The organism is Micromonospora palomenae (assembly GCF_007829925.1).
GTDB lineage: Bacteria > Actinomycetota > Actinomycetes > Mycobacteriales > Micromonosporaceae > Micromonospora > Micromonospora purpureochromogenes.
Window position 1 is genome coordinate 168,779 of record NZ_VIXA01000003.1, and the last position, 113,624, is coordinate 282,402.

Here is a 113,624-nt window from a genome sequence, read left to right on the forward strand (position 1 = left end):
TGGATGGCGGTGATCGCCACGGTGTTGACGATGTCGGCGACCGTCGCGCCCCGGGACAGGTCGTTGACCGGGCGGCGCAGGCCCTGCATCACCGGGCCGACCGCGACCGCGCCCGCCGAGCGCTGCACCGCCTTGTACGTGTTGTTGCCGGTGTTCAGGTCCGGGAAGATGAAGACCGTCGCCCGGCCGGCCACCGTGCTCTGCGGCAGCTTCGTCGCCGCGACCTGCGGATCGATCGCCGCGTCGTACTGGATCGGGCCCTCCACCAGCAGCTCCGGGCGGCGCTCGCGGACCAGCTTGGTGGCCGCCGCGACCTTCTCCACGTCCGCCCCGGCCCCCGAGTCGCCGGTGGAGTACGACAGCATCGCCACCCGGGGCTCGATGCCGAACCGGGCGGCGGTGTCGGCCGACGACATGGCGATGTCGGCGAGCTGGGCGGCGTCCGGGTCGGGGTTGACCGCGCAGTCGCCGTAGACCAGCACCCGGTCGGCGAGCAGCATGAAGAAGACGCTGGAGGCCACCGAGACCCCGGGCACCGTCCGGATGATCTCGAACGCCGGGCGGATGGTCGCCGCCGTGGTGTGGGTGGCCCCGGAGACCATGCCGTCGGCGTGGCCGGTGGCCACCATCATCGTGCCGAAGTAGTTGGGCCGCGCCACGACGTCGTGCGCCAGCTCGACCGTGACGCCGCGGTGGGCGCGCAGCCGCGCGTACTCGACGGCGAACTCGTCGCGCCAGGCGCTGGTGACCGGGTCGACGACGTCGGCGCCGGTGACGTCGATGCCCAGCTCCCGGGTGCGGCGGGCGACGTCGTCCGGGCGGCCGAGCAGGGTCAGGTCGGCCACGCCCCGCCGGAGCAGCACCTCCGCCGCCCGCAGGATGCGCTCCTCGGCCCCCTCGGGCAGCACCAGCCGGCGGCGGGTGGCCCGGGCGCGGTCGATCAGGTCGTACTCGAACATCAGCGGGGTGACCCGTTCGGACCGGCTGACCCGCAGCCGGCGGGCCAGGTCGACGGTGTCCACGTTGCCCTCGAACGCGCCGAGCGCCGCCTCCACCTTGCGCGGGTTGGCCGGGCTCGGGCGGCCCTCGATCCGGCTGGACGCGGCCACCGTGTCGTAGCTGTCGCTGCGTACCGAGAGCACCGCCAGCCCGGTGTTGAGCCCCTCGACCAGCCGCATCGCCCGGGGATCGGGCTGCTCGCCGAGGGTGAGCACCAGCCCGGCCACCGAGACCTGCCCGGCGACGTGCGCGGCGCTGGCCGCGACCAGCAGGTCCGCCCGGTCGCCCGGGGTGATCACCAGCGCCCCCTCGGTGAGGTGGTCGAGCAGGGTGGGCACGTGCGCGGCGCCGACCACGTAGTCGAGCACGTCGCGGTCGAGCGCGGCGTCGTCACCGGCGAGCAGGGTGGCGCCGAGCGCCGCCGCCACCTCGGCCACCGTCGGCGCCGACACGGTCGGCACCTCCGGGATGGCGTACGCGGGGACGGGCAGCTCCGGCAGGGTCATCGGCCCGGGCACCCGGTTGGCGATCACCGCAAGCACCGTCGCGCCCAGATCCTCCAGATCGTGGAACGCCCCACGCGCCGCCGCCGCGATCGCCTCCGGCTCCTGCCCGAAGCCGTCGATCACCGGCACCACCACGCTGCCGAACTCGGTGGCCAGCCGGGCGTTGAAGGCCAGCTCGCGGGGGCCCGCGCCCTCGCCGCCGTCGGCGAAGTCGCTGCCCACCACGACCACGGCCGGGCAGCGCTGCTCGACGCTGCGGTAGCGCTCGACGATCCGGGAGATCAGTTCCTCCCGGCGGCCGTCCGCGACCAGGGCGCTCGCCTCGGCGTAGGTGGCGCCGGTCAGCTCATGCTGCGGCAGGTCCACCCGGTAGCGGTCGACCAGCAGGGCGAGGATCGGGTCGGCGCCGGTGTCGGCGACCAGCGGCCGGAACACGCCGATCCGCTCGACCTGTCGGGAGAGGAGTTCCGCGAGGCCGAGGGCGATGGTCGACTTCCCCCCGCCGGACCCCACGCTGGTCAGGTAGACGCTGCGGGCCACGACCCCACCCTAGGAGATCACGCGTTCCCGCGCCCGGGACCTCCGTCCCACCCACCCGGGCCGGACGGGGTGGTCCCGGGGTTGGACGGGTGGTCCCGGGGTTACTCGTCGTCCTCGTCGTCGAGGCGGGCCAGGTAGGTGGCGAAGCGTTCGATGGGGGTCTCGAACTCGGGGTTCAGGTCGACGAAGTCGCGCAGGCGCTCGGCCAGCCACTCGATGCTGACCTGCTCGTCGGCCCGGCGCTCGACGAGTTCCTCGATGCCACGGTCGGTGAAGTACATCCGTATGTCCTTGTCGGGAGGGTGCCGACGGAACCGGGGCAGGGCCGTCGGCGGACGGCGCTGCCCCGGGTCTCGGCGGTGCGGTCAGGTCACGGGCGGGGGAGGGCCGCCTCGATCAGCGCGGTCTGCTCGACCTCGTGCATCTTGGCCGAGCCGACCGCCGGGGCCGCCGCGGCCGGGCGGGAGATCCGCCGCAGCCGGACGTCGGCCAGGTGCTCCAGCAGGTTGAGCGCGACGAACGACCAGGCACCCTGGTTGGCCGGCTCCTCCTGCACCCAGGCGAAGTCCTCGGCGTTCGGGTACTGCGCCAGGGCGGCCCGGATCTCCTCGATCGGCAGCGGGTAGAGCTGCTCCATCCGGAGGATCACGGTGTCGGTGACGCCGCGCTCGGCCCGGGCCTGGAACAGGTCGTAGTAGATCTTGCCCGAGCAGAGCAGCACCCGCTTCACCTGCTCCGGCGCCGGGGCGGCGGTGTCGGCCAGCACCGGCTGGAAGGTGCCGGTGGTGAAGTCCTCCACCGGGGAGACGCAGAGCTTGTGCCGCAGCAGCGACTTCGGCGTGAACACCACCAGCGGCTTGCGCTTCGGCGACAGGGCCTGGCGACGCAGCAGGTGGAAGTAGTTCGCCGGGGTGGTCGGGATGGACACCCGCATGTTGTCCTCCGCGCAGAGCTGGAGGAACCGCTCCGGGCGACCCGACGTGTGGTCCGGGCCCTGGCCCTCGTGGCCGTGCGGCAGCAGCAGGGTGACCGCGGAGCGCTGGCCCCACTTCACCTCGCCGGAGGAGATGAACTCGTCGATCACCGACTGGGCGCCGTTGACGAAGTCACCGAACTGGGCCTCCCAGCAGACCAGCGCGTTGACGTTCTCCACCGAGTAGCCGTACTCGAAGCCCATCGCGGCGTACTCGGACAGCAGCGAGTCGTGCACGAAGAACCGGGACCGCTCGCCGTCGCCGGTGAGCGACTTCAGCGGCAGGTAGTCGTCGCCGGTCTTGGCGTCCACCACCGAGGCGTGCCGCTGGACGAAGGTGCCGCGGCGGGAGTCCTGCCCGGCGAGCCGGACGGTGACCCCGTCGTGCAGCAGCGCGCCGAAGGCGATGATCTCGCCGTAGCCCCAGTCGATGTTGCCCTCGACGGACATCTTGGCCCGCCGGTCGAGCAGCTGCTGGATCCGCTTGTGCGGGGTGAAGCCCTCGGGGAGGTTGACGTGCGCCTCGCCGATCGCCTTGACCACGGCGGCGTCGGTGGCGGTCTCCACCTGCGGCTCCGGCTCCTCCTCGCGGCGCGGCCGGCTGAGCTGGCGCGGGGTGGTGGCGGCGTCGCGGGTGGCCTTGAAGACCCGCTCCAGCTGCCCCTGGTAGTCGCGCAGCAGCTCCTCCGCGTCCTCCACGGTGATGTCACCCCGCCCGATCAGCTCCTCGGTGTAGAGCTTGCGGACCGAGCGCTTCGAGTCGATGATCTTGTACATCTCCGGGTTGGACATCGAGGGGTCGTCGCCCTCGTTGTGCCCGCGCCGGCGGTAGCAGACCATGTCGATCACGACGTCCTTGTTGAACGCCTGCCGGTACTCGAAGGCCAGCCGGGCGACCCGGACCACGGCCTCGGGGTCGTCGCCGTTGACGTGGAAGATCGGCGCCTGGATCATCCGGGCCACGTCGGTGCTGTAGAGGCTGGAGCGGCTGTACTCCGGGGCGGTGGTGAAGCCGACCTGGTTGTTGACCACCACGTGCACGGTGCCGCCGGTGCGGTAGCCGCGCAGCTGGGAGAGGTTGAGCGTCTCGGCGACCACGCCCTGGCCGGCGAACGCGGCGTCACCGTGCACCGCCAGCGGCAGCACGGTGTAGCCCTCCAGCTTCAGGTCGATCCGGTCCTGCTTGGCCCGGACGATGCCCTCCAGCACCGGGTCCACGGCCTCCAGGTGCGACGGGTTCGCCACCACCGAGACCTTGACCGCGTGGTCGCCGTCCGGGGTGGTGAACTTGCCGTTCTGGCCCAGGTGGTACTTCACGTCGCCGGAGCCCTGGGTCGAGCGCGGGTCCAGGTGGCCCTCGAACTCGGAGAAGATCTTCTCGTACGGCTTGCCGACGATGTTGGCCAGCACGTTCAGCCGGCCGCGGTGGGCCATGCCGATGACGACCTCGTCCAGCCCGCCCTCGGCGGACGACTCCAGGATCTCGCCCAGCAGCGGGATCAGGGACTCGCCGCCCTCCAGCGAGAAGCGCTTCTGCCCGACGTACTTGGTCTGCAGGAAGGTCTCGAAGGCCTCGGCGGCGTTGAGCCGGTTGAGCACGTGCTTCTGCTCGTCGGCCGGCGGCTTCTCGTACTTGCGCTCGATCCGCTCCTGGATCCAGCGGCGCTCCTCCGGGTCCTGGATGTGCATGTACTCGATGCCGACCCGGCGGCAGTACGAGTCGCGCAGCACGCCGAGGATCTCCCGCAGCTTCATCCGCTGCCGGCCGGCGAAGCCGTTGACCGGGAAGACCCGGTCGAGGTCCCACAGGGTCAGCCCGTGCTGGAGGACGTCCAGGTCCGGGTGCTTCCGGATCTTGAACTCCAGCGGGTCGGTGTCGGCCATCAGGTGGCCGCGCACCCGGTACGCGTGGATCAGCTCGTGCACCCGCGCGGTCTTGTTGATCTGGCCCTCGGAGTCGACCGCGACGTCCCGCATCCAGCGCACCGGCTCGTACGGGATGCGCAGCGAGGTGAAGATCTGGTCGTAGAAGCCGCGCTCGCCGAGCAGCAGCTCGTGCATCACCTTGAGGAACTCGCCGGACTGCGCGCCCTGGATGATCCGGTGGTCGTACGTGCTGGTCAGCGTGATGATCTTGCTGACCGCCAACTCGGCCAGGGTGGCCTCGCTCATGCCCTGGTACGGCGCCGGGTACTCCATCGCGCCGACGCCGATGATGGCGCTCTGCCCCTGCATCAGGCGGGGGATCGAGTGCACCGTGCCGATGCCGCCCGGGTTGGTCAGCGAGATGGTGGTGCCGGCGTAGTCCTCCATGGTCAGCTCGTTGCGGCGGGCGCGCCGGACCACGTCCTCGTACGCCTGCCAGAACTGCCGGAAGTCCATCTGCTCGCAGGCCTTGATGGACGGCACCACCAGGTTGCGGGAGCCGTCCGGCTTGGCCAGGTCGATGGCGATGCCCAGGTTGACGTGCTCCGGGCGGACCATCGCCGGCTTGCCGTCGACCTCGGCGAAGGAGTTGTTCATCTCGGGGTGCTCGACCAGCGCCCGGACCAGCGCGTACCCGATCAGGTGGGTGAAGCTGACCTTGCCACCGCGCCCGCGGGCGAGGTGGTTGTTGATCACGATGCGGTTGTCGACCAGCAGCTTGGCCGGGACGGCGCGCACGCTGGTCGCGGTCGGCACCGCCAGCGAGGCGTCCATGTTCTGCACGATCTTGGCGGCCACGCCGCGCAGCGGGGTGGTGCCCGCACCGCTCACGGCCGGTGCCTTGGCGGCCGGCTTGGCCGGGGCGGCCTTGGCCGGCGCCGGCTTGGCGGGGGCCTTGGCGGCGGGGGCCGGCTTGGCGGGGGCGGCCGGCTGCGCCACGGTCGCGGCGGCCTCCTGCTGGCCGGCCGGCTCGGCGGGGGCGGCCTTGGGCGGGGCCTTCTCCTCGGCGGGGCGCGGCGTGGCGGCGCCCGGGGCCGGCCGGTAGTCGGCGAAGAAGTCGTGCCAGGCCGAGTCGACGCTCGACGGGTCGGCGAGGTAGCGCTGGTACATCTCCTCGACGATCCACTCGTTCGGGCCGAAACCCGCCAGTGGGTTCTCCTGCGAAGTCTGCTGGGTCGACACGGCCGGTAATCGCCTCTTTCACGCGGGTTCGTATGTCACGCGGTCGGCACCCGTGCCCGGTTACCGGCGCACGGGAGACGGCTCCCAGGCTACGCCGTAGGAATGCCGCAGGCATTTCCGCCTCCGACGGGTGGCCCGTTTCACAGAAGATGCCAGAAGTTCGCCAAACCCAGCGTGTCGCGTCGACTCCTGGTAGATGCGACGGCCCCGGTCCGTGACGTCACCGCCACCGACCGGGGCCGTCGCCCGGGTCCGCTCAGGCGATGTCGCGGCGCCGCATGATGAGGCTGCCGGCCGCCGAGGTCACCACGGCGTACGCGATCAGGACCACCGCGCCGACCCACTGCGGCGGGTTGCCCGGCAGTTCGGTGCCGCTGATCATCAGCGAGGACGCGGTGGACGGCACGATCACCGCCAGCTTGCTGATCCAGTCCTGCTCCAGCCACTGCTGGAGCAGGAAGAAGACCAGGTTCGCCGCCGTCGTGCCGACCAGGTAGAGCACCACGGCGGTGATGGTCGCCCCGATCTGGCTGCGGATCAGCACGCCGAAGCCGACGCCGAAGACGCCCCAGAGCACGTACGCCAGCAGGTTGAGCAGGATCGCGCGGGTGATGTCCCAGTCGCCCAGGTGCGCGTCCCAACCCTTGGCCGCGAAGAAGATCAGCGTCGCCGGCACGGTCAGCACGGTGGTGACCAGCCAGAAGAACGCGCCGATCAGCGCCGCCGCGACCAGCTTGGCGGTGACCACCACCGTCCGGTGCGGGGTGGTGAGGAAGGTGGTCGTCGCGGTCTGGTGGTAGAACTCGTTCGTCACCACGATGATGCCGAGCAGCAGCACGAAGAGCAGCCCGAAGTACTGCCCCGAGGTGAACAGGTTCGCCGCCTGGTAGACCTCGTCGGCCGAGGCCAGGACCTGTGCGGCCTGCTCCTCCGGCAGGCCCTCCACGTCCTGCGGGCCGCTGAGGGTGAGGTTCGCGTTGAGCGCGTTGACCAGGAACGCCAGGGCCAGGGTGACCAGCGCGCCGAGGCCGAACAGCCACCACGTGTTGGTCGTACGGATCTTGAGCAGTTCGGCTCGGACCAGGTTCATCGGATGCCCGCCTTCCCGGCCGTCAGCTCCAGGAAGACCCGTTCCAGGTCGGGCCGTTCCGTGGTGAGTTCGTGCAGTTCCACCCCGGCGGCCAGGGCGACCCGGCCGACGGTCGGGGCGTCCGCCCCGTCCACCAGCAGGACGCCGTGCTCGTCCGGGGTGACGGTGGCCGACTGCGCCTTCAGCGCGGCGACGAGCTCGTCGGCCTGCGGGGTGCGTACCCGCACCCGCACGCCCTGGGCCATCGAGCCGATCACCTGGTCGACCGGCCCCTGCCGGACCAGCTGGCCGGCGGCGATGATCACCACGTCGTCGGCGAGCAGCTGCATCTCGGAGAGCAGGTGGCTGGAGACCAGCACCGTGCGGCCCTCCTGGGCCAGGCTCTTGAGGAACCCGCGCATCCACCGGATGCCCTCCGGGTCCAACCCGTTGGCCGGCTCGTCCAGGATCAGCACCCGTGGGTCACCGAGCATCGCGGCGGCGATGCCGAGCCGCTGCTTCATGCCCAGCGAGTAGCCCTTGAACTTGCGCCGGGCGGCCGGGGTCAGCCCGACCAGGGCCAGCGCCTCGTCGGCGCGCTGCCGGGGCAGGCCGGCCGCGGCGCAGATCACCCGGAGGTGGTTGAGGCCGGTGCGGCCCTTGTGCGCGCTGGACGCCTCCAGCACCGCGCCCACGTGCCGCAGCGGGTCGGTCAGGTCGGCGTAGCGGACACCGTCCACGGTGGCGTCGCCGCTGGTCGGGGTGACCAGGTTCAGCAGCATCCGCAGCGTGGTGGTCTTGCCGGCGCCGTTCGGGCCGAGGAAGCCGGTCACCCGCCCCGGTTCGACGGTGAAGGACAGGTTGTCCACCGCCCGGACGTTCTTGTAGTGCTTGGTCAGTCCGGACACCACGATCTGGCCGGTCCCGGTGCTGGGGCTCCACTGCCCGTCGGACATCGTGCTCCTCCCGTGCGGCGGCGCGTCACGCGCCGCGGTGTGCGGCGCCGTTGCGGAGAGCGCCGGGGCACAGCCTGGCAAGGGCGCGCAACCCGGTCAATCGGGCGCGGTCCGTAGTCCGGGCTCCGCCTCACGCAGGAGGCGGTCGTCCTCAGGGACGAGAGAGGGGTTCCGGGGGCAGCGCGATCCAGGTGGCCCGGGCCCGGCCGAGCAGCGCGCCGGCCGGGCCGTACAGGCTGGTACGCACGACCGCCTTGCGCCCCTCGCCGCCGACCAGCTCGCCGGTCACCACGCACTCGTCGCCGGGCCGGGGCAGCGCGTCGACGACCGCGGCGACCCGGCCGAGGACGTACGGCCGGCCCGGGGCGATGACCGCCCAGCCGCCCGGGCAGTCCAGCGCCGCCCAGACCGTGGCGGGCACCACCCGGTCGGGCGCGCGGAACGGCGCGGCGGTCCGGCCGTCCGGCAGCCGTCCCGGGAAGATTCGCAGCCCGTCCGGGCGATCCGGGCCGCAGACGTAGCAGCCGGGAAAGGGGTGGTCCCGCAGGCCGGGGTACGCGGCCGAGGCGGCCGCCGCCGTCGCCGGGTCGACCGGGGCGACTGCCGCGGGCGGGTCGTCGGTCGGGCGGACCTGGGCGACGAGCTGCCCGTCCGGGTCGAGGACGTCGCCATCGGCCAGCGTCAGCGAGGTCTCCAGCGGGGGCGGGCGGCGCAGCGTCACCTCGACCGGCCGGTCGCCCCCGTACGCCTCGGCGAAGACCCCGGCGCTCCACCCGCCGTTGCCCGATCCGGGCGGCCCGTTGAACCGGGACTCGATGATCATCGACGCACCTCCGTCGTGCCCGGCGCCGCCGCCGGGTCCGCCCGGGCAGCCTGCCACGCCGGCCCGGCGGAAGGTCAGGTAGCCCGGGGTCGGCGGTTCGGGGCGGACCGCCGACAGCCGTTCACCGGATCGACATCCTTCGCCGGGGCGGCCGGCAACCCCGGCCACCTACACAGGTCCCATGGCCGTTCTGCACGCCGCTGGCGCACCCCTGACGACCAGCGGATACACCCTGCTGATCGCCGACGACCCCACCCAGGTCGCGGCCGCGCAACGCCTGCGCCACGAAGTCTTCGCCACCGAGCTGGGTGCGACCCTGCGACCGGGCGGGGCCGGGCTGGACGTCGACGACCTCGACACCCACTGCGACCACCTGATCGTGCGCGAGGAGCGCACCGGCGCGGTGGTCGGCACGTACCGGTTGCTGCCGCCGGGACGCACCGACCGCCGGTACGCCGCGAGCGAGTTCGACCTGACCGCCCTGGACCCACTGCGCGACGTCCTGGTGGAGGCCGGCCGCTCCTGCGTCCACCCCGACCACCGCTCGGGTGCCGTGATCAACCTGATGTGGGCGGGCATCACCCGCTACCTGCACCTGCGCGGCTCCCGCTGGCTGGGTGGCTGCGCCTCGGTGCCGGTGGGCGACGGGGGCCGGGCCGCCGCCGAGGTGGCGGCCCGGGCGCGCGCCCGGCACCTGGCGCCGCCGCTGCTGCGGGTCCGCCCGTTGCGGCCCTGGTTCGCCGAGCCGGGGGCGGTCCCGTTGGACACCGCCGAGGGCGGCGCCGCCGGGCAGGCGCTGATCCCGCCGCTGCTGCGCGGCTACCTCCGGCTGGGTGCCTGGGTCGCCGGGGAGCCGGCGTACGACCCGGACTTCGGGGTGGCCGACTTCTACGTGCTCTTCTCCCTGGACCGGATGAACCCGCGCTACCTGCGGCACTTCCTGGGCGGGGCGCAGGAGTGAGCGCCGAGCTGTGGCGGCCCACCTCCGGCTGCGGTCCGGACTGCCTGCCGGGGTCGGGGCAGGTGCCGGCCGTACCCGCCGCCCGGCGGGTGGCCCGGCTGCTGGGCGTACTCGGGATGCTGCTGGTGGGGGCCGGCCTGGCCGGGCTGCTGCCGGTGCTGCCGGCAGCCTCGCGCGCGACCGCGCTGCGCGGCTGGGCCCGGGCGACGGCGCGCGCCCTCGGGGTGCGGCTGGAGGTGCGGGGCCGGCCGCCGCGCCGGCGCGCGCTGCTGGTCGCCAACCATGTCTCCTGGCTGGACGTGCTGGCGGTGCTGGCCGTCACGCCGGCCCGGATGCTGGCCAAGCGGGAGGTGCGGGCCTGGCCGCTGGTCGGGGTGCTGGCCCGTGCGGGCGGCGCGCTCTTCGTCGACCGGGCCCGGCCCCGCGAGCTGCCGGCGACCGTCGCCCGGATCGCCGGGGCGCTGCGGGCCGGTGACCCGGTCGCGGTCTTCCCGGAGGGTACGACCTGGTGCGGCAGCCTGACCGCCGGCGACTGCCGGCCGGGGCGGGGGTTCCGGCCGGCCGTGTTCCAGGCGGCGATCGACGCCGGGGCACCGGTGGTGCCGCTGCGCGTCGGCTACCGCTGCGCCGCGACCGGCGAGGACACCACGGCGGCCGCCTTCCTCGGCGACGACACCCTCTGGCGGTCGGTACGCCGGGTGCTCGCCGCCCGCGACCTGGTGGTCACCGTGCGGGTCGCCGCGGCCCTGCACCCGGCCCCGGACGCGGACCGGCGGGCGCTGGCCCGGGCCGCCGAGTCGGCGGTCCACCTGGTGCCGGCCCGGCCCGGCCCGCTCCGGCCGGTGGCCGCGCCGGCCGTCGGCGGTCCCGTCGGCGCGGTCGGCCCGACCCGCGTGCCGGCGGGCGGGCGGGGGCTGGACCTGGCGGCCTGACGCGCACCCGACTCGCGACGTGTCTTGCCCTATCGCGATGTATCGCGTTAGGCTCCCCCGGGCGTGGGCCGCCGGCCGTGCGCATCGAGGGGAGCACGTCATGACCCGCTGGACGGTCGAGCAGCCGCGACGCTTCACCCTGGACGACCCGGTCACCGAGCTCGACGTGCGGCTGATCAGCGGTCGGCTCAACGTGGTCGCCACCGACGGCCTGGCCCGGGTCGACATCACCCAGGCCGGCGGCGAGGGCCGGCCGATCCACGTCGAGCACCGCGACGGCCGGCTCAGCGTCGTCCAGGAGCGGAAGTTCCGCTGGCCGGAGGTGTTCCGGTGGGTCGGCCCACTGGCCCGCTGGCCCCGGGTCGACGTCTCCGTCGCGGTCCCCGCCCACGTGGCGGCCACCCTCAAACTGATCGACGGCTCGCTGGTCGCCTCCGGGCTGCGCGGGCGGACCCGGGCCGACGTGACCTCCGGCCAGATCACTTTGATGGGGCTGCGCGGCGCCACCGCCGCGAAGATCGTCTCCGGTCCGGTGGAGGCGCTCGGGGTGGCCGGGGAGGTCACCCTGGAGACCGTTTCCGGCGAGGTCATCCTGGCCGACAGCGCGCCGGGCCAGGTCCGCGCGCACACCGTCTCCGGCGCGATCACCTGCGACTTCGACAACCCCCGCCGCAGCGAGATCCGGCTCAGCACCATCTCCGGCAGCATCACGGTCCGGGTCCGGGAGGACAGCGACCTCGCCGTCCGGCTGCACACCGCCTCCGGCCGCATCACCAGCGGCTTCCCCCAGGTGCTGGCCAGCCGCGGGTTGGCCGCGGTGCGCGACAGCGAGGGAGTCCTGGGAGCGGGCGAGGGTAAGCTCTGGGCCTCCGCGACGTCGGGCAGCATCGCGCTGCTCGCCCGTCCGGTGGACGACGACCAGGAGGAGCTGCCGTGACCGCCGTGTTCAGTCACGGGCGGCTCCGGCTCTACCTGCTCAAGCTGCTCGACGACGGCCCGAAGCACGGCTACGAGCTGATCCGGCTGCTGGAGGACCGCTTCCTCGGCCTGTACGCCCCGAGCGCCGGCACGATCTATCCCCGCCTGCAACGGTTGGAGGTGGAGGGGCTGGTCACCCACACCGCGGCCGGCGGCCGCAAGGTCTACGACATCACCGAGGTCGGCCGGGCGGAGCTGCGGCAGCGCGCCGACGAGCTGGCCACCCTGGAGGCCGACATCACCGCCTCGGTGCAGGACCTCTCCACCCTCGCCGGGGAGATCCAGACCGAGGTTCGCGGCTCGGTCCGGGACCTCAAGCGCGAGCTGCGCGAGGCGGCCCGGCAGACCCGGCAGGCCCGCTGGGACCGGCCGGTGCCGCCGCCGGCTCCCGCTCCCGCCGCCTCACCGCTGCTGACCGAGTTCGACCAGCGGCTGGCCGCCTTCACCATGGAGGTCGGCGGGCTGGTCCGGGCGCACCGACTCTCCGACAACCAGTTGCGTACGGCGATCCGGGTCCTCGACGGGGCGCTCGACGGGCTCCGCCGGCTGCTGCGCTGACGCGGCTCACAGGGTCTTTTCAGGAAGCGTCCAGCGCCGGCGCAGCCGCGTCGCGGATGATGGCGGGCATGGCCGCTACCCAGACCGAGGCGCGACTGCTCGTCGTCGAGGACGATCCCAACATCCTCGAACTGCTCTCCGCCAGCCTGCGCTTCGCCGGCTTCGACGTGGCCACCGCCACCAGCGGCAGCGCGGCGTTGAGCACCGCGAAGGACCACCGTCCCGACCTCGTGGTCCTCGACGTGATGCTGCCCGACCTGGACGGCTTCGAGGTCATCCGGATGCTGCGCGAGGGCGGCACCCGTACCCCGGTGGTGTTCCTGACGGCGCGGGACGCCACCGACGACAAGATCCGTGGGCTCACCCTGGGCGGCGACGACTACGTCACCAAGCCGTTCAGCCTGGAGGAGTTGACCGCCCGGATCCGCGCGGTGCTGCGGCGTACGGCCACCGGCGAGCACGCCCCCTCCCGGCTCACCTTCGCCGACCTGGAGCTGGACGAGGAGACCCACGAGGTGCACCGGGCCGGCCAGCGGGTGCAGCTCTCGCCGACCGAGTTCAAGCTGCTGCGCTACCTGATGCTCAACGCCAACCGGGTGCTCAGCAAGGCGCAGATCCTCGACCACGTCTGGAACTACGACTTCCGGGGCGACGACAACATCGTCGAGTCCTACATCTCGTACCTGCGCCGCAAGGTGGACAACACCCAGCCCCGGCTGATCCACACCCTGCGCGGGGTGGGCTACGTGCTGCGCAAGCCGACAGCGTGAGCGCGAGGACCGAGCCGGTTCCGCGAGCCCCGCAGTCGCGAACCACGGTGCACCGATGAGCGTCCTGCACGACGCGAAGGGCCGACTCCGCAGCGTCCCGTTGCGGATCAAGCTGGTCGCGGCGGTGCTGGCGCTGGTCGCCGCCGCGCTGGTCGTGATCAGCTCGCTGACCACGTACTTCCTCCGCAACTACCTGGTCGGACAGGTGGACGCCGAGCTGCGGACCTCCGTGCGCAACATCGAAACCGCGGTGGTGACCCCGCGCGCCGACCAGCCGATCATCCCGACCGACTACCTGGTGGTGGTGACCGACCGGGACACCGGCAAGGTTCTCGGCTACCAGTACGACAACTCCCGCTTCGACACCGAGGATCTGCCGGCCTGGCCCGCCGACGGGCAGGGGTTCGCCGAACGGACCGGCGACCCGTACACGGTGCGGGGGCGCGACAGCGCGGTCCGCTGGCGGATCCTCTACGCCCAGCTGCCCAACGGACAGATGGCGGCGATCGCCCAGAACCTCACCGACGTCGACCTGGCCGTCAAGCGGCTGGTCTGGATAGACCTCCTGGTCGGCGGGGCGGTGCTGATCCTGCTCGCCTCGATCGGCGCGGCGATCGTACGGACCAGCCTCAAGCCGCTGGTGGAGATCGAACGCACCGCCGCCGCGATCGCCGGCGGCGACCTCAGCAGACGGGTGCCCGACCCGGAGGAGGGGCAGGAGTGCGCGACCTCCGAGCTGGGCCGGCTCTCCCGCGCGCTGAACGCGATGCTGGCCCAGATCGAGGCCGCCTTCACCGCCCGGGCCGCGTCGGAGACCGCCGCCCGCTCGGCCGAGGCCGGCGCCCGGGACGCGGCACACGCCGCGCAGGTCTCCGAGGCGCGGGCCCGCCGCTCGGAGGAGCGGATGCGGCAGTTCGTCGCGGACGCCTCACACGAGCTGCGTACCCCGCTGACCACCATCCGGGGCTTCGCCGAGCTGTACCGGCAGGGCGCGGCCCGCGCGCCCGAGCAGACCGCCGACCTGCTGCGCCGCATCGAGGACGAGGCGGCCCGGATGGGGCTGCTGGTGGAGGACCTGCTGCTGCTGGCCCGGCTGGACCGGGAACGGCCGCTCTCGCTGGCCCCGATCGAGCTGCCGGTGCTCGCCTCCGACGCCGTGCAGGCCGCGCGGGTGGTCGCCCCCGACCGGCGGATCGACCTGGAGATCGAGCCCGGCTCGGGCCCGCTGGTGGTGCACGGCGACGACGCCCGGTTGCGGCAGGTCATCGGCAACCTGATGACCAACGCGCTCACCCACACCCCGCCCGAGGCGTCGGTCACCCTGCGCCTGCGCGCCGAGCCGGGGAACCTGGCCGTGGTCGAGGTGGCCGACACCGGTCCGGGCCTCACCCCGGAGCAGGCCGAGCGGGTGTTCGAGCGCTTCTACCGCGCCGACGCGGCCCGGACCCGCCGGGCGAGCGGGATCACCAGCACCGGGCTGGGGCTGGCCATCGTCGCCGCCCTGGTCACCGCCCACCACGGCACCGTGCAGGTCGCCGAGACCCCGGGCGGCGGGGCGACCTTCCGGGTCCGGCTGCCGCTGCTGCCGGACGCCGACGGCGAGACCGAGTGACTTTCAGAAAACATTCAGGCGGGTTCCAGGCTGGTGCCAGTGCGACGGGAGAAAGTGGAGCCATGACCGAGTTCGAGACCGACCCGCAGCGGCGGCCGGCCGCCCCCGACGCGGAGCCGTCGCACCCCACCGCCGAGCTGTCCCGCGTCGAGCCTGGGCAGTCCGACTCCACCGAACCTCGCCCGGCCGCCCCGGGCGACGCCGCCGGCACCGCGGGGGAGCCGGCCGGCACCCAGCCGAGCGCCGCCACCACGCCGGACGCCCAGACCTCGGCCGCCCCGTACGCCGGCCAGACCTCCGCCGGCCCGTACCCGGGCGCCGGGCAGACCTCCGCCGCGCCGTACGCCGGCCAGATCTCCGGTGCCGGGTACCCGTCGGCCGGGTACCCGCAGGCGGGGCAGGCCTCCGCCGCGCCGTACCCGGGCGGGGCGCACGGTGGCGAGCAGGCCTACCGACCCGGCTACCAGCCGTACCCGTCCGCCGGTCAGTACCCGGCCGCCGGCTACCAGCCGGGGCAGCCCGGGCAGCAGTCCGGCTGGACGGCGGGCTACCCGGGTGCGCAGGGGCCTGGTGGGCCGGTCCCGCCGCAGCACGGAGGTCAGCCGGTGCCGCCCTGGGCCGCCGGTCCGCGTCCCTCGAAGGTGGCCAAGTTCGTCGGCGCCGGCGTGGCGGTCTTCGCCCTGATGCTCGGCTCCGGCGTGGCCGGTGGCGCGCTCGCTCTCGCGGTCGACGGCGACTCCGGCGGCATCACCCGCACCTACTCGGCCGCCCCGGTGATCAACAGCGCCGACCTGCCGAAGATCGCCGCCGCCGTGCAGGACAGCGTGGTCTCCATCATCACGGACAACGGCGAGGGCTCCGGCGTGATCCTGAGCGCGGACGGCTTCGTGTTGACCAACAACCACGTGGTCGCCTCCGCCTCCGGCGACACCGTCCGGGTGGTCTTCGCCGACGGCAAGACCGCCCAGGCCAAGATCGTCGGTACCGACCCGAAGACCGACCTCGCCGTGGTCAAGGCCGGCGGCGTCAGCGACCTGAAGGCCGCGAAGTTCGGCGACAGCGACGGGATGCAGGTCGGCGACCAGGTGCTCGCCCTGGGCAGCCCGCTGGGCCTGCAGGGCTCGGTCACCGCCGGCATCCTCAGCGCCCGGGACCGGACCATCCAGGCCGGCGAGAACGGGCAGCAGCAGAACCCGCAGCAGGGCGCCAGCTCGATCTCCGGGCTGCTCCAGACCGACGCGCCGATCAACCCCGGCAACTCCGGCGGCGCGCTGGTCAACACCCGGGGCGAGGTGATCGGCATCAACACCGCGATCGCCACCGCCGGACAGGGCAGCAGCGGCAACATCGGGGTCGGCTTCGCGATCCCCAGCAACAAGGCCAAGGACGTCGCCGAGAAGCTCCAGCGCGGCGAGAAGGTCAGCCACCCGTCCCTCGGGGTGAGCGTCAATGCCGCCGAGGACGGCGGGGCGCTGGTCGCCGCGGTCGTGCCGGGCAGCGCCGCCGAGAAGGCCGGCATCCAGCGGGGCGACGTGATCACCCGGTTCGGCGACAAGGTGGTCAACGACTCCAACGACCTGGTCGGCGCCGTGCAGGCCGGCAAGGTCGGCGACCGGGTCGAGGTGACCTACAAGCGAAATGGTGTCGAGGCGAAGGCAACCGTGACGCTCGCCGAAACGTCATAACACCAGACCTGCCTCCTCCGGGGCGGCGGGTGGCGGAGCCAAGGGGGTTGGCTCCGTCACCCGTCGCCTTTTTCGCACCCCGTGGCCCCCGACGCCGGTCCGGTGCCGGTTCACCCCGCCAGGGTGAGCCGGCCTCACCCGAGGAGTCGGCATCCTCGCCAGGAGCCGACCGCACGGGAGGGGACGCCATGACGACGGCAGCGGCCACCCGCACCGATCCGCACATCCAGCGCGACGTGCTCGACGAACTGGCCTGGGACCCGCAGGCCCAGCCGCACGAGATCGGGGTGAGCGTCGCCGACGGCGTGGTCACCCTGACCGGCCGGGTGGACAGCTACGCCCGCAAGTGGGCGGCGCAGCGCTGCGCGCACCGGGTACGAGGCGTGCGGGCGGTCGCCGACGACATCGAGGTACGCCTGCCCGGCCTGGACGGTCAGGACGACGGCGAACTCGCCCTCGCCGCCGTACGGGCGCTGGAGTGGGACAGCTTCGTGCCCGCCGAGCGGCTGGACGTGACGGTCTCCGCCGGCTGGCTGATGCTGCGCGGCGAGGTGGAGTTCGGCTACCAGCGGCGCACCGCCGAGCAGGAGCTGCGCCGGCTGCGGGGCGTACGCGGGGTGACCAACCTGGTCGAGGTGGTGCCGCCGGCCCCGCCCAGCGCCGAGCAGACCGCCCTGGACCTGCGCCGGGCGTTGCGCCGCCGGACCGGCACCGAGGCGATCACCGTCGAGCTGGCCGGCGACACCGTCGTCCTGGGCGGCACGGTCCGCTCCTGGTGGGAGCGGGACGAGGCGGAGCGGGTCGCCTGGTCGGCACCGGGCGTACGGGCCGTCGACGACCGTCTCGTCGTCACCGGGTGAGCCGCCTGCCGCGTCCGACGAATGTCCGTTTAGCGCAGCCGGGGTGGGGAAATCGCCGCCGATTCCGCTCACCGGGAAGCAACGGGGAGGACCTGTGGCCGTGACCCACCGTCCGTCGGAAAGCCCGCCGGGAGGGCCGCTGCGGATCGCGATGGTGGTCCCGCCGTGGCTGTCGGTGCCGCCGCCCGGCTACGGCGGGCTGGAGCAGGTGGTGCACGGGCTGGTGGACCGGCTGGTCGAGCGCGGTCACGCGGTGACCCTGTTCGGCGCGGGCCGGCACCACGGCACCGCCGCCGACTTCGTCTCCACCGTCGACGACCTCCAGTACGCCCGGCTGGGCGAGGCGCTGCCGGAGCTGGCCCACCTGGCCCGGGTGAAGCATCTGGTCACCGCGGCCGACTTCGACGTGATCCACGACCACACCACGATCGGCCCGCTGGTCGCCGGCCGGCGGGCGGTGCCGACCGTGGCCACCGTGCACGGCAACCCCGTCGGCGAGTACGGCACCGTGCTCAGCGACGTCGACCGGGGCGTGGGGCTGGTGGCCATCTCGCACACGCAGCGCCGACTGAACCCGGGCCTGCCCTGGGTCGGGACCGTGCACAACGCGATGGACGTGCGGGAGTTCCCGCACAAGCAGGGCCCCGGCCGGGGCCCGGTGCTCTGGCTGGCCCGGTTCAGTCCGGACAAGGGCCCGGACCTCGCGATCCGCGCCTGCCGGGAGGCCGGCCTGCCGCTGACCCTGGCCGGCAAGTGCAACGAGCCGGCCGAGCGGCGCTACTTCGCCGAGGTCGTCGAGCCGCTGCTGGACGAGGACGTCACCGTGGTGTTCAACGCCGACCGGGAGGCGACCATCCGGCTGATGGTGGACGCGCGCTGCCTGATCATGCCGATCCAGTGGGACGAGCCGTTCGGCATGGTGATGGTGGAGGCGATGGCGACCGGTACGCCGGTCGTGGCGCTGCGCCGCGGCGCCGTGCCGGAGCTGGTGGTGGACGGGGTCACCGGGCTGATCCGCGACCACGCCGAGGAGCTGCCGGCGGCGCTGTGCGCGGCGGACCGGCTGGATCCGCAGGCCTCCGTCGCGCACGTGGCCCGGAGCTTCTCCACGGACCGGATGGCGGAGGGCTACGAGGCGGTGTACCGGCAGCTCGCCCTCGGCGCCGCCGCGCCGGCCCGGGAGCCGACGCCGGTCGCCACCCGCTGACCGCGGGTCGAGGGACCGGCGCAGCCCCGACCGGAGGTCAGACCCGGCTGGTGCCGAGGTCCACGATGGCCGCGTCGAGCCGGCGCGCGTACGCCGGGGTGATGCCGCCCTCGTCGACGCGGTGGGTGACCTTCTCGCGCAGCAGCGCCACCGGCTCGGCCAGGTCGGACCGCCCGTCGGCGGCCGACCGGGTCAGGTTGGCCAGCACGTTGCGCAGGTCGGTGCCGACGTCGGCGCGGACGTCGCCGCTGCGCACCCCGTCGTCGATCAGCCGGCGCAGCCGCTCGGCGGCCTCGGTGAGCCCACCGGCGCCCTGCCCGCCGTCCGGGGTGGATCGCGGTCGGGAGGGCGGCGCGCTGGTCGCCGCCGCGGTCGACTCCCGGGGAGGGGAGGTGGACGGCTCGGCGGGCGGGATCGTCGGCTGCACCGCCGGGGCGCCGGTCCGCCGGGCGTCCGGCGGCGGCGTCGACTCCGGCACCAGGGTCGGGGCGAGCAGCGCGGCGGCCGTGGTCACCACCACCAGCGCGGCCACCACCAGCAGCGGCCGACGTCGCCGCGACGGCGCTCCGGCCTGTGCGGGTCGCCCGGCCGGCTCCGCCTGCCCGGCTTCCTGCCCGCCTGCCTGGGCGGGCAGCGCGGGCAGGGTCACGGTCGGCGCGAGCATCGTGGCCGCCTGCGGGTCGCCGGGCAGCAACTGGTCGCGCAGCGCCGCGGCCACCTGGTGTGCGGTGGGCCGGTCGCGCGGGTCGCGGGCCAGGCAGCGCAGGCAGGTACGGGCGACAGCCGCCGGCAGCCCCGGCACGCCGTCCAGGGTGGGCGGTTCGTCGGCGGCCAGCGCCTCGCCGAGCTGCTCCCAGGTGTCCGCCGGGTACGGCACCTGGCCGGTCAGCGTCTCGTAGAGCAGCACGCCGAGGGAGTAGACGTCGGTGGCCGGCTGGGCCGGCGCCCCGTCCAGCCGCTCCGGCGCGACGTACGCGGGGGTGCCGAAGGTGCCGCCGTCCTCGTCCTCGTCCGGGGCGCCGACGTGGGTGGCGATGCCGAAGTCCAGCACCTTCGCGCCGACCCGGGTCATCATCACGTTGGACGGGGTGATGTCCCGGTGCACGATGCCGAGCCGGTGCGCGGCCGCGAGGGCCTCGGCCACCTGGGCGCCCACCTCGACCGCCTCGGCCCAGGGCAGCGGCCCCTCGGTGAGCCGGTGCTCCAGCTCCTCCCCGGTGAGCAGCTCCATCACCACGAACGAGGTGATCGAGCCGTCCGGGGCCAGCGTCTCGCCGTAGTCGTGCACCGAGGTCACGTGCGGGTGGACCAGTTGGGCGGCGGAGCGGGCCTCCTCGCGGACCATGTCCCGGAAGCGGGCGTCCGCGGCCAGGGAGGGGGCGAGCACCTTGACCGCGACGATCCGGTCGAGCACCTCGTCGCGGGCCCGCCAGATCACCGACATGCCACCGGCCCCGATCTGGTCGACGAGCCGGTACCGGCGGGCCAGCAACCTGCCGGCGTGCAGCGCTGCCATCAGTGATCGCACCTGCCTGGGGGTGGGGGCGGTATCAGGTTGCGGGAATGTGTCCGCCGTGTCAACGGTCGTCCGGATTCGCGGTCACCCTCCGTCGTGGACGGCTCGCACGCCGCCACCTGAACCTGGCCGCACCCGGGTGACCAGCGGCTGGACCCGGTCGGGCGGCGGGCACGTGCCAGGATGAACGACATGGCTGGGGGTCCGGTGGCGTTCGTGCTCGGCGGCGGGGGAGTGCTCGGCGCGGTCGAGGTGGGCATGCTGCGCGCCTTGTTCCGCGCCCGGATCCGCCCGGACGTGGTGCTCGGGACGTCCATCGGGGCGGTCAACGGCGCACTGGTCGCCGCCGACCCGACCGAGGCGGTCACCGATCGGCTGGTCCGGCTCTGGGCCTCGCCGGAGGCGAGCGAGGTGTACGGCGACTCGGTGGCCCGCCAGCTGCGCCGGTTCGCCGCGCGTACCCACCTGCACTCGCCCCGGCCGCTGCGCAAGCTGCTGGAGTCCGAACTGGGCGCCGAGACCACCTTCGCCGACCTGAAGGTGCCGTTCCGCTGCTGCGCGGCGAACATCGAGCGGGCCGCCGAGCACTGGTTCGACAGCGGTCCGCTGGTGCCGGCCGTGCTCGCCTCGGCCTCCGTGCCGGGGCTGCTGCCACCGGCCCGGATCGACGACCAGCACTACGTCGACGGGGGGATCGTCAACTCCATTCCAATCGGCGAGGCGGTCGCGCTGGGCGCGCGGCAGATCTTCGTACTCCAGGTGGGACGGATCGAACGGGAGCTGACGCCGCCCCAGCGGCCCTGGGAGATCGCCCAGGTCGCGTTCGAGATCGCCCGGCGGCACCGGTTCGCCCGGGAGATGGCGGCGCTGCCCGACGGGGTGGAGGTGCACGTGCTGCCCACCGGTGGGCTGAATCCCCGCGACGACAGCCCGTGGGCCTACCGGGACATGGCGGCGGTGGGGCGGCGGATCAGCCGGGCCTACACCGCCTCCCGGCACTACCTGGCCACCCAACTGGACCGCTGATGCCGCTGCCACCCCGGTGGTTACGCCGGATGCTGCTGGCCCCCGGCGTGGTGCTGCTCGCGCTGGCGGTGGTCACCACGGTGCCGGTCTGGGCGCTGCTCGGCCTGGCACTGTCGCCCTTCGTGCCCGGCCGGCTGCGGCCGCTGCGCCTGCTCTGGATCGGCTCCGTCTACCTGGTCTGGGACGCGGCGGCGCTGGCCGCGCTCTTCCTGCTCTGGCTGGCGTCCGGGTTCGGGCTGCGCAAGCGCTCGCCGGCCTTCCAGCGCGCGCACTACGTGCTCGCCGGCCGCTTCCTGCGGGTGCTCTTCTGGCAGGCCCGCTGGACGCTGCGGCTGACCATCGACGTGGTCGGCACCGACCCGGACACGGCCCTGCCCGGCCGGCCGGAGCTGGTGCTCTGCCGGCACGCCGGGCCGGGTGACTCGTTCATCCTGATCCACGCGCTGGTCAACTGGTTCCATCGCGAGCCGCGGATCGTGCTCAAGGAGAGCCTCCAGTGGGACCCGGCGATCGACGTGCTGCTCAACCGGCTGCCCAACCGGTTCATCGCGCCCGGCCGGGACGGCCGTGACTCGGCGGTCCGGCAGATCGGCCAGCTCGCCACCGACCTCGACGACGACGACGCGTTCGTGATCTTCCCGGAGGGTGGCAACTTCACGCCCGGCCGCCGGCTGCGGGCCATCGCCCGGCTCCGCGCGCTCGGGCTGGAGCGGATGGCGTCGCGCGCCGAGCGGATGCGGCACGTGCTGGCGCCGCAGCCCGGCGGACTGCTCGCCGCGCTGGACGCCGCCCCGGACGCCGGGGTGATCTTCGTGGCGCACACCGGGCTGGACCGGATGGTCACCGTGGCCGACGTCTGGCGGGAGCTGCCGATGGACAAGCGGATCGTGATGCGCTTCTGGTCGGTGCCGCCGGAGGAGGTGCCGACCGACCGGCAGGAGCGCATCGACTGGCTCTTCGACTGGTGGGCCCGGATCGACACCTGGATCGCCGCCAACCGCGACGGCGTGTCCACCGGCTGACCGCGCGGGTCGGGCCCGCCGGTGGCGACGCCGCGTAGGGTGCGCTGATGGAACAGATCTGCGTGGTCACGACGGTGGTGGACGCGCGCCCGGTCGCGGACGCGCTCGCGGCCGAGGCGGTCGCCGGGCGGCTGGCGGCCTGCGCGCAGGTGGGCGGCCAGGTCGACAGCACCTACTGGTGGCGGTCCGCCGTGGAGACCGGCACCGAGTGGTCGGTGCAGTTCAAGACCGCCCCCGACCGGGTGGTCGCGCTGGTCGACCGGATCCGCGCCGCCCACCCGTACGAGGTGCCGGAGATCCTGGTGTCCCGGGTGGAGTGCGGGGAGCCGGCGTACGCCGCCTGGGTGCACGAGAACACCCGCACCTAGGTGTACCTGGCGGAGCAGGTGGCCGGATCGATCAGGAATCGAGAAGTGCGGTCATGGCGCCGCACCTAACGTGATCGCCATGGACATCACCATTCACACCAGCTTCCTGCCGCATGTCGACCCGGACGCCTCCCTGGCCTTCTACCGCGACGTCCTCGGCTTCGAGGTCCGCAGCGACGTCGGACAGGGCAAGATGCGGTGGATCACGGTCGGCCCCGTCGGCCAGCCCGACACGTCCATCCTCCTGGCGCCGCCCGCCGCCGACCCCGGGGTCACCGAGGACGAGCGCCGCACCATCGCCGAGATGATGGCCAAGGGCACCTACGGCTGGATCCTGCTGGCCACCCGGGACCTCGACGGCACCTTCGAGAAGGTGCAGGCCGGGGACGCCGAGGTCGTCCAGGAGCCGATCGAGCAGCCGTACGGCATCCGCGACTGCGCCTTCCGCGATCCCGCCGGCAACCTGGTCCGCATCCAGGAGCTGCGCTGAGCCCTCCGGTCGTCGAGCACCCGGTCGCCTGCTCGGCAGGCGCCCGGGTGCTCTCGGGTATCGATGAAAGGAGTTCCCTCATGTGTCACCCCTCGTGGGGGCGCGCACTCGCCGAGGCGCAGCGCCTGAGTGACCTCGCGCGGTGGCGCCGGGTCCGCGACCGGATCGACCGGGAGTACGCACAGCCGCTGGACGTCGAGGCGCTCGCCCGCGGCGCGAACATGTCGGCCGGGCACCTCAGCCACCAGTTCCGGCGGGCCTACGGCGAGTCGCCGTACGCCTATCTGATGACGCGGCGCATCGAGCGTGCCATGGCGCTGCTGCGCCGTGGCGACCTCAGCGTCACCGAGGTGTGCTTCGCGGTCGGCTGCCCGTCGCTCGGCACCTTCAGCACCCGCTTCACCGAGCTGGTCGGCATGCCGCCCAGCGCCTACCGACACCGGGCGACGGGCGCTGCGGCGGGGATGCCGCCGTGTGTGGCGAAGCAGGTGACCAGACCGGTCAGGAATCGAGAAGCGCCGGTCGCCGAGCCGCACCTAGCGTGATGACCATGGCAAACATCGAATCCGTCACCCTCGAAGTGGCCGACCCCACGGCCGCCAGCCGCTTCTACACCGCCGCCTTCGGGTTGGACACGCAGATCCGCCTGCGGGCCTCGGAGGCGCCGACGACCGGCTTCCGCGGGTTCCTGCTGGCCCTCACGGTGTCCCAGCCGGCCACCGTCGACGGCTTCATCGGCGCTGCCCTGGACGCCGGCGCCACGTCGCTGAAGCCTGCCGCAAAGTCGCTCTGGGGCTACGGCGGTGTCGTACAGGCCCCGGACGGGACGATCTGGAAGGTCGCGACCTCGGCGAAGAAGGACACCGGCCCGGCCACCCGGCAGATCGACGAGATCGTGCTCCTGCTCGGGGTCGCGGACGTGGCCGCGAGCAAGCGGTTCTACGTCGAGCGCGGCCTTGCCGTGGCGAAGAGCTTCAGCCGGATGTACGTCGAGTTCGCTGCCGGGTCGAGTCCCGTCAAGCTGGCGCTGTACCGGCGCCGTGCCCTGGCCAAGGACGTCGGCGTCGCTCCCGACGGCACCGGGTCGCACCGGCTCATGATCGGCGGCGCTGCCGGGCCGTGCACCGACCCGGACGGGTTCGCCTGGGAGGCCACCTCGCTGGCACCCACGCCCTGACGGCTGCGTGCCCTAACCGGCGGCCGATCACGAGGCGGCCGCCGGTGAACCGACCGATGACCGACGGAGCCCCTCCACTAGAGGAAAGGGCTCGCACCGAAGTGACTGGGAGGAAGCATGACCGGCGCGCCGCCGCGTGGGCTCGAGGAGAGGCTGCGGGACACCCGCGCGAAACTGGAGAGCGAGGTCGATCTCTGGGTCGCGACGTCGGGTTCCCCGGGCGGCGTCCACCTCATTCCGCTCTCGTACCTCTGGGACGGGACCGCGTTCGTCATCTCGACGCCGCGCGCCTCGGTCACCGGCCGCAACCTGCTGGCGGACGGCCGGGTGCGGCTCAGCCTCGGGCCGACGCGCGACGTCGTCGTCGTCGACGGCACCGCCGAGCCGGTGGCCATCGCCGACCTCGGCCCGGAGCTGGGCGACGCGTTCGCGACCAGGACCGGTTTCGACCCGCGCGAACTCGACGAGCCCTACCAGTACTTCCTGATCCGGCCGCGGCGCATCCAGGCCTGGCGGGAGGCGAACGAGCTGCAGGGACGAAACCTCATGCGCGACGGCCGCTGGCTCGGCTGACCGCCGCACGGGAACACCACCGCCGCGGGCGGCAGGTTGACCAACCTAGGTACGCGCACTCTGGGCGCGCCCCCGCCCGGCCGCGAGGATGGCCGGGTGGAGAACACCGGCTACCCCTGCCCCGGCTGCGGCGCGCCCGCCGATCTCGTCCGCGGCTGCTCCGGCTGCGGCCGTCCGCCGTACCCGCCCGCCGCCGAGGTGATCCGGCTGGACGCGGAGATCCGTGCGCTCGGTCCGGAGGTGGAGCGGGCCCGCGAGGCGTACCAGGGGCTCGCCGGTCGGCTGCTCGCGGCGCAGCGCCGGCGGGCGGAGCTGGCGGCCCGGGTCCGCGCGGAGGTCGCCCGGCCGGTGCCGGCCGGTCCGTTGCCGCCGGTACCGCCGGTCCCGGTCCGACCCGCCCCGGTCCCGCCGTCGCCGGGACGGCCGGAGACCTCCACCCGGACCGTGCAGGGGCTGCTGTTCGTCCTCGGCGGGCTGCTGCTCGGCACCGCGGCGGTGGTCTTCACCGCCGTGGCCTGGGCCGCCGTCGGGGTCGCCGGGCGGGCCGCGATCCTGGCCGCGTTCACCGTGCTGGCCCTGGCCGCGCCGCTGGTCGCGGTGCGGCGCGGGCTGCGGGGCACCGCGGAGACCTTCGCCGCGGTGGGGCTGCTGCTGGTGGTCCTCGACGGGTACGCCGCCTGGGCGGTGGACCTGTTCGGCGTCGCCGACTGGCCGGGCACCCGGTACGCCGCGCTGGTCGGGGGGGCCGGCGCGGCCATCGCCGCCGGGTACGCCCGGCTCAGCCGGTTGACCGTGCCCTGGTTCGCGGCGCTCCTCGTCGCGCAGCCGGTGCTGCCGTTGGCGGCGGTGGCGGCCCGCCCCGATGCCGCCGGGTGGACGCTGGTCCTGCTCGGGGTGGCGTTGCTCGACCTCGTGGTGGTGGTCGCGCTGGGTCGCCGCTCCGCGGCGCCGGTCGGGCGTTCCGAGCCCGGTCCGGCCCCGTCCCCCGCCGCGGCTCCGGTTCCGCCCGGTGCGGCCACCGCTGCGGCGGCGGACCAGGGCACGGCCACGGGCCAGCCGGCGTCCGCCGGGGCCGCTGAGGGGCCGGCGGTGGTCGGCGGGGGGACGCCGGCCACTGGGCCGGGGGCGCGGATCGGGGGGCCGGCGGCCGGTGGGGGACCGGCCGCCGGGCCGCGCGTCCCGGCCGTCGTGCGGGCCGGACAGGTGCTCGCCTGGCTCGGCTTCGGTACCGCGACGGCGCTCGCCGCCGGCTGCGCGCTGGTGCCGCTGGCCTGGGGCCGGGCCGCCGGCCGGCCGCTGCTGGCCGGGGCGCCGCTGCTGCTGGTGGGGCTGGTCCTGCTCGGCGCGGCGTGGGCCGCCGGTGGTCGGGTGTTCCGTCAGGTCGCGGCGGCGCTGCTGGTGCCGCTGCTGGCCGCCGCGCTGCTCCGCCCGGTGGCCGAGCTGCGCCCCGGGGTGCTGCTGGTGGCGGCCGCCCTGGTGACCGCCGTCCTGGCCGGGGCGGCCCGGGTGGTCCCGGCGCGGCTGCGCTCCGGCCCCCGGGTCGGCGCCCTGCTCGTCGCCGGCGCGCTGGCCCAGGTGGGTGTCCTGGCCACCCTGCTGGTCGCCGGTGGCGCGGTGGTCCGGTCGCTGCCCGGGTGGCGGGGCGCGGCGGCCGGCCCGGCGGTCGGCTGGGGCTGGCAGCTTCCGGTCGCCGTCGCGCTGGCCGCCGCCGCGATCGGCCTGCTGCTGCCCCGGGTCGCCCGTCCGGTGACCGCGCTGGTCGGTGTCGCGCTGACCGGGTCCGCCCTGCCGGCGGCGGCCGCCACGCCGTGGCCGGCGGCGCTCGCCATCGATCTCGTCGTCGGGGTGGCGCTCGTGCTGGCCGTCGCCCGTCCGGCTCGCCGCACCCCGACCGTGGTGGTCGGGGCGCTGGCCGGCGCCGCGCTGGTCGGGCACGGTCTGCTGGTGGCCCTGGCCGCACCGGGCGGCATGCTGGTGACGCTCGGGGTGCTGTTGCCCGCCGGGCTGGCGGTGGCGGCCCTCGCCCGCCGGGGGACCCGGGCGCAGCGCGCCGTCGCCGGGGGCGGGCTGGCCGTGGCGCTGCTCGCCGTGCCGGCGGGGACGGTCGTCGCGCTCCTCGCGGCCGGTTCGGCCCCCTGGTGGCAGCTGCGGGCCGGCTTCGCCGCCGCCTTGGTCCCGCTGGTCGCGCTCGGCGCGGTCCGCCGCCACTGGCCCGACCTCGACGGGTACGCCTCGGCGGCCTCCGCCGTGGCGCTCGGCGTGCTCGGGCTGGCGCCGGTGGTCGTACCGGCCGCCGAGCCGGTCCCGCTCTACGCCGCGCTCGCCGCGCTGCTGCTGGTGGTGGTCGACCGGGACACCCCGGCGTCGGCCGTCGGCCGGGTGGTGGCCGCCGCGCTGGCGGTGGTCGCGGTGCTCGCCGCCGCCCCGGTGGCCGTGACGGCGCTGCTGTCCCCGTACGACGGGCCGGTCGAGCCCTGGTCGGGCGTACCCGCGACCGGGCCGCTGCCCGGCGGGTGGGCCGGTGGCGCGGCCCTGCTGGTGCTGGCGGTCGCCGCCGGGCTGGTCGGCCGGCGGACCGGGGGCGGCGCGGGCGTCCCGGCCCTGCTGGCACTGCCCTTCGCCGCCGCCGCGCTGCCGGTGCTGCTGGCGGCGGCCGGCGCGCCCTGGCCGGTGGTGCCGGCGGTGGCGCTGCTCACCGGGCTGGCCGCCCTGCTCGCCGCCGCGCTGCGGCGGCCGGGCCCCTTGCTGGGCGCGGTCGCGGTGCCGGTGGGGGCGCTCTGGACCCTGGCCGGGCTGACCGGGCTGCTCGCCACCCGGGCCGGCACCCTCGCCGGCCTGGCGCTGCTGGTCGTGGCGGCGGCGGTGGCCGGCGTCGCCGGGCGGCGGGCCGAGGTGCGGCTGGCCGGCTGCCTGGTGGCGGTCGCCGCAGCGACCGGCTTCGCGGTGACCGCGTCGCTGGCCGCAGGGTTGCCGCTGCGGACCGCCGGTTTCGCGGTGCTCGCGGTGGCGGTGGCGGTGCTGTACGCCGCGCCGCCGCTGGCCCGGCGCACGCCGGTGACCGGACGGGCGGCGGAGGGCGCGGCCCAGGCCGTGGCGCTGGTGGCGCTGCTGCTCACCGCGTCCGCCCCGCGCCACGCGGCGGCGGTCTGCGTGCTGTGGGGTGCGGCGGTGGCGCCGCGGGTGCTGCGGCGGGGCGAGTCCGCCGACCGGCGGTGGGCCTTCGCGGGCATCGCCGGGGGCAGCGAACTGTTCGGCGCCTGGCTGCTGCTCGCCGCCGGCAAGGTGGTGCTGCTGGAGGCGTACACCCTGCCGGCGGCGGGACTGGCGCTGGTCGCCGGGGTGGTCGCGCTGCGTACCCGGCCGGGGTTGACCAGCTGGCTGGCGCTCGGTCCCGGGCTGGCCGCCGGGCTGCTGCCCGGCCTGGTGTCGGTGCTGGTCGCCCCCGAGCCCCAGCCCTGGCGACGGCTGCTGCTCGGGGTCGCCGCGCTGGCCGTGGTGCTCGCCGGGGCCACCCGGCGCTGGCAGGCGCCGGTGGTGCTCGGGGGGACCACGCTGGCCCTGCTGGCCCTGCACGAGCTGGTCCGCGGCTGGGACCTGCTGCCCCGGTGGATCTTCCTGGCCGTCGGCGGGTTCGCGTTGATCGCCCTCGCCGCCACGTACGAGCGGCGGCGGCGTGACCTGACCCGGCTGCGCGCGGCCGTCGGCCGGATGGGCTGAGGTAGGGGCAACACCACCACGGATCGGGGTGTTGCCATGATTACCAAGCGCAACCGCCGCCGCGACAATTGAGGATGGGCCCGCCAACGGGTGCGGCCCCGACCGAGGACTGGGAGTGGAGATGGCGCCTTCAGCGGTGGCGGACCAACCGGTACGACGCGGCAGTGACTATGCGGTGTTGTCCCGACGGATCAGCGAGGCGGGCCTGCTCGAGCGCCGCCCCGGCCGGTACGCGGTGCGCATCGCGCTGACGGCGACCTTCTTCCTGGCGGGGTGGGCCGCGGTGGTGGCGGTCGGCGACTCGTGGTTGCAACTGCTGATGGCGGTGGGCATGGCGGTGGCCACCACCCAGGTCGCCTTCCTCGGCCACGACGCCGGGCACCGGCAGATGTTCCGCCGCCGGGGCCCGAGCGAGCTGGCCGGTCTGCTCGCCGGCAACCTGGCGGTCGGGCTCAGCTACGGCTGGTGGGTTGACAAGCACAACCGGCACCACGCCAACCCCAACCACACCGACGAGGACCCGGACGTCGGCGGCGGCGCGCTGGTCTGGACCTACGAGCAGGCGGCGGCGACGCCGCCCTACCTGCGCTGGCTGGCGCGGCGGCAGGCCTGGCTGTTCTTCCCGATGCTGCTGCTGGAGGGCTTCCACCTGCACGTGGCCAGCGTCCGGGCGCTGGTCGGTCGATCGGGTGGCGGCTGGTCCACGCCGATGCGGCACCGGGGCGTGGAGGGGCTGCTGCTCGTCGCGCACGCCGTCGGCTACCTGGGGCTGATCTTCGCGGTGATGTCGCCGGCGAAGGCGCTCGCCTTCATCGCCATCCACCAGGGGCTCTGGGGTCTCTACATGGGCTGCGCGTTCGCCCCGAACCACAAGGGCATGCCGATGCCGACGGCGGACGACGACCTGGACTACCTGCGCAAGCAGGTGCTCACCTCGCGCAACGTGCGGGGCGGCCGGTTCGTCGACGTCGCGCTGGGCGGGCTCAACTACCAGATCGAGCACCACCTGTTCCCGAACATGCCCCGGGGCAACCTGCGCCGGGCACAGCCGATCGTGGCGGCGTACTGCGCCGAGCGCGAGGTGCCGTACGTCGAGACCGGGCTGGTCGAGTCGTACCGGCAGGCGCTGGCGCACCTGCACGAGGTGGGCCGGCCGCTGCGCGGCTGACCCTGGTACGCACGACGGGGCGGCACCGGTCACGGTGCCGCCCCGTCGCGTCGGGGTACGGGGGCGGTCAGCCGCCGAACGCCTTGATCAGCTCTGCCGGGGCCTCCTGGGTCTGGCTGGCCGGCGGCTTCTGCGGGGCGACGGCCGCGCCGAAGTCCGTGTAGGTGGTCTTGAGCTTGCCCGCCGCCGGGGACAGCACGGTGGTGTCGACGACCAGCTCGATCAGCCGGCCCTGGTCGTCGGTCTTCGCGGTGAAGGGCACCGCCTTGGCCTTGGCGCCGAGCGCCTTGATGCCCTTGTCGTCCGGCTTGGCCTTGGTGTAGTCGAGGGTGCCGGCGAAGGCGTGCTCACCGGTCTTCTCGACCTCGGTGACCCCCTTGATCATCTGCTTGGCGCCGCCCGGGTCGCCGTCCGGCATCAGGTTCATCTGACCGCTGGCGCCGAGCTTGGTGGCGTCCATGTGCAGCCACTTCTTCGGGGCGCCCGCCATGCCGCTGATCTTCATCCAGGCGTCGTCGCCGAGGGTGATCATCCGGACCTTGCCCTGGCTGCCCATGTCGAGGGTCATGTCGATCGCCTTGGTCCGCGGGTCCAGCAGGCCACCGCCGTTGACCACCGACGAGGTGATGGTGACCCGGACGCTGTCCTCGCTGAGCTTGAGCGCGGCGGCGGTCAGCTCGTCGAGGGGAGCGACCGACGCGCTGCTGCTCGGGGCGACGCTCGCGGCGCTTCCGCCGGCGGCTGGAGCGTCCGCTCCGTCCTGGTTGCCGCAGCCGGTCAGCAGACCCAGCGCGGCGACGAGCGCGACCCCCGTGGTCGCCAGCCGTCGAGTGTTCATTGTGGATTTCTCCTCGTGAAGGGTGGGCCGGTGCGGCGTGTGCTGCCCGCCACCGGCCGGGCCGTCGGTCAGCGTAGCGGGCGAATGCGACAGTCCGGTGTCGATGTCCGTCCGTCGTCGCCGTCGGTGCCCGACCCGGCACACCCGGTCAACGGGCGTCGACCCGCCTCCGGCGCGTCGGGCCCGCCCAGGCCGGTGCCGGTAGGGTCGGGCCATGACAGACCTGCTCACCGCCGAGGCGGTGCGAGAGAAGCTGGGCGGGCTGGCGGACTGGTCGGGCGACCCGACTCAGATCAGCCGCACCGTCGAGCTGGGCAGCTTCCCGGCCGCCATCGCCGTGGTCGACCGGGTGGCGGAGGTGGCCGAGCGACTCGACCACCATCCCGACATCGACATCCGGTGGCGGACCGTGACCTTCCGCTGCGTCACCCACTCCGCCGGTGGGGTCACCCACCGGGACGTGGAGCTGGCGCGCCAGATCGACGACATCGTCCGGAGCGCCCGATGAGATTCGAGATCAGCAAGGTGCTGGACGCCATCGAGGGGCGCGTCTGCACCGACCCGTCACTGGCCCGGGCCGTCCTCGACCTGGCCGAGGTGATCCGCTACCAGGACCTCGACGGTGGCCGGCCGGCCAGCCTGTTGCGGCTCGGCATGGTGATCGACGCCCTCTCCCGCGAGCTGGAGGAGGACAGCGTCCCGGTCTACGCCGTGGTGCACCGGGCGTTGCTCTCCGACGCCGACCTCACCTCCAACGAACGGATGGTGGTCCGGCGCTGGGCCGACGACGGCCTGGTCGAGGTGCTGGACAACCCGGGCGACCGGATGCTGGAGGTGGCCGACCTGCTCGGCCTGCCGGTGCTCACCCGGGTCCGCTTCGACGGCCTGCGCGGCCGGTTCCCGTGGCTGGTGGAGCAGCCGGGCCGGGTGCTCGCGCCGGTGCCCGGCGCCGGCGGCCCGGTCTTCGTCGCCCACGTCGGCGGCGGCTCGACCCCGGTCGAGGGGGACCGTTCGCCGGTCGGGGCGAAGCTGTTGGCCCGGCAGTGGCGCTGCCCGGAGCCGGGGTGCGCCCTGTTCGGCGGCGGCGGGGGCGGTGGCGCCTTCGCCGACCTGGCCCGGGTCGAGCGCGCGCCGGCCGGCCAGCCGCCACCCGCGCTGCGCAACGGGGTGCCGACCTGCCCCCGGCATGGCGCCCGGCTCGGTGACGGCGGGCCGCGCCCCCGCACCGAGGTGCTGGCGGTCCGGATCGGTGGCCTGGTCCGGCGGCGGTTCGTGCTCACCGAGGAGCAGCCGGTGTTCGTCGGGCGGGCGCCCGATGCCAGCGGCGGGATCGTGCTCGGCCAGTGGCTCAACGACGAGGCCCGGCGCTGGATCAGCCGCAGCCACCTGAAGCTGGAGCTGCGGGTCGGCGAGGTGATCGTGACCGACGTGAGCACCAACGGCTCCGGCATCCGCCCGCACGGGTCGATGACCGAGGCGGAACGGATCCCGCTCGCGCCGAACCAGTCCCGGGTGCTCGGCGGCGCCGACATGGTCGAGCTCTACCCGGGCGTCCAGGTCGGCCGCGCCGGCGAGCTGCCCACCGGCGCCCCGTTCACCCCCACCTCGGTGATGGCCGAGGCGCCCACCATGGCCATGCGCCTGCCCCGCAACTGACCCACCGACGACGAGCGGGCGTCGGGACCGTGGTCCCGACGCCCGCTTCGCGTGTACGAGGTCAGCCGGCCAGCACGGCGGCGAGCTGGGCCACCGCGTGGTCGATCTCCTCCTCGGTGATCACCAGCGGCGGGGCCAGCCGGATAGTGGAGCCGTGGGTGTCCTTGGCCAGGACGCCGCGCTCCATCAGCCGCTCGCAGGCCTGGCGGCCGCTCATCAGCGCCGGGTCGATGTCCACCCCGGCCCAGAGGCCGCGGACCCGGACGGCGACCAGACCCTTGCCGAGCAGCCCCTCCAGGCCGGCGCGCAGCCGCGCGCCCAGCTCGGCGGAGCGGCGCTGGAACTCGCCGGTGGCCAGCAGCCGGACCACCTCGGTGGCGACCGCGCAGGCCAGCGGGTTGCCGCCGAAGGTCGAACCGTGCTGGCCCGGCTTCAGCACCCCCAGCACGTCGGCGTTCGCGGCGACCGCGGAGACCGGCACGATGCCGCCGCCGAGCGCCTTGCCCAGCAGGTACATGTCCGGCACCACGCCCTCGTGGTCGCAGGCGAAGGTGTGCCCGGTCCGGCCGAGGCCGGACTGGATCTCGTCGGCGATGAAGAGCACGTTGCGCTCGGTGCAGACCCGGCGGACGCCCGGCAGGTAGCCCTCCGGCGGCACCACGACGCCCTGCTCGCCCTGGATCGGCTCCAGCAGCACGGCGACGGTGTTCTCGTCGATCGCGGCGGCCAGCGCGTCCAGGTCGCCGTAGGGGACGACCGTGAAGCCCGGGGTGTACGGCCCGAAGTCGGCGCGGGCGTCCTCGTCGGTGGAGAAGCTGACGATGGTGGTCGTCCGGCCGTGGAAGTTGCCCTCGGCGACCACGATGTTGGCCTGGCCGGGGGTGACGCCCTTGACCTGGTAGCCCCACTTGCGGGCGACCTTGACGCCGGTCTCGACCGCCTCGGCGCCGGTGTTCATCGGCAGGACCAGGTCCTTGCCGCACAGCTCGGCCAGCTCCTTGCAGAAGTCGGCGAACTGGTCGTGGATGAACGCGCGGCTGGTGAGGGTCAGCTTGTCGAGCTGCTCGTGGGCGGCGCGGATCAGCGTCGGGTGCCGGTGGCCGAAGTTCAGCGCCGAGTAGCCGGCGAGGCAGTCCAGGTAGCGACGGCCGTCCACGTCGGTGAGCCAGGCACCCTCGGCGGAGGAGATCACCACCGGCAGCGGGTGGTAGTTGTGCGCGGTGTGCTTCTCCGCGTCCCGTACCGCGGCCGGAGTCCGCAGCATGTCCTCGATCACTTGGTCGCCTTTCCCTGACGGAGTCGCAACGTGCAGCACTTCGGTCCGCCGCCGGCCTTGCGCAGCTCGGACAGGTCGATCCCGATGGTCTCGTAACCCCGGTCGCGCAGCTTCGCGGCCAGGTCGGTGGCCTGCGCCGGCAGCACCACGTGCCGGCCGTCGCTGACCGCGTTCAGCCCCAGCACCTCGGCGTCGGCCATGGTGGCGTGCACCGCGTCCGGGAAGAGCCGGCGCAGCACCGCCTGGCTGCCGGGGGAGAACGCCTCCGGAAGGTACGCCACGGTCCGCTCGTCGAGCACGGTCAGGGCGGTGTCCAGGTGGTAGAAGCGCGGGTCGACCAGCTGCATCGTGATCACCGGGTAGCCGAAGACCTCCTGCAGCTGGGCGTGCGAGGCGTGCGCGGTGCGGAAGCCGGTGCCGGCCAGCAGGTAGTCGCCGACCAGCAGGACGTCGCCCTCGCCCTCGTTGACGTGCTTCGGGTCGTACATCTCGAAGCCGGCGGCCTCGAACCAGGCGCGGTAGGCGGGGGCCTCGTCGGCGCGCTGCGGGTCGCGGAACTGCACGGCCATGGCCTTGTCGTCGATCACCGTGCCGCCGTTGGCGGCGAAGACCATGTCCGGCAGGCCGGCGACCGGGTCGATCAGCTCGACGGAGTGGCCCAGGTCGAGGTAGGTCTGGCGCAGCTGCTCCCACTGCCGGATGGCCAGGTCGGCGTCGACCGGCGCGGTCGGGTCCATCCACGGGTTGATGGCGTAGTCGACGGCGAAGTACGTCGGCCGGCACATCAGGAAGCGCTGGCTGATGGCGTCCATCGTCATGTCCTGCTCCTGGGGGTCGGGCGCGCCCGGCCACCTCGGCCGACGGGCTGGCGCCGTCCGTCAACGGTATGCGGCACCGGCCGACGACATCCACCGCCGAGGCTTGCGTACGCCGACGAAACGTTGCGTCTGGCGTCGTCCGGGCGGTGATCTGTTGCGTTCCCGCCTTGCCGCCCTACGACGAAGGGCCGCCACCCCCGGAACGGGAGGTGACGGCCCCTGGACGCGCTTCGGGGGCGGCGAACCGCCGCCCCCGAAAGGATGCGTGCCCGGCTGGTGAACCACCAGACTGATCGGGCGTCGCCGGCGCACCACCGGCGAGCGGAAAGGTGCCCGTCAGAACCGGTCGACAAACTGTGAGTCGAGCCACTCCCGGAACCGGGACACCCACTCACCGTCGGCGGTCGGCCAGTCGAACTGGCCGGTCATCGCGACCACCCCGACCACCACCGCGGCCAGGCCCACCAGGATGCCGATCAGCGCGTCGGTCTTGCCGGCGACGTGCCGCCGCCGGGTCGCCATCAAGCCGAGGACGGAGAGCACCGCGCCGGCCGCGCCGACCGCGATGCCGTACCCGGCCAGCGTGCCGGTGAGCACGAACAGGGCACCGACCACGGAGACGATCAGGCCGAGGGTGGCCAGCAGGCTGGCCCGCGGCTTCGGGCCGGCGACCACCGGGGTCTCCCGGCGGGCCTCGTCCCGGTCGGGGACACCGTCCCGGTCCCGGTCCAGGTCGACCGTCCGCTCGGCGGTGGGGTCGGCGAGGGGCGTGGCCGGCCGGGTGTCCCGGTCCGCGCCGGTGAGCCGGTCCGACGTCGTACGCCCGGGCTCGTCGTCGACCGGGGCGACCCGGCCGGAGGGGCCGCGGGTCGACTCGGAGCGGGCGGTGGCCGCCCGGGCCAGCGCGGCGCGCTCCGCGGCCCGGCGCTCCGCGTCGGCGTCACGCTCGCCGTCGGTGGCCAGCGCGTTGCTGCGGTACGTCGTCTGCTCGGCGTCCCGGTCGGTGACCACCGCCGCGTCGGCCGGGTGGTCGACCGGGTCGACGGTGGCGCTCCGGTCGCGTCCGTCGACGCGCCCGTCGCCGTTACGGTCGGTCGTGGGCGCCGGCTCGGTCCGGCGCGACAGCGAAGGAATCTTCATCACGAACACCTCCTGATCGATGCGTGGAGGCCTCGGTGAACGCCGGTGGGCAGCCACGCGTATCACCGCTGTGGTACCCAGCGGCCCGATCCGCCACACCCGGGCTACCGTTGCCGTCGTGCCAGAGGGACACACCATCCACCGCCTGGCGGCCCGGCACGCCGAGCTGTTCGCCGGTGACAAGGTGACCGCCGCCAGCCCGCAGGGCCGCTTCGCCGAGGGCGCCGCCCGGCTCTCCGGCACCGTCCTCGACGGCACCGAGGCGTACGGCAAGCACCTGCTGCACCACTACGCCGGCGAGCTGACCCTGCACGTGCACCTCGGCCTGTACGGCAAGTTCAGCGACGGCCCGGGGGAGCCGCCGCCCCCGGTCGGGCAGGTCCGGTTGCGGCTCGCCAGCGACCGGCACTGGCTCGACCTGCGCGGCCCCACCGCCTGCGAGGTGCTCACGCCGCCCGAGGTCGCCGCGCTGCGCGACCGGCTCGGTCCGGACCCGCTGCGCGCCGACGCCGACCCGGGCCGGGCCTGGGCGCGGGTCCGGCGCAGCCTCACCCCGCTCGCCGCGCTGCTGCTGGACCAGTCCGTGGTGGCCGGCACCGGGCTGATCTTCGTCACCGAGGCGCTGTTCCGGGCGGGGCTGCCGCCGACGCTGCCCGGCCGGGAGCTGACCCCGGCCGGCTGGGACGCGCTCTGGGCCGACCTGGTCGAGCTGATGACGCTGGCCGTCGACCGCGGCCGGATCGACACCGTCCGCGACGCGCACCTGCCGGAGGCGATGGGCCGCCCGGCCCGGGTCGACCGGCACGGCGGCGAGGTGTACGTCTACCGCCGCCCCGGCGACCCCTGCCACGTCTGCGCGACGCCGGTGCGCCGGGGCGTGCTCGCCGGCCGCAACCTCTACTGGTGCGCCACCTGCCAGGCCGGCTGACCGCGACTCAGTCGCCGTCGACGAGCCAGCGGACCGACTCGACCTGGTTCGGGAAGACGACCTCCCCGTCGGTGCTCCAGGCCAGCGTCTGCGCGATCGCCCAGCCCCGGACCCGGTCCCGGTCCAGCCCCAGCGCGCCGGTCAGCCGGTCGAGCCGCCGCCGCAGCGCCGTCGGCGAGTGACCCAGCTCGGGGCCGCGCACGATCGGCACCGCCCCGAACTCCCGCTCGCCGACCAGCGGCTTCGGGTCGATCACCAGCCACGGCTCGCGGGTCGCGCGCAGCACGTTGCCGGCGTGCAGGTCCTGGTTGACCAGCACCTGTTCGCCCTGGTCGTCGACGAGGTCGGCGAGCCGGCCGAGCGCGGCGTCGAGCAGCCTCCGCTCGTACGGCCGGCCGGCCCGCTCCCAGTTCACCGGCAGCCGCGCCCGCCAGCCGGCGGCCTCCTCGGCGAGCGTGGTGAACGGCCCGCCGGCCGGTTGCCACAGCCGGGGCAGCAGTCCGGCGACGACGTCCAGCGCCTCGTCGGGCGGCAGCTCGTGCACCGGCGAGCCGGGCAGGCACCGCTCGACCAGCAGCGCCCGCCGCCGCGGGTCGTGCGCGAGCAGGCGTACCGCCCCGTCGCCGGCCCAGTGCGCGAGCGCGTCGGCCTCGCGGCGGCTGTCCTCGTCCGGGTACTGGAGCTTGAGCACCGCCGGGGTGCCGTCGGGCAGCGTGGCGGGCAGCGCCAGGGAGGCGAACGCGTACGGAAAGGGCGCCCCGAGCCGCAGGCACCAGCGCTCGGCGCACTCGTCCCGCCACCGGGGCAGGGTCGCCAGCCAGTCCCGCCCGACCGGCGTGCGGCGCACCCAGGACAGCCGCTCCGGAATCTCCACCCGGCCATCCTCTTCGGATCGTGGCGAGTTGTCGTCGTCCCTGCGACGACAACTCTTCACGATTTCGGCTGCCAACCCGCCGCCGTCAGCGCGGCACGGAGTTGGGTGGCCACCTCCGCCGGACGGCGACGAAGATCGAAGGCGGTGAACCGGAGGATCCGATCGCCCTCGATCCAGATCCGGTTCTGCCGCCGAAGGTCGGCGGCCCAGTGCCGGACCTCCATGTGGTGCGCGCCGTCGACCTCGACGTGCAGCCTCCACCGCCGCCAGTACGCGTCCAGGTAGCGCACCCGCCCGTCCGAGTCCCGTCGTCGTTCCTGCAGCTCCGGCGGGGGCAGACCGTGCCGCCGGCAGAGCCGGACCAGGTCGATCTCGGACAGCGCTTCGGCGCCGCCGGCCAGGTCCGCGATGGTGTGCCGGAGCAACGCCGCCCGCCTCGGCCGGCGGTAGCGTTGCAGGGTCGCGCCCAGCTCGGCCGGGGTGACGCGCCGCTGCTGGCAGCCGGCAGCGAGCACTGCCTGCGCCTCGTCCTCGGTGCGTACCCACTGCGCGGCGTCCAGCAGGGACCGCGCCATGGTCGTGCGGTCGGGTCGTCCCCGCTGGCGGTCGGCGTCGGGCAGGTGCCGGGTCCGCCGGACACATACCGCCGGCATGCCGAGCGGCAGACGACGCAGCAGGTCGGGAGCCTGACGCTGGAAGGGCACGAGCACGTCCACCGCCTCGTAGCGCCAGCGGCCGCGCAGGCCGCCGGCCTGAGCGGCGGCCAGCCCGGCCAGCACCGCGCCCTCGCCGGCCGCCAGTACGGCGATCCAGCGCTGCTGATCCACCGTGACCGCACCACCGCCGGTGCGGAGGATGCCCCGGCAGATCCGCTCCCACCGGCCCGTGGCCACCAGATGGCGTACCTTGCCCGGCGTCAGCTCGCGGGTGGCCTGCGCCCAGCTCAGCACTCCCGCCTGCTCGAACAGCAACCAGTCAAACGCCCCCGCGTCATCCCTCGGAACCCGCACCGACCCAGCAGACCGGGTTGTGTGCGGAGTTGTTGTCGCTGGGACGACAACAACTCCGCACACAACCCGACCGGTTACTTGGCCAGCGCGTCGACGGCCTTGCGGGCGGCGATCAGCACCGGGTCCCACACCGGGGCGTACGGCGGGGCGTAGCCGAGATCCAGCGCGGTCATGTCGTCCACGGTCATGCCGTTCCAGAGCGCCACGGCCAGCGCGTCGATCCGCTTGGCCGCCTCGGAGCGGCCGACGATCTGGGCGCCGAGCAGCCGCCCGGTGGGACGCTCGGCGATCAGCTTGACGGTCATCGGGCGGGCCCCCGGGTAGTAGCCGGCCCGGCTGGTCGACTCGGACCGCACCGTGACGAACTCGAAGCCGGCCGACGCGGCTTCCCGCTCCCGCAGCCCGGTACGCCCCACCTCCAGGTCGCAGACCTTGGTCACGGCGGTGCCGATGACGCCGGGGAAGGTGGCGTACCCGCCGCCGATGTTGATCCCGACCACCCGGCCCTGCTTGTTGGCGTGCGTGCCGAGCGGGACGTGCACGGCCATCCCGCTGACCCGGTGCAGCGTCTCCACGCAGTCGCCGGCCGCCCAGACGTCGGGCATCCCCGGCACCCGCATCCGCCGGTCGACGCGGACCCCGCCGGTGGTGCCGACCGGCAGGCCGGCGGCCGCGGCGAGCGCGGTGTTGGGGCGTACCCCGAGGCCGAGGACCACGACGTCGGTCGGCAGCGAACCAGCGTCGGTGACCACCGCGACGACCCGGCCGTCGCGCTCCTCGAGCCCGGTCACCCGGACGCCGGTGCGGATCTCGATGCCGAGGCCGCGCATCGCCGTGGCGACCAGGGCGGCCATGTCCGGGTCGACGGTGGACATCGGCTGCTCGCCCTGCTCCACCAGGGTGACCGAGAGCCCCCGCTGGACCAGCGCCTCGGCCATCTCCACCCCGATGTAGCCGCCGCCGACCACCACTGCCCGGCGTGGCTTCGGCTCGGCGTCCAGCCACTCGCGCACCGCCGCTCCGTCGTCGAGGGTCTGCACCCCGAAGACGCCGCCCACCTCGTCGCGGGCCCAGTCGGGCTTCGTCGGCACCGCGCCGGTGGCGTACACCAGGGTGTCGAACCGCTCGCGGACCTCGCCGCCGCGGTCCAGGTCGCGGGCGACGACCTCGCGGCGGTCCAGGTCGATGCCGGTGACCTCGGTGCGGGTCCGCACGTCGATCTGGTGCTCCTCGCGGAACGTCGCCGGGGAGCGGACGATCAGGTCGTCGCGTTCCTCGACGGTCCCGCTGATCCAGTACGGGATGCCGCACGCCGAGTACGACGTGAAGTGCCCCCGCTCGAACGCGAGGATCTCCAGGTCGTCACGGCCGCGACGGCGGCGGGCCTGGGACGCCGCCGCCATGCCCGCGGCGTCCCCGCCGATGACGATCAGCCGTTGTGCCACGGTGACCAGTCTTCCACGCAGGGCTCAGCCGCGGGTCTGTCGCGCCACGTCCGCCACCACGTCCTCCAGTCGGCCGGTCCGCTCGAAGACGGCCCGCTGCCGGGCGGCGCCGCTGCCGTGCCGGCGCAGCCCGCCGAGCAGGTCGGTCACCTCGGCGAGGTCGCCGTGGCTCTCCAGCGCCGGGCGCACCCGCTTGACCAGGGCGTCCAGCAGCTCCCAGGCCGGCCGCAGCTCGCCGTTGGTGAGGTCGACGCCCTCGCCCTCCAGCCCGTCGTGCGCGGCCCGCCAGTGCGCGGCGACCAGCAGGTGGTGGTCGGTGTTGACGGCGGGGCGGCCCTCGGCGATGTCCGTCATCGCGGTCGCCACCATCGCCCGGACCATGGCCGCGACCAGCACCGCGTCGTCCACCGACGGGCAGACGTCACCGATACGGATCTCCACCGTCGGGTACTTCGCGGACAGCCGGGCGTACCAGTAGAGCATCCCCTCGTCGAGCATCACGCCGCTGGCGATGAGCTGCCGGATCAGCCGCTGGTAGTGCTGGTGCGACGCCAGGAACGGGGTGGGGGCGACCGACGGCCAGTGCTCCCACTCGACCGAGCGCCAGCTCGCGTAGCCGGTGTCCTCGCCCCGGGCGAACGGGGAGTTGGTGGTCACCGCGTGCAGCACGGGCAGCCAGGGGCGGACGTGGTTGAGCACCTGGACGCCGGTCTCCGGGTCGGGGACGCCGACGTGCACGTGCATGCCGTTGTTGCCGGGGCCCGGCACCAGCAGCCGGAACCGCTCGATCATCTGGTCGAAGCGGGGCTTGTCGACCACCGGCGGGACCGGGCCGTCGACCGGGCCGGTGCCGATGGCGAGCAGCCGTACGCCGGCCCGCTCGGCGGCGTCGGCGAGCGCGGCCCGCAGCACGCCGAGGGAGTGGCGGATCGAGCTGAGTTCCAGCCCGGGCGGGCTGCCGATCTCGATCTGGCTGGTCTGGAACTCCCGCTCCACCTGGCCGCGCAGCTCCGCCGGTACCTGCTCCATCACCAGGTCGACGGCGGGCACCGCGGCGCCGGTGTGCGGGTCGACGAGCAGGAACTCCTCCTCGACGCCCACCGTGAGCAGGTCGGTGCCGTTCGGGGCCGCGTGGGTCGCCGGCGCCACCTGGCTGGTCATCGCCACCACCGTCCGTTCGCACCGGTCACGGTCCGTCCGCGCCGGTCGGGGTTCTGGTTACCCAGGGTGGCGGCGACGGAAAACGCCGGTCCGGCGCGTCGGGGCGGCGTGTCGCCGATCCCGTCGGTGGGGTGGACGGCGGACCCTAGGCTGATCCCGTGCCGGGTCTGCTGGTGGCGGTGACGGGTCTGTGGGCGTACGCGCTCACCGAGCTGACGCTGCTCGGGCAGCGTCCGGCGGAACTCCTCGCCGGCGCGGCGGTGGTGGCCGCGCTGCTGCTCGCGACGCTGCTGGCGGCGCGTCCGCGCCGGGTGGACCGCCCGGCCCGGGGTGGCCGGCGGGCGGTGGGCCTGCGGGAGCGGGCCCGGCGCCGGCGGGTGCCGCGCCAGGTCGATCCGGACGCGGCCGGCCGGCCCCGTCCCCGGGCCCCGGGGTGGCGTCCCTCGGCCGGGTGGCGTCCGGTCGCGGGCTGATCCCGCGCGTCGCCGCCCGGCCGATTCCGTCGTCATCCGTCCCACCGGCCCCGGCCGGGGGACATCCGGGATCGGACCGAGGGGTCACCTGATGCTCGCCTTCTCACCCGTGCACGACGCGGTGGCTGCCGCCGGCGCCGCCGTCACCTGGCTCTCCGACGCGCTCGCGCCGCTGTCCGGCGGGACGGCCACCGCCGCCGCCATCGTCCTGTTCACCATCGCCGTCCGGCTGCTGATCTCGCCGCTCACCCTGGCGCAGGTCCGTGGGGAGCGGCGCCGCGCGGCGCTCGCCCCCGAGGTCCGCCAGCTCCAGCAGCGGTACGCCGACGACCCCGCGCGGTTGCAGTCCGAGCTGTTCGGGCTCTACCGGCGGGCCGGCGCCAGCCCGGTCGCCGGCTGCCTGCCGGCGCTGCTCCAGGCGCCCTTCTTCCTGGTCATGTACCGGCTCTTCGCCACCGGTGAGGGCGGCGGCGGGCTGCTCGACGAGCGGCTGGGCGGGGTGCCGCTGGGCTGGCACCTGGGCGACGGGCTCTCCGGCCCGGTGGTGCTGGTCTTCGGCCTGCTGCTGGTGGCGCTGACCGGCCTGGCCTGGTTCTCCTCCCGACGGGCGAAGCGCGCCGCGGCGTCGACCGGCACGGTGGCCGGTACGCCGATCGAGGGACCGGGCGCGGCCACGCTGGGCCGGCTGATCCCGCTGCTGCCGTACGTGACCGTGCTGGTGGCGCTGGTGGTGCCGCTGGCGGCGGTCATCTATCTGGTGACCACCACGGCGTGGACGGCGCTGGAGCAGGTGACGCTGCGCCGCCCGCAGCCGGAACCCATCGACAAGCGTTGACATCTGCCGGGCCGGCGGCGTACAAATCGCTGTCAGAGAGCGCTCTCTCGACCCGTCCCCCGCAGAGAGGCACCCCCGATGAACCCTGCCCCGGCGGCCTCCGCCGCCCCCCGCCCACCCCGGTCGCGCCGACGGCTCCCGCTGGCCGTCGCGCTGGCCGTCACCACCACCGCCCTGGCCGGCGTGACCATGACCGCGCAGGCCGCCGTCCCGCCGCCCCCGTCCGGCTGGAGCCTGATGTGGAGCGACGACTTCACCGGTTCCGCCGGCAGCCTGCCGTCCTCGGCCAACTGGATCATCGACACCGGCACCAGCTACCCGGGTGGCCCGGCCAACTGGGGCACCGGCGAGATCCAGACGTACACCGCCAGCACCACCAACCTCGCCCACGACGGCGCCGGGAACCTGCGGATCACGCCGGTCCGCGACGGCGCCGGCCGGTGGACCTCGGCCCGGATCGAGACCGTCCGCACCGACTTCAAGCCGCCCGCCGGGGGTGTGCTCGCCATCGAGGGGCGGATCCAGATGCCCAACGTCACCGGCGCGCAGGCCGCCGGCTACTGGCCGGCGTTCTGGGCGCTCGGCTCGCCGTACCGGGGCAACTACCAGAACTGGCCCGGCATCGGCGAGTTCGACGTGATGGAGAACGTCAACGGCCTGAACCAGGTCTGGGGAGTGCTGCACTGCGGGTACGCCCCGGGCGGCCCGTGCAACGAGTTCAACGGCCTCGGCAACTCCCGGGCCTGCCCCGGCAGCACCTGCCAGTCCGCCTTCCACACCTACCGCTTCGAGTGGGACGCCTCGGTCGCCCCGCAGCAACTGCGCTGGTACGTCGACGGGCAGCTGTTCCACACCGTCGGCCAGAACCAGGTCGGCGAGCCGTACTGGAGTCAGATGACCAGCCACGCCGGCTATTTCCTGCTGCTCAACGTCGCGATGGGTGGCTCGTTCCCGAACGGGGTGGCCGGCTACGCCACGCCGACCGCCTCGACCGTCTCCGGCCGGTCGATGCTGGTCGACTACGTGGCGGTCTACCGGCGGGGTACGTCCACGCCGCCGCCGACCACCCCGCCGCCGTCCGGCGGCATCGACGCGTACGGGACGATCCAGGCCGAGGCGTTCACCGCGCAGAACGGGGTGATCGTCGAGGCGTGCGCCGAGGGCGGGCAGAACATCGGCGCCGTGCGCAGCGGTGACTGGGTCCGCTACGACAACGTCGACTTCGGCGCGACCCCGCCCCGCGACTTCGTGGCCCGGGTGGCCTCCGGGGCGGCCGGCGGGGTGAGCGGTTTGGTCGAGGTGCGCCTGGACAGCCCGACCAGCGCGCCGATCGGCAGCTTCGCCATCGCCAACACCGGCGGCTGGCAGAGCTGGCGCTCGGTGCCCGGCAACGTCGCCGCGGCGACCGGGCGGCACACCGTCTACCTGACCTTCAGCAGCGGCCAGAGCGCCGACTTCGTCAACGTCAACTGGTTCACCTTCCGGCGCTGAGCGCGCCCGGGGCCCGCGTCGAGGCGACGCGGGCCCCGATCGATGGGTCGACCACTCTGGACAGAATCAGTTAACAGTCTTAATAATAAGCGCGCACGTCGACATCCATGGATCGATCGCAGTCCGGAGGGTCGCATGACGCGTTCCAGAACCCTGCTCCTCTCCCTGGTCGCCGCGCTGGTCGCGACCCTCGGCGCGGCCTGGGTCGCGCTGCCCGCGTACGCGGCCGGGGCGACCGCCAGCTTCGTCAAGACCTCCGACTGGGGCAGCGGCTGGGAGGGGAAGTACACGATCACCAACGGCGGCGGCAGCACCGTCTCGGGCTGGACCGTCTCCTTCGACCTGCCCGCCGGGACCACCGTCGGCAGCTACTGGGACGCGCTGCTCACCAGCTCCGGCCAGCGGTACACCTTCACCAACCGGTCCTGGAACGGCACCGTCGCCCCGGGCGCCTCGGTGTCGTTCGGCTTCCTCGGGGCCGGGTCCGGCTCGCCGACCAACTGCCTGCTGAACGGGGCGCCCTGCGGTGGCGGCAGCACCCCGCCGAGCCCGACGCCGACCACTCCGACGCCGTCACCCACCACTCCGGCGCCGACCACCCCGCCGCCCACCACCACCCCGCCGCCGCCCACCGGCGGGCTGCCGAAGCACCTGCTCACCGGCTACTGGCACAACTTCGACAACCCCGCGGTCGAGCTGCGACTGCGCGACGTGCCCGCCGAGTACGACATCGTCGCCGTCGCCTTCGGCGAGGCCACCGCCACGCCCGGCGCGGTCGCGTTCGCCGTCGACCCCGGCCTGTCGGCCGCGCTGGGCGGCTACACCGACGCGCAGTTCACCGCCGACGTGCAGACCCTGCGCTCGCGCGGCCAGAAGGTGATCCTCTCCGTCGGCGGCGAGACCGGCCGGGTCGCGGTCAACGACGCCACCTCGGCCACCGCCTTCGCCGACACCGTCCACGCGCTGATCCAGCGGTACGGCTTCGACGGGGTCGACATCGACCTGGAGAACGGGCTCAACCCCACGTACATGGCCCAGGCGCTGCGCGCCCTGCGGGCGAAGGTCGGCACCGGCCTGATCATCACGATGGCACCGCAGACCATCGACATGCAGTCGCCCACCACCGGCTACTTCAAGCTGGCGCTGGACATCCGGGACATCCTCACCGTGGTCAACACCCAGTTCTACAACTCCGGGGCGATGCTCGGCTGCGACCAGAACGCCGCGTACTCGCAGGGCACGGTGAACTTCATCGTCGCCCTGGCCTGCATCCAGCTGGAGGCGGGGCTGCGCCCCGACCAGGTCGGCCTGGGCCTGCCCGCCGGGCCGGGCGCCGCCGGCGGCGGCATCGTCGCGCCGAGCGTGGTCAACGCGGCCCTGGACTGCCTGGCCCGCGGCACCAACTGCGGCAGCTTCCGGCCGCCGCGCACCTACCCGGGCATCCGGGGCGCGATGACCTGGTCGGTGAACTGGGACGTCAGCAACGGCAACAGTTTCGCCCGCACCGTCAAGCCGCACCTGGCCACCCTGCCCTGACGGGCGTGGCCGGTCCGCCGTCCCGCGGGCCGGCCACGCCGCACCACCCGGCCCACCCCCGGCCGGTCCGTCCGCACCCGGCCCACCCCGGCCGGGCCGTCCGCACCCGGCCCACCCCGGCCGGGCCGTCCGCACCGCCGGCCACCGCAGCGGCCGGGCCGGTCCTCCCGCGCCACCGACCCGCCTCCTGCGGGCCGGCGACCCCGCCCACGCCCGGGCGGTCCCCCCACCACAGGTCCCTGGAGGCCACCGTGAAACTCCGCTCCCCACGCGTGGCGACATTCGCCGTCGCGCTCGCCGCCGCCCTGGTCGCGGCCACCGTCGTGGCCCCACCGGCCGCGTCCGCCGCCACCGCCGCCTTCGTCCGCACCTCCAGCTGGGGCAGCGGGTACGAGGCGAAGTTCACCGTCACCAACGACAGCTCGGCCAGCATCAGCTCCTGGAACGTGCAGTTCGACCTGCCCGCCGGTAGCTCGCTCGGCACCTTCTGGGACGCCCGGCTGACCACCTCCGGCCAGCACGTCACCGCGGTGAACCAGTCCTGGAACGGCACCCTCGCCCCCGGTGCCAGCACCTCGTTCGGTTTCGTGGTCAGCGGTAACGGCGACCCGACCAACTGCACGGTCAACGGCGGCTCCTGCACCGGCGGAGGCGGCGGCAACCCGTCCGCCCCGGCCACCCCCGGCGGCCTGCGGGTCACCGGCACCACCGCCTCCTCGATCGCGCTGGCGTGGAACGCCGTCGGCGGCACGGTCACCGGCTACCGGGTGTACGAGGGCTCGACCGTCCGGGCCACCCTCACCGGCACCTCGACCACGGTCAGCGGGCTGGCCGCCTGCTCCGCACACAGCTACACGGTGGCCGCGTACAACTCCGCAGGCGAGTCGGCGAAGTCCGCGCCGGTCTCCGCCACCACCACCGGCTGCACCGGCGGCACCGCCCCGATGGCCGCCGCGCCCTACCTCTACCCGGGCTGGGGCGACCCGCCCGCGCCGTCGACGGTGATGGGGGCGACCGGGATCAAGTGGTTCACCATCGCGTTCGTCCTCTCCGGCGGAGGCTGCACCCCGGCCTGGGACGGCAGCGGCCCGCTCACCGGCGGCGCGCACGCCAACACCATCGCCGCGATCAAGGCCGCCGGCGGTGACGTGATCCCGTCCTTCGGCGGGTGGAGCGGCAACAAGCTCGGCCCGAACTGCTCCTCCGCCGCCGCGCTGGCCGGCGCGTACCAGCAGGTGATCAACGCGTACGGGCTGAAGGCGATCGACATCGACATCGAGAACAGCGACGAGTTCGAGAACGCGGTGGTGCAGGACCGGATCCTCGGCGCGCTGAAGATCGTCAAGCAGAACAACCCGGGGATCAAGACGATCGTCACGTTCGGCACCTCGACCACCGGGCCGAACTACTGGGGCACCCGGCTGATCAACCAGGCCGCCGCGCTCGGCGCGAACATCGACACCTTCACCATCATGCCGTTCGACTTCGGCGGCGGCGCGAACATGTACCAGAACACGGTCAACGCGGCGGAGGGCCTGAAGAACGCGTTGAAGACCGCCTTCGGCTGGTCGGACGCCACCGCGTACGCGCACATGGGCCTCTCCGGCATGAACGGCCTCTCCGACCAGCAGGAGCTGACCTCCCCGGCCACCTGGACGCAGATCCGGGACTGGGCCAAGGCCCGCGGCCTGTCCCGCTTCACCTTCTGGTCGGTCAACCGGGACCGCCCCTGCCCGGGCGGGGGTGTGGTCTCCAACTGCTCCGGCATCGCCCAGAACACCTGGGAGTTCACCTCGATCACCGCGAGGTACTGAGCGACGGCGTCGCGGTCAGCGACCGGCGGTCACCGACTGCCGGTCGCGCCGCGCCCGCCGCTTGCGGACCTTCTTCACCACCCAACTCGCGATCATCACGGCGAAGACGGCGAAGATCGCGTAGTTGAACCAGCTGCTGTACCGGTCGACGTCCTCCCAGCGCGACCCGAGCGCGTAGCCCAGCCCCACGATCAGGGTGTTCCACACCCCGCTGCCCAGCGTGGTCAACAGGACGAACTCACCCAGCGGCATCCGGTTCGCCCCGGCGGGGACCGACACCAGGCTGCGGACCACCGGCACCACCCGGCCGATCAGCACCGCCCACCGGCCGTACCGTTCGAACCAGCGGTCGGCCTTCTCCAGATCGTCTCGGTCCACCAGCGGGATGTGGTCCAGCCAGCGCTTGAGCCGTTCCTCGCCGAGCGCCGCGCCGAGCCAGTAGAGCACCAGCGCGCCGAGCAGCGAGCCCGCCGTCGCGGCGAGCACGATCACCACCAGGTGGAAACGGCCCTCACTGGCGAGGTAGCCGGCCATCGCCAGCACGACCTCGCTGGGGATCGGCGGGATGATGCTCTCCAGGGCCACCAGCAGCGCGACCCCGACCGCGCCCAGCGAGTCGATGACGCTCGCCACCCACCCGGTCAGCCCGGTGAACTGGTTCGGGTCGACGTTCTGGGCGAGAGCCATGGGCGTCCTTCCGAAAGCTGCCGGGATCGGACAGTGGTACCCGCGCATCCGACCCCCACACCTGCCGGTGACCCTGACCACCCGCTCAGGCCCGGTGGGCGGGTCAGGTCGAGGGGTGCAGGTCGCGGTCGGCCGGGCCCTGCCGCCAGCCGGTGAACCGGACGGTCAGCCCGGACCGGGTCGGCGAGCAGCAGAACGGACCGGCGGACGCCGCCGCCTCCGGGGCGAGCGGGGCGAGCCGGACCAGCCGCCAGGGTTCGTCGGCCACCCGGGCCCGGACGGTGAGCGCGTCCCCGTCCCGGCTGATCCGGACGGTGACCTCCCGCCCGGCCCAGTCCGGCACCGGCGCCACCGACCAGTCGGAGACCTCCCGGGTGACCACCGCGCCGAGCTGCGGCTCGCCGTCGCTGACCTCCACCCCGGCCTTGACCCAGTTCCGCTCGTCCACCCGGACCAGCACCCCGGCCTGGTCGAACTGCTCGCCGTAGTCCAGCCGGAAGCTCACCTCGACGGCGCTGCCGCCGGGCAGCGGGGCGAGCAGGGCGGGCCCGTCGTCGTGCACGAACCCGTAGCTGGTGTGCCGCCAGAAGTCGCTCTCCGCGCCCGGCTCCACCAGCAGGTCACCCGCGTCGGTCCGCTCGACCCGCACCGGCTCGCGCAGCCAGCGACCGTCGGTCCAGTCGACGTCCCGCAGCGTCTCGTCCTCGCCCATGCCGGCACCGTACCCGTCGGGGCAACGCCGATCGGACCGCTGGCGGCCGCAGTCTCGCGTTTGCCGGGACGGCCGATCGGAGACATAAGTTCGGCATGGGTGACAGGTGGTACTCCGAGGCCGTCGTCTACTGCCTCGACATCGACACGTACGCGGACTCCGACGGCGACGGGGTCGGTGACATTCGAGGGCTGATCGGCCGGCTGGACTACCTGGCCCGGCTCGGGGTGACCTGCCTGTGGCTGCACCCGATCCACCCCTCGCCGAACCGGGATGACGGCTACGACGCCACCGACTTCTACAACGTGGACCCGCGCTTCGGCACCCTGGGCGACTTCGCGGAGCTGCTGCACCAGGCGCAGAACCGGGGCATCCGGGTGATCATCGACCTGGTGGTCAACCACACCTCGGACGAGCACCCCTGGTTCCAGTCCGCCCGCTCCTCGCCCGACTCGCCGTACCGGGACTGGTACGTCTGGTCCGACACCGAGCCGGACGACCGGCACCAGGGCATGGTCTTCCCCGGCGAGCAGAACGAGACGTGGAGCTACGACCGCACCGCGAAGGCGTGGTACTACCACCGGTTCTACAAGTTCCAGCCGGACCTCAACTTCGCCAACCCGGAGGTCCGCGCGGAGATCAAGAAGGTGATGTCGTTCTGGCTCCAGCTCGGCGTCTCCGGTTTCCGGATGGACGCGGTGCCGTTCATCATCGAGCTGACCGAGCCGGGCAACCCCAACTCGCCCAAGGACTTCGAGTTCCTCACCGAGATGCGCCAGCACGTGCAGTGGCGGCGCGGCGACGCGGTCCTGCTGGCCGAGGCGAACGTCGAGCCGGACCAGCTGCCCACGTTCTTCGGCGACGCCGGCGGCTCCGGCAACCGGATCCACATGCTCTTCGACTTCATGCTCAACGGCCGGCTCATGCTGGCCCTGGCCCGGCAGGACCCGGAGCCGGTGATCGAGGCGCTGCGGGACACCCCGGCGCTGCCCGCCGGCGGCCAGTGGGCCACCTTCCTGCGCAACCACGACGAGATCGACCTCTCCCGGCTCACCGCCGAGCAGCGCAACCAGGTGTACGCCGAGTTCGGCCCGGACGAGGACATGCGGATCTACGACCGGGGCATCCGGCGCCGGCTGGCCCCGATGCTCGGCAACGACCGCCGCCGCATCGAGCTTGCGTACGCCCTGCAGTTCTCGTTGCGCGGCACGCCGGTGCTGCGCTACGGCGAGGAGATCGGCATGGGCGAGGACCTGTCGCTGCCCGGCCGGGAGGCCATCCGCACCCCGATGCAGTGGTCGTACAAGCCGAACGCCGGGTTCTCCACCGCCGACCCGGACAAGCTGGTCCGACCGGTGATCGACAAGGGTGAGTTCAGCTACGAGAAGGTCAACGTGACGGCCCAGCGCCGTGACCCGAAGTCGCTGCTGGCCTGGTTCGAGCGGATGATCCGTACGCTGCGCGAGGCCCCCGAGATCGGCTCGGGTGCGACGACGCACATCGACGTGCCGATGCCGGCCGGGGTGCTGGCGCACCGCGCCGACGGGCCGACCGGGACGATGGTCTTCCTGCACAACCTGGGCGCCGAGGACGTCGAGGTCGACCTGAGCGTGCTCGCTCCCGAGGCGGACCTGCCGACGGACGTCCTCGCCGACCGGGGGTACGGCGAGGTGGGCAAGCTGGACAACCTCAAGCTGGCCGGCTACGGCTACCGCTGGATCCGGCTCTGCCGGGGCGAAGCGGTCTGACCCTTCCGCCCGACCTCCGGCCGGGCCCGGCGGTGTCCGATGTGCTCGCAGAGCTGGCCCGCGTCCGGGGGCCCGGACCGCCGCTGCGGGCCGGTCCGGGTGGGCGTACCCCTGGGTTAAGCTCCTTCGATCGACCCACAAGTTACCGGGAGGTAATCATGTCGGAGGAGCCCCGCGTCGCCATCGTGACCGGAGCCGCGCGCGGCATCGGCGCGGCCACCGCCCGACGGCTGGCCGCCGACGGCATGGCCGTCGCGGTGGTCGACATCGACGAGTCGGCGACGAAGGAGACCGTGGACGCGATCGCCGCCGACGGCGGCCGGGCGCTCGGGGTCGGCGCCGACGTGTCCGACCGGGCTCAGGTCGAGGCGGCCGTCGAGCGGATCGCCGCCGAGCTGGGCGGGCCGACCGTGCTGGTCAACAACGCCGGCGTGCTCCGCGACAACCTGCTGTTCAAGATGACCGACGCCGACTGGGACACGGTGCTGGGCGTGCACCTGCGGGGCGCGTTCCTGTTCAGCCAGGCCGCCCAGAAGCACATGGTCGACCGGAAGTGGGGCCGGATCGTCAACCTCTCCAGCACCTCGGCGCTGGGCAACCGGGGCCAGGCGAACTACTCGGCCGCCAAGGCCGGCCTCCAGGGCTTCACCAAGACGCTCGCCATCGAGCTGGGCCCGTTCGGCGTGACGGTCAACGCGGTCGCGCCGGGCTTCATCGTCACCGACATGACCGCCGCGACCGCCGCCCGGATGAAGGTCGACTTCGAGGCGTTGCAGCAGCACGCCGCCGCGGAGATCCCGGTCCGCCGCTGCGGCCGCCCGGAGGACGTCGCCCACACCATCTCGTTCCTCGCCAGCGAGGGCGCGTCCTTCGTCTCCGGCCAGGTCATCTACGTAGCCGGCGGCCCCAAGGACTGACCCCGCCCCGCCCCGCACCGCGAACTGGCCACTCTTTCCGAGAAGGAGTGGCCAGTTCGGCTTTCGAGGCCACTCTTTTCCCGAAAGTGCGGCCGCCGGCGGGGTCGCGCGGGTCAGGTGGGGGTGTGGCGGGTGCGGTAGAGCCAGAGGAGACCGAGGACGGGCAGGACGAGCGGGATGTAGCCGTAGCCGCTGCCGAATCCGGACCAGACCGTCTCGTCCGGGAAGAGTTCCTTGTTGACCAGGCTCAGCAGGCCCACCCCGACGACCCCGATCAGCTCCACCGAGCAGCAGGCGAGCGCGACCCGGCGGCCGGCGTGACCGGCGCGGGCCAGCCCGACGGCGGCGACGATGTAGATCACCGCGGCCAGCGCGGAGAGCAGGTACGCCACCGGCGCCTCGTCGAACTTCGTGGCGATCTGGAGCCCGGCCCGCGAGGTCGCGGCGATCGCGAAGAGCAGGTAGACCGCGATCAGTAGCCGACCCGGACCCTTGTTCGTGGCCGGCGTGGAGGTGCGGGTCTCAACCACCGAGGATCTCCCAGGTCTGCTGGAGCCGGACCACGACCACCGGGGTGACCAGGCAGATCGCGCAGACGATCGCCGAGCCCCAGCGGGTCGGCTCCATCCTGGCCAGCACCCAGGCCAGCGGCGGCAGGCAGACCAGCGTCACCAGGTAGCCGAAGAAGGCGCCGGGCTCGCCCGGCCGCTCGCCGCCGCCGAGCGCGACCAGCGCCGCCACCGCCAGCGCGAGCAGCGCCACCTCCAGCACCGCCAAGCCGACGAACTGGAGCCGGTCCGGCGCGCGGTGGCGCAGCGTCGCCACCAGGCTCCAGAGCGCGAGTACGAGCGACAGCACGATCGTTGCCGTCGCGAGGATCCCGTCCACCGGCGAGCCGGCTGAGGCTGCGCTGGTCATCGCGGGCACACCGTCCCAGTCTCGGTCACCGGCACAGCCTACTAACCGGCGTAGTAATCGCCCTCGCCCCGGTCACTCGGCCAGGTCGGCCGGACGTGCCCGGCCGGGGACGACTAGGTTGGATCACGCCACGGCACCGCCGTGGCGGACGACGACACCGGGGGTACTCGTGCTGCGGTTCGGCTTGTTTGGCACCGGTCACTGGGCGGCGGAGACGCACGCCGCCGCGATCGACGCGCACCCGCGCGCCGAACTGGTCGGGGTCTGGGGACGCAACCCGGAGCGGGCCGCCGAGCTGGCCGACCGGCACGGCGTACCGGCGTTCGGCGACGTCGCCGCACTGCTGGACGAGTGCGACGCGGTCGCCGTGGCGCTCCCGCCCGACATCCAGGCGGACCTCGCCGTACGCGCCGCCATCGCGGGCCGGCACCTGCTGCTGGACAAGCCGCTGGCGCTCACCCTCGCCGACGCCGACCGGGTGGTCGCCGCCGCCCAGCAGTCCGGGGTGGCCTCGGTGGTCTTCTTCACCCAGCGTTACCACCCGAACGTCACCGCCTTCCTCGCCTCCACCGCCGCGGCCAGCGGCTGGCAGCACGCGCGGGCGACCATGTTCGCCTCGATCTACCAGCCCGGCAGCCCGTACGGCGAGTCGCAGTGGCGGATCGAGCACGGCGCACTCTGGGACATCGGCCCGCACGCGCTGTCGATCATCCTGCCGGTGCTCGGCCGGGTCACCCGGGTGGCGGCGATGAACGGCCCGAGCGGCCTGGTGCACCTGCTGCTCACCCACGTCGGCGGTGCCACCAGCGCGATCTCGCTCACCCTGGACGCGCCCCGTGAGGCGACGACCCGCGACTTCGTCTTCTTCGGCGAGAACGGCACCGAGACGGTGCCGCCGGGCGACGGCGACGCCATCACCGCCTTCGGCACGGCGATCGACCAGCTCCTCGAGGAGATCGACGCCGGCACCCGGGACCACCGCTGCGACGTGCGCTTCGGTCGCGAGGTGGTGGAGATCCTGTCCGCCGCCGAGGTCGCCCGCGCCGAGGGCCGCACCGTCGACATCTGAGCCCCTCCGGGGTCCGGCCGGTCCGTGACCCCGGCCAGCGGGTGCCCGGCCGGGCGTGTCGCCCGTCCCAGGGCATATGAGTGTTGAGCGATATACCTCTGAGGCATAAATATGCCTCAGAGGTATATCGCTCAATGTGGGGAGTGGGGGGCGGACGCTACCCTCGTAGCCCGGAGCCCGGAGCCGGGCGAGCCGCCTACAGCCCTCGGCCCGCAGCCGGCGATCTCGGTGGCGACTCTCCGAGTCGAACAGCCAGGTGGCCGGCGGATGGCGACGACCCGGACGGTTCCGGAAACCCGTCGCGGGGCGAGCGGCCCGCCGCTAGCCTGGCCGACATGTTCACGCATGCCCTGATCGACGTGGCCGCCGCGCCGGCCGTGCGGGGCCTCCACCTGGTTGCCCGCCCGCGAGTCCGGCGCCCGGCCCTGGCCGGCCGGGACGCCCACCGCCGCGCCTGACCTGACCTCCGCACCGTCGCCGACCGGTCCACCGACCGGGGCCGGTGCGTCGCGTCGCACCCGGCGCCGCCACGCCGCTGACCGCTGACACCTCGCGGTCGGCGGGCGCACGTCCGCGTCCCCGCCGAATCTCCAGGGTCGTCCGAGTCCCGATCCGCTCGGACAGGCCCGCCGTGCGCGCTGCCTGTCCGTACCCGTCGCCGACCGGCGACAGACAGGACGATCCCCGTGGCGCCCCGCCGATCCCGCACCACCGCACGCGACCGGTCCCGTCGCGTGCTGTCCCAGAACTTCCTGACCGACCCGGCCGCCGTCGCGCGGCTGGTCCGGGCCGCCCGGCCCGGCCCCGACGACCTGCTGCTGGAGGTCGGCGCGGGACGGGGTCAGCTCACCCGTCCCCTCGCCGCCCGCTGCGCGCGGCTGGTCGCGTACGAGGTGGACCCGGCCGCCGCCGGCGACCTGGCCGCCCTCGCCGCCCAACTGCCCCAGGTCAGCCACCGGCAGGAGGACTTCCTCGCCGCGCCGCCGCCGGACGAGCCGTTCTCCGTGGTCGGCAACATCCCCTGGTCGCTGACGGCCGCGGTGGTCCGCTGGTGCCTGGCCGCGCCCGGGTTGCGGGCCGCGACGCTGCTCACCCAGCTGGAGTACGCCCGCAAGCGCACCGGCGACCACGGCCGGTGGAGCAGGCTGACCGTGCTCACCTGGCCGGAACACCACTGGCGGCTGGCCGGGCGGGTGCCGCGTGCCGCGTTCCGGCCGGTGCCCGGCGTCGACGGCGGGATCCTGCGGGTCGAGCGCCGTCCCGAGCCGCTGCTGCCCCCGGCGGCGCTGCCGGCGTACCGGAGGATGGTGGAGCTCGGGTTCGGCGGCGTCGGCGGCTCGCTCGCCGCCTCGCTGCGCACGGCGCACCCGCGCGGCCGGGTGGACGGCGCGCTACGGGCCGCCCGGCTCGACCCGGCCACGCCGGTCGGGCTGGTCTGGCCGGAGCAGTGGCTGGTCCTGTTCCGCCTGCTGCACGCCCGCGACCCGCGCGATCGGCACCCACGGGCTCGCCTGCCGTGAGCCAGGCATGCTCAGGCGAGCGTGGCCAGCGCCTCGTGCAGCTCGGCGGGGTCGTTGAACTGTTCGGCGGGCAACGCCCGCAACATCTGCAACAGCTCGGTGCTGGCCCCGTTCTCCTGACCCCAGCGGACCAGGTCCTCGCGCGAGACCGGGTAGTCGAGCCCGGCCAGGTAGTCCTGCAACTGCGCCCCGGTGACGGTCATGCCGCCCGGCTACCCGTCCTGCGCGCCGGCACACCGCAATCGGCGGAAGTGACCGGTTCCAGGGGTGGGACCGGGACGGCCATCGACGCCCACGGCCACGGTCTGAGTTTGGTCGCCGACCCGCCGGGTAGCCGCGCACATGCTGGTTCAGCGGCTCGGCGCGCCGAGCGACTTCGATCCGTTGCTGGCGCGTGTCGGGGACGCCCGGGTGGTGATGATCGGCGAGGCGACGCACGGCAGCTACGACTACTACCGGCTGCGCGAGCAGTTCACCCGCCGGCTCATCGCCGAGCACGGCTTCTCCTTCGTGGCGGTGGAGGGCGACTGGCCGGACTGCGACCGGGTGAACCGGTCGGTGACCGGCGCGCCCGGCGGCGCGGCCGACCCGCGGCTCGCGCTGGAATGCTTCGAACGCTGGCCCACCTGGATGTGGGCGAACGCCGAGGTGAACCGGTTCTGCCGCTGGTTGCGGGCCTGGAACATGGAACGCCCGGCGGGGGAGCGGGCCGGCTTCCACGGCTTGGACGTCTACAGCCTGTGGGAGTCCATGCAGGCCATCTTCGACTACCTCGGCGAGGAGGACCCGCAGTCGCTGGAGGCGGCGCAGGAGGCCTACCGCTGCTTCGAGCCGTACGGCAAGCAGGTCGAGGAGTACGGCGCGGCCAGCCGGTTCGTCTCCGCGCGCTGCGAGGAGGAGGTGGTACGCCTGCTGGCGCGTACCCGGGCACACGCCGCTTCGGACGGCCCGGACGCCTTCGCGGCCTGGCAGAACGCGGAGGTGGTGGCCGGCGCGGAGCGCTACTACCGGGCGATGGTGCGCGGCGGCCCGGAGTCGTGGAACGTGCGGGACATCCACATGACGGACACCCTGGACCGCCTGTTGGAGCACTACGGCCCGGAGTCGCGGGGGATCGTCTGGGCGCACAACACGCACGTGGGAGACGCCCGGGCCACCGACATGGCCGCCGACGGGATGGTGAACATCGGCCAGTTGGGCCGGGAACGGCTGGGCCGCGACGGGGTCGTGCTGGTTGGCTTCGGCAGCTACCGGGGGACGGTCGTCGCCGCGCCGCGCTGGGGTTCGCCGGCCGAGGCGATGGTGGTGCCGCCGGCCCGGGAGGGTTCGGTGGAGCGGCGGCTGCACGAGCTGATGCCGGAGCGGGCGGTGCTGGTCTTCGGCGGTGCGGACGAGCCGGAGTGGATCACCGGCACCGTCGACCACCGGGCGATCGGGGTGGTCTACGACCCGACCTTCGAGTCCTGGGGCAACTACGTGCCGACCCGGCTGGCCGAGCGGTACGACGGGTTCATCTGGTGCGACGAGACCACCGCGCTGCATCCGTTGCCCGCGCTGAGCGCGCTGGGGGAGATGGAGACCTACCCGGCCGGCGTGTAGGCCGGCCGGGCAGGCCCCGTCCGTCAGGCGTCGACCGGCTCCCGGTCGAGGTGGGCGCGCAGCCCCTCACCCTCGATGTCCACGTTGGGCAGTGCCCGGTTCAGCCAGCGGGGCAGCCACCAGGCCGTCCGGTCGAGCAGCGACATCACCGCCGGCACGATGGTCATCCGCACCACGAAGGCGTCGATGGCGACGCCGATCGCGAGCGCGAAGCCCATCGACTTGATCACCGGGTCGTCGAGGAAGACGAAGCCGCCGAAGACCGAGATCATGATCAGCGCGGCGGCGGTGACCACCCGGGCGCCGTGGCCCATCCCGTTGATGGTGGCCTGGCGCGGGGTGTCGCCGTGCACGAAGTCCTCCCGCATCCGGGAGACCAGGAAGACCTCGTAGTCCATGGCGAGTCCGAACAGGATGCCGATCAGCAGGATCGGCAGGAAGCTGATCAGCGGGCCCGGGGTGTCCAGCCCGACCAGGTCGGCCAGGTGCCCCTGCTGGAACACCGCGACGGTGATGCCGAAGGTGGCGGCCACGGTGAGCAGGAAGCCCAGCGCCGCCTTGACCGGCACCAGGATCGAGCGGAACACCAGCATCAGCAGCAGGATCGACAGCCCGACGACGAGCAGCAGGTAGACCGGCAGCGCGTCGGAGAGCTTCTCGGAGACGTCGATGCCGATCGCGGTGACGCCGGTGAGCAGCACCTCGGCGTTGCCGATCGAGCCGACGCCGGCGCGGATGTCGTGGACCAGCGTCTCGGTGGCCGCGTCGGTCGGCCCGGTCTTGGGGATGACGCCGAGCAGCGCCGTCCGGCCGGAGGGGTCGACCTGCGGCGGGGCCACGGCCAGCACGCCCTCGGTGCGCTGGATCAGCGCGGTGACCTGCGGTACGGCGGCCGCGGTGTCCTGCGGGGAGTCCGAGGTGACCACCACGGCGAGCCGGCCGGTGAAGCCGGGCCCGAAGCCCTCGCGGATGACGTCGCTGCTGACCCGGGCCGCGCTGCCCTCGGGCGCGGTGGCCGCGTCCGGCAGGGCCAGCCGCATGTCCTGCGCCGGCAGCGCGAGCAGCCCGAGGCCGAGCAGCCCGACCAGGATGACCGGGATCCGCAGCTTGGTGACCCAGTGCGCCCAGCGGAAGCCGAAGCCGGAGCGGTCCTCGGCGGGCGGGGTGTCGCCGGCGGCCGGCGCGGCCTCGGCCCGGCGCAGCTTGCGGGGGAGCACCTTGCGACCGGCGAAGCCGAGCAGGGCCGGCTGGAGGGTGATCGCGACGAGCACCGCCACGGTGACGGTGCCGGCGGCGGCCAGACCCATCACGGTGAGGAAGGGGATGTTGACCACGGCCAGGCCGGCGAGCGCGATGACCACGGTGGCGCCGGCGAAGACGACGGCGGAGCCGGCGGTGCCCACCGCCCGGCCGACCGCCTCGTCCGGTTCCAGCCCGTCGAGCAGGTTCTGCCGGTGCCGGGAGGTGATGAAGAGCGAGTAGTCGATGCCGACGGCCAGGCCGAGCATCAGCGCCAGGATCGGTGCGGTGCTGGTCAGCTCGACCACGCCGCTGAGCGCGTACAGGCCGGCCATGCCGACGGCGACGCCGATCAGGGCGTTGAGCATGGTCATCCCGGCGGCGACCAGCGAGCCGAACGTGATGATCAGGACGATCGCGGCGACCAGCACGCCCAGCGCCTCGGTGGAGCCGACCTCGGGCTCGGAGTTGAGCACCTCGCCGCCGGGCGCGACCTGCCAGCCCTGCGCCTCGGCCTGCGCGCCGACCTTCTCGTACGCCTCGCGCTGCTCGTCGGTGACCTCGTCGGCGCCCGTCGCGAACTGCACCTGCACGAGGGCGTACCGGCCGTTGGGGGAGACCGCCTGGACCTGGAACGGGTCGACGGCGCCGACCACGCCGGGCAGCGTCGCGGCCTCCTGCACGACGCCCTTGACCACCGTCTGCCCCTCGGGCGTGGCGAGCTGGCCATCGGCCGGCGCCTTGACCGCGATGGTCCCGGTGGCGCCGCTGGCCGCCGGGAACCGCTCGGCCAGCAGGTCCAGCGCCTGCTGCGACTCGGTCCCGGGCATGGTGAAGTTGCTCGCCGTCGGGCCGCGCAGGGTCGCCGCGGCGAGGCCGAGGCCGACGAGTACGACGAGCCAGACGGCGACGACGAGTCGCCGGTGGCGTAATGAGGCCCGGCCGAGCCGGTACAGCAGGGTCGCCATCAGATCCTTGTCCTCATTCGGGGTTGGGTGGGTCGAGCGGTGGCAGCGCCCGGGTGGCGATCGCCAGCAGGGCGGGGCGCAACTCGTCGTCGGGCACGTCGACGAATTCGGCGCACGCCTCCGGCACCCCGGCCAGCACGACCATCGCCGCGATCCGGCCGCCCGGGCCCTCGCAGTGCCCCGCGAGCGCGTCGAGCAGCCGTTCGGAGATGCGCTGGACGTGGGCGAAGGCGGGTTGCGCCAGCAGTTCGGGGAACTCGCCGCGCAGTAGCGCGATCTCCCGCCGGAAGCGGACCGCGAGGTCCACGAAGCCCTCGGCGGCGGCGCGCTGGGCGGCGGCGCCGTCGAGGGCGGCGATCCGTTCGTCGAGCTGGCGCAGCACCTCGAGCGGCCTGGCCATCAGCTCGGCGAGCAGGGCTTCCTTGCTGGCGAAGTGGTAGAGCACGGCCGCCTTGGAACAGCCCACCTCACGGGCGATGTCCTGCAACGAGGTGCCCTTGTAGCCGGTCGCCGCGAACCGCCGTGCCGCCGCGGCCAGGATCTCGCCGTGGGTCTGCGGGGTCGTCCGTGCCATGCGTTCCAGCATGCCTGACCGATCGGTCAGAGTCTGACCGATCGGTCAGAGGCGTCCGGTGGTGTTCGCCACACCGGTCACTCCCCGGCGTCGTCCACCCCGCCGGTCCAGCCGGCCAGCCACTCGCCGGACCAGGTCAGCGTCCCGGCGCGCAGGTCGGCGGCGAGGCCGCGGACCCACTCCAGCTCGGTGCGCAGCAGTGCCAGCCGGTACTCGTCCTCGACCAGGAAGAGCCGCGGCAGGTCGACCCGGGCCAGGACGGCCTCGCGTTCGCGCAGCCGCGCGGCGAGGGTCTCGGCGCGTCGTTCGAGCTGCCGGGCCGCCTCGGCCGGCGGCAGCAGCGGCAGGAAGGAGAGCGCGGCGGGGAACTCGGGGAACTCGCGCGCCGGGGTGGCCAGCGCCTCGACCAGCCAGCCGTCCAGCGTCCGCCGGCCGGCGTCGGTCAGCTCGTAGACCGTGCGTTCCGGCCGCCGCTCGTCCCGGGCGGTGTGGCTGACCCGCACCAGCTCGTCGCGCCGCAGCCGCTCGATGGCCTGGTAGATGCTGTTGCGCTGCGCGACGTTGACCACGTCCTGCTTCTCCCGCTCCTGGATGAGCTGCTGCATCCGGTACGCGTGCATCGGCTGCTCGACCAGGAGGGCGAGCACCATCATCGCCAGCGGTGAGTGGCGGTGTGCGCGGGCGGCCATGGCCTCACCTTAGGTGACGGTCTTCCCCATCATAGTCATTCTATGTATAGTCATGACATGACTAAAGCATTGATCATCGGTGGTGGTATCGCCGGCCCGGTCGCCGCCCTCGCCCTGCGCCGCGCCGGCATCGACTCCGCGATCCACGAGGCGTACGAGCGGGACGCCGTCGGCGTGGGCTCCTTCCTGACCCTCTCGGTCAACGGGATGGACGCGCTGCGGGCGATCGGCCTGGACGAACTGGTCGCCGGGCTCGGTCACCCGACTCCCCGGATGGCGATGTTCAATCACCAGGGCCGTCGGCTGGGCGAGTTCGGCACCAGCGGCACCCGCACCCGGGGGCGGGGCAGCACCACGGTGCGGCGGTCCGACCTCTACCGGGCGCTGCGCGACGAGGCCGCCCGGCAGGGCGTACCCATCGTGCACGGCGCCCGCCTGGTGTCGGCCGAGTCGACCGGGGTGGGCGTACGGGCCCGGTTCGCCGACGGCCGGAGCGCCGAGGGTGACCTCCTGATCGGCGCGGACGGGCTGCGCTCGCGGACCCGGGAGATCATCGACCCGGCGGCGCCCGCGCCCCGCTACGTCCCGCTGCTCAACGCCAGTGGCTTCACCCGCGGCCTCGGGCTGCCCGGCGAGTCGGGCGTGATGAACATGGTCTTCGGGCGGCGGTGCTTCTTCTGCTGGATCCCGGTGGGCGACGACGAGATCTGGTGGTTCGCCAACCCGCCCCAGCCGGCGGAACTGACCCCGGACCAGCTCGCCGCCATCGGCCCGGAGGAGTCACGCGCCCGGCTGCGCGCCCTCTTCGCGGACGACGCCGGCCCGGCCCTGCGCATCGTCGAGGCCACCGACCGGATCCGGTACGGCTGGCCCACCTACGACCTGCCGTCGCTGCCCGTCTGGCACCGCGACCGGATGATCGTCATCGGCGACGCGGCGCACACCGCCGCCCCCTCCTCCGGGCAGGGCGCGGCGATGGCGTTCGAGGACGCGGTGACGCTGGCCCGGTGCCTGCGCGATCTGCCCGAGGTGCCGGCCGCGTTCACCGCGTACGAGCGGCTGCGCCGGGAGCGGGTCGAGCGGGTGGTGGCGCAGGGGCGGCGGAACAGCGGCACCAAGGCCGCCGGTCCGGTCGCCCGGCTGGTGCGGGACGTCGCCCTGCCCCTGTACGCCAGGCGGATGGCGAAGACCGGCGGCGCCTCCCTCGCCTGGCTGTACGACCACCACGTCGAGTGGGACGCGCCGGTCGCCGCCGGAGTCACTGCCCCGCGTGCTCCCGGTCGTACGCGGCCCGCGCCTCGCTGATGGCCCCGCGGTGCCGTTCGGCCCAGTCGGTGAGCGCCACCAGCGACTCGTAGAGCTCCAGGGCCATCGGGGTGGCGGTGTACTCCACCTTCGGCGGCACGGTCGGGTGCACCCGCCGGTGCAGCAGGCCGTCCCGTTCCAGGTTGCGCAGGGTGAGGGTCAGCATCCGCCGGCTGATCCCCTCCACCTGCCGTTCCAGTTCGGTGAAGCGGACCGGCCCCTTGGCGGCGGCCACCAGGATGCCGATGCTCCACTTGCCACCGACCCGGTCCAGCGCCTCGCGGACGGTGCAGGCGCGGGCCTGGGCGCGTCCGATGGACACACAGCTGTTCCCCTGGGACACCAAAGTGCCTCCTTCCGCTCGGTCTGATAGTCACAGACGATGGCCTCGGTAACAAACCGTGCACCAAGGAGGACGTCGATGACGAACCGATGGGCGGCGCTGCTCGTGCTCTGCGCCGGCAGCCTGATGATCATTCTGGACGGGAGCATCGTCGCGGTGGCCCTGCCCGCCATCCAGCGCGACCTCGGCTTCGCCGCCGCCGACCTGCCCTGGGTGGTCAACGCCTACCTGGTCGCGTTCGGCGGGCTGCTGCTGCTCGCCGGGCGGCTCGGCGACCTGGCCGGCCGCCGGCGGGTGTTCCTCGCCGGGGTCGCCCTGTTCACCCTCGCCTCGGTGGCCTGCGCGCTGGCCGGCGACCCGACCACCCTGGTCGTCGCCCGGTTCCTCCAGGGCGTCGGTGGGGCGCTCACCACCGCGGTCGGCCTCGGCATGGTCGTCGGGCTCTTCCCCGCGCCCGCCGAGCGGGCCCGGGCCATCGCGGTGTTCAGCTTCACCGGCGCGGCCGGCGCCACGCTCGGCCTGCTGACCGGCGGGTTCCTCACCGAGCTGGCCGGTTGGCCGGCGATCTTCCTGATCAACCTGCCGATCGGCCTGCTCATCGTGGGCGGCGCCATGCGCTGGGTGCCGGCCGACTCCGGCATCGGGCTGCGGGCCGGCCTCGACCTGCCCGGCGCGGCGCTGGTCACCGCCGGCCTGATGGCCACCGTGGTGGCGATCGTCGGCGCCGGCGAGCACGGCTGGACGTCCCCGCGTACCCTCGCCGCCGCGCTGCTGGCCGGGGCGCTGCTCGGCGCGTTCGCGCTCCGGCAGGCGGTCGCCGCCACCCCGCTGCTGCCGCCCCGGGTGCTGCGCACGCCGGACCTGGTCGCCGCGAACCTGGTCCAGTTCCTCACCATCGCCGCCTTCTTCGGCTTCCAGTTCCTGCTGGCGCTGGAGCTCCAGCTCGTGCTGGGCCTGGCACCGGCCGCCACCGGGCTGGCCTTCCTGCCCACCCCGGTGGTGATCGCGGTGGTCTCGCTCGGCCTCGCCGGACGGCTGATCGCCCGGTTCGGCGCCCGGGCGGTGCTGCTCACCGGGCTGGCGCTCGCCGTACCCGGGTTCCTGCTGCTGGCCCGGCTGCCGGTGGACGGCGACTACCCGACCGACGTGCTCCCGGCGATCCTCGTCTTCGGCCTGGCCGGCGGGCTGACCCTGCCCGCGGTCACCACCCTCGCCATGGCGGGCGCGGACCCGGCCGACGCCGGCCTCGCCTCCGGGTTGGCCAACACCACCCAGCAGGTCGGCGGCGCGCTCGGGTTGGCCGCGCTGGCGACTCTGGCCGCGCATCGCACCGACGTGCTGGGTGCCGCCGGCCGGGCCGGGACCGACGCCCTCGCCGCCGGCTACCGCGCCGCGTTCGCCGCCGCGGCCGCCCTGGTCACCGCCGCGCTGCTGGTCGCCGTGGTGGCGCTGCGCCGGGGTCAGGGCCGGGTGGAGCCGGTACACAGCACCGTGGCCAGCTCGTCCAGTGCGGCCGGGTAGCGACGGCCACCCACCCGGCCAGCCGCTCCAGCAGCGTGAGTGGGGTTGGGGCCCGGCGCGGGGGGAGGATCACAGGCGGAGGCAGCAGTTCATCGCCGACGTCAGCCGACAGGTCCTTGCGGCGGGTGGGCCGACGCATGGGAGAACGCCCAACCCGTCAAGGGTTGGGCGTTCCCCCCGCCGCGAGGCGACAGGTCACTTCTCGTCGTTGGGCCGATCGTCCCCGTGGTCGTGGCCCTTGTCCCGGTCCTTGTCGCCCTTGTCGTCGTGGCGCTTGTCCCGGTCCCGGTCCTCCCGGTCCCGGTCCTCCCGGTCCCGGTCCTCCCGGTCCCGGTCCTCCCGGTCCCGGTCCTCCCGGTCCCGGTCCTCCCGGTCCCGGTCCTCCCGGTCCCGGTCCTCCCGGTCCCGGTCCTCCCGGTCCCGGTCCTCCCGGTCCCGGTCCCAGCTCTTCTTGAGCTCGTCCCAGTCCCGGTCCTCGTGGTCCCGGTCCCAGTTCTCCTTGAGCTCGTTCCAAGCCCGGTCCTCGTCTTCGCTCCACCACGAGTTCCGGTCCTCGTCGTCCTTGTCGCGGCCCCGGTCCTCGTCGTCCTGGTCCCGCTTGTCGTCGCTCTTGATCTGGCCGCGGATTTCGCCGTTCGGGAACTTCTTGGTGTGCACGTTCACGTAGGTGACGCCGGCCTCGATCGCGTCGACGAGTTCGTCGAACTCGCCCGGCTCGATGCCCTGGTCGGCGGGGCCGACCACGTCCTCGGGCTTGATGGTCCCCTCGATGGTGGCTGGGGCCGGGGGGCAGGACTGGACGTCGTGCGACGGGCCACCCTTCGCGTCCTTCAGGTTGGAGCACAGGAAGACGGCGATGCCGCCGCTCTGGTGCCTCCCTCCGAAGTGGATGTGCGCCTGCTGGACGTCCTTCAGGTCCTCGTAGCTCAGCTCGAACTCGATCTTCTTGTCCCGTTGGTCGATCGTGGCTTTGAACCGGCCGGAGCCGGGCGTCGAGATCGGCTGTGGATCTTCCTCGAAGCCGCTGAGCTTGGCCCGGACGTTCACCTCCTTGTTGTCCCGCGAGTCGCTCCAGTCCCGCGAGTCGCGGGAGTCGTGCGAGTCCCGCTTGTCGCCCGAGTCGTCCCGGCCGTCGCCCATGGCGGCGGTGCCGATGGCGGTTGCCGCCACTGCTGCGCTGGCCGCCATCGCGACCGCCCAGAGTCGGGTACGTCCCATCATTGCTGCTCCCTTCTACGTGGAGTTCCTGAGCCGCGGGATCACCGGCGGACGAACCACTCATGACCGGACTCAGGCAGGCAAAGGTGCCGTGCGCCGGAGGTCGTTGTCGTCGAGACCGTCCCGCACTCGGTTCGATTGGCACCCTTTGTGAAAATTGTTCCACGTTCGCGGCAAACATGAGCCGGCTTCCCTGATCCGACCGTCAGGGATCTTCGAGAGGTGTGGATCAGACTGGGTCCTGTGCGGCCCACCCGGGCGGTTCGCCCTGGCTGGCATCCCTTACGTCGACGCCCCCAGCACGATGTGCGTACCGAAACGTCGAGTGGGACGAAGCTCAGCCATCCGCGGTGCAGCGACATTTCAGTCCGCAGCGCAGGGCCGCCCCGAACGCGCCGGGGTCAGGGCCGGGCGGAGACGGTACGCAGCACCGTGGCCAGCTCGTCCAGCGCGGCCGGGTAGCGGTGCGCAGGCGGGGTGGCGTACCCGACGACCAGCCCGGGCGGGCCCGCTCCGGGGCGGTGCCGGTGGGCGTCGAGCCCGGTCAGCGCCAGCCCCCGGGCGGCCGCGGCGGCCAGTATCTCCGCCTCGGTCCGCCCGCCCGGGGGCAGCGCGACGGTGGCGTGCAGCCCGGCGGCGACCCCGCCGACGGCCACCCACCCGGCCAGCCGCTCCAGCAGCAGGTCACGCCGCTGCCGGTAGCGGCGGCGGACGGTGCGCACCTGGCGGTCGTAGCCGTGACTGGTGATCAGGTCGGCGAGCGCGAGCTGCCCGATCACCTCGGTCTGCACGTCCAGGTGGCGCTTGGCCTCCACCACCGGCTCGACCAGCCGGGCCGGCAGCACCAGCCAGGCCAGCCGCAACGCCGGGCCGAGGGTCTTCGCCGCGGTGCCGACGTAGGCGACCTGCTCCGGGGCCATGCCCTGCACCGCGCCGACCGGCTGCCGGTCGTAGCGGAACTCGCCGTCGTAGTCGTCCTCGACCACCAGGGCGGCGGCGTCCCGCGCCCAGCCGGTCAGCGCGTGCCGGCGGTCCGGGCGCAGCGTCACCCCGGTCGGGTACTGGTGGGCCGGGGTGACCACCGCCGCCGCCACCTCGGCCAGCTCACCGGCGCCGAGCAGGTCGGTGCGGGCGCCGCCGTCGTCCACCGGCAGCGGGAGCACCCGGCCGCCCTGGCGGCGCACCACCTCGCGGTGGAAGGGCAGCCCCGGGTCCTCCATCGCCACGGTCGGCGCGCCGGCCTCCCACAGCACCGTGGTCAGCAGCACCAGCGCCTGGACGTACCCGCTGGTGACGACGATCCGCTCGGGGTCGGCCAGCACGCCGCGGGCCCGGCCCAGGTAGCCGGCGAGCGCGGCCCGCAGCTCGGCGCGCCCGCGCGGATCGCCGTAGCCGTACGCGCTCGCCGGGGCGACGGCCAGCGCCCGGCGGGTGGCCCGCAGCCAGGCGGTGACCGGGAAGGCGCCCACGTCCGGGCTGCCCGGGCGCAGGTCGTACCGGGGCGCGGCGGGACCGGGCATCGGCGTGGCGGCCGGCGTCCCGGCCTGCCGCAGCGGGCTCACCTCGGTGCCGGAGCCGACCCGGGCCACCAGCCAGCCCTCGGCGACCAGCTGGTCGTACGCGGCGCTGACCGTGCCCCGGGCCAGGCCCAGCTCGGCGGCGAGCGCCCGGGTCGCGGGCAGCCGCGTCGACGGCGGCAGCCGGCCGTCCCGGATGGCCGCGCGCAGCGCGCGTTCCAGCCCGGCCCGTCGACCGCCGCTGGCGTCCAGCTCCAGGTGCAGGTCGACGCCGAAACCGGCCCAGTCCATCGGCACGGGATTGGAGCTTAGGGGCGGGCCATCCGCCGGCCGAGAATGGGCCTATGACGTCGAGCCGTTCCGCCGCCGCACTGCGCGCCCTGCACCGCCCCGGCGACCCGCTGATCCTGCCGAACGCCTGGGACGCCGGCTCCGCCCGCGCCGTCGCCGCCGCCGGCTTCCCCGCCGTCGCCACCAGCAGCGCCGCCGTGGCGGAATCGCTCGGCCACACCGACGGCGAGGCGACCCCGGTGGCCGAGATGCTCGCCGCGGTGGCCCGGGTCGTCCGGGCCGTCGAGGTGCCGGTCACCGCCGACCTGGAGCGGGGGTACGGCCTGCCACCGGCCGAACTGGTCGAGCGGCTGCTCGCCACGGGGGCGGCCGGACTCAACCTGGAGGACTCCGATCCGGGTACCGGACGGCTGTGCGACGTGGACGAGCAGGCCGAGCTGCTCGCCGCCGTCCGCGCGGCGGCCGGACCGGACCTGGTGGTCAACGCCCGGGTGGACGTCTTCCTGCGCGCCGCCGGCGATCCGGCCCGGGCGTTCGACGAGGCGGTCCGTCGGGCCAATCGTTACCGCGCCGCCGGCGCCGACTGCGTCTACCCGATCCTGCTGGCCGACCCGGAGCTGGTCGGGCGGTTCGTCGCCGCGGTCGACGGCCCGGTGAACGTGCTGCTGCGCCCCGGCACGCCCGGGGTCGGGGAACTGGCCCGCCTCGGCGTGGCCCGGATCAGCCTCGGCTCCGGCGTGTACAACGCGGCCCGGGCCCGGGCCGCCGGGATGCTCGACGCGCTGCGCGGCGGCGGCGACCCGTTCGCGGGCTGACCGCCGCGTCGGCTTGCGGCCGGACGGCGCAGCCGGGAAGGTGGGCTGATGAGCGGGGCGGAGGAGACCCGGGACGGGGTCGGGCTGACCAACCTGGACCAACCGCTGCTCGCCGGCGGTGACGTCACCAAGCGGGACCTGGTCGACTACCTGGACGCCGTGCGCGAGCGCATCCTGCCCGGCCTGCGCGACCGGCCGCTCTCGGTGATCCGGCTGCTGCGCGGGCAGGACCCGTTCATGCAGAAGAACCTGCCCAAGTACACCCCGGACTGGGTGCGCCGCACCTCCGTCTGGGCGGAGGCGTCCCACCGGCAGGTGTCGTACGCCCTCTGCGACGACCGGCGCACTCTGCTCTGGTTCGCCAACCAGCGGGCGATCGAGTACCACCCGACGTTGAGCACGGTGGCGCACCCCGAGCACCCGACCCACCTGGTGCTCGACCTCGACCCGCCGGAGGGGGAGCCGTTCGGGCTGGTGGTCCGGGCCGCCGCGCTGGTGCGGCGGGCGCTCGACGACGTCGGCCTGGCCGGGGCGGTGAAGACCAGCGGGGCGAAGGGCGTGCACGTCTTCGTACCGGTCGACCCGGCGACCACCGCCGAGGAGGCGGCCGCCGCCACCCGAGCCCTCGCCGTGCACGCCGAACGGCTCGACCCGGCCCTGGCCACCACGGCCTTCATCCGGGAGGACCGGGGCGGCCGGGTCTTCGTCGACGCGACCCGGGCCGGCGGGGCGACCGTGGTGGCCGCGTACAGCCCGCGGGTCCGGCCCGGCCTGCCGGTCTCCTTCCCGGTGGCCTGGGACGACCTCGACGGGATCACCCCGGGCGACTTCACCGTGCGGACGGTGCCGGCGCTGGTGGCCGACCGGGACCCGTGGGCCGAAGCGCTGCCCGCGCCGCAGCGGCTCCCGGCCGACCTGGTCGCTGAGGGGCGGACCATTCCGATCGCCCGGGTGCAGGCCATGCACGAGGGGAAACGCCGGGCCCGGGCCCGCCGGGCGGCCGGCTGATCCGCGTCATGCCGACGGTAGGACGGTGCTGGTCGAGCTCCGGCCAGCGGACGATTGTCCAGGGGGTCTGCGGTGACCGCACACGACGCCGAGGCTGACGGCTACGAGCCCCACGACTACGACGCGCTCTACCGCGACACCGCCGACTCGGGCGGGCCGCCCTGGGACATCGGCGGTCCGCAGCCGGCCCTTGCGAAGGTGCTCGACCGCGGGGTGAAGGGCCCGAAGGTGCTCGACATTGGATGCGGCCCCGGTGACCTCGCGATCGCCCTCGCCCGCCGCGGCTACCAGGTGACGGGGGTCGACATCTCGCGCGTGGCGATCGACATGGCCCGCGCCAAGGCCGCCGGCGAGGGCCTGACGGTGCACTTCGAGGTGCAGGACGCCACGGAGCTGTCGTTGCCGTCGGCGCCGTTCGACTCGGTGTTCGACTCCGGTCTGCTGCACAGTCTCCACCGGCGCGGCGGCGGCGCGGTGGAGGCGTACCTCGCCCTGCTGCCGGGTCTCGCCGCGCCGGGCGCGACCGTCTTCGTCCTGGCGGTCTCCCTCGCGGCGGGCCACGGCTGGGGCGTGACCGAGGAGTTGCTGCGGGCGGGCTTCGCCGAGCCGCAGTGGGTCGACACGGACATCGAGGAGATCGACGTGGCCGCGGAGACCGGCGGCCGGGAGCTCTCGCTGCCCGGCTTCCTGCTCCGGACGGTCCGCGCCTCCGACACCTAGCCGCGACCGGCGACGGCCCAACCGGACGGCCCGCGTCGCTGGCGAACGACGACGCCGCCGGTGCCGACCGGTCACCCGCGCAGCGGGACCCGGACGCCGACCTGGCTAGCCGGCGGCGCCGGCGTGCAGCGGGTCCGCCAGGAGCGTGTCGAAGGCCAGTTCGGCGGCGCCGATCAGGGCGGCGTCGCGGCCGAGCGCCGCCGCGCGCAGGTGCACGATCTCGCGGCAGGGCGGCAGGACCATCGTGTCCAGGCGGCGGCGGACCGTGCCCGCGCCGGCGAGGTAGAGCTCGCGCAGCGAGCCGCCGAACACCACGGTGTTCGGGTTGACCACGTTGACCAGGTTGGCCACGCCGAAGCCGAGCCAGTCGGCGACCCGCTCCACGGCCGCCACCGCCGGCTGCTCCCCGGCCGCCGCCGCGCGCAGGACGTCGGCGACCGCGTCCGGGCCGCCCGGCTCCCGGCCGGCGTGCCGCAGCAGCGCCGCCTCGCCGATCTCGGTCTCCCAGCAGCCGCGTGAGCCGCACCCGCAGGGCAGGCCGTCCGGGTTGACCACCATGTGGCCGACCTTGCCGCTGCGCCCGCGGTGGCCGAGCACCAGCCGGCCGCCGCTGATGATGCCGGCGCTGACGCCCAGGTCACCGTGCAGGTAGACGACGTCGTTGACCCCCGCCGCCACGCCCCGGACGTGCTCGGCGAGGGCGGCGATGTCGGCCAGGTCGCCGGTGACGAATCGGGGGCCGGCCCCGAACTCCGCGCTGAGCGCGGCGTGCAGTGTCTCGTCGGCGCCGCCGATCCGGATCCGGCCGTCGGCGTCGCGGGTCGTGTCGACCACGGCGACCCCGCCGCCGGCCAGCAGCGCGTCACCGGGGACGGCGCGTTCCATGTCGCGGACGAGGTCGGCCAGCGGGGCGACGGCGTCGGGGGCCGCCATTCCGGACGGACGGTCGGCCTCGCGCAGGTCGAGGATGCGGCCGCCGAGGCCGACGCGGGCGGCGCGCAGCCGGTCCGCCTCGATGCTCAGCGCGTGCGCGTAGACGCGGCCGGAGCGGGGGCTGACCACCAGCGAGGGGCGGCCGGCGCGGCGGGCGGTGGTGGGCGCCTCCTCGGTCACCAGGCCGGCGGCGGCGAGGTCGGCGGCGAGTGCGCCGATGGTGCTCCGGTTGAGCCGGAGCCGACTGGTCAGCTCGGCGCGGGAGGTCAGGCCGTGCACGTGGACGTAGCGCAGCACGGCGCCGAGGTTCTGCCGGCGGATCTCCTCCTGGCTGGCGCCCGGCGCCGAGGCCGGCAGGAGTTCCGGGTTGCGGCCCTGCCGGGGTGGCCCGGACCGCATGGGTGTCGCCACGTGCAGGCCGCCTCCGGTCGGTCGTGGGTATCTGCCGGGGAGTACAACGAAGGGTCCCGGAAACGGACTTCCGGGACCCGACGTCGTGACTACCCTGAGGTGCTTACTTGGTGAGCGGCGCCAGCTTCGGGTCGTTCGCGTACGCCTCGGCCGCGTTCGCCTTGGTCACGGCGACCGGCGGGAGCAGGTACGTCTCGACGACCTTGCTGCCGTTGTTGTACGACTTGGTGTCGTTGATCTCCGGCTTGTCACCGGCCTGGAGGGACTTCACCATCGCGATGGTCTGCTTGACCAGGTTCCGGGTGTCCTTGTTGATCGTCATGTACTGCTCGCCAGCCATGATCGACTTGACCGACTCGACCTCGGAGTCCTGGCCGGTCACGACCGGGACCTTCTTGCCGGCACCCTTGATCGAGGTGATGATCGCGCGGGCCAGCGTGTCGTTCGGGGAGAGGACGCCGTCCAGCTCCTTGTTGCCGTAGGTCGAGGTCAGCAGCTGGTCCATGCGGGCCTGCGCACCCTCGGCCTTCCAGCCCTGGATGGCGGTCTGCTTGACGTCGGTCTGCTTCGAGGCGACGACCACGTTGCCCTTGTCGATCTCCGGCTTGAGCACGCTCATCGCGCCGTTGAAGAAGACACCGGCGTTGTTGTCGTCCGGCGAGCCCGAGAAGAGCTCGATGTTGTACGGGCCGTTCGGCTTCTTGGCCTTCATGCCGTCCAGCAGGGCCTGGCCCTGGAGCTGGCCGACCTTGAAGTTGTCGAACGCGACGTAGTAGTCGAGGTCCGGGGTGTTGGTGATCAGCCGGTCGTAGGCGATGACCTTCACGCCGGCCTGGTGCGCCGCGGCGACCTGGGTCGACAGCTGCGCGGCGTCGGTCGCGCCGATGACGATGACCTTGGCGCCCTTGGTGACCATGGCGGTGATCTGGGCCTGCTGGTCGGCGACGGTGGTCGACGCGCCGGCGTACTGCACGTCGCTCTTGAAGCCGGCCTCCTTCAGGCCGTTGGTGAACAGGTCACCGGCGAGGACCCAGTTCTCCGAGGTCTTCGACGGCAGGGCGACACCGATCAGGGAGTCGGCCGCGAAGCCCTTGGCCGGGGCGCCGGAGCCGCCGGACTCACCGTCACGGCCGGAGCCGCAGCCGGTCAGAGCCAGCGTCGCGATGGCGCCGATCGCCACCGTCTTGGCAAGGAGATTGCGCATGGCAAGTAGTGCCCTTCTTCTGTGGTGATAGGGGAGAGGTCGGTGGCCGTCAGCCGGACACCGCGGTCTTGGCGGGCTCGCGCTCCGCTTCCGACGGGGACGAGGGCGTGCTGGGCGTGTCTCGGCGGAACGAGCGGGTGAGGCTGCCGATGATCGAGAAACGTCCCTGCTTCTTGTTGTAGACGTCGAGCGCGACGGCCAGCAGCAGGACCAGCCCCTTGATGATCTGGACCTGGTCGCTGCCGACGCCCTTCAGCTGCAGGCCGTTGTTGAGCACGGCCATGACCAGACCGCCGACGATCGAGCCACTGATGGTGCCGATGCCGCCGGCGACGGCCGCGCCGCCGATGAAGACCGCGGCGATCGCGTCCAGCTCCCAGCCGTTGCCGTCCTGCGGACCGGAGGCCGCCGAACGGGCCACGAAGATCATGCCGGCCAGCGCGGCCAGGACCGACATGTTCATCATGACGAAGAAGTTGACCCGCTTGAGCTTGACGCCGGAGAGCTCCGCCGCCCGCGAGTTGCCGCCGACCGCGTAGATGTGCCGGCCCCCGGCGGTGTTGCGGGTGTAGAAGGAGTACGCCAGCACCAGCGCCACCAGGATGATGCCGGAGACCGGGAAGCTGGTGCCGACGCGGCCGCTGGCGAAGCGCAGCGAGGCGAAGACGATCACACCGACCATGACGGCCATCCGAAGGACCGAGATCCACATCGGTGCCGGGTCGGCGTCCATCTCCCGGCGGGTCTTGCGGGACTTCAGCTCCCGCCACACCACGGCCACGCAGGCGGCCAGGCCGAGCAGCAGGGTCAGGTTGTTGTAGCCCGTGCTCGGGCCGACCTCGGGCAGGAAGCCCGAGCCGATCACCCGGAAGCCCTCCGGCACCGGGATGGTGTTGGCGTCGCCGATGAACTGGTTGCCGCCCCGGAAGAGCAGCATGCCCGCCAGGGTGACGATGAACGCCGGCACCCCGATGTAGGCGACCCAGAAGCCCTGCCAGGCGCCGATGATCGCGCCGATGGCGAGACCGTAGAGGATGGCGACCGGCCAGGGCAGCGACCACTCCGCCATCGCCTTGGCCACCAGGATGCCGGTGATGGCGGCGACCGAGCCGACCGAGAGGTCGATGTGCCCGGCGACGATCACCATCAGCATGCCGATGGCCAGGATGAGGATGTACGAGTTCTGCTGGAACAGCGCGATCAGGTTGTCCGACCGCAGGGTCAGCCCGTCCGTCCAGATCTGGAACAGGACGACGATCGCCACCAGGGTGAAGATCATCCCGAACTGGCGGGCGTTGGAAGTGGTGCCTCCGAAGAGGTTCTTCTGCAGGTCCTTCAATCGGCTCATCGTGTCTGCATCTTCTTCGTAGAGGTCATCTGCTTCATGAGGGTCTCCGGGTCCGCATCCTCGCGGGCGATCTCGCCGGTGATGGTTCCTTCGAACACGGTGTAGATGCGGTCGCAGAGCCCGATCAGCTCAGGCAGTTCCGAGGAGATGACGACGACGCCCTTCCCCTGGTCGGCGAGCCGCTGGATGATGCCGTAGATCTCGTACTTGGCGCCCACGTCGATGCCGCGCGTCGGCTCGTCGAGGATCAGCAGGTCGGGGTCGGTGAACATCCACTTCGCGAGGACGACCTTCTGCTGGTTGCCGCCGGAGAGCTTGGAGACGCTCTCGTCGACCGACGGGGTCTTGGTCCGCAGCTCCCGGCGGTACGACTCGGCCGCCTTGTACTCCGCGACCTCGTCCAGGACGCCGTGCCGGGAGATCTTGGACAGCTTGGCGGCCACCGTCGACGTCTTGATGTCGTCGAGCAGGTTGAGGCCGACCGCCTTGCGGTCCTCGCTGACGTACGCGAGCCCGTGGGCGATCGCGTCCGCCACCGACTTCAGCACGATCTCCTTGCCGTCCTTGATGATCGTGCCCGACTCGTACACCCCGTAGGAGCGGCCGAAGACGCTCATCGCCAGCTCGGTGCGGCCCGCGCCCATCAGGCCGGCGAAGCCGACGATCTCGCCGCGGCGTACGACGAAGCTCTCGTTCTTGCAGACCTGGCGCTCGGCCGAGATCGGGTGCCGGACGTTCCAGTCGCGGACCTCGAAGAAGACCTCGCCGATCTTGGGCGTGTGGTCCGGGAAGCGGCTGCTCAGCTCGCGGCCGACCATGCCCCGCACGATCCGGTCCTCGTCGACCGCCCCGGCCTGGACGTCCAGGGTCTCCACCGTCCGGCCGTCGCGCAGGATGGTGATCTGGTCCGCGATCGCCTCGATCTCGTTCAGCTTGTGCGAGATCATGATCGAGGTGATGCCGCGCGAGCGGAAGCCGCGCAGCAGGTCCAGCAGGTGCCGCGAGTCCGCCTCGTTGAGCGCGGCTGTCGGCTCGTCCAGGATGAGCAGCTTGACGTCCTTGGCGAACGCCTTGGCGATCTCCACCAGCTGCTGCTTGCCGACGCCGATGTCCTTGATCAGGGTGTCCGGGTCCTCCTGGAGACCGACCCGGGCCATCAGGTCGAGCGCCATCCGGTTCGCGGCCTTCCAGTCGATCGCACCCCGCTTGCGCGGCTCGTTGCCGAGGAAGATGTTCTCGGTGATCGACATGTGCGGGATGAGCGCGAGCTCCTGGTGGATGATCACGATGCCGGCGGCCTCGCTCGCCCGAATGTCGGAGAAGCGGGTCTCGGCGCCCTGGTAGATGATGTCGCCGTCGTACGTGCCGTACGGGTAGACGCCGCTGAGCACCTTCATCAGCGTCGACTTGCCCGCGCCGTTCTCGCCGCAGATGGCGTGGATCTCACCGGCGCGCACCACCAGGTTGACGTCGGAAAGAGCCTTGACTCCTGGGAACTCCTTGGTGATGGAGCGCATCTCCAGGAGGATGGGCGCGTCGCTCATGACTTGCTGCACCTCGCCAACATCATGGATGCCTCTCGCTGGGTTAGGCCTCACGAGGTTTTGTTGCGTACCACAACTTATTCACGCGCGACGGCGATCCGCAAGTTTCCGTTGGCCGGCCGTTGTAACAATCCGGCAATATGGCGTCCGGTCCGTGCCCCGGCTGGCGGGGCTGTCTGGTTCCTCGGCCGCCGGGTGACGCGGTAGACATCGCCGGCTGTGTCGCCGGTCTCCCGCCCGGGCCGGTCCGCGCCCGCCATCGGGCCACCGGGGCCGCGACCTGCGTGGGCGTGCCGGCCCGGGGAGCGGCAGGACCGCCCCGGACCACTCGGTCCAGCCGCCAGGCCGCCTGGCGCGGACCGCTCAGATCCGCTCAGACGCGACGAGTCCGGCCAGGCCTGCCCGGACGGTCGGGGGCTGGTGCGGGCATCCGGCCCCGCTGTGCGCCGTCACGCACGGTCGAGCGAATGGCGGACGTGCTGCCGCGCCCGGTGAACCTGTGACTTCGCCGTGCCGACGGGTATCGCGAGCTGCTCGGCGATCTCGTCGTAGTCCAGCTGGCACAGGTCCCGCAGCACCAGAGCGGCCACCAGGTTCGGCCGCTGGGCCTCGAGGCGTTCCAACGCGTCCAGCAGGTCCAGTCGGGAACCGGCGATCACGCTGGTGGTCCGCGGATCCGGCAGATTGACCGGCAGTTCGGCAGCCACCCGCTCCGCCGCGCGCCGTTTCAGCGAGCGGTACGTCTGCCGGGCGCAGTTGGCGACCACGACGTGCAGCCAGGTGGAGAACTTCGACCGGCCCTCGAACCGGGTGATGTGCAGGGCAACCTGGAGCAGCGCGTCCTGGCACGCTTCCTCCGCGTCCTGAAGGCACGGCAGGAACCGACCACACTGTCGCAGCACATCCGGCCGGATGCGCGTCAGCAACGCGTCGAGCGCCGTGGCGTCGCCGGCTGCGGCCTTTCGCGCGATGGCCTCGGTCTCCGGGCTGAGCGCCATGGTCTGTCCATTCCCCCGAATGTGCGGCAGCGAGGCGGCCGACGACCGGCCTATAGTACGGCCGTGTCGGTGCCCGAACGGATCGGTCGGTATCGGGTTCGCCGGCGCCTCGGATCGGGTGCGTTCGCCACCGTGTGGCTCGCCGACGACGAGGCCCTGGGGACATCGGTCGCGGTGAAGGTCCTGGCGGACAACTGGACGCACCACGTCGACGTCCGGACCCGCTTCGCCGAGGAGGCGCGCATCCTGCGCCGCGCCGAGTCGGATCGACTGGTCCGCGTCCTCGACGTGGGCGAGTTGGCCGATGGGCGCCCCTATCTGGTGATGACCTACGCGTCGGGGGGCACCCTCGCGGAGCGACTCGAGACCGGACCGATGCCGGTGCGGGATGCGTTGGCCACCGCGGCGGACCTCGCCCGGGGCGTGGCCGTCCTGCACGGCCTCGGCATCATTCATCGGGACCTGAAGCCGTCCAATGTGCTCTTCACCGGACCGGGCACCGCGGAACGGGTGCTCGTCGGCGATCTGGGTCTGGCGAAGGCCCTCGCGCACGGCTCCGGCTTCACCATCATCGCCGGGTCGCCCGGCTACATGGCGCCGGAACAGGCCCGTCTCGGTGGCGGCCTCGACGTACGCGCCGACGTCTACGCGCTGGGGGCGTTGACCTACCACATGCTCACCGGCCGACCTCCCAGCCTGCCCGCGTCGGTCCAGGCCGTCGCGGCAGCGGCCGCGATGCCCGTGGTACGCCCGTCGAGGGTCCGCTCGGAGATACCGTCGCGCGTGGACGGTGTGGTGCTGCGGGCGCTGAACCCCGATCCGGCACGGCGGTGGCCGTCGGCGGTGGCGTTCGCCGACGCGCTGGACGCCGCGGCGGTGGGTCGGCCCGTCCGACGGTTCGTGCCCCTCCGGTGGCTGGCGGCCGCGTCCGTCCTGACCGTCGTGGCCGTGCTCGTCGGTACGGCGTGGGCCGACGGGCCCCTCCTGCAATCCCGTTGGACGCGGGTGGTCGACGCCTCCCACAGCCTCTCGGTGGCGGTGCCGGCGGCATGGGCCGGACAGGTACGTGACTCCGGCTGGAACCCGCAGTCGATTCGCCTGCCGGCCGGTCGCGCCCCCGGTCTGGTCGTCGGCGCGGACCTGGCGGCGTGGTCCGACCCGACGACCGCCGTCCCGGGTGTGTTCGTCGGTGCGAGCAGGGCGTTACGCGGTGCCACTCCGGCCCTGCCCGACCATTCGACCTGCGCTCCGGAGCCTGACCGGCAATACCGCACCGGCTCCACCACCGCCGCCGTGCAACGGTGGACCCGTTGCGGAGGCACCACCATCTCCTTCACCGAGGCGCTGATCACGCCGTCCACCGGCGACTACGGCATCTACGTCCAGATCCGGCAGGTCGACGGAGTCGACCACACCGAGGAGATCCTGCGTGGTGTGTGGACGAGCGAATCACTGGCGCCGGCCGTCTAGAGGCGCTCCCAGGTCTTACCGCCGCCGAACCGGTAGCGGCGCGTCTCCCTGCCGCCGTCGGCCTTCCGCACGGTCGTCACGATCACGCCCTTCTCGACGGTGTACGAGGTGAACGTCATCCGGCTGCCCGGTCCAGGGGGCGGGTCGGCTTGGATGAACCCCATCGTTTCGCGGGTCTTCTGGTCGAAGCCGAGCTTGACCGGGATGAGCGCCTGATCCAGGCCGTCGCTGCCGCACTCGATGAGGATGAGCGCGTCCTCGGTGACCGGGCTGCTCGCCGGCTCTTCGGTGAGGAACTCCGCGTACGCGGGTCGGGCGCCGCCGGGCAGCATGGTGCAGTTGTTGGCACCGGAGGACCCCCTACCATCGCGGAACCGCACGTCACCGAGGCCCAGGTAGTCCAGATTCGCCAGCGTCACGTTGGCCCAGTCCGTCTTGCGGATCTCGCTGGTCCTACCGGAGGTCGACGGGGCAGCCGACGGGGTGGTCGAGTTTGCGGCGCTCGGGGAGACGGCGGCACTGGCGGTCGCCGACGGGGTGGTCGAGGAGGAGGCGGCGGCGCTCGCGGAGGCGGTGGCGGTCGCCGACGGGGCACCCGCCGGTCCCGCCTCTCCGTCGACATTCTCCGGGTCGGTCGTACAGCCGGTCAGGATCGAGAGGCTGAGAGCGGCAGTCATCAGGCGCAGGGTCCACATCAGGGCGTTCCTTCCGTCCGGGCAAGGTTTCGGTTCTGCCTGTGTGATGCGGATTTTCCTGATCCCGTTCGGGAAGACCGGACGAGATTCTGCCGGAAACGCGAATGGCCCCGGCTGGGCAGCCGGGGCCATTCGCGTATGTCAGTGATGTGCCCCCGGCAGGATTCGAACCTGCGCCCCCGCCTCCGGAGGGCGGTGCTCTATCCCCTGAGCTACGGGGGCTCAGCGACCCGAGAAGAGTACCAAACCCCGTCCCGAACACCGAATCGGCACCCGGTGCCCCCTCCGTGTCCCTCGAATCCCGAGTTGACCATGAAGTTGTTGTCCCGACACGCCGTGCCCGCCGACAACAACTTCATGATCAACGCGAAAGGGCCGGGGGTCAGGCGGCGGCGAGGGCGCGGCCGCAGCTGGGGAGGGGGTGCAGGACGATGCGGCGGGGGAGGCGTCGGGGCCACTCGTTCTTGGGCCACGAGCCGTCCACGATCAGGTGCACGGTGCGCTCCTCGGCACCGCTGAGCCGCAGCACGAAGTCGCGGGGGAGCGGCGCGTCCACGCCGGGCGTGGTCACCATGAACCGGACCCGGCCCCGGGACGACACCGCGGAGATCACGTCCGCGGCCGGCATGGTGCCGCGCAGGCGTACCCGGCCGATCCAGTAGACCTCCGCGGAGTGCTCCTGGGCGGCCCGGGTGATCGCCGGGTACTCGCTGCGTACCCAGCGCTCGACCGCGCCGACGCAGAGCCCGCAGGCCCGCTCCCGCGGCTCCCGCGGACCCAACCCCCAGGCCCGCAGGTACGCCCCGACGGTGCCGGCGTCCATCGCCAGGTCGAACTGGCGCTGGATCAGCGTGGTCAGGCTCTGTCGCGTCCACAGCTCCTCGTCCAGCCCGAACTCGTCGGGGTGGACGCCCCGCAGGACGTCGATCAGTTCGAGTTCCTGTTCGCGGCTGAGCGTTCCGGGCTCGCCCTGCCGGTGTCCGCGACGGACGGCTGCCACCGCTCCGTCACCGCCGATGGTGTGGCGCCGGCACCAGCTGGTGACCGACCGCCGCGCGTCTCTCAGTGCAACCCCCACGTCCTGCGCAACGAGCCCGAATCGCAACTGGTCACGATATGTGGGGAGAAAAGTCTCCAACGACCGCAATCGGTCGGAGCGACCAAAGGCCGCCAAAGGGGCATAAAGGGACACTCGCGCGGGTCGGGACGAACGGAGGCCCGCGTCCGCCGGGCGGTACGCGGGCCTCCATGAAGCCGGGTGCCGGGATCAGCCGCCCAGGCGCTTGAGGGCGTTCTGGAGGTTGACCAGGTCCGTCTGCTGGGTGTTCTTCATGGTCTGCGCGACCTTGCGCACGTCGTCGTCCCCGCCGTGGTCGAGGATGCCCTGGATCATGTGGATCCCACCCAGGTGGTGCTTGATCATCATGCGCAGGAAGAGCACGTCGAGGTCGTGTCCCTGCGCCGCGCGCAGCTGCGCCATCTCCTGCGGCGTCGCCATGCCGGGCATCAGCCCGTCCCGGACGCTGTCCCGGCCGTCCGGCATCCAGGCCATCGCCGGCTCCGAGCCGGTCGGGTCCAGCCCCCACGACCGCAGCCAGGTCTGCATGGTGCCGATCTCGCCCTGCTGACCGGTGGCGATGTCGCCCCCGATCTGGCGTACCTCCGGGTCGCTGCCCTTCTGGAAGGCGATCAGCCCCATCTCCACCGCCTGGGCGTGATGGCTGGTCATGTCCCGGGCGAAGCCCGCCTCGGCCGAGCTGTCACCCGGTCGGGTGAGGCTCGGCGTCAGCAGGCCGCCGGCGTAACCCAGAAGGAGACCGACCACGACGGCGACGGTCAGCGCGAGGACGCCGTAGCGGCGCGCGGACCGCCGGCCACCGTCGTCGGTGACCGGGGTCTCGTCCGGTGCGCTGTCCGTCGTCACGGGAGCGGTCATGGCCGTCCTTACTGGGTGGGCTGCGGGTCGCGCGGGGTGGTGCCGGTGGCCGTGATGCCCTGGCCGCAGTTGGCGTTCGGGCCCTCGACCGAGGCGTTGACGCGCAGGGTCTTGATGAAGTCGTCGATCCGGCCGTCGTCGGCGTTGTCGACCTTGAGCTGGTAGCCCCAGGCCTGCAGCGAGATCGGCTTGTCCAGCCCGTCGAACGGGCTGAGCATCAGCTTCTCCTTGCCCTGGACCCTGGTCTTGAGCTTCGTCACCTGGTCGGCCGGCAGGTCGGAGCGGTACGTGATCCAGACCGCGCCGTGCTCCATGCTGTGCACCGCGTGCTCGCTGGCGATCGGGGCGTCGTAGACGTCACCCATGCAGTTCTGCCAGGCCGCGTTGTGCGGGCCGGCGACCGGCGGGTTGACGTCGTACTTGATCGGGCCCTGCTGGTGCTGGCCGCCCTGGACGAGCTTGGCGTCCTTCTTGCGGAAGTCGACGATGCCGTCGATGTCGGCGGCCCGCTTCTCCCACGGCTTGGAGCCCTGGAAGGCCGCGTACGCGCCGTACCCGATGATCGCCGCGGCGAGCACGCCGACGGCCACGAAGAGCGCGATCGGGCCCCAGGACCGGCCCTGGCTCACCTTGACCGGCGTGACCGGCTTGCGGGGGCCCTTGCCACCCGAGGTCTGGCGGGGGGAGCCCGCCGACTTGCCGGCCCCGGGCTTGGCGCCGGACGCGGGCCGGCCAGCCGCCGGCTTCTTGCCGGTGCTGACCACGGTCGGACGGCGCTCCGGGCCGCCCGGGGTGCTGATGCTCATGGTGCCTCGTCAGGTCGGTCGGTCAGGGGATTGGCGGGCAGGGTGACGCGCAGGGTCGCCGCCGAGTGACCGAGTCTACCCCCGTTAGCATGGTTCGGTGACTCCCGCAGAACTCGCCGAGGTCGTCCTCTCCGCAGCCCACGCCGTCTTCACCGAGCGGGGCCTGGACCCTGCCGCGCTCCCGGAGCGGACGGCGGTGGAGCGACCGCGCAATCCCGAGCACGGCGACTACGCCTCGACGCTGGCGCTGCAGCTCAGCAAGAAGGTGGGGGTCCCGCCGCGGGAGCTGGCCGCCGCGCTGGCCGACCAGCTCGGCCGCGCCCCGGGGGTCAAGTCCGTGGAGATCGCCGGCCCCGGCTTCCTCAACATCCGGCTCGACGCCGCCGCCGCGGGCCAGCTCGCCCGGTCGATCGTCGAGGCCGGCGCGGAGTACGGCCGCAGCGACGCCCTCGCCGGCCAGAAGATCAACCTCGAGTTCGTCTCGGCCAACCCCACCGGGCCGGTGCACATCGGCGGCGTCCGCTGGGCGGCCGTCGGTGACGCGCTGAGCCGGCTGCTCCGCGCCACCGGCGCCGACGTGGGCACCGAGTACTACTTCAACGACGCCGGCTCCCAGATCGACCGGTTCGCCCGGTCGCTGCTCGCCGCCGCGAAGGGCGAGCCGGCCCCCGAGGACGGGTACGGCGGCGCGTACATCGCCGAGATCGCCGAGCAGGTGCGCGCCGTCCGGCCGGACGTGCTGGAGCTGGACGACGCCGCCGCCCAGGAGGTCTTCCGGGTCGAGGGCGTCGCGCTGATGTTCGCCGAGATCAAGTCCTCGCTGCGCGCATTCGGGGTGGAGTTCGACACCTACTTCAACGAGAAGGACCTGCACGACCGGGGTGAGCTGGACCTCGCCCTGGAGCGGCTGCGCGAGCAGGGCCACCTCTTCGAGGCCGGCGGCGCGACCTGGCTGCGCACCACCGACTTCGGCGACGACAAGGACCGGGTGCTGCGCAAGTCCAACGGCGAGTGGACGTACTTCGCCGCCGACTGCGCCTACTACCTGGACAAGCGCGAGCGCGGCTTCGAGCGGGTCGTGATCATGCTGGGCGCCGACCACCACGGCTACATCGGCCGGATGAAGGCGATGGCGGCCTGCTTCGGCGACGACCCGGACCGCAACCTGGAGATCCTCATCGGCCAGCTGGTCAACCTGGTCCGCGAGGGCGCCCCGGTGCGGATGAGCAAGCGGGCCGGCACCGTGGTCACCCTGGAGGACCTGGTCGACGCGATCGGGGTGGACGCCTCCCGGTACGCGCTGGCCCGCTACTCCAGCGACTCCCCGATCGACATCGACGTCGAGCTGTGGACCCGGGCCACCCGCGACAACCCGGTCTACTACGTGCAGTACGTCGCCGCCCGGACGGCCAGCGTCGGGCGCAACGCCGCCGAGGTCGGGCTGACCCGCGGCGACGCCGCCGGCTTCCGGGCCGAGCTGCTCGGGCACGAGAAGGAGAACGAGCTGCTCAAGGCGCTCGCCGAGTTCCCCGCCGTGGTGGCCACCGCCGCCGAGCTGCGGGGGCCGCACCGGGTGGCCCGCTACCTGGAGGAACTGGCCGGGGCGTACCACCGGTTCTACGACAACTGCCGGATCCTGCCGCGCGGTGACGAGGAGGTCACCGACCTGCACCGGGCCCGGCTCTGGCTCAACGATGCGACGCGGGTGGTCATCGCCAACGGCCTGCACCTGCTCGGCGTCACCGCTCCGGAGAGGATGTGAGCATTCGTGCGCGCGCATGAGGCCGGTGCCCTGCACGGCGACATCGGCAGCCGGGGGCCGGCGTGGCTGCGTTCGCCGGCCGACGTCAACGCCCTGGTGCCGCAGCTGTGGCCGCGCAACGTGACGCGGGCCGACGACGGCGCGCTCGCCGTCGCCGGCCTGGGCGTCCGCGAGATCGCGGCCGAGTACGGCACCCCGCTGTACGTCCTCGACGAGGACGACCTGCGCTCGCGCTGCCGCGACTTCCGCGCCGCCTTCCCGGACGTGGACATCTACTACGCGGGTAAGGCGTTCCTCTGCCGCGCCGTGGTCCGCATGATCGCCGAGGAGGGGCTGCACCTCGACGTCTGCACCGGCGGCGAGCTGGCCACCGCGCTGTCGGCGGGGATGCCGCCGGAGCGGATCGGCTTCCACGGCAACAACAAGTCGGTGGCCGAGCTGACCCGGGCGCTGGACGCCGGGGTGGGCCGGATCATCCTCGACTCGTTCACCGAGATCGACCGGCTCACCGCGCTGGCCCGCGAGCGCGGGGTACGCCCCGGCGTGCTGATCCGGGTCACCGTCGGCGTCGAGGCGCACACCCACGAGTTCATCGCCACCGCGCACGAGGACCAGAAGTTCGGCTTCTCGCTCGCCGGCGGGGCGGCCGCGGCGGCCGCCTTCCAGGTGCTCGACGAGGGCGTGCTCGACCTGCGCGGCCTGCACTCGCACATCGGGTCGCAGATCTTCGACGCCAGCGGCTTCGAGGTCTCCGCCCGCCGGGTGCTCGCCCTGCAGGCGCAGATCCGCGACGCCCGCGGGGTGGAGCTGCCCGAGCTGGACCTCGGCGGCGGCTTCGGCATCGCGTACACCACCCAGGACGACCCGGCCTCGCCGCAGGACCTGGCCAAGCGGCTGCGCAAGATCGTCGACGGCGAGTGCGCGGCCGAGCGGCTGGCCGTGCCGCACTTGTCGATCGAGCCCGGCCGGGCGATCGTCGGCCCGGCGGTCTTCACCCTGTACGAGGTCGGCACGGTCAAGGACGTCGACGGGATCCGCACCTACGTCAGCGTCGACGGCGGGATGAGCGACAACATCCGTACCGCGCTCTACGACGCCTCGTACTCGGCCACCATGGCGAACCGGGCGTCGGTGGCCGAGCCGATGCTCGCCCGCGTGGTGGGAAAGCACTGTGAGTCCGGGGACATCGTGGTGAAGGATGAATTCCTGCCCGCCGACGTGCAGCCCGGAGATCTTGTCGCGGTGCCCGGCACGGGCGCGTACTGCCGCAGCATGGCCAGCAACTACAACCACGTGCCCCGCCCCCCGGTGGTCGCGGTGCGGGACGGCCGGGCCCGGCTGATCGTCCGACGGGAAACCGAAGAGGACCTGCTCGCTTTGGATGTGGGATGACGTCACCTGTGCGTTTGGCGCTGCTCGGCTGCGGGACCGTGGGCAGCGAGGTGGTCCGGTTGCTGCACGAGCAGTCGGCCGACCTCGCCGCCCGGATCGGCGCCCCGCTGGAGATCGCCGGCATCGCCGTACGCCGGGTCGGGCGCGATCGCGGTGACCTGCCGGTCGACCCGGCGCTGTTCACCACCGACCCGCTCGGGCTGATCAAGCGCGACGACGTCGACGTGGTGGTCGAGGTGGTCGGCGGCATCGAGCCGGCGCGCGGCTGGCTGGTCGAGGCGCTGCGGGCCGGCAAGAGCGTGGTCACCGCCAACAAGGCGCTGCTCGCCGAGGACGGCGCGGCCCTGCACGACGCGGCCGCCGAGGGCGGCGCCGACCTCTACTACGAGGCCTCGGTGGCCGGGGCGATCCCGCTGCTGCGCCCGCTGCGCGACTCGCTGCACGGGGACCGGATCAACCGGGTCACCGGCATCGTCAACGGCACCACCAACTTCATCCTCTCCGCGATGGACGCCACCGGCGCCGGCTTCGCCGAGGCGCTGGAGGAGGCCACCGAGCTCGGGTACGCCGAGGCGGACCCGACCGCCGACGTGGAGGGCTTCGACGCCGCCGCCAAGGCCGCCATCCTCGCCTCGCTGGCGTTCCACACCCGGGTCACCGCCGCCGACGTGCACCGCGAGGGGATCACCGAGGTGACCGCCGCGGACGTGGCCAGTGCCCGGGCGATGGGCTGCACGATCAAGCTGCTCTGCATCGCGGCCCGGGGCGCCGACGCCGCGGGCCGGGAGACGGTCAGCGTCCGGGTGCACCCGGCGATGATCCCGCTGACCCATCCGCTGGCCAGCGTCGGCGACGCGTTCAACGCGGTCTTCGTCGAGGCCGAGGCGGCCGGGCAGCTGATGTTCTACGGCCGGGGCGCGGGTGGCGCGCCGACCGCCAGCGCCGTCCTCGGCGACGTGGTGGCGGTGGCCCGCAACCGGCTCGCCGGGGCGCGGGCGGCCAGCGAGTCCGCGTACGCCGACCTGGCGGTGCGGCCGATGGGGGAGGCGCTGACCCGCTACCACATCAGCCTCGACGTGGCCGACCGTCCGGGTGTGCTGGAGGCGGTGGCCGGGGTGTTCGCCCGGCACGAGGTCTCCATCGCCACCGTGCGGCAGGGCCCGGCGGGCGGCGGGCCGGCCGGCCGGGGCTCCGACGCCGAACTGGTCATCGTCACCCACGTCGCCCCGGACGCGGCGCTCGCCGCGACCGTGCGCGAGCTGCGCGGGCTGGACATCGTCGGATCGGTGACCAGCGTGCTGCGGGTGGAGGGCGGGCAGTAGGGCGTCCCGTCTGGTGGGTGGCGGCGGGTGCGCCGGTCGCCGCCCCGGTCGGCTGGTCCAGGCTTGAGACACCCCCGAACGGAACCGGGGCGAGGCGAGGAGAGCGACATGTGGCGCGGTCTGATCGAGACGTACCGGGACCGGCTGCCGGTCACCGACGCCACCCCCGTCGTCACCCTGCACGAGGGGAACACCCCGCTGCTGCCCGCGCCGGTGCTCTCCGCCCGGCTCGGCTGTGACGTGCACCTGAAGGTCGAGGGAGCCAACCCGACCGGCTCGTTCAAGGACCGCGGCATGACCGTCGCGGTGTCCAAGGCGGTCGAGGCGGGCGACAAGGTGATCATCTGCGCCTCCACCGGCAACACCAGCGCCTCCGCCGCGGCGTACGCGGCCCGCGCCGGGATCACCTGCGCGGTGCTGGTGCCGCAGGGCAAGATCGCGCTGGGCAAGCTGGCCCAGGCGCTGGTGCACGGGGCGAAGCTGCTCCAGGTCCAGGGCAACTTCGACGACTGCCTGTCGCTGGCCGCGAAGCTCGCCCAGGACTTCCCGGTGGCGCTGGTCAACTCGGTCAACCCGGACCGGCTGCACGGCCAGAAGACCGCCGCCTTCGAGATCGTCGAGGCGCTCGGCGACGCCCCCGACATCCACTGCCTGCCGGTCGGCAACGCCGGCAACATCTCCGCGTACTGGATGGGCTACGGCGAGGATCTGGCCGCCGGCAACGCCACCCGGGCCCCGAAGATGTACGGCTTCCAGGCCGCCGGCGCCGCGCCGATCGTGACCGGCCAGGTGGTGCACGAGCCGTCCACGATCGCCACCGCCATCCGGATCGGCAACCCGGCGAGCTGGACGAAGGCGGTCGACGCCCGGGACGCCTCCCAGGGCCTGATCGCGGCGGTCACCGACCGGGAGATCCTGTCGGCGTACCGGCTGCTCGCCCGGGAGGTGGGCGTCTTCGTCGAGCTGGGCAGCGCGGCCAGCGTGGCCGGCCTGCTCCAGCAGGCCGCGGCCGGCCGGGTCCCGCCCGGCTCCACGGTCGTCTGCACGGTGACCGGCCACGGCCTCAAGGACCCGGAGTGGGCCATCTCCACCGCCCCGGCCCCGGTCACCATCGCCAACGACCCCCTCGCCGCCGCCCGCTCCCTCGACCTCGCCTGACCCCCGGCCCCCGGCCGGCCCCCGGTCGATCATGAAGTTGTCGCCCTGGTGAGCGCTTTCCGGTGGCAACAACTTCATGATCGACGAGCGGTGCCGGGGAGGGTCGGGGCGGCGGTGGGTCGGTGGGGGTGGGGGAAAGTGAATCGGGCACACTTTGCTCACCCCGTCGACCTCCTGCAGGAGTGAGTCCGCTGATGTCGCTGCTCGCCAGATCCAGCCTCGCCAACCGGGGACTGGTCGCCCTGATCGCGGTGGTGACCGCGGCGTTCGGGGCGTTCGCCGTCCCCTCGCTCAAGCAGCAGCTGCTGCCGTCGCTGGAGTTCCCCGGCGCGTTCGTCGTCGCGGTCTACCCCGGCGCCGGGCCGGAGATCGTCGAGTCCCAGGTCACCGAGCCGATCGAGAACAGCCTCCAGGGCCTGCCCGGGCTGGAGAAGGTCACCTCCACCTCGCGGGAGGGTTCGGCGACCGTCTCGGTGCAGTTCGAGTTCGGCACCGACGTCGACGACGCGGCCAACAAGATGCAGACCGCGCTGGGCCGGATCGACGCGCAGCTCCCGGCGGAGGTGGACCCGCAGGTCCTCACCGGGAGCACCGACGACCTGCCCGCGGTGGTGCTCGCCGCCAGCGGGGGCGGCGACGAGCGGGCGCTGGCGGAGAAGCTGCGCAGCACCGTCGTACCCGAGCTGGAGGGGATCGACGGCGTCCGTACCGTCGAGGTGACCGGCACCCGCGACCAGGTCGTGACGATCACGCCGGACCCGGCGAAGTTCGCCGCCGCGAAGCTGGCCCCGACCGCCATCGGCACGGCGCTGAAGACCAACGGCATCTCCGTGCCGGCCGGCGCGGTCACCGACGGCACCCGGGCACTCCCGGTGCAGGTCGGCGCCCCGATCACCACCCTGGACGACCTGCGCGGCATCGTGCTCACGTCGAGCGTGCCCAAGGCGCCGCCGGTCCGCCTCGGTGACGTGGCCGCCGTGCAGCAGCAGCTCGCCCCGGCCACCGCGATCACCCGCACCAACGGCATCGAGAGCCTCGGCGTCCAGGTGATCGCCGCCCCGGACGGCAACGCCGTGCGCATCTCGCACGAGATCCGGGACCGGCTCGACGGCCTGCGCTCCGCCTCCGGCGCCGAGCTGACCGTCGTCTTCGACCAGGCGCCGTTCGTCGAGAAGTCCATCGAGAGCCTGACCACCGAGGGCCTGCTCGGCCTGCTCATGGCCGTGGTGGTGATCCTGGTCTTCCTGCTGTCGGTGCGTTCCACCCTGGTCACCGCGGTCTCCATCCCGCTGTCGGTGGTGGTGGCGCTGCTCGCGCTCTGGGTCGGCGACTACTCGCTCAACCTGCTCACCCTCGGCGCGCTGACCATCGCCGTGGGCCGGGTGGTCGACGACTCGATCGTGGTGCTGGAGAACATCAAACGCCACCTGGAGTACGGCGAACCCAAGCGGGACGCGATCGTCACCGCGGTCCGCGAGGTGGCCGGCGCGGTGACCGCGTCGACCCTCACCACGGTCGCGGTGTTCGCCCCGATCGCGCTGGTGGGCGGCTTCGTCGGGCAGCTCTTCGCGCCGTTCGCGATCACCGTGACGGTGGCCCTGCTCGCCTCGCTGCTGGTCTCGCTGACCGTGATCCCGGTGCTGGCGTACTGGTTCCTCACGCCGCGCCGGGCCGGGGCGGACGACGCCGAGGTGCGTCGGGCCGCCGAGGAGAAGGAGCTGCGCAGCCCGTTGCAGCGGGCGTACCTGCCGACGATCGGGTTCGCCACCCGCACCCGCGGGACCCGCTGGATCACCGTCGCGGTGGGGCTGCTGGTGCTGCTCGGCACGTTCGGCCTCGCGCAGAAGCTGGAGACCAACTTCCTGGACGACTCCGGCCAGGACACCCTGAACATCACCCAGGAGCTGCCGGCGGGCGCCGGACTGGCCGCCACCGACCAGGCGGCCCGCCGGGTCGAGGAGGTGCTCGGCCGGACCGACGGCGTCGAGACGTACCAGGTCACGGCGGGCGGCAGCGACCAGCCGTGGCTGGGCGGCGGGGGCAACAACACCGCCCGCTGGTCGGTGGCGCTCGACGGCGACACCGACGCCAAGGAGATGAAGGAGATCCTGCGGGAGAAGTTCGACGCCCTCGGTGCCGAGGTCGGCGAGCTCACCTTCGGCCAGGGCCAGGGTGACCAGCTGGAGCTGGTCGTCCAGGCCGCCGACCAGGAGACGCTGGCCCGGGCCGCCGAGGAGGCTCGCGCGGCGATGGCCGGCACGCCGGACGTCGAGGACGTCTCGACCAGCCTGGCGACGCGGGTGCCCCGGGTCGACGTCACCGTCGACCGGCTCGCCGCGGCCCGGGTCGGGCTGAGCGAGGCGGCGGTCGGGCAGCTGGTGTCGCAGGCGTACCGGGGTGCCCCGCTGGGGCGGGTGACCCTGGAAGGCGGTCAGCAGGACGTGGTGCTGCGGACCTCGGCCACCCCGCCGACGACCGTGGAGCAGCTGCGGGCCCTGCCGGTCGGCCCGGTCAAGCTGGACGACATCGCGGACGTCACCCAGGGCGAGGGACCGCAGCAGGTCACCCGGATCGACGGTGAGCGCAGCGTGTCCGTCACCGGTACCGCCACCGGTTCCAACCTGGGGGCGATCACCCAGGAGCTGCGGAAGCGGGTCGCCGACATCGACGTGCCCGGCGCGACGGTGGCCGTCGGTGGCGCGAGCGCCGAGCAGGAGGACGCCTTCGGCGACCTGGGCCTGGCGGTGCTGGCCGCGATCGCGATCGTCTTCCTGATCATGGTGGCGACCTTCCGCAGCATCACCCAGGCGCTGATCCTGCTGATCTCGATCCCGTTCGCCGCGACCGGCGCGATCGGCCTGCTGCTGGCCACCGGCACCCCGCTGGGCGTGCCGGCGCTGATCGGCGTGCTCATGCTGGTCGGCATCGTGGTGACCAACGCGATCGTGCTGCTGGACCTGGTGAACCAGTACCGGGCGCAGGGGATGGGCGTGACCGAGGCGGTGGTCGAGGGCGGCCGGCGGCGGCTGCGTCCGATCCTGATGACCGCGGTCGCCACCATCTTCGCGCTGCTGCCGATGGCCCTCGGGCTGACCGGCGAGGGTGGCTTCATCTCCCAGCCGCTGGCCGTGGTGGTGATCGGCGGTCTGCTCAGCTCGACGCTGCTGACCCTGGTGCTGGTGCCGACGCTCTACACCATGGTGGAGCGCACCAAGGAGTCGCTGCGGGCCCGCCGGGCCCGGCGCTCCGGCGGCCCGGCCCCGGTCGAGCCGGCCGCCCCGGCGGCCGCCGCCGGGGACGAGGCCGACGCGCCGGTCCCGGCCGCGGTCGCCGCCACCGGTACGCCGGCTGCCGGGTCGCCGGCCCGGCCTGCGCCCTCGGCCGCGCTGCTGGACGGCACGGACCAGTTCGAGGTGCTGCGGCTGCCGAAGAGCCGCCGCTCGCCGCTGCCGCCGACCGAGGAGTAGTCCGACCCACACACAGCGCCCCCGGCCCGTACCACCGGCCGGGGGCGCTGTGCTGTCGAAACTCCGACAGCCCGCCGTGACCTTGGCCCTGTGCCGGCGTTGCGGCGGCCCCCTACCGTCAGTTGTCGATCATCCACTTCGGACGACCGGACGGGCGGGGGCGCGGCATGGCGGGCGAGGACGGTGTGCGGTGGGGACGGCGGACGGTGCTGCGCGGCGGCGCGCTGCTGGCCGGCGGCACCGCGGTCGGTGCGGTCGGGATGTCCGAGACCACGTACCTCGCCGACCGGCGGCTCCCGCTCGCCGGCGGGCCGGCCAGCGCCACCGTGGGCAACCGCCGGCAGCAGGTCGGCGGCGGCGCGCTGGAGGTGGTCTGGCATGTCCCGACCGAGAGCCGGACGGTGGCGCTGACCTTCGACGACGGCCCGCTGCCACAGTGGACGCCGATGGTGCTGGACACCCTCGACGAGCACGACGTGCCGGCCACCTTCTTTCTGGTCGGCCAGCGGGTCCGCCGGCACGCCGGCCTGATCCGGGACCGGCTGGGCCGGCACGAGGTGGGCAACCACAGCTGGCGGCACCGGGACCTGGCCCGGATGGACGCCGCCGAGGTCCACGACGACCTGCGCCGCTCCCACGACGCCATCACCGACGTCACCGGCCGCCCGCCCCGGGTGGCCCGACCCCCGTACGGGCACCTCGGCGGCGCGGTCCTGCACGCCGCCGTACGCCTCGACTACCGCCTGGTGCTCTGGTCGCTCCAGATGGTCGAGGGCGAGTTCCCGAACGACCCGGCGGGGCACGCCCGGCGCATCGTGGCCGACGTCGTGCCGGGCACCATCCTGCTCGCCCACGACGTGGGGGCCGAGCGCCGCCAGGTGGCGCTGCGCGGCCTGCCGGCGATGATCGACGGGCTGCGGGACCGCGGCTACACCTTCGTCACCGTCTCCCAGCTGTTGCGACGCACCGCCGCGGTGTGAGCGGCCGGGTAAGGTTCGGGCACGTGTCGCCCACCTTCTCGGTCCTCACCCGCAACCGGAACTTCCGCAACCTCTTCCTGGCCGAGCTGGTGGTCTTCGGCGCCGACTGGTTCGTCATGGTGCCGCTGCTGGTGCTCCTGCCGAAGCTGACCGGCAGCGGCGTCTGGGGGGCGCTGGTGCTCGCCCTGGACACCGGGGTGGTCGCGTTGCTGCTGCCGTACACGGGGACCATCGCCGACCGGTTCGACCGCAAGAAGATCATGATGGTGGCGAACGTCGCCGCCCTGCTCGGGGTGCTGCTCCTGCTCGGCGTACGCAGCGCTGGCACCGCCTGGCTGGCCATGCTGGCGATCGCCACGGTGGCGGTGGCGAAGGCGTTCTACTCGCCGGCCGCGCAGGCCGCCCTGCCCAACGTGCTCGATCCGGACGAGCTGGCCGCCGGCAATGCGGTCGCCGGCTCAGCCTGGGGCACGATGACTGTGGTCGGCGCCTCGCTCGGCGGCGTGCTGAGCGCGGCGGCCGGGCCGTACGCCTGCTTCTGGGTGGCGGCGGTCGGCCTGGCGCTGGCCGCGGGCCTGGCCGCGCGGATCCGCCGGCCCCTGCAGGCCCCCCGCGACGCCGACCTGCCGACGCCGCGCACCTGGGCGGCGATCCGGGAGGCGCTGGGCTACATCGGGCACCGGCCGCGGGTGCTGGCGCTGGTCACGGTGAAGTCGGCGGTCGGGCTCGGCAACGGCGTGCTGACCGTCTTCCCGCTGCTCGCCGGCGTGTACGGCGTTGGAGCGGTCGGCGCGGGCCTGCTCTTCGCGTTCCGGGGCGCGGGGGCACTGGTCGGGCCGATCCTGATGCGCCGGGTGCTCACCAACCGGGCCTGGCTGCTGCCCGGCCTGGCCGCGTCGATGTCCCTGTACGGCCTGGCCTACCTGGGCACCTCGGTGGTCGGCTGGTTCCCGCTGGTGCTGGTCCTGGTCTTCGTCGCCCACTTCGGCGGCGGCAGCAACTGGGTGCTGTCGAACTTCGCCCTCCAGGGCGAGGTGCCGGACCGGCTGCGCGGCCGGGTCTTCGCCACCGACATGATGCTGGCGACGCTGGCCATCTCGGTCAGTCAGCTGGTGGTGGCCTCGGTGGTGGACGTGGTCGACGAGCGGGTGGTGCTCGCCGGCTGCGGCCTGGTGACGCTGGTCTACGCGGTGGGCTGGCGGATCGCCACCCGTCGCCTCTCGCTGTCCGACCCGGCCACGGAGGCGGCGCCGGCGTCCGCCCCCTGACCGCCGGCGGGCGTTCGGCGGATCAGGTCCGGTCGGGCGTGGCCGGGGGCGCGGGGAGGTCCGAGCCGCCCCACTGGGTGGCGGGGGGAGCCGGCGACTGCGGGGCGGGGTCCGGCTGGCCAGCGTCGTCCCCGGCCGGCGGCGTCCAGCCCGCCCAGTCGACGGCGGGCGCGGCGACCGGCCGGCCGGCGAACGCCGCCGCGACGAGCAGGCCGAGCCCGACCGGATATCCGATCGCCCACAGCACGCCGACGGCGAGGCTGAACAGGTGGTACTGGCGGAATCCGCCGCCACCGTCCCAGCGGAGGTCGAGCAGGTGCGGCACGGCCACGTTCCAGGCCAGACCGAGCAGGCTGACCACCATCAGCACCGCGAGGCCCGACATCATCAGCGCCCGGGCCCGGTGGGGCAGCCGGCCGCGGCGCGCCACGGCCAGCACCAGGCCGGTCACCAGCACGGCCAGGGTGGGCAGCTCTCCGCCGATCTGCAGAAGGGAGTAACCGAAGAGTTCCATGCCGCCTCCGTCTGACCGTGGGTCGGGCCAGGCTAGCGGAAATGATCAGTTCCCACGGTCCGGGCGGAACCCCGCCACGTCGGTCCCGGGCCCTAGCATGAGCCGGTGCCGTTGACTTTCGCCTCCGGGCCGGTCCGCGTCCGGGTCCCCGCCACCAGCGCCAACCTGGGCCCGGGCTTCGACGCGCTGGGCCTCGCCCTCGGGCTGCACGACGACGTGGCGGCCGAGGTGACCTCGGGCGGCGTACGGGTGTCGGTGACCGGCGAGGGCGCCGGTGAGCTGCCGGAGGATGACCGGCACCTGGTGGCCCGCGCCATGCGCGCCACTTTCGACGTGCTCGGCGGTCAGCCGCCGGGGCTGGCGCTGGAGTGCGTCAACCGGATCCCGCAGGCCCGTGGCCTGGGCTCCTCGTCGGCGGCGATCGTGGCCGGGGTGCTGCTGGCCCGCGCGCTGGTCACCGACGGGCCGGAGCGACTCGACGACGACGCGGTGCTCCGGCTGACCGCCGAGATCGAGGGCCATCCGGACAATGTGGCCCCCTGCCTGCTGGGCGGCTTCACCGTGGCCTGGACGGAGCCCGGCGGCGCGCGGGCGGTGTCGCTGCCCGTCGCCGGGGGGATCCGGCCCACCGTCTTCGTCCCGGCCGAGCGGGGGCTGACCGCGACCGCCCGGGCGGCGCTGCCGGTGACCGTTCCGCACGCCGACGCCGCGCAGAACGCCGGCCGGGCGGCGCTGCTGGTGCACGCCCTGACCGCCGAGCCGGCGTTGCTGCTGCCGGCGACCGTCGACCGGCTGCACCAGGACTACCGCGCGCCCGGGATGCCGGGGACGGCGGCCCTGGTCAGCGCGTTGCGTGCGGCGGATGTGGCGGCTGTGGTCAGTGGGGCGGGCCCGACGGTGCTGGCGCTGGGTGAGCCGCCGAGCGGCTTCCAGGCGGGAACAGACTGGCAGGTCTGGCGGTTGTCGGTAGAGGTGCGCGGCGCAACGGTCGCGCGGGGTAGACTGGGACACGCCGAGCGGGACCCTGTTGCCGCAGGTCGGAAGAGTTGATTACGCTCTAGACTTAGCACAGCCGCGAAGCATGCGATCTCCCTGCGGGTCGGCGCACCCCCGAAGCTCTCGGCGGTAAGCCCGTCACCCCTGCCAAGGCCCACGCCGCACCGCAGTTTCCACAGGTCGCCGCAGACGGCGAGACCTGCTCACCGATGCTGGTGAGTCGGGAAACCGACCAGCTGCTGTGCCACAGACTCCCGCGACGTGTCCATGCGAGGCGGGTGCACCGAGGCCGCCCGGCCACCTGAGCTTGTCGACTCCGGGCAGTCCCGGCCTATCGAGGGAAGGAATCCATTGAGCGACACCACCGACGTGACGTCGGATGTTTCCAACGTCGCTGGCGATGCCACCACCGCTGCCCCCGCCCGTCGTCGACGCAGCGGCACCGGCCTGTCGGCGATGCTGCTGCCAGAGCTGCAGAGCCTGGCCGCGTCGCTCGGCATCTCCGGGACGGCGCGCATGCGCAAGGGCGAGCTGATCAGCGCCATCACCGAGCGGCAGCAGGGCGGCGCCGCCGGCACCCCTCGACCGCGGGCCGAGGTCGCGGCCGCGGCCGCCCCCGCCCGTGAAGAGGTGCACGCCGAGGTTCGCGAGACCGGTGAGCGGGCTGCCGAGCAGGCTGCCGCCGCACCGGCCGTCACCGGCGAGGCCGAGGGCCGTACCCGGACCCGGCGCAGCCGGGCCGCCGCCGAGGGCCGTCCCGCCGAGGGCCGTCCCGCCGAGGCGCGTGCCGTCGAGGCGCGGACCGAGGAGGCTGCTCCCGCTGAGATCGGCGAGCGCGCCGAGCGTGGCGAGGGCCGTGGCCGGGACCGGGCCGAGCGCGGCGAGCGAGTCGAGCGCGGTGACCGGGCCGAGCGCGGTGACCGGGCCGAGCGCGGCGAGCGAGTCGAGCGCGGTGACCGCAACGAGCGGGCCGACCGTGGCGAGCGGGCCGAGCGCGGCGAGCGGGCCGAGCGCGGCGAGCGCAACGACCGCGGTGAGCGGGCCGAGCGTGACCGCACCGACCGGGGCGACCGCAACGACCGCGGTGGCGACCGGGCCCAGCGCGACAACGACACCGACGAGGACGGCGAGGGCGGCGGCCGGCGTGGCCGGCGCAGCCGGTTCCGCGACCGTCGGCGTGGCCGCGGCGAGCGCGCCGAGGGCGGCGACGGTGGCCGCGAGGGCGGTCGCGAGGGCGGTCGCGAGCCGCAGGTCAGCGAGGACGACGTGCTCGTCCCGGTGGCCGGCATCGTCGACATCCTCGACAACTACGCCTTCGTCCGGACCACCGGCTACCTGGCCGGCCCGAACGACGTCTACGTCTCGATGTCCCAGATCAAGAAGTACGGGCTGCGCCGCGGTGACGCGATCACCGGTGCGGTGCGGGCTGCCCGCGACGGTGGCAGCGACCAGCGGCGGGACAAGTACAACCCGCTGGTGCGGCTGGACACCATCAACGGCATGGAGCCGGACGAGGCGAAGCGTCGTCCCGAGTTCTACAAGCTCACTCCGCTGTACCCGCAGGAGCGGCTGCGGCTGGAGACCGAGCCGCAGATCCTCACCACCCGGGTGATCGACCTGGTCATGCCGATCGGCAAGGGGCAGCGCGCGCTGATCGTGTCGCCGCCGAAGGCCGGTAAGACCATGGTGCTGCAGGCGATCGCGAACGCGATCACGCACAACAACCCGGAGTGCCACCTGATGGTGGTGCTGGTGGACGAGCGTCCCGAAGAGGTCACCGACATGCAGCGGTCGGTGAAGGGTGAGGTCGTCGCGGCGACGTTCGACCGTCCGCCGCAGGACCACACCACGGTGGCGGAGCTGGCGATCGAGCGGGCCAAGCGCCTGGTCGAGCTGGGGCACGACGTGGTCGTGCTGCTCGACTCGGTGACCCGGCTCGGCCGGTCGTACAACCTGGCGGCGCCGGCCAGCGGCCGGATCATGTCGGGTGGTATCGACTCCACCGCGCTCTACCCGCCGAAGCGCTTCCTCGGTGCGGCCCGCAACATCGAGAACGGTGGCTCGCTGACCATCCTCGCCACCGCGCTGGTGGAGACCGGATCCATGGCGGACACGGTCATCTTCGAGGAGTTCAAGGGCACCGGTAACGCGGAGCTGAAGCTGGACCGGAAGATCGCCGACAAGCGGACCTTCCCGGCCATCGACATCCACCCGTCCGGCACGCGCAAGGAGGAGATCCTGCTCGCGCCGGAAGAGCTGGCCATCATCCACAAGCTCCGCAAGGTGCTGCACTCGCTGGACTCGCAGGCGGCGCTCGACCTGCTGCTGGACCGGCTCAAGCAGTCCCGCACCAACATCGAGTTCCTGATGCAGATCGCCAAGTCGACGCCGGGGGAGTGACCTCACCCGGGTGAGACCCGCGAAGGGCACGGCCACACCGGCCGTGCCCTTCGTCGTGTCCCGGGCCGGTGGGTTCTGGAATTTTCCTTCAATTCAGTCCCCGGGTATTGAAACTTCTGTGCACGGCCGGGTTGACTGTCGTCCATGCGTACCCGCAGCCGAACCGCCCGCCTTCCCGGCGTCCTGCTGTTGACGCCGCTGCTCGCGCTCGCCGGGGCCGTCCCGGCGTCCGCCGCGCCGCCCGCCGCCGGCACCGCCGCCGAGGACGCGCCCCGCGCATCGTCGTACCCGGCCGCCGCGGTGGCGCTCGCCCCGGCCGGCGTCGCGTTCGCCGACGGACTGGAGACCGCCCGGACCACCCGGCCGGTCGCGCCGGGGCTCGACCTCACCTCCTTCGACCGGTACGACGCCGCCGGCTGGCTGCGCGCCGACGCGCTCACCGCCGACCTCGGCGGCGGGCTGAGAGTCGACTACGTCAACTCCGGGGAGGTGGCCCGGGCCGAGCCATTGCGCGGCGCGGTCGACCGGTCCCGGGCCGTCGCTGCGGTCAACGGCGACTTCTTCGACATCAACAACTCCGGCGCCGCGCAGGGCGTCGGCATCCGCGACGGCGAACTGATCCAGTCGCCGGTCGCCGGCCACCACAACGCGGCCGCGATCACCGGCGACGGCCTCGGCCGGGTGGTCCAGGTGCATTTCGACGGCACCGCGACGCTGCCGGCCGGCCCGGTCACCCTGACCCAGTTCAACAACATGGTGCAGGCCAACGGCGTCGGCGTGTTCACCGCGCTCTGGGGGTCGTACCCCCGGCGGCGGGCCGTCGACGGAGCGGCCCGGGTCATCGAGGTGGCGGTCCGGGACGGCCGGGTGGCCACCGTCGGCGCCGCGGCGGGCGAGGGGCCGATTCCGGCCGGGACCACCGTGCTGCTCGGTCGGGACGCCGGCGCGGACGCCCTGGCCGGCCTGCGTCCGGGCGACCCGATCGACCTGACCTGGAAGCCGAAGCCGTCCGAGGGTGGCGACCTGCGCGCCGCCGTGGGCGGCGGCAACGTCCTCGTCCGCGCCGGGGCGGTGCAGACCATCGCCGACCCGACCCTGGCCCCGCGCACCGCCGTCGGCTTCTCCGCCGACGGGCGGCGGATGATCCTGCTCACCGTGGACGGGCGTCAGGTGGACAGCCGGGGCGTCACGCAGACCGAGATGGGCGAGATGATGGCCAGGCTGGGCGCGTACCACGCGCTCAACCTGGACGGGGGCGGCTCGTCCACCCTGCTCGCCCGGGAGCCCGGCGCGGCGGCCGTGCAGGTGGAGAACAGCCCGTCCGACGGCACCGAGCGGGCGGTCCCCAACGGGCTGGCGGTCTACGCCCCCGAGGGCAGTGGGCGGCTCACCGGGTACTGGCTGGAGACCGCGAGCGACCCGACCGCCGCGCCGGGCGTCGCGCCGGTACGGGGCGGCCGGCCCGACCGGGTCTTCCCCGGACTGACCCGCCGGCTCACCGCCGCGGGCTACGACGAGACGTACGGCCCGGCGGAGGGCGCGCCGACGTGGCGGGCGAACCCGGCGGCGCAGGGCACCGTGGCCGACGGGGTCTTCCGCGCCGGCGCACCCGGCCGCAGCACCGTCACCGCCTGGCGCGGCGAAGCTCGGGGCACGCTCGACCTGACCGTGCTCGGCCCGCTGGCCCGGGTCGACTCCACCGTGGACCGGGTCGGCCTGAACCGGGCCGGCGACAGCGGGCTGTTCGGCGTGGTCGGCTACGACGCCGAGGGCAACACCGCGCCGATCGAGCCGGCCGACCTGACGCTGGAGTACGACCGGACGCTGCTGGCGGTGACCCCCACCGCCGACGGCAACCTGTCGGTCAAGGCCCTCGGCGACAGCGGCTCCGCCCTGGTCACCGTCCACGTCGGCCGGCACGCCACCGTGCTGCCGGTGACCGTCGGGCTGACCGACGTGCCGGTGGCCGGCTTCGACGACGCGGCCACCTGGAGGTTCAGCCAGGCCCGGGCCAGCGGCGCGGTCGCCCCGGCGCCGGGGCACACCGGCACCGGCCTGCGGATGACGTACGACTTCAGCCAGTCCACCGGCACCCGGGCCGCCTACGCCGACCCGCCGGCCTGGATCGCGGTGCCCGGCCAGCCGCAGGCGTTCGGCATGTGGATCCACGGCAACGGCACCGGCGAGTGGCCCAGCCTGCACCTGCACGACGCGCAGGACACCCAGCACGTGCTGCGCGGCCCGCTGGTCACCTGGAAGGGCTGGAAGTACGTGGAGTTCGCGGTGCCGGCCGGCGTGCAGTACCCGGTGCGGGTCCGCCGGTTCTACGTGGCGGAGACCAACCCGGCGGCGCAGTACACCAGCGAGGTGGTCATCGACGACCTGGTGGCGAAGGTGCCGCCCACGGTCGACGCGCCGGCCGAGCCGCCCCGTACCGACCGGGTGGTGCTGCGCGACGGCACGGTGGACGGCGCGCCCTGGCGCTTCGCGGTGATGTCCGACGCCCAGTTCGTCGCCGCCAACCCGGACAGCGACCTGGTCGCCCAGGCCCGCCGTACGCTGCGCGAGGTCAAGGCGGCGAAGCCGGACTTCCTGGTGATCAACGGCGACTTCGTGGACACCGCGTACCCGGCGGACTTCGCGCTGGCGAAGCGGCTGCTGGACGAGGAACTGGGCGGGGAGCTGCCCTGGTACTACGTCCCGGGCAACCACGAGATCATGGGCGCGCCGATCGACAACTTCCGCGCCGTCTTCGGCGACAGCCAGCGCGTCTTCGACCACGAGGGCACCCGGTTCGTCACGCTGAACTCGTCCACCGGCTCCCTGCGCGGCGGCGGCTTCGACCAGGTCCGGATGCTGCGCGAGGCGCTGGACTCGGCCGCCGCCGACCCGGCGGTCGGCTCGGTGGTGGTGTTGCACCACCACCCGCCCCGCGACCCGAGCCCCGCCAAGGCCAGCCAGCTCGGCGACCGCAAGGAGGCGGCGCTGCTGGAGCAGTGGCTGGCCGACTTCCAGCACCGCACCGGCAAGGGCGGCCTGTTCGTCGGCGGGCACGTCGGCACCTTCCACGCCGACCGGGTGGACGGCGTGCCGTACGTGATCAACGGCAACTCGGGCAAGAACCCGTCGACCCCGCCGCAGCTCGGCGGCTTCACCGGCTGGACCGAGTTCGGCGTGGACCCGGTGACCCCGGCCGAGGCCGACCGGGCCCGCCGGGATCCGCTGGTCGAGGGGCCGCGCTGGGTCGCCGCGGAGTTCCACGCCCACGTGGACCGGCTCGCGGTGGGCGCGCCGGCCGCCGTGCCGGTGGGGACGCCGGCCACGGTGACCGCGACGCTGACCCAGCCGGGCGGCCGTGCCGTCCCCGTGGCGGCCCCGGTCAGCGCCGACTGGTCCGCCTCGCCCAACGTCCACATCGGAGGGCTCGGCGGGGTGCGGCCCTGGCACGTGGCCCGCTTCGACCCGGCCACCGGGCAGCTGACCGCGCTGCGGGCCGGCGCGCAGGTGCTGCTCGCGGTGACCGTGAACGGCGTCCGGGCCGAGGCGACGGTCGCGCTGACGGCGGCGGAGACACCTGGGGAGGCACCCGCCGCCTGACCGGCCCGGCGTACGCCGGGCATCCCGCCCGCCGGTCGGCCCCCTGCGGCGAGGGGCCGACCGGCGGTGCGCTCCGCGGGTCGTCGGTGCGCCGAGGGCTCAGAAGTCGCCCTCGGCGACCTGGAAGACGGTCAGCCCGAGCGACCGCCACATCCGCACCACCTGCTGCCGGTCGTCGAAGACCCCGGCCACCCGGTAGCGGTCGCGCACCTCACGCTCGTAGATCTCCTGCTTCACCACGGCGTCCTTGCGGGAGTCGCCCACCGCGCGCAGGTGCAGACCGAGGTACGGCACCCGCACGTGCCGGTCCAGCCACGCCACGGTGGCGTCGCGGGCGGTGGCGTCGCGTCCGGAGCAGAAGATCACCCCGTACCCGGCGGCGTGCATCGCCCGGACCGCCGCGATCACCGCCTCGTTGGGCTCGTCCTCGCCCACCCGGGTCATGTCGTACGGGCTGCGGGAGACGTTCAGCGCGACCGTGCCGTCGATGTCCACCAGCACGATCTCCGGTGGGCCGGCCGGGGTCGCGTCGACCGTGCCGGGCCGGCCGGTGCGGGCCGTCGGCACCGGCAGCGGTAGCGGCCGGTTGGCCAGGTAGCGCTCGTGCAGGCGACGGATGGCCGACTCGCCGACCCGGTCCGCCTCCGCCCGCACGGCGTCGCGGCGCAGGCACTCGTCCAGCGGTACGTCGGTGAAGTCGTGCACCTCGAAGTCCGCGTCGTACCGGGCCGCCAGGTCGGCCCAGTCCCGCAGGGTGCGCGAGCGCAGGTTGGTGTCGTCCACGCAGACGCTGACCCCGGCCCGCAGCAGCGCCTCCACCTGGGCCCGCTGGGCGAGCGTCACCTGGTACTCGGCCCGTTGGGTGAACAGCCGCTCACCGTGCAGCATCCGGCGCAGGTCGTCGCGGTTCACCCGGGCCACGGCCGGTTGCAGGGTACGGGCGAAACTGGTCTTGCCGGAGGCGGGCAGCCCGCGGGTGGCGATCAGTCGGGGCATCCTGCCCATCCCACTCGGGTCAGGGACGAATCGGGCACGACCCCACCGTACGCCGGGGGCGGGAATGCTGGTCCCCGGTGGCGGGAATGCGAGCAGGGAGGCGGGCGTTACCACTGCCGGACCGATCGTGCGGCCCGCTTGCCGGGTCGGCTCACGCCCATGGCACACTGGTCAATCGGCCACCGGTTCCGGTTCACGCCCGAGTCCGTCGCGCACCAGGCGACGGGGAGATCAGCGGCGACCCGGCGACCACCGACGAAAGGACCGAGGCGACATGAAGCCCAACATCCACCCGGAGTACGTGACCACCGAGGTCTCCTGCTCCTGCGGTAACACCTTCTCGACCCGCAGCACCGCCAAGGGCGGCTCGATCCACGTCGAGACCTGCAGCGCCTGCCACCCGTTCTACACCGGCAAGCAGCGCGTCCTCGACACCGCCGGCCGGGTCGCCAAGTTCCAGCAGAAGTACGCCAAGGTTCAGGCGAAGAAGGCCAAGTAGCTCCACCGACGACGCCCGTGTCCGGCTTCGGCCGGGCGCGGGCGTTCGTCCGTTCCGCCCCCGGTTACGCCCGTCCGTCCGTCGAAGGAGCATCCCCCGCATGAGCAGCGAGCGCCTGGCTTCCCTCCTCGACGAGTACGCCGAGCTGGAGAAGCGGCTGGCCGACCCGGCCATCCACGCCGACCAGGGCACCGCCCGCCGGGTGGGCCGCCGGTACGCCGAGCTGGTCCCGCTGCACAAGGCCGCCGGTGAGCTGGAGCAGGCCCGCGCCGACCTGGCCGCGGCCCGGGAGCTGGCCGCCGAGGACCCGTCCTTCGCCGCGGAGGCCGAGTCGATCGCGGCGAGCCTGCCGGCACTGGAGGAGCGCCTGGCCGAGCTGCTGATCCCGCGCGACCCGCACGACGCCAAGGACGTGATCATCGAGATCAAGGCCGGCGAGGGTGGCGAGGAGTCCGCGCTCTTCGCCGGCGACCTGCTGCGGATGTACACCCGGTACGCCGAGCGGCACGGCTGGCTCACCGAGGTGATCGACGCGCAGGACTCCGACCTGGGCGGGGTCAAGGACGTCTCGCTGGCGATCAAGACCAAGGGCGTCCCGGAGGGCGGCAACGGCGTCTGGTCGCGGCTGAAGTGGGAGGGCGGCGTGCACCGGGTGCAGCGCGTGCCGGTCACCGAGTCGCAGGGACGCATCCACACCAGCGCCGCCGGCGTGCTGGTGCTGCCCGAGGCCGAGGACGTCGACGTCACCATCGACCCCAACGAGCTGCGCATCGACGTGTTCCGCTCGTCCGGGCCGGGCGGCCAGTCGGTGAACACCACCGACTCGGCGGTCCGGATCACCCACCTGCCGACCGGTGTGGTGGTCTCCTGCCAGAACGAGAAGTCCCAGTTGCAGAACCGGGAGCAGGCGATGCGGATCCTGCGGGCCCGGCTGCTCGCCGTCGCCCAGGAGCAGGCCGACGCCGCCGCCTCGGACGCCCGCAAGGCGCAGGTGCGCACGGTGGACCGCTCGGAGCGGATCCGCACCTACAACTTCCCGCAGAACCGGATCACCGACCACCGGATCGGCTACACGGCGTACAACCTGGACCTGGCGCTCGCCGGCGACCTGGACGGCGTCCTTGACGCCCTCACCGAGGCCGACCGTGCCGCCCGCCTCGCCGGCGACACCGAACTGACCCGCCGCTGACCCGACCTCCCCAGCGGGGCCCACCGACGCGCTTTCTCTGTAAGTGGCCCCAAGCGCTCGGCGGGGGAGGGTGAGCGGGGGAGGGTGGGTCAGGAGGCGCGGGGGCGGGTCTTGGCGCGGAGCATCTCGCGGTCGGCGATCTCGAAGGCGGTGCCGAGCGCGTCGCGCAGCGCGCCGTGGGCACCGTCCACCTCGGCGAAGCCGATGCTCACCCCCACCGGGGTGCCCGGCACCAGGGACTCCCAGTCCTCGGTGCGCACCGCCGCGTGGATCCGCCGGGCCACCTCGGCCGCCTCGGTCATCCCGGCCCCGGAGAGCACCACCACGAACTCGTCCCCGCCGTAGCGGGCCACGAAGTCGCCCCGCCGCATCACCCGGTTGATCACCCCGGCGATGCGCTGCAGGACCAGGTCCCCGGAGTGGTGGCCGTGGGTGGTGTTGACCGCCTTGAACCCGTCCAGGTCGCAGACGCCGATCACCACCCGCTCGCCGCGGGAGGTCACCGAGGCGATGTAGCGCTCCAGCCGGCGCCGGTTCGGCAGGCCGGTGAGCGGGTCGGTCAGCGCCTCGCCCTCGTACCGGGCGGCCTCGCGGCGCATCTCCTCGTGGTCGATGCGGGCGGCGATGCCGTCGATGTACACGTCGCGCAGCCGGTCGTTGCGCTGGGCGGCCAGCCGGAACGCCATCCGGTCGGCCCGGTGCGCCGCCACGTGGTCGCCGGCCCGGGCGTACGCGATGCTGCGCAGCCGGGACGGCTCGGCCGCGCCAAGCGTCTCGTTGGAGACCAGGGCGGTGTCCAGCCGGGTGATCGCCTCGATCGGCCGGCCGTCGGCGACGGCCAGGCAGACCTGCCCGAGCTGCCGCATGTCGCGGGCGCGGGCGCTGTCGCCGCCGTGGGCGAGCAGCCGGACCGGGTCGGTCTTGGTGCCGGTCTCCAGCGGGTCGCCGAGGGCGGCCCGGCGGGCCGCCGCGTAGCCGTACGCGGCCAGGCTGCTGGGGCGGATCCGGTCACTGCGGCCGTCGCGGACGAACCGGTTCAGGTCGATGGCGATGTCCCGGAGCACCCGCAGGCAGCCGTCGCTGTCGCCGTTGTGGTCCAGGGCGACCGCGTTGCGCAGCCGGATCCCCGGCGCGGCGAAGACCTCCTCGGGGAGCCCGGCGGCCAGCCCGTGCTGCCGGGCCCGCTCGATCGCGCCGAGGGCGTAGCCGTGGAAGCTGAGGTACGAGTAGGCCATCGCCAGGTCGTGCCAGCCCCAGGCGGTGTCCCGGTCCCGCTCCTCGGCCGCGCCCAGCGCCCGGGCGGCGCGGACCAGGTGGGTGACGCACCGGTCGAGCGCGCCCTGGTGGTGCGCGGCGAGCGCGGCCAGCGCGTTGAGGTGTCCGTGCAGGTACGGCTCGGGCAGGTCGCGGACGGCGGTGGACGCCTCCTCGATGGCCCCGGTGAACTCCGCCGTCCGACCGAGATTGATCAGCGCGCAGAGACGCTGCACCAGCGCGTCGGCGCGGGTGTTCGGGTCGGTGGTGCTGCGCAGCACCGCTTCGAGCAGGCCGCACGCCTCGGCGGACCGGCTCGCCTCCTGCAGGGCCCGGGCACGCCGGAGAGCGTCAACCTGGTCATCGACCCGGTCGAGCCACCCCACCTGCGAACCTCCTGTCGGTGTGCGTCCGGCCGCACCCGCTCGTGACGTGACCCGCGACGCTTCATGATTATGTCGTGACCTTCCTTCCGCGCCACCCCTCCGAAGGGACAGAACGCGAGCGACCCTCGCTCGCTGTGGCCCGCGCCACCCGTGCCCTGACCGCCGCCGGGGTGGAGTCGGCCCGCGCCGAGGCGGAACTGCTCGCCGCGTACGTGCTGGACGTGCCCCGGGGCCGGCTGGCGCTGGCGGACGGCTTCACCGCCGTCCAGCGGGAGCGGTTCGAGGCGCTGGTCGCCCGCCGGGCCGACCGGGAGCCGTTGCAGCACCTGACCGGCCGGGCCGGGTTCCGGCACCTGGAGCTGGCGGTCGGGCCGGGGGTCTTCGTGCCCCGGCCGGAGACCGAACTGCTGGCCGGCTGGGGGATCGAGGTGGCCCGGACCCGGTCGGCGCCGCTGGTGGTGGACCTGTGCAGCGGCTCGGGGGCGATCGCGCTGGCGGTCGCCCAGGAGGTGCCGGCCGCCCGGGTGGTGGCCGTGGAGCGGTCGCCCGCCGCGCTGGAGTGGCTGCGGCGCAACGCCGCCGAGCGGGTCGCCGCCGGGGACCGGCCGATCGAGGTGGTCGCCGCCGACGTCACCGACCCGGAGCTGCTGGCCGCGCTGGTCGGCGAGGTGGACGTGCTGCTCTGCAACCCGCCGTACGTGCCCCGGGCGGTGGCCGTACCGCCGGAGGTGGCCGGGCACGATCCGGACGAGGCGGTCTTCGGCGGGACGGACGGGTTGAGCGTGATCCGGCCGGTGCTGGCCCGCGCCGGGGACCTGTTGCGCCCCGGCGGCGCGCTGGGCGTGGAGCACGACGACACGCACGGGGCGGCGGTGCCGGCGCTGCTCGCCGCCGACGGCCGGTACGTCGACGTGGCGGAGCATCGGGACCTGGCGGGACGGTCCCGCTTCGCCACCGCGTCCCGGCGGGCGGACGGCCCGCACGCCGGTGTGGCCAAGGCGTGGCAGACTGGCTCCTCGTGATGCTCTACGACTGTCGGTCGCCCGCCGACCGGGACCGCGGCATCGCCGCTGCCATCGAGGCGGTCAAGAACGGCGAGCTGGTCGTCCTGCCGACCGACACGGTCTACGGGATCGGCGCGGACGCCTTCACCCCGTACGCGGTCAAGGCCCTGGCGGACGCCAAGGGCGGCAGCCGGCAGGCGCCGCCGGTGCTGATCGGCTCCCGGCACACGCTGGACGGCCTGGTCTTCTCGCTGCCGCGTGCCGCGCGCGACCTGGTCGAGGCGTTCTGGCCCGGTGCGCTGACCATCGTGGTGGAGCACTCGCCGAGCCTGGCCTGGGACCTGGGCGACGCCACCGGCACGGTGGCGGTCCGGATGCCGCTGCACCCGGTGGCGCTGGAGGTGCTGCGGGAGACCGGCCCGATGGCGGTGGCCTCGGCGAACAAGGCGGGCCAGGCGGCCGCGCTGACCGCCGAGGAGGCCCGCGACCAGCTCGGTTACTCGGTGCGCGCCTACCTGGAGGCCGGGCCCTGCCCGGACCCGGTGCCGAGCACGATCGTCGACCTGACCGGCGAGGTGCCGCGGGTGCTCCGGCTGGGCGCGATCGGGCTGGACAAGCTCCGCGACGTGGCGCCGGACATCCTCGACGAGCGGGGGGCCTGAGTGCCGCCGTTCACCGTCCTGCACGTGTGCATGGGCAACATCTGCCGCTCGCCGATGGCGGAGCGGCTGCTGGTGCTCGCGGTCCGGGAGCGGCTGGGCCGGCTCGGCGTCGACCCGACCCGCTCCGACGAACTGCTGCACAGCCACAGCGCCGGCACCGGCGGCTGGCACGCCGGCGAGGAGATGAACCCGCCGGCGGCCCGGCAGGTGCTCTCGCGCGGCGGTGACGTGGACGGCTTCGCCGCCCGCAAGCTGCGCTCGGATCTGATCGACGCCGCCGACCTGGTCCTCACCGCCACCGCCGACCAGCAGGAGTACGTGGTGGCGCTGCGTCCCGACGCCGCGGCCCGCACCTTCGTGCTCGGCGAGTTCGGCCGGTTGCTCGGGCTGGTGGACGCCGCCGCCCTGCCGCCGGCGGAGGCCACCGGCGAGGCGGTGTACGCCCGGGGCGTGGCCCTGGTGGCGGCCGCCGACGCGGCCCGGCAGGGCGCGTCGGCGCTGCACTCCGACGACCTGGACGACCCCTGGGGTCGGGGCGACCAGTGCTTCAGCCGGGTGGCCGACGAGATCGAGGAGACCGTGCACCCGCTCACCGCAGCGCTGCTGCCCTGACCCCCGCCCGGGTGAACCGGGCGGCGTGTCCGGTGCTCCGCGCCGCGTCCCGCTCGCGAATTTCCTCCGGGTTTCGCGAAATATGAGGGCAGAAGGGGCGTAGCGGGTCATTCTGAACGGGTCCTGACGGCTCCTGCGGGGAGTGCTGATGATCCGGGCCCATCTCGACAAGTTGTTCACCGTGGTGATCGCCGGCGTGCTGGCCGGGCTGGTGCTGGCGGCGGCGGCCCTCCCGGTCGCCCTGGTGCTCGGGCTGGGCTTCGGCGCGCTCTCCGCGCCCTACTCCGAGCTGCCGTCGAGCCTGCGCACCCCACCCACCGCGCAACGGTCGAACCTGTACGCCAACGACGGCCGCACCCTGATCACCTCGTTCTACACCGAGGACCGCGTCGAGGTGCCGCTGGCCAAGGTGGCGCCGGTGATGCGCCAGGCCATCGTGGCAGCCGAGGACACCCGCTTCTACCAGCACCGGGGCGTCGACCTGCGCGGCGTGGTCCGGGCCTTCACGGTCAACCGGCGCGACGGCGCGACCCGGCAGGGCGCCTCCACGCTGACCATGCAGTACGTGCGCAACGTGCTGGCCAGCGATCCCCGGCTGACCCGGGAGCAGCGCACCGCGGCCACCGAGATCACCGCCGCCCGCAAGCTGCGGGAGATGCGGTACGCCCTGTCGCTGGAGCGCGAGCTGGACAAGGACGAGATCCTCGGGCGCTACCTCAACATCGCCTACTTCGGCGCCGGGGCATACGGCATCGCGGCCGCCAGCAAGCGCTACTTCTCCACCTCGCCGGCGAACCTCACCCTGCCCCAGGCGGCCCTGCTCGCCGGTCTGGTCCGCTCGCCGGACACCGACGACCCGATCAACGGCGACGCCGACGCGGCGCTGCGCCGCAAGGCGTACGTGCTGGACCGGCTCGTCGACGCCGGGCAGGTGTCGACGGCCGACGCGGCGCAGGCGAAGGCCGCCCCGTTGTCCCTGCGCCCCAGCCAGACCCCGAACGACTGCACCGCCGTGCCGCGGGAGCAGGGCGACTGGGGCTTCTTCTGCGACTGGTTCACCCAGTGGTGGAGCGCCCAGCCGGCCTTCGGCGGGTCCGCCGCCGAGCGGCAGGACACCCTGCGCCGGGGTGGCTTCCGGATCGTCTCGTCGCTGGACCCGGCAGTGCAGCGGGCCACCTTGCGGCAGGTGCTGGACATCTACTCCGTCACCGACCGGCGGGCCGTGCCGACCGCGGTGGTCCAGCCCGGCACCGGCCGGGTGCTGGCGATGGCGGTGAACCGGAACTACAGCGTGGCCGAGAACCCGGGCGGTCGGAAGAACTACCCGAACACCGTCAACCAGCTCGTCGCCGGTGGCGGCGGCATCGAGGGCTACCAGGGCGGCTCGACCTTCAAGCTCTTCACCATGCTGGCCGCCCTGGAGTCCGGGCTGCCGCTGGACACCCGCTTCGACGCCCCGACCCGGATCGTCACCCGGTTTCCGGTCGACGCGGGGCGGGCCAGCTGCGGCGGCTCCTGGTGCCCGGTCAACGCCTCGCCGGACTGGATGGACGGGCGGCACACCATGTGGACCGCCTTCGGCCGCTCGGTGAACACCTACTTCGCCTGGCTGATCGAGCGGGTCGGCGCGGACCGGGTGGTGGAGATGGCCGAGCGGCTGGGCATCATGTTCCGGGCCGAGGACGACGCCCGGCTGGCCCGCTCCGGCGCGCGGAACTGGGGCTCGTTCACCCTCGGGGTCTCCTCGACCACCCCGCTCGACCTGGCCAACGCGTACGCCACGGTCGCCGCCGAGGGGACCTGGTGCGCGCCGCTGCCGGTGGTGTCGATCACCGACAGCGCCGGGCAGGAGGTGGCCGCCGGCCGCCCGGACTGCCGGCAGGTGGTCGACACCGACGTGGCCCGGGCGGCGGTGGACGCGGCCCGCTGCCCGGTCGGCGACCAGACCATGTACCAGCGTTGCGACGGCGGCACGGCGGAGCGGCTCCGGCCGCTGCTGGGCCGCCCGGTGGCCGGCAAGACCGGCAGCTCGGAGGGGTACGAGAGCGAGTCGGTGGTCGCGTTCACCCCGCAGCTCGCGATCGCCTCGATGGCGGCGAACCCGGACGACCCGCGGGACGCGGTCGGCAAGGCGGTGCAGGCCCGGATGGTGGACGCGGTGGGCCGGGTGCTCCTCACCGCGCTCAAGGACCAGCCCGTCCGCGACTTCGTCCCGCCCAGCTCGGCGGTCACCTACCGCCAGGCCGGCCCCCGCGACGGCAACTGACCCGCGCCGGACCGGGTCACCCGGTGGCGTGCTCGGCGCCCCGGGCGATGTTGCGGGCCATGCCGCCGAACACGATGGCGTGGAAGGGGGCGACCGAGCCCCAGTAGGCGTGCCCGGCCAGGCCGCGGGGGAGGAAGACGGCGCGCTGCACGTACCGGCTGCGGCCGTCGGTGGTGGGCTCGACGCGCATCTCCAGCCAGGCCCGGCCGGGCAGCCGCATCTCGGCGCGCAGCCGCAGCAGCTCGCCCGGCACGATCTCCTCGACCCGCCAGAAGTCCAGCGCCTCGCCGACCTGGAGCCGGTGCGGGTCCCGCCGGCCCCGCCGCAGCCCGACCCCGCCGATCAGCCGGTCCAGCCAGCCCCGCAACGACCAGGCCAGCGGGAACGAGTACCAGCCGTGCTCGCCGCCGACCCCCTCGATCACCCGCCACAGCGCGCTGGTCGGGGCGGCCACGTCGCGTTCCCGGACGTCGGTGTAGACCGTGCCGCCGGACCACTTCGGGTCGCTGGGCAGCGGCTCGGCCGGCGCGTCCGGGCCGCTCGCGGTGGACCAGCGGGTCTCCACCTCGGCGTCGCGCACCTTGGCCAGCGCCAGCGCCACGGCCTCGTCGAAGCCGGTCAGCCCGCCCGGCGGGTCGGGGATGAACCGGGCGATGTCGTGCTCGCGCGCCACCGCCTCGTGGACCAGGCTCTCCACCAGCGGCCGGGCGATCTTGTTGGGCACCGGGGTGACCAGCCCGACCCAGTACGAGGAGAGCGACGGCGTCAGCGGCCGCACCCGCAGGATCACCCGGCGGCGCAGCCCGGCCACCCGGGCGTACCGCTGCATCATCTGCTCGAAGGTGAGCACGTCCGGGCCGGCGATGTCGAAGGCCCGGTCCACCTCGGGCGGCAGCGTCGCGCCGGCGACCAGGTAGCGCAGCACGTCGCGGACCGCGATCGGCTGGATCCGGTTGCGCACCCAGCGCGGGGTGACCATCCCCGGCAGCCGCTCGGTGAGGTAGCGCAGCATCTCGAACGAGGCCGAGCCGGACCCGATGATCACGGCGGCCCGCAGCACCACCGTCGGCACGCCGCTGGCGAGCAGGATCCGCGCCACCTCCGCCCGGGAGCGCAGGTGCGGCGAGGGGACCTCGCCGTCCTGCTTCGGCTCCGGGCCGCCGAGGTAGACGATCCGGCGTACGCCGGACCGGGCGGCCGCCTCGGCGAAGTGGGTCGCCGCCTCCCGGTCGGCCACCTCGAAGTCGGCCTGCCCGAGCGAGTGCACCAGGTAGTACGCGACGTCGACCCCCTCGAACGCGGCGGGCAGCGTCTCCGGCCGGCGCAGGTCGCCCTCGACCACCTCGGCCCGCGCCGCCCAGGGCACGTCGCGCAGCCGCCCGGCCTTACGGGCCAGGCAGCGCACCTCGTACCCCTCGGCCAGCAGCCGGGGCGCGAGCCGCCCGCCGATGTAACCCGTGGCTCCGGTGACCAGGCATCTCACGGTTTCCAGTGTGCGGCCCCATAGACTCCTTCGCTGTGGAGAACGCGAGCAACACCTTCTGGGGGCCGGACTTCCAGCAGCTCAGTACCGTCGACCCGGAGATCGCCGGGGTGGTGCTGGGCGAACTGGACCGGCTGCGCGGCGGCCTGCAACTGATCGCCAGCGAGAACCTCACCTCCCCGGCGGTGCTCGCGGCGCTCGGCTCGACGCTGACCAACAAGTACGCCGAGGGTTACCCCGGCCGGCGCTACTACGGCGGCTGCGGCGAGGTCGACCGGGCCGAGGAGATCGCCATCGCCCGGGCGAAGGAGCTCTTCGACGCCGAGCACGCCAACCTCCAGCCGCACTCCGGGGCCAGCGCCAACCTCGCCGCGTACGCCGCCCTGGTGCAGCCCGGCGACACGGTGCTGGCGATGGACCTGCCGCACGGCGGGCACCTCACCCACGGCAGCCGGGTGAACTTCTCCGGCAAGTGGTTCCATCCGGTCGGCTACACCGTCCGGCCGGACACCGAGCTGATCGACTACGACGAGGTCCGCGACCTCGCCCTGGCGCACCGGCCCAAAATGATCATCTGTGGCGCGACCGCCTATCCGCGGCTGATCGACTTCGCCCGGTTCCGGGAGATCGCCGACGAGGTCGGCGCGTACCTGATGGTGGACGCCGCGCACTTCATCGGGCTGGTCGCCGGCCGGGCCATCCCGTCGCCGGTGCCGTACGCCGATGTCGTCTGCTTCACCACCCACAAGGTGCTGCGCGGTCCGCGCGGCGGCATGATCCTCTGCCGGGAGTCACTGGCCGCCCGGATCGACAAGGCGGTCTTCCCGTTCACCCAGGGCGGCCCGCTGATGCACGCCGTCGCGGCCAAGGCGGTCGCGCTGCGCGAGGCCGCGCAGCCCGAGTTCCGGGCCTACGCCGGGCAGGTGGTGCAGAACGCCCAAGCGCTCGCCGCCGGGCTGGCGGCCGAGGGGATGCGCCCGGTCTCCGGCGGCACCGACACCCACCTGGCCCTGATCGACCTGCGCGAGACCGGGGTGACCGGCGCGGAGGCCGAGGCCCGCTGCGACGCCGCGACCATCACCCTGAACAAGAACGCGATCCCGTACGACCCGCAGAAGCCGATGGTGGCCTCCGGCATCCGGGTCGGCACGCCGAGCGTCACCACCCAGGGCATGGGAGTCCCGGAGATGCGTCAGGTCGCCTCGTTGATCGCCCGCGCGGTACGCACCGACCCGGCCGCGCCCGGGGGAGCGGACACGCTCGCCGGGATCGCCGGCGAGGTCGCCGAGCTGGCCGCCGCCTTCCCGGCGTACCCCCGTGGCTGAGCCCGGGGTGCGCGCGCCGGAGGGGGCCGCGGACCGGCGCTGGCGGCTGCGCCACCTACCGGTGCTGCTGATCGCCTCGGTGCTGCTGGGTGCGGTGGCCGCCCTGGTGGGCGGGGTGGTCGGCGGTGGCGACGCGGCGCTGGGAGCGGCGGCCGGGGTGGCGGTGACGGCGGCCAGCTACACGCTGACCACCGTGGTGCTGGCCTGGGCCGACGCGGTCAACCCGCAGCTGGTGCTCCCGTTCGGGCTCGGCCTGTACGCCGCCAAGTTCACCCTCCTGGGTGTCGTGATGGTGGCCGTGGCGTCGACCGGCTGGGACGGGCTGCTCCCGCTCTGCCTCGGCATCGCGGCGGGCGTGGCGGTCTGGACCGGGGTGCACATCTGGTGGCTGACCAGGGTGCACCGGCGCGGGGTCGCCGGCTGACCGGTCGGGCGCACACCGAGCGTGGTCGATTCGTGGCGGCGTCCCACCTGGCGGGCGACGCGCGCGTCTGTCCACCTTCGGTCATTCTCTGGCCGGCGGAAGGGGAGTAGCGTGCCTCCAGACGACTGCACCCGCCAGACGCCCACACAACGACGGTTGTGCGGGGGGTGAGGCACAGCCTCGTCTTCCCGGCTGATATCGTTCGCCCCGTCATGGCTGGTGACCAAACCCCCCAACCCAATGGCGGCTCAGGCGACGTTCCGTCCGGTGCCGGCCAGGGTTGGACCGCGCTCGGATACCTCATCACGGGCATGGTCTTCTGGGGTTTCATCGGCTGGCTGGTCGACCAGTGGCTCGACACCGGAGGCATCGCCACCGGGATCGGCGTCGTGCTCGGCATGGCCGGGGGAATCATCCTGGTCGTCCGCCGACTCGGCACGCCTACTTAGGAAGGGACGCGGTGTTCGGACAGGCGAACGTCCTGGCAGCGGGCCAGGCGGCATTCCCACCCAGTGTGGAGGACTTCTACCTGCCCAGCATCCTGCCCTGGGGTGCGCACGACTCCTACTGGTTCACCAAGATCACGGCGATGGTCTGGATCGCCGTCGGCGTCCTGATCATCTTCTTCCTGGCCAGCTACCGGAAGCCGCAGCTGGTCCCGACGAAGAAGCAGTGGTTCGCCGAGTCGATCTACGGCTTCGTGCGGAACAACATCGCGGTCGACATGATCGGGCACGCGGGCGTGCGGTTCGCGCCGTACTTCACCACGCTGTTCTGCTTCATCCTGCTGACCAACTTCTTCGCGATCCTGCCGGGCTTCCAGATCTCGCCGAACTCGCACATCGCCTTCCCGGCGATCCTCGCGGTGATCAGCTACGTGCTCTTCATCTACGCCGGCATCAAGCACCACGGCTTCGGCAAGTTCGTCAAGAACTCGCTGATCCCGCCGGCGCCCTGGTACATCCTGCCGCTGCTGATCCCGATCGAGTTCTTCTCGACCTTCCTCGTCCGGCCGTTCTCGCTGGCCGTCCGTCTCTTCGCGAACATGTTCGCCGGCCACATGCTCCTGCTGGTCTTCACGCTCGGCGGCTTCGCGATGCTCAGCGCCAACACCTGGCTGGCCCCGGTCTCGGTGCTGTCCTGGGTGATGACCATCGCGCTGACCTTCCTCGAGTTCCTGGTGATCGTCCTGCAGGCGTACGTCTTCACGGTGCTGACCGCCAGCTACGTGCAGGGCGCGCTCGCCGACGAGCACTGATCCACTTTGCACCAACCGTTGTCGTCCCGCGTGACCGTCACGCGTGATAACCAGGAGGAACCACACCAATGGACGCTAGCGTTCTCGCCGCGGTAGAGGGCAGCACCGCCGCCATCGGCTACGGCCTCGCGGCCATCGGCCCGGGCATCGGCGTCGGCCTGGTCTTCGCCGCCTACATCCAGTCGACCGCCCGCCAGCCGGAGTCGTCCCGGATGACCCTGCCGTACGTCTGGATCGGCTTCGCCGTCATCGAGGCCCTCGCGCTGCTGGGTATCGCCTTCGGCTTCATCTGGGCTGGCGCCTGATCCACCCCTGTTGACCGGGAGGTAACCATGTACCACCTGCTCGCCGCCGAAGGTGGTGAAACGGCGCACAACCCGATCGTCCCGCTGTGGCAGGAGCTCGTGGTCGGGACGGTCGCCTTTGCCGTGCTCTGCTTCGTGCTGATGAAGTTCGTCTTCCCCCGCATGGAGCAGACGTTCCAGGCGCGGGTCGACGCGATCGAGGGTGGCATCAAGCGCGCCGAGGCCGCTCAGGCCGAGGCCAACCAGCTCCTCGAGCAGTACCGCGCGCAGCTCGCCGAGGCGCGCACCGACGCCGCCAAGATCCGGGACGACGCCCGGGCCGACGCCGAGGGCATCCGCCAGGACATCCTCGCCAAGGCGCGGGAGGAGTCCGACCGGATCATCGCGGCGGGCAAGGAGCAGCTCGCCGCCGAGCGGGCCACCATCGTGCGCGAGCTGCGCACGGAGGTCGGCACGATCGCGGTCGACCTGGCCAGCAAGATCGTCGGTGAGTCGCTCGCCGACGAGGCTCGTCGCAAGGGCACCGTCGACCGGTTCCTGAGCGGTCTCGAGAGCGCGGGGGCCCGCTGATGCAGGCCGCCAGCCGGGAGTCGTACAAGGTCGCGGCGGAGCACCTCGACGCGTACGCGCGCAGTGCCGACCCGGCCGCGGTGGCTCACACCGCGAACGACCTGCTCGCCGTCGCCGGCCTGCTCCGGCGGGAGCCGCGGCTGCGACGGGCGCTCTCGGACCCCGCCCGGTCCGCCGCGGACCGTGCCGGTCTGCTCGGCGAGATGCTGCGGGGCAAGATCAGCGAGGGCGCGCTCGACCTGCTCGCCTCGCTGGTCTCCGGCCGTTGGTCGGCGCCGTCGCAACTGCTCGACGGCGCCGAGCGGCTCGGCGTGGAGGCCGTGCTGGCCAGCGTCGAGGCCGCGGGTGACCTGGGCGAGGTCGAGGACGAGCTGTTCCGTTTCGGGCAGGTCGTCGCCGGCCAGCCCGGGCTCAGCGCGGTGCTGTCGAACCCGGTCGCCCCGGTGGACCAGCGGGGCGTCCTGGTCGGCGAGCTGCTGGCCGGCAAGGCCAAGCTGGCCACCGTCCGCCTCATCGAGGTGGCGCTGGCCGGCTTCGGGGGGCGTTCCTTCACCGGATCGCTCACCCGGCTGGTCGAGCTCGCCGCCGAACGGCGGGACCGCCAGGTGGCCTACGTCACCGTGGCAGCCCCGTTGACTGACGAGGAGGAGCGACGCCTGGGTGCCCGCCTCTCCGCGATGTACGGTCGAGAGGTTTCCGTCAAGCAGACGGTCGACCCGGAGGTGCTCGGTGGGGTGAGCGTTCAGGTCGGCTCCGACCTGTACGACGGCACCGTCCTGCGCCGCCTCAACGAGACCCGCAACGCGCTCGCGAAGCGCTGACCAGCGTCTCCGCAGCCCCTGATCGACGCCATTCGGACCGGTCGGTACTAGGTATCCCGGGACCCTGATACTTAAGGAAGCAGAGGATGGCCGAGCTGACCA

General features: G+C 73.6%; 101 protein-coding genes and 1 tRNA gene (2 of these 102 running past the window's edge). 62 read left to right on the top strand and 40 right to left on the bottom strand.

Annotation, left to right across the window (positions count from 1 at the left end; all coding sequences use genetic code 11):
* The 6 genes from pta to FHX75_RS21750 form a co-directional block, all read right to left on the bottom strand.
* On the bottom strand, positions 1-2,045 hold the 5' portion of the coding sequence (gene pta / locus FHX75_RS21725; RefSeq protein WP_154942195.1) for a phosphate acetyltransferase. The gene continues 22 nt to the left of window position 1, outside the view; only the first 2,045 of its 2,067 coding nucleotides appear in the window; it begins with the start codon at positions 2,043-2,045; the stop codon falls past the left edge of the window.
* A gap of 101 nt (positions 2,046-2,146) precedes the next feature.
* The gene (locus FHX75_RS21730) at positions 2,147-2,326 is read right to left on the bottom strand and encodes a DUF6104 family protein (protein WP_088960493.1); all 180 of its coding nucleotides are present in this window, start codon (positions 2,324-2,326) and stop codon (positions 2,147-2,149) included.
* A gap of 89 nt (positions 2,327-2,415) precedes the next feature.
* Complete coding sequence (locus FHX75_RS21735; protein WP_154942196.1) at positions 2,416-6,126, bottom strand: multifunctional oxoglutarate decarboxylase/oxoglutarate dehydrogenase thiamine pyrophosphate-binding subunit/dihydrolipoyllysine-residue succinyltransferase subunit; 3,711 nt, start codon at positions 6,124-6,126, stop codon at positions 2,416-2,418.
* A gap of 256 nt (positions 6,127-6,382) precedes the next feature.
* A complete protein-coding gene (locus tag FHX75_RS21740; protein ID WP_154942197.1) occupies positions 6,383-7,216 on the bottom strand; it encodes an ABC transporter permease subunit in 834 nt (277 codons plus the stop codon).
* The gene (locus FHX75_RS21745) at positions 7,213-8,151 is read right to left on the bottom strand and encodes an ABC transporter ATP-binding protein (RefSeq protein ID WP_154942198.1); all 939 of its coding nucleotides are present in this window, start codon (positions 8,149-8,151) and stop codon (positions 7,213-7,215) included. Before FHX75_RS21745 ends, FHX75_RS21740 begins: the two co-directional genes overlap by 4 nt.
* Positions 8,152-8,302: 151 nt before the next feature.
* Positions 8,303-8,974, bottom strand: coding sequence for a hypothetical protein (locus tag FHX75_RS21750; protein WP_154942199.1), 672 nt, complete (start codon positions 8,972-8,974; stop codon positions 8,303-8,305).
* Between the two features lie 181 nt (positions 8,975-9,155).
* On the opposite strand from FHX75_RS21750, the gene FHX75_RS21755 reads away from it, so the two are divergent.
* From FHX75_RS21755 to FHX75_RS21795, 9 genes are all read left to right on the top strand, one after another.
* Positions 9,156-9,935: a GNAT family N-acetyltransferase gene (locus tag FHX75_RS21755; protein ID WP_154942200.1), complete on the top strand. Its 780-nt coding sequence runs from the start codon at positions 9,156-9,158 to the stop codon at positions 9,933-9,935.
* Positions 9,932-10,867, top strand: coding sequence for a lysophospholipid acyltransferase family protein (locus FHX75_RS21760; RefSeq protein ID WP_154942201.1), 936 nt, complete (start codon positions 9,932-9,934; stop codon positions 10,865-10,867). The genes FHX75_RS21755 and FHX75_RS21760 overlap by 4 nt, the downstream gene beginning before the upstream one ends.
* Before the next feature lie 100 nt (positions 10,868-10,967).
* On the top strand, positions 10,968-11,804 hold the full coding sequence (locus FHX75_RS21765) for a DUF4097 family beta strand repeat-containing protein (protein ID WP_154942202.1): 837 nt from the start codon (positions 10,968-10,970) through the stop codon (positions 11,802-11,804).
* A complete protein-coding gene (locus tag FHX75_RS21770) occupies positions 11,801-12,403 on the top strand; it encodes a PadR family transcriptional regulator (RefSeq protein ID WP_154942203.1) in 603 nt (200 codons plus the stop codon). Before FHX75_RS21765 ends, FHX75_RS21770 begins: the two co-directional genes overlap by 4 nt.
* Before the next feature lie 68 nt (positions 12,404-12,471).
* Positions 12,472-13,173 (top strand): response regulator transcription factor, encoded by a 702-nt coding sequence (locus FHX75_RS21775; protein WP_154942204.1) that lies wholly within the window; start codon positions 12,472-12,474, stop codon positions 13,171-13,173.
* 55 nt (positions 13,174-13,228) lie between these two features.
* Positions 13,229-14,785, top strand: coding sequence for a sensor histidine kinase (locus FHX75_RS21780; RefSeq protein ID WP_154942205.1), 1,557 nt, complete (start codon positions 13,229-13,231; stop codon positions 14,783-14,785).
* A 62-nt stretch (positions 14,786-14,847) separates the two neighbouring features.
* Positions 14,848-16,470, top strand: coding sequence for a trypsin-like peptidase domain-containing protein (locus tag FHX75_RS21785; protein WP_154942206.1), 1,623 nt, complete (start codon positions 14,848-14,850; stop codon positions 16,468-16,470).
* Between the two features lie 188 nt (positions 16,471-16,658).
* Positions 16,659-17,330, top strand: a complete 672-nt coding sequence (locus tag FHX75_RS21790; RefSeq protein WP_154942207.1) for a BON domain-containing protein — start codon at positions 16,659-16,661, stop codon at positions 17,328-17,330.
* Positions 17,331-17,481: 151 nt separating this feature from the next.
* Positions 17,482-18,537 carry a glycosyltransferase family 4 protein gene (locus FHX75_RS21795; protein ID WP_154942707.1) on the top strand — a complete coding sequence of 352 codons (1,056 nt, stop codon included), beginning with the start codon at positions 17,482-17,484 and terminating at the stop codon, positions 18,535-18,537.
* A 37-nt stretch (positions 18,538-18,574) separates the two neighbouring features.
* On the opposite strand, the gene FHX75_RS21800 is transcribed toward FHX75_RS21795, so the two are convergent.
* The gene (locus FHX75_RS21800; RefSeq protein WP_154942208.1) at positions 18,575-20,053 is read right to left on the bottom strand and encodes a serine/threonine-protein kinase; all 1,479 of its coding nucleotides are present in this window, start codon (positions 20,051-20,053) and stop codon (positions 18,575-18,577) included.
* A gap of 192 nt (positions 20,054-20,245) precedes the next feature.
* On the opposite strand from FHX75_RS21800, the gene FHX75_RS21805 reads away from it, so the two are divergent.
* The 9 genes from FHX75_RS21805 to FHX75_RS21845 all read left to right on the top strand — a co-directional run bounded on the left by FHX75_RS21805 (position 20,246) and on the right by FHX75_RS21845 (position 29,594).
* A complete protein-coding gene (locus FHX75_RS21805) occupies positions 20,246-21,079 on the top strand; it encodes a patatin-like phospholipase family protein (RefSeq protein ID WP_154942209.1) in 834 nt (277 codons plus the stop codon).
* Positions 21,079-22,101 (top strand): 1-acyl-sn-glycerol-3-phosphate acyltransferase, encoded by a 1,023-nt coding sequence (locus tag FHX75_RS21810; protein WP_154942210.1) that lies wholly within the window; start codon positions 21,079-21,081, stop codon positions 22,099-22,101. The genes FHX75_RS21805 and FHX75_RS21810 overlap by 1 nt, the downstream gene beginning before the upstream one ends.
* 47 nt (positions 22,102-22,148) lie before the next feature.
* Positions 22,149-22,469 carry a divalent-cation tolerance protein CutA gene (gene cutA / locus FHX75_RS21815; RefSeq protein ID WP_154942211.1) on the top strand — a complete coding sequence of 107 codons (321 nt, stop codon included), beginning with the start codon at positions 22,149-22,151 and terminating at the stop codon, positions 22,467-22,469.
* Between the two features lie 79 nt (positions 22,470-22,548).
* A complete protein-coding gene (locus FHX75_RS21820) occupies positions 22,549-22,959 on the top strand; it encodes a VOC family protein (RefSeq protein ID WP_154942212.1) in 411 nt (136 codons plus the stop codon).
* A gap of 80 nt (positions 22,960-23,039) precedes the next feature.
* On the top strand, positions 23,040-23,504 hold the full coding sequence (locus FHX75_RS21825) for a helix-turn-helix transcriptional regulator (protein WP_154942213.1): 465 nt from the start codon (positions 23,040-23,042) through the stop codon (positions 23,502-23,504).
* 5 nt (positions 23,505-23,509) lie between these two features.
* Positions 23,510-24,136, top strand: a complete 627-nt coding sequence (locus FHX75_RS21830; protein WP_154942214.1) for a VOC family protein — start codon at positions 23,510-23,512, stop codon at positions 24,134-24,136.
* 117 nt (positions 24,137-24,253) lie between these two features.
* Complete coding sequence (locus FHX75_RS21835) at positions 24,254-24,709, top strand: pyridoxamine 5'-phosphate oxidase family protein (protein ID WP_154942215.1); 456 nt, start codon at positions 24,254-24,256, stop codon at positions 24,707-24,709.
* Positions 24,710-24,805: 96 nt separating this feature from the next.
* Positions 24,806-28,426: an SCO7613 C-terminal domain-containing membrane protein gene (locus FHX75_RS21840; protein ID WP_154942216.1), complete on the top strand. Its 3,621-nt coding sequence runs from the start codon at positions 24,806-24,808 to the stop codon at positions 28,424-28,426.
* A gap of 121 nt (positions 28,427-28,547) precedes the next feature.
* Positions 28,548-29,594 carry a fatty acid desaturase family protein gene (locus FHX75_RS21845; protein ID WP_154942217.1) on the top strand — a complete coding sequence of 349 codons (1,047 nt, stop codon included), beginning with the start codon at positions 28,548-28,550 and terminating at the stop codon, positions 29,592-29,594.
* A gap of 67 nt (positions 29,595-29,661) precedes the next feature.
* On the opposite strand, the gene FHX75_RS21850 is transcribed toward FHX75_RS21845, so the two are convergent.
* Positions 29,662-30,432 (bottom strand): hypothetical protein, encoded by a 771-nt coding sequence (locus FHX75_RS21850; protein WP_154942218.1) that lies wholly within the window; start codon positions 30,430-30,432, stop codon positions 29,662-29,664.
* 214 nt (positions 30,433-30,646) lie between these two features.
* Here FHX75_RS21850 and FHX75_RS21855 point away from each other — a divergent pair, with 214 nt between their 5' ends.
* Positions 30,647-30,940 carry a 4a-hydroxytetrahydrobiopterin dehydratase gene (locus FHX75_RS21855; RefSeq protein WP_154942219.1) on the top strand — a complete coding sequence of 98 codons (294 nt, stop codon included), beginning with the start codon at positions 30,647-30,649 and terminating at the stop codon, positions 30,938-30,940.
* Entirely contained in the window at positions 30,937-32,088 is a 1,152-nt protein-coding gene (locus tag FHX75_RS21860; RefSeq protein ID WP_154942220.1) for an FHA domain-containing protein, read from the top strand. The genes FHX75_RS21855 and FHX75_RS21860 overlap by 4 nt, the downstream gene beginning before the upstream one ends.
* A gap of 61 nt (positions 32,089-32,149) precedes the next feature.
* Here the strand turns inward: FHX75_RS21860 and rocD are convergent, their stop codons facing one another.
* From rocD to FHX75_RS21875, 3 genes are all read right to left on the bottom strand, one after another.
* The gene (rocD, locus tag FHX75_RS21865; protein WP_211364541.1) at positions 32,150-33,364 is read right to left on the bottom strand and encodes an ornithine--oxo-acid transaminase; all 1,215 of its coding nucleotides are present in this window, start codon (positions 33,362-33,364) and stop codon (positions 32,150-32,152) included.
* Positions 33,361-34,176, bottom strand: a complete 816-nt coding sequence (gene ddaH / locus FHX75_RS21870; protein WP_211364568.1) for a dimethylargininase — start codon at positions 34,174-34,176, stop codon at positions 33,361-33,363. Before ddaH ends, rocD begins: the two co-directional genes overlap by 4 nt.
* A gap of 342 nt (positions 34,177-34,518) precedes the next feature.
* A complete protein-coding gene (locus FHX75_RS21875; protein ID WP_154942222.1) occupies positions 34,519-35,322 on the bottom strand; it encodes a thrombospondin in 804 nt (267 codons plus the stop codon).
* Positions 35,323-35,440: 118 nt separating this feature from the next.
* On the opposite strand from FHX75_RS21875, the gene FHX75_RS21880 reads away from it, so the two are divergent.
* The gene (locus FHX75_RS21880) at positions 35,441-36,250 is read left to right on the top strand and encodes an Fpg/Nei family DNA glycosylase (RefSeq protein WP_154942223.1); all 810 of its coding nucleotides are present in this window, start codon (positions 35,441-35,443) and stop codon (positions 36,248-36,250) included.
* Between the two features lie 7 nt (positions 36,251-36,257).
* On the opposite strand, the gene FHX75_RS21885 is transcribed toward FHX75_RS21880, so the two are convergent.
* The 4 genes from FHX75_RS21885 to FHX75_RS21900 form a co-directional block, all read right to left on the bottom strand.
* Positions 36,258-37,124, bottom strand: coding sequence for an aminoglycoside phosphotransferase family protein (locus FHX75_RS21885; RefSeq protein ID WP_154942224.1), 867 nt, complete (start codon positions 37,122-37,124; stop codon positions 36,258-36,260).
* Positions 37,125-37,180: 56 nt separating this feature from the next.
* Positions 37,181-38,095, bottom strand: coding sequence for an endonuclease domain-containing protein (locus FHX75_RS21890; RefSeq protein ID WP_246158445.1), 915 nt, complete (start codon positions 38,093-38,095; stop codon positions 37,181-37,183).
* A 113-nt stretch (positions 38,096-38,208) separates the two neighbouring features.
* Positions 38,209-39,579, bottom strand: coding sequence for an FAD-dependent oxidoreductase (locus FHX75_RS21895; RefSeq protein ID WP_154942226.1), 1,371 nt, complete (start codon positions 39,577-39,579; stop codon positions 38,209-38,211).
* Between the two features lie 24 nt (positions 39,580-39,603).
* Positions 39,604-40,740 carry a carboxylate-amine ligase gene (locus tag FHX75_RS21900; protein ID WP_154942227.1) on the bottom strand — a complete coding sequence of 379 codons (1,137 nt, stop codon included), beginning with the start codon at positions 40,738-40,740 and terminating at the stop codon, positions 39,604-39,606.
* A 158-nt stretch (positions 40,741-40,898) separates the two neighbouring features.
* On the opposite strand from FHX75_RS21900, the gene FHX75_RS21905 reads away from it, so the two are divergent.
* The 5 genes from FHX75_RS21905 (at position 40,899) to FHX75_RS21925 (ending at position 46,889) form a co-directional block, all read left to right on the top strand.
* Positions 40,899-41,213, top strand: a complete 315-nt coding sequence (locus FHX75_RS21905; RefSeq protein ID WP_246158449.1) for a DUF6412 domain-containing protein — start codon at positions 40,899-40,901, stop codon at positions 41,211-41,213.
* Positions 41,214-41,304: 91 nt separating this feature from the next.
* Positions 41,305-42,048: a YidC/Oxa1 family membrane protein insertase gene (locus FHX75_RS21910; protein WP_154942228.1), complete on the top strand. Its 744-nt coding sequence runs from the start codon at positions 41,305-41,307 to the stop codon at positions 42,046-42,048.
* Positions 42,049-42,126: 78 nt separating this feature from the next.
* Entirely contained in the window at positions 42,127-43,539 is a 1,413-nt protein-coding gene (locus FHX75_RS21915; RefSeq protein ID WP_154942229.1) for a carbohydrate-binding protein, read from the top strand.
* 135 nt (positions 43,540-43,674) lie between these two features.
* On the top strand, positions 43,675-45,075 hold the full coding sequence (locus FHX75_RS21920; RefSeq protein ID WP_154942230.1) for a chitinase: 1,401 nt from the start codon (positions 43,675-43,677) through the stop codon (positions 45,073-45,075).
* 272 nt (positions 45,076-45,347) lie between these two features.
* On the top strand, positions 45,348-46,889 hold the full coding sequence (locus tag FHX75_RS21925; protein WP_246158452.1) for a cellulose binding domain-containing protein: 1,542 nt from the start codon (positions 45,348-45,350) through the stop codon (positions 46,887-46,889).
* Between the two features lie 15 nt (positions 46,890-46,904).
* Here FHX75_RS21925 and FHX75_RS21930 read toward each other — a convergent pair whose 3' ends face one another.
* Positions 46,905-47,576: a DedA family protein gene (locus tag FHX75_RS21930; RefSeq protein ID WP_154942232.1), complete on the bottom strand. Its 672-nt coding sequence runs from the start codon at positions 47,574-47,576 to the stop codon at positions 46,905-46,907.
* 103 nt (positions 47,577-47,679) lie between these two features.
* Positions 47,680-48,288, bottom strand: a complete 609-nt coding sequence (locus tag FHX75_RS21935) for a DUF1349 domain-containing protein (protein WP_154942233.1) — start codon at positions 48,286-48,288, stop codon at positions 47,680-47,682.
* A 95-nt stretch (positions 48,289-48,383) separates the two neighbouring features.
* Here FHX75_RS21935 and FHX75_RS21940 point away from each other — a divergent pair, with 95 nt between their 5' ends.
* Entirely contained in the window at positions 48,384-50,036 is a 1,653-nt protein-coding gene (locus FHX75_RS21940) for an alpha-amylase family protein (RefSeq protein WP_154942234.1), read from the top strand.
* Positions 50,037-50,194: 158 nt separating this feature from the next.
* Positions 50,195-50,953 (top strand): 3-oxoacyl-ACP reductase FabG, encoded by a 759-nt coding sequence (gene fabG / locus FHX75_RS21945; protein ID WP_154942235.1) that lies wholly within the window; start codon positions 50,195-50,197, stop codon positions 50,951-50,953.
* Positions 50,954-51,066: 113 nt separating this feature from the next.
* On the opposite strand, the gene FHX75_RS21950 is transcribed toward fabG, so the two are convergent.
* Positions 51,067-51,483, bottom strand: a complete 417-nt coding sequence (locus FHX75_RS21950) for a hypothetical protein (protein ID WP_154942236.1) — start codon at positions 51,481-51,483, stop codon at positions 51,067-51,069.
* The gene (locus tag FHX75_RS21955) at positions 51,476-51,871 is read right to left on the bottom strand and encodes a hypothetical protein (protein ID WP_154942237.1); all 396 of its coding nucleotides are present in this window, start codon (positions 51,869-51,871) and stop codon (positions 51,476-51,478) included. The genes FHX75_RS21950 and FHX75_RS21955 overlap by 8 nt, the downstream gene beginning before the upstream one ends.
* Before the next feature lie 169 nt (positions 51,872-52,040).
* Here FHX75_RS21955 and FHX75_RS21960 point away from each other — a divergent pair, with 169 nt between their 5' ends.
* The 3 genes from FHX75_RS21960 to erm all read left to right on the top strand — a co-directional run bounded on the left by FHX75_RS21960 (position 52,041) and on the right by erm (position 54,460).
* On the top strand, positions 52,041-52,940 hold the full coding sequence (locus tag FHX75_RS21960) for a Gfo/Idh/MocA family protein (RefSeq protein WP_211364570.1): 900 nt from the start codon (positions 52,041-52,043) through the stop codon (positions 52,938-52,940).
* A gap of 335 nt (positions 52,941-53,275) precedes the next feature.
* Positions 53,276-53,398 carry a hypothetical protein gene (locus FHX75_RS32035; protein ID WP_281290829.1) on the top strand — a complete coding sequence of 41 codons (123 nt, stop codon included), beginning with the start codon at positions 53,276-53,278 and terminating at the stop codon, positions 53,396-53,398.
* Positions 53,399-53,626: 228 nt separating this feature from the next.
* Positions 53,627-54,460 (top strand): ErmE/ErmH/ErmO/ErmR family 23S rRNA (adenine(2058)-N(6))-methyltransferase, encoded by an 834-nt coding sequence (gene erm, locus FHX75_RS21965; RefSeq protein ID WP_154942238.1) that lies wholly within the window; start codon positions 53,627-53,629, stop codon positions 54,458-54,460.
* Positions 54,461-54,471: 11 nt separating this feature from the next.
* Here erm and FHX75_RS21970 read toward each other — a convergent pair whose 3' ends face one another.
* A complete protein-coding gene (locus tag FHX75_RS21970) occupies positions 54,472-54,663 on the bottom strand; it encodes a DUF2795 domain-containing protein (protein WP_154942239.1) in 192 nt (63 codons plus the stop codon).
* 139 nt (positions 54,664-54,802) lie between these two features.
* Between FHX75_RS21970 and FHX75_RS21975 the strand changes: the two genes are divergently transcribed.
* On the top strand, positions 54,803-56,059 hold the full coding sequence (locus FHX75_RS21975; protein WP_154942240.1) for an erythromycin esterase family protein: 1,257 nt from the start codon (positions 54,803-54,805) through the stop codon (positions 56,057-56,059).
* Positions 56,060-56,082: 23 nt separating this feature from the next.
* Here the strand turns inward: FHX75_RS21975 and FHX75_RS21980 are convergent, their stop codons facing one another.
* From FHX75_RS21980 to FHX75_RS21990, 3 genes are all read right to left on the bottom strand, one after another.
* Positions 56,083-58,266 carry an MMPL family transporter gene (locus tag FHX75_RS21980; protein WP_154942241.1) on the bottom strand — a complete coding sequence of 728 codons (2,184 nt, stop codon included), beginning with the start codon at positions 58,264-58,266 and terminating at the stop codon, positions 56,083-56,085.
* Positions 58,267-58,279: 13 nt separating this feature from the next.
* Entirely contained in the window at positions 58,280-58,840 is a 561-nt protein-coding gene (locus tag FHX75_RS21985) for a TetR/AcrR family transcriptional regulator (protein ID WP_154942242.1), read from the bottom strand.
* Positions 58,841-58,917: 77 nt separating this feature from the next.
* Complete coding sequence (locus FHX75_RS21990) at positions 58,918-59,529, bottom strand: PadR family transcriptional regulator (RefSeq protein ID WP_154942243.1); 612 nt, start codon at positions 59,527-59,529, stop codon at positions 58,918-58,920.
* A 57-nt stretch (positions 59,530-59,586) separates the two neighbouring features.
* Between FHX75_RS21990 and FHX75_RS21995 the strand changes: the two genes are divergently transcribed.
* Entirely contained in the window at positions 59,587-60,834 is a 1,248-nt protein-coding gene (locus FHX75_RS21995; RefSeq protein ID WP_154942244.1) for an FAD-dependent oxidoreductase, read from the top strand.
* On the opposite strand, the gene FHX75_RS22000 is transcribed toward FHX75_RS21995, so the two are convergent.
* A complete protein-coding gene (locus tag FHX75_RS22000) occupies positions 60,788-61,156 on the bottom strand; it encodes a winged helix-turn-helix transcriptional regulator (protein WP_211364542.1) in 369 nt (122 codons plus the stop codon). The two genes, FHX75_RS21995 and FHX75_RS22000, sit on opposite strands and share 47 nt — an antisense overlap.
* A 99-nt stretch (positions 61,157-61,255) precedes the next feature.
* Between FHX75_RS22000 and FHX75_RS22005 the strand changes: the two genes are divergently transcribed.
* Positions 61,256-62,698, top strand: coding sequence for an MFS transporter (locus tag FHX75_RS22005; RefSeq protein ID WP_211364543.1), 1,443 nt, complete (start codon positions 61,256-61,258; stop codon positions 62,696-62,698).
* A 195-nt stretch (positions 62,699-62,893) separates the two neighbouring features.
* Here FHX75_RS22005 and FHX75_RS32040 read toward each other — a convergent pair whose 3' ends face one another.
* Positions 62,894-63,916: a CHRD domain-containing protein gene (locus tag FHX75_RS32040; RefSeq protein ID WP_170285435.1), complete on the bottom strand. Its 1,023-nt coding sequence runs from the start codon at positions 63,914-63,916 to the stop codon at positions 62,894-62,896.
* Between the two features lie 401 nt (positions 63,917-64,317).
* A complete protein-coding gene (gene pdxR / locus FHX75_RS22015) occupies positions 64,318-65,724 on the bottom strand; it encodes a MocR-like pyridoxine biosynthesis transcription factor PdxR (protein ID WP_154942712.1) in 1,407 nt (468 codons plus the stop codon).
* 53 nt (positions 65,725-65,777) lie between these two features.
* Between pdxR and FHX75_RS22020 the strand changes: the two genes are divergently transcribed.
* The 3 genes from FHX75_RS22020 to FHX75_RS22030 all read left to right on the top strand — a co-directional run bounded on the left by FHX75_RS22020 (position 65,778) and on the right by FHX75_RS22030 (position 68,267).
* A complete protein-coding gene (locus tag FHX75_RS22020) occupies positions 65,778-66,539 on the top strand; it encodes an isocitrate lyase/PEP mutase family protein (RefSeq protein WP_154942247.1) in 762 nt (253 codons plus the stop codon).
* Positions 66,540-66,587: 48 nt separating this feature from the next.
* Positions 66,588-67,547, top strand: a complete 960-nt coding sequence (gene ligD / locus FHX75_RS22025; RefSeq protein ID WP_154942248.1) for a non-homologous end-joining DNA ligase — start codon at positions 66,588-66,590, stop codon at positions 67,545-67,547.
* Between the two features lie 72 nt (positions 67,548-67,619).
* Complete coding sequence (locus FHX75_RS22030) at positions 67,620-68,267, top strand: class I SAM-dependent methyltransferase (RefSeq protein ID WP_154942249.1); 648 nt, start codon at positions 67,620-67,622, stop codon at positions 68,265-68,267.
* A gap of 105 nt (positions 68,268-68,372) precedes the next feature.
* On the opposite strand, the gene FHX75_RS22035 is transcribed toward FHX75_RS22030, so the two are convergent.
* The 5 genes from FHX75_RS22035 to FHX75_RS22055 form a co-directional block, all read right to left on the bottom strand.
* A complete protein-coding gene (locus FHX75_RS22035) occupies positions 68,373-69,599 on the bottom strand; it encodes an ROK family protein (RefSeq protein WP_154942713.1) in 1,227 nt (408 codons plus the stop codon).
* A gap of 115 nt (positions 69,600-69,714) precedes the next feature.
* Positions 69,715-70,815, bottom strand: a complete 1,101-nt coding sequence (locus FHX75_RS22040) for a substrate-binding domain-containing protein (protein WP_154942250.1) — start codon at positions 70,813-70,815, stop codon at positions 69,715-69,717.
* 49 nt (positions 70,816-70,864) lie between these two features.
* Positions 70,865-72,163, bottom strand: coding sequence for a multiple monosaccharide ABC transporter permease (gene mmsB, locus FHX75_RS22045; RefSeq protein ID WP_154942251.1), 1,299 nt, complete (start codon positions 72,161-72,163; stop codon positions 70,865-70,867).
* Positions 72,160-73,707: a multiple monosaccharide ABC transporter ATP-binding protein gene (gene mmsA / locus FHX75_RS22050; protein ID WP_154942252.1), complete on the bottom strand. Its 1,548-nt coding sequence runs from the start codon at positions 73,705-73,707 to the stop codon at positions 72,160-72,162. The genes mmsB and mmsA overlap by 4 nt, the downstream gene beginning before the upstream one ends.
* A gap of 449 nt (positions 73,708-74,156) precedes the next feature.
* Positions 74,157-74,609, bottom strand: coding sequence for an RNA polymerase sigma factor (locus tag FHX75_RS22055; RefSeq protein ID WP_246158456.1), 453 nt, complete (start codon positions 74,607-74,609; stop codon positions 74,157-74,159).
* Here FHX75_RS22055 and FHX75_RS22060 point away from each other — a divergent pair.
* Positions 74,523-76,175 carry a serine/threonine-protein kinase gene (locus FHX75_RS22060; RefSeq protein ID WP_246158459.1) on the top strand — a complete coding sequence of 551 codons (1,653 nt, stop codon included), beginning with the start codon at positions 74,523-74,525 and terminating at the stop codon, positions 76,173-76,175. The two genes, FHX75_RS22055 and FHX75_RS22060, sit on opposite strands and share 87 nt — an antisense overlap.
* Here the strand turns inward: FHX75_RS22060 and FHX75_RS30930 are convergent.
* The 5 genes from FHX75_RS30930 to FHX75_RS22085 form a co-directional block, all read right to left on the bottom strand.
* Complete coding sequence (locus FHX75_RS30930; RefSeq protein ID WP_170285436.1) at positions 76,172-76,852, bottom strand: hypothetical protein; 681 nt, start codon at positions 76,850-76,852, stop codon at positions 76,172-76,174. The two genes, FHX75_RS22060 and FHX75_RS30930, sit on opposite strands and share 4 nt — an antisense overlap.
* Positions 76,853-77,020: 168 nt before the next feature.
* Positions 77,021-77,092 (bottom strand) — tRNA-Arg (locus FHX75_RS22070).
* A 160-nt stretch (positions 77,093-77,252) separates the two neighbouring features.
* Positions 77,253-77,948: a winged helix-turn-helix domain-containing protein gene (locus FHX75_RS22075; RefSeq protein WP_154942714.1), complete on the bottom strand. Its 696-nt coding sequence runs from the start codon at positions 77,946-77,948 to the stop codon at positions 77,253-77,255.
* Positions 77,949-78,137: 189 nt separating this feature from the next.
* Complete coding sequence (locus FHX75_RS22080; RefSeq protein ID WP_154942255.1) at positions 78,138-78,806, bottom strand: DUF305 domain-containing protein; 669 nt, start codon at positions 78,804-78,806, stop codon at positions 78,138-78,140.
* 8 nt (positions 78,807-78,814) lie between these two features.
* The gene (locus FHX75_RS22085) at positions 78,815-79,612 is read right to left on the bottom strand and encodes a thioredoxin-like domain-containing protein (protein ID WP_154942256.1); all 798 of its coding nucleotides are present in this window, start codon (positions 79,610-79,612) and stop codon (positions 78,815-78,817) included.
* 97 nt (positions 79,613-79,709) lie between these two features.
* On the opposite strand from FHX75_RS22085, the gene argS reads away from it, so the two are divergent.
* The 7 genes from argS to FHX75_RS22120 all read left to right on the top strand — a co-directional run bounded on the left by argS (position 79,710) and on the right by FHX75_RS22120 (position 90,961).
* Entirely contained in the window at positions 79,710-81,374 is a 1,665-nt protein-coding gene (gene argS, locus FHX75_RS22090; protein ID WP_154942257.1) for an arginine--tRNA ligase, read from the top strand.
* Positions 81,375-81,380: 6 nt separating this feature from the next.
* Positions 81,381-82,766: a diaminopimelate decarboxylase gene (gene lysA, locus FHX75_RS22095; protein ID WP_154942258.1), complete on the top strand. Its 1,386-nt coding sequence runs from the start codon at positions 81,381-81,383 to the stop codon at positions 82,764-82,766.
* 8 nt (positions 82,767-82,774) lie between these two features.
* Entirely contained in the window at positions 82,775-84,088 is a 1,314-nt protein-coding gene (locus FHX75_RS22100; protein ID WP_172894566.1) for a homoserine dehydrogenase, read from the top strand.
* A gap of 108 nt (positions 84,089-84,196) precedes the next feature.
* Entirely contained in the window at positions 84,197-85,246 is a 1,050-nt protein-coding gene (thrC, locus tag FHX75_RS22105; protein WP_154942259.1) for a threonine synthase, read from the top strand.
* Positions 85,247-85,440: 194 nt separating this feature from the next.
* Complete coding sequence (locus tag FHX75_RS22110; protein WP_154942715.1) at positions 85,441-88,713, top strand: efflux RND transporter permease subunit; 3,273 nt, start codon at positions 85,441-85,443, stop codon at positions 88,711-88,713.
* Between the two features lie 167 nt (positions 88,714-88,880).
* Positions 88,881-89,693 (top strand): polysaccharide deacetylase family protein, encoded by an 813-nt coding sequence (locus FHX75_RS22115; protein WP_154942260.1) that lies wholly within the window; start codon positions 88,881-88,883, stop codon positions 89,691-89,693.
* Positions 89,694-89,716: 23 nt separating this feature from the next.
* A complete protein-coding gene (locus FHX75_RS22120) occupies positions 89,717-90,961 on the top strand; it encodes an MFS transporter (protein ID WP_154942261.1) in 1,245 nt (414 codons plus the stop codon).
* Positions 90,962-90,983: 22 nt separating this feature from the next.
* On the opposite strand, the gene FHX75_RS30935 is transcribed toward FHX75_RS22120, so the two are convergent.
* Complete coding sequence (locus tag FHX75_RS30935; protein WP_170285437.1) at positions 90,984-91,475, bottom strand: hypothetical protein; 492 nt, start codon at positions 91,473-91,475, stop codon at positions 90,984-90,986.
* A gap of 105 nt (positions 91,476-91,580) precedes the next feature.
* On the opposite strand from FHX75_RS30935, the gene thrB reads away from it, so the two are divergent.
* The 3 genes from thrB to FHX75_RS22140 all read left to right on the top strand — a co-directional run bounded on the left by thrB (position 91,581) and on the right by FHX75_RS22140 (position 98,468).
* Complete coding sequence (thrB, locus tag FHX75_RS22130; RefSeq protein WP_154942262.1) at positions 91,581-92,525, top strand: homoserine kinase; 945 nt, start codon at positions 91,581-91,583, stop codon at positions 92,523-92,525.
* A gap of 297 nt (positions 92,526-92,822) precedes the next feature.
* Positions 92,823-94,871: a transcription termination factor Rho gene (rho, locus tag FHX75_RS22135; protein ID WP_154942263.1), complete on the top strand. Its 2,049-nt coding sequence runs from the start codon at positions 92,823-92,825 to the stop codon at positions 94,869-94,871.
* 144 nt (positions 94,872-95,015) lie between these two features.
* Positions 95,016-98,468: a phosphodiester glycosidase family protein gene (locus tag FHX75_RS22140; RefSeq protein WP_154942264.1), complete on the top strand. Its 3,453-nt coding sequence runs from the start codon at positions 95,016-95,018 to the stop codon at positions 98,466-98,468.
* Between the two features lie 99 nt (positions 98,469-98,567).
* Here FHX75_RS22140 and FHX75_RS22145 read toward each other — a convergent pair whose 3' ends face one another.
* A complete protein-coding gene (locus tag FHX75_RS22145; RefSeq protein WP_154942265.1) occupies positions 98,568-99,464 on the bottom strand; it encodes a phosphatase domain-containing protein in 897 nt (298 codons plus the stop codon).
* 274 nt (positions 99,465-99,738) lie between these two features.
* Here FHX75_RS22145 and rpmE point away from each other — a divergent pair, with 274 nt between their 5' ends.
* Together rpmE and prfA are read left to right on the top strand one after the other, a co-directional pair.
* Positions 99,739-99,963 carry a 50S ribosomal protein L31 gene (gene rpmE, locus FHX75_RS22155; RefSeq protein ID WP_088960558.1) on the top strand — a complete coding sequence of 75 codons (225 nt, stop codon included), beginning with the start codon at positions 99,739-99,741 and terminating at the stop codon, positions 99,961-99,963.
* Between the two features lie 100 nt (positions 99,964-100,063).
* On the top strand, positions 100,064-101,152 hold the full coding sequence (gene prfA, locus FHX75_RS22160; protein WP_154942267.1) for a peptide chain release factor 1: 1,089 nt from the start codon (positions 100,064-100,066) through the stop codon (positions 101,150-101,152).
* 89 nt (positions 101,153-101,241) lie between these two features.
* Here the strand turns inward: prfA and FHX75_RS22165 are convergent, their stop codons facing one another.
* Positions 101,242-102,792, bottom strand: coding sequence for a GGDEF domain-containing protein (locus tag FHX75_RS22165; RefSeq protein WP_154942268.1), 1,551 nt, complete (start codon positions 102,790-102,792; stop codon positions 101,242-101,244).
* Between the two features lie 134 nt (positions 102,793-102,926).
* Between FHX75_RS22165 and prmC the strand changes: the two genes are divergently transcribed.
* The 4 genes from prmC to FHX75_RS22185 all read left to right on the top strand — a co-directional run bounded on the left by prmC (position 102,927) and on the right by FHX75_RS22185 (position 107,336).
* On the top strand, positions 102,927-103,814 hold the full coding sequence (gene prmC / locus FHX75_RS22170; protein WP_246158462.1) for a peptide chain release factor N(5)-glutamine methyltransferase: 888 nt from the start codon (positions 102,927-102,929) through the stop codon (positions 103,812-103,814).
* Positions 103,814-104,458: an L-threonylcarbamoyladenylate synthase gene (locus tag FHX75_RS22175; RefSeq protein ID WP_154942716.1), complete on the top strand. Its 645-nt coding sequence runs from the start codon at positions 103,814-103,816 to the stop codon at positions 104,456-104,458. Before prmC ends, FHX75_RS22175 begins: the two co-directional genes overlap by 1 nt.
* Positions 104,459-105,070 carry an arsenate reductase/protein-tyrosine-phosphatase family protein gene (locus FHX75_RS22180; protein WP_088960562.1) on the top strand — a complete coding sequence of 204 codons (612 nt, stop codon included), beginning with the start codon at positions 104,459-104,461 and terminating at the stop codon, positions 105,068-105,070.
* 148 nt (positions 105,071-105,218) lie between these two features.
* Positions 105,219-107,336, top strand: a complete 2,118-nt coding sequence (locus tag FHX75_RS22185; RefSeq protein ID WP_154942270.1) for a transglycosylase domain-containing protein — start codon at positions 105,219-105,221, stop codon at positions 107,334-107,336.
* Between the two features lie 16 nt (positions 107,337-107,352).
* Here the strand turns inward: FHX75_RS22185 and FHX75_RS22190 are convergent, their stop codons facing one another.
* Positions 107,353-108,819 (bottom strand): SDR family oxidoreductase, encoded by a 1,467-nt coding sequence (locus FHX75_RS22190; RefSeq protein WP_154942271.1) that lies wholly within the window; start codon positions 108,817-108,819, stop codon positions 107,353-107,355.
* Positions 108,820-108,854: 35 nt separating this feature from the next.
* Between FHX75_RS22190 and FHX75_RS22195 the strand changes: the two genes are divergently transcribed.
* From FHX75_RS22195 to atpA, 8 genes are all read left to right on the top strand, one after another.
* Positions 108,855-110,144, top strand: coding sequence for a serine hydroxymethyltransferase (locus FHX75_RS22195; RefSeq protein ID WP_211364544.1), 1,290 nt, complete (start codon positions 108,855-108,857; stop codon positions 110,142-110,144).
* Positions 110,137-110,568, top strand: coding sequence for a hypothetical protein (locus tag FHX75_RS22200; protein WP_154942273.1), 432 nt, complete (start codon positions 110,137-110,139; stop codon positions 110,566-110,568). The genes FHX75_RS22195 and FHX75_RS22200 overlap by 8 nt, the downstream gene beginning before the upstream one ends.
* A gap of 212 nt (positions 110,569-110,780) precedes the next feature.
* Complete coding sequence (locus FHX75_RS22205) at positions 110,781-111,017, top strand: AtpZ/AtpI family protein (RefSeq protein ID WP_154942274.1); 237 nt, start codon at positions 110,781-110,783, stop codon at positions 111,015-111,017.
* An 11-nt stretch (positions 111,018-111,028) separates the two neighbouring features.
* Positions 111,029-111,826 (top strand): F0F1 ATP synthase subunit A, encoded by a 798-nt coding sequence (gene atpB, locus FHX75_RS22210; RefSeq protein ID WP_154942275.1) that lies wholly within the window; start codon positions 111,029-111,031, stop codon positions 111,824-111,826.
* Between the two features lie 68 nt (positions 111,827-111,894).
* Positions 111,895-112,131, top strand: a complete 237-nt coding sequence (locus FHX75_RS22215) for an ATP synthase subunit c family protein (RefSeq protein WP_088960568.1) — start codon at positions 111,895-111,897, stop codon at positions 112,129-112,131.
* 27 nt (positions 112,132-112,158) lie between these two features.
* Entirely contained in the window at positions 112,159-112,701 is a 543-nt protein-coding gene (locus FHX75_RS22220; RefSeq protein WP_088960569.1) for a F0F1 ATP synthase subunit B, read from the top strand.
* The gene (locus FHX75_RS22225; protein WP_154942276.1) at positions 112,701-113,522 is read left to right on the top strand and encodes a F0F1 ATP synthase subunit delta; all 822 of its coding nucleotides are present in this window, start codon (positions 112,701-112,703) and stop codon (positions 113,520-113,522) included. Before FHX75_RS22220 ends, FHX75_RS22225 begins: the two co-directional genes overlap by 1 nt.
* An 86-nt stretch (positions 113,523-113,608) precedes the next feature.
* On the top strand, positions 113,609-113,624 hold the 5' portion of the coding sequence (atpA, locus tag FHX75_RS22230; protein ID WP_154942277.1) for a F0F1 ATP synthase subunit alpha. Its footprint extends 1,637 nt past the window's final position; only the first 16 of its 1,653 coding nucleotides appear in the window; the start codon lies at positions 113,609-113,611; its stop codon lies beyond the right edge, outside the window.

Excerpts from the sequence above, each read along its gene's own strand:
- FHX75_RS21730 (WP_088960493.1), bottom strand. The coding sequence starts at position 2,326 with ATGTACTTCACCGACCGTGGCATCGAGGAACTCGTCGAGCGCCGGGCC.
- FHX75_RS21740 (WP_154942197.1), bottom strand. The coding sequence starts at position 7,216 with ATGAACCTGGTCCGAGCCGAACTGCTCAAGATCCGTACGACCAACACG.
- FHX75_RS21745 (WP_154942198.1), bottom strand. The coding sequence starts at position 8,151 with ATGTCCGACGGGCAGTGGAGCCCCAGCACCGGGACCGGCCAGATCGTG.
- FHX75_RS21750 (WP_154942199.1), bottom strand. The coding sequence starts at position 8,974 with ATGATCATCGAGTCCCGGTTCAACGGGCCGCCCGGATCGGGCAACGGC.
- FHX75_RS21755 (WP_154942200.1), top strand. The coding sequence starts at position 9,156 with ATGGCCGTTCTGCACGCCGCTGGCGCACCCCTGACGACCAGCGGATAC.
- FHX75_RS21765 (WP_154942202.1), top strand. The coding sequence starts at position 10,968 with ATGACCCGCTGGACGGTCGAGCAGCCGCGACGCTTCACCCTGGACGAC.
- FHX75_RS21775 (WP_154942204.1), top strand. The coding sequence starts at position 12,472 with ATGGCCGCTACCCAGACCGAGGCGCGACTGCTCGTCGTCGAGGACGAT.
- FHX75_RS21780 (WP_154942205.1), top strand. The coding sequence starts at position 13,229 with ATGAGCGTCCTGCACGACGCGAAGGGCCGACTCCGCAGCGTCCCGTTG.
- FHX75_RS21785 (WP_154942206.1), top strand. The coding sequence starts at position 14,848 with ATGACCGAGTTCGAGACCGACCCGCAGCGGCGGCCGGCCGCCCCCGAC.
- FHX75_RS21790 (WP_154942207.1), top strand. The coding sequence starts at position 16,659 with ATGACGACGGCAGCGGCCACCCGCACCGATCCGCACATCCAGCGCGAC.
- FHX75_RS21795 (WP_154942707.1), top strand. The coding sequence starts at position 17,482 with ATGGTGGTCCCGCCGTGGCTGTCGGTGCCGCCGCCCGGCTACGGCGGG.
- FHX75_RS21800 (WP_154942208.1), bottom strand. The coding sequence starts at position 20,053 with ATGGCAGCGCTGCACGCCGGCAGGTTGCTGGCCCGCCGGTACCGGCTC.
- FHX75_RS21805 (WP_154942209.1), top strand. The coding sequence starts at position 20,246 with ATGGCTGGGGGTCCGGTGGCGTTCGTGCTCGGCGGCGGGGGAGTGCTC.
- FHX75_RS21810 (WP_154942210.1), top strand. The coding sequence starts at position 21,079 with ATGCCGCTGCCACCCCGGTGGTTACGCCGGATGCTGCTGGCCCCCGGC.
- cutA (WP_154942211.1), top strand. The coding sequence starts at position 22,149 with ATGGAACAGATCTGCGTGGTCACGACGGTGGTGGACGCGCGCCCGGTC.
- FHX75_RS21820 (WP_154942212.1), top strand. The coding sequence starts at position 22,549 with ATGGACATCACCATTCACACCAGCTTCCTGCCGCATGTCGACCCGGAC.
- FHX75_RS21825 (WP_154942213.1), top strand. The coding sequence starts at position 23,040 with ATGTGTCACCCCTCGTGGGGGCGCGCACTCGCCGAGGCGCAGCGCCTG.
- FHX75_RS21830 (WP_154942214.1), top strand. The coding sequence starts at position 23,510 with ATGGCAAACATCGAATCCGTCACCCTCGAAGTGGCCGACCCCACGGCC.
- FHX75_RS21835 (WP_154942215.1), top strand. The coding sequence starts at position 24,254 with ATGACCGGCGCGCCGCCGCGTGGGCTCGAGGAGAGGCTGCGGGACACC.
- FHX75_RS21845 (WP_154942217.1), top strand. The coding sequence starts at position 28,548 with ATGGCGCCTTCAGCGGTGGCGGACCAACCGGTACGACGCGGCAGTGAC.
- FHX75_RS21850 (WP_154942218.1), bottom strand. The coding sequence starts at position 30,432 with ATGAACACTCGACGGCTGGCGACCACGGGGGTCGCGCTCGTCGCCGCG.
- FHX75_RS21855 (WP_154942219.1), top strand. The coding sequence starts at position 30,647 with ATGACAGACCTGCTCACCGCCGAGGCGGTGCGAGAGAAGCTGGGCGGG.
- FHX75_RS21860 (WP_154942220.1), top strand. The coding sequence starts at position 30,937 with ATGAGATTCGAGATCAGCAAGGTGCTGGACGCCATCGAGGGGCGCGTC.
- ddaH (WP_211364568.1), bottom strand. The coding sequence starts at position 34,176 with ATGGACGCCATCAGCCAGCGCTTCCTGATGTGCCGGCCGACGTACTTC.
- FHX75_RS21875 (WP_154942222.1), bottom strand. The coding sequence starts at position 35,322 with ATGAAGATTCCTTCGCTGTCGCGCCGGACCGAGCCGGCGCCCACGACC.
- FHX75_RS21900 (WP_154942227.1), bottom strand. The coding sequence starts at position 40,740 with ATGACCAGCCAGGTGGCGCCGGCGACCCACGCGGCCCCGAACGGCACC.
- FHX75_RS21910 (WP_154942228.1), top strand. The coding sequence starts at position 41,305 with ATGCTCGCCTTCTCACCCGTGCACGACGCGGTGGCTGCCGCCGGCGCC.
- FHX75_RS21915 (WP_154942229.1), top strand. The coding sequence starts at position 42,127 with ATGAACCCTGCCCCGGCGGCCTCCGCCGCCCCCCGCCCACCCCGGTCG.
- FHX75_RS21920 (WP_154942230.1), top strand. The coding sequence starts at position 43,675 with ATGACGCGTTCCAGAACCCTGCTCCTCTCCCTGGTCGCCGCGCTGGTC.
- FHX75_RS21930 (WP_154942232.1), bottom strand. The coding sequence starts at position 47,576 with ATGGCTCTCGCCCAGAACGTCGACCCGAACCAGTTCACCGGGCTGACC.
- FHX75_RS21935 (WP_154942233.1), bottom strand. The coding sequence starts at position 48,288 with ATGGGCGAGGACGAGACGCTGCGGGACGTCGACTGGACCGACGGTCGC.
- FHX75_RS21940 (WP_154942234.1), top strand. The coding sequence starts at position 48,384 with ATGGGTGACAGGTGGTACTCCGAGGCCGTCGTCTACTGCCTCGACATC.
- fabG (WP_154942235.1), top strand. The coding sequence starts at position 50,195 with ATGTCGGAGGAGCCCCGCGTCGCCATCGTGACCGGAGCCGCGCGCGGC.
- FHX75_RS21955 (WP_154942237.1), bottom strand. The coding sequence starts at position 51,871 with ATGACCAGCGCAGCCTCAGCCGGCTCGCCGGTGGACGGGATCCTCGCG.
- FHX75_RS32035 (WP_281290829.1), top strand. The coding sequence starts at position 53,276 with ATGTTCACGCATGCCCTGATCGACGTGGCCGCCGCGCCGGCCGTGCGG.
- FHX75_RS21970 (WP_154942239.1), bottom strand. The coding sequence starts at position 54,663 with ATGACCGTCACCGGGGCGCAGTTGCAGGACTACCTGGCCGGGCTCGAC.
- FHX75_RS21975 (WP_154942240.1), top strand. The coding sequence starts at position 54,803 with ATGCTGGTTCAGCGGCTCGGCGCGCCGAGCGACTTCGATCCGTTGCTG.
- FHX75_RS21980 (WP_154942241.1), bottom strand. The coding sequence starts at position 58,266 with ATGGCGACCCTGCTGTACCGGCTCGGCCGGGCCTCATTACGCCACCGG.
- FHX75_RS21985 (WP_154942242.1), bottom strand. The coding sequence starts at position 58,840 with ATGGCACGGACGACCCCGCAGACCCACGGCGAGATCCTGGCCGCGGCG.
- FHX75_RS21990 (WP_154942243.1), bottom strand. The coding sequence starts at position 59,529 with ATGGCCGCCCGCGCACACCGCCACTCACCGCTGGCGATGATGGTGCTC.
- FHX75_RS21995 (WP_154942244.1), top strand. The coding sequence starts at position 59,587 with ATGACTAAAGCATTGATCATCGGTGGTGGTATCGCCGGCCCGGTCGCC.
- FHX75_RS22005 (WP_211364543.1), top strand. The coding sequence starts at position 61,256 with ATGACGAACCGATGGGCGGCGCTGCTCGTGCTCTGCGCCGGCAGCCTG.
- FHX75_RS32040 (WP_170285435.1), bottom strand. The coding sequence starts at position 63,916 with ATGGGACGTACCCGACTCTGGGCGGTCGCGATGGCGGCCAGCGCAGCA.
- pdxR (WP_154942712.1), bottom strand. The coding sequence starts at position 65,724 with ATGGACTGGGCCGGTTTCGGCGTCGACCTGCACCTGGAGCTGGACGCC.
- FHX75_RS22020 (WP_154942247.1), top strand. The coding sequence starts at position 65,778 with ATGACGTCGAGCCGTTCCGCCGCCGCACTGCGCGCCCTGCACCGCCCC.
- ligD (WP_154942248.1), top strand. The coding sequence starts at position 66,588 with ATGAGCGGGGCGGAGGAGACCCGGGACGGGGTCGGGCTGACCAACCTG.
- FHX75_RS22035 (WP_154942713.1), bottom strand. The coding sequence starts at position 69,599 with ATGCGGTCCGGGCCACCCCGGCAGGGCCGCAACCCGGAACTCCTGCCG.
- FHX75_RS22040 (WP_154942250.1), bottom strand. The coding sequence starts at position 70,815 with ATGCGCAATCTCCTTGCCAAGACGGTGGCGATCGGCGCCATCGCGACG.
- mmsB (WP_154942251.1), bottom strand. The coding sequence starts at position 72,163 with ATGAGCCGATTGAAGGACCTGCAGAAGAACCTCTTCGGAGGCACCACT.
- mmsA (WP_154942252.1), bottom strand. The coding sequence starts at position 73,707 with ATGAGCGACGCGCCCATCCTCCTGGAGATGCGCTCCATCACCAAGGAG.
- FHX75_RS30930 (WP_170285436.1), bottom strand. The coding sequence starts at position 76,852 with ATGACTGCCGCTCTCAGCCTCTCGATCCTGACCGGCTGTACGACCGAC.
- FHX75_RS22080 (WP_154942255.1), bottom strand. The coding sequence starts at position 78,806 with ATGACCGCTCCCGTGACGACGGACAGCGCACCGGACGAGACCCCGGTC.
- FHX75_RS22085 (WP_154942256.1), bottom strand. The coding sequence starts at position 79,612 with ATGAGCATCAGCACCCCGGGCGGCCCGGAGCGCCGTCCGACCGTGGTC.
- thrC (WP_154942259.1), top strand. The coding sequence starts at position 84,197 with ATGTGGCGCGGTCTGATCGAGACGTACCGGGACCGGCTGCCGGTCACC.
- FHX75_RS22110 (WP_154942715.1), top strand. The coding sequence starts at position 85,441 with ATGTCGCTGCTCGCCAGATCCAGCCTCGCCAACCGGGGACTGGTCGCC.
- FHX75_RS22115 (WP_154942260.1), top strand. The coding sequence starts at position 88,881 with ATGGCGGGCGAGGACGGTGTGCGGTGGGGACGGCGGACGGTGCTGCGC.
- FHX75_RS30935 (WP_170285437.1), bottom strand. The coding sequence starts at position 91,475 with ATGGAACTCTTCGGTTACTCCCTTCTGCAGATCGGCGGAGAGCTGCCC.
- FHX75_RS22140 (WP_154942264.1), top strand. The coding sequence starts at position 95,016 with ATGCGTACCCGCAGCCGAACCGCCCGCCTTCCCGGCGTCCTGCTGTTG.
- FHX75_RS22145 (WP_154942265.1), bottom strand. The coding sequence starts at position 99,464 with ATGCCCCGACTGATCGCCACCCGCGGGCTGCCCGCCTCCGGCAAGACC.
- rpmE (WP_088960558.1), top strand. The coding sequence starts at position 99,739 with ATGAAGCCCAACATCCACCCGGAGTACGTGACCACCGAGGTCTCCTGC.
- prfA (WP_154942267.1), top strand. The coding sequence starts at position 100,064 with ATGAGCAGCGAGCGCCTGGCTTCCCTCCTCGACGAGTACGCCGAGCTG.
- FHX75_RS22175 (WP_154942716.1), top strand. The coding sequence starts at position 103,814 with ATGCTCTACGACTGTCGGTCGCCCGCCGACCGGGACCGCGGCATCGCC.
- FHX75_RS22185 (WP_154942270.1), top strand. The coding sequence starts at position 105,219 with ATGATCCGGGCCCATCTCGACAAGTTGTTCACCGTGGTGATCGCCGGC.
- FHX75_RS22205 (WP_154942274.1), top strand. The coding sequence starts at position 110,781 with ATGGCTGGTGACCAAACCCCCCAACCCAATGGCGGCTCAGGCGACGTT.
- FHX75_RS22215 (WP_088960568.1), top strand. The coding sequence starts at position 111,895 with ATGGACGCTAGCGTTCTCGCCGCGGTAGAGGGCAGCACCGCCGCCATC.
- FHX75_RS22220 (WP_088960569.1), top strand. The coding sequence starts at position 112,159 with ATGTACCACCTGCTCGCCGCCGAAGGTGGTGAAACGGCGCACAACCCG.
- FHX75_RS22225 (WP_154942276.1), top strand. The coding sequence starts at position 112,701 with ATGCAGGCCGCCAGCCGGGAGTCGTACAAGGTCGCGGCGGAGCACCTC.